Origin of the sequence: Kitasatospora sp. NPDC096128 (assembly GCF_040303105.1) — a bacterium.
In the GTDB taxonomy this organism is placed as follows: domain Bacteria; phylum Actinomycetota; class Actinomycetes; order Streptomycetales; family Streptomycetaceae; genus Kitasatospora.
Genome location: NZ_JBEOSP010000018.1, coordinates 1 through 115,343, shown reverse-complemented (window position 1 = coordinate 115,343; position 115,343 = coordinate 1). Strand labels below are relative to the sequence as shown.

Annotated in this window: 94 protein-coding genes, 4 tRNA genes and 2 pseudogenes (1 of these 100 running past the window's edge); 50 read left to right on the top strand and 50 right to left on the bottom strand. The window is 72.6% G+C overall.

Annotation, left to right across the window (positions count from 1 at the left end; all coding sequences use genetic code 11):
* A protein-coding gene (purD, locus tag ABTY61_RS21335; RefSeq protein ID WP_350506584.1) for a phosphoribosylamine--glycine ligase crosses the window boundary here: on the bottom strand, window positions 1-619 show its beginning. It extends 629 nt beyond the left edge of the window; the window shows 619 of its 1,248 coding nt (coding positions 1-619); its start codon is at window positions 617-619; its stop codon lies beyond the left edge, outside the window.
* Window positions 620-985: 366 nt separating this feature from the next.
* Here purD and ABTY61_RS21330 point away from each other — a divergent pair, with 366 nt between their 5' ends.
* Window positions 986-1,771 carry an SLATT domain-containing protein gene (locus ABTY61_RS21330; protein WP_350506583.1) on the top strand — a complete coding sequence of 262 codons (786 nt, stop codon included), beginning with the start codon at window positions 986-988 and terminating at the stop codon, window positions 1,769-1,771.
* Window positions 1,772-1,815: 44 nt separating this feature from the next.
* Here ABTY61_RS21330 and ABTY61_RS21325 read toward each other — a convergent pair whose 3' ends face one another.
* The 3 genes from ABTY61_RS21325 to ABTY61_RS21315 form a co-directional block, all read right to left on the bottom strand.
* The gene (locus ABTY61_RS21325) at window positions 1,816-2,463 is read right to left on the bottom strand and encodes a putative DNA-mimic protein (protein ID WP_350506582.1); all 648 of its coding nucleotides are present in this window, start codon (window positions 2,461-2,463) and stop codon (window positions 1,816-1,818) included.
* 111 nt (window positions 2,464-2,574) lie between these two features.
* The gene (locus ABTY61_RS21320; RefSeq protein WP_350506581.1) at window positions 2,575-3,675 is read right to left on the bottom strand and encodes a GntR family transcriptional regulator; all 1,101 of its coding nucleotides are present in this window, start codon (window positions 3,673-3,675) and stop codon (window positions 2,575-2,577) included.
* A 183-nt stretch (window positions 3,676-3,858) separates the two neighbouring features.
* Window positions 3,859-4,656, bottom strand: coding sequence for a carbon-nitrogen family hydrolase (locus ABTY61_RS21315; protein WP_350506580.1), 798 nt, complete (start codon window positions 4,654-4,656; stop codon window positions 3,859-3,861).
* Between the two features lie 173 nt (window positions 4,657-4,829).
* Here ABTY61_RS21315 and ABTY61_RS21310 point away from each other — a divergent pair, with 173 nt between their 5' ends.
* Window positions 4,830-5,651, top strand: a complete 822-nt coding sequence (locus tag ABTY61_RS21310) for a maleylpyruvate isomerase family mycothiol-dependent enzyme (RefSeq protein ID WP_350506579.1) — start codon at window positions 4,830-4,832, stop codon at window positions 5,649-5,651.
* Between the two features lie 178 nt (window positions 5,652-5,829).
* Window positions 5,830-6,678 (top strand): BRO-N domain-containing protein, encoded by an 849-nt coding sequence (locus tag ABTY61_RS21305; RefSeq protein WP_350506578.1) that lies wholly within the window; start codon window positions 5,830-5,832, stop codon window positions 6,676-6,678.
* A gap of 60 nt (window positions 6,679-6,738) precedes the next feature.
* Here the strand turns inward: ABTY61_RS21305 and ABTY61_RS21300 are convergent, their stop codons facing one another.
* The 6 genes from ABTY61_RS21300 to pdhA all read right to left on the bottom strand — a co-directional run bounded on the left by ABTY61_RS21300 (window position 6,739) and on the right by pdhA (window position 14,566).
* Window positions 6,739-8,100, bottom strand: a complete 1,362-nt coding sequence (locus ABTY61_RS21300; RefSeq protein ID WP_350506577.1) for an MFS transporter — start codon at window positions 8,098-8,100, stop codon at window positions 6,739-6,741.
* A gap of 67 nt (window positions 8,101-8,167) precedes the next feature.
* Complete coding sequence (locus tag ABTY61_RS21295) at window positions 8,168-9,400, bottom strand: M64 family metallopeptidase (RefSeq protein ID WP_350506576.1); 1,233 nt, start codon at window positions 9,398-9,400, stop codon at window positions 8,168-8,170.
* A gap of 182 nt (window positions 9,401-9,582) precedes the next feature.
* Window positions 9,583-10,812 (bottom strand): benzoate/H(+) symporter BenE family transporter, encoded by a 1,230-nt coding sequence (locus tag ABTY61_RS21290; protein ID WP_350506575.1) that lies wholly within the window; start codon window positions 10,810-10,812, stop codon window positions 9,583-9,585.
* Between the two features lie 173 nt (window positions 10,813-10,985).
* Complete coding sequence (locus ABTY61_RS21285) at window positions 10,986-12,422, bottom strand: dihydrolipoamide acetyltransferase family protein (RefSeq protein WP_350506574.1); 1,437 nt, start codon at window positions 12,420-12,422, stop codon at window positions 10,986-10,988.
* Between the two features lie 15 nt (window positions 12,423-12,437).
* A complete protein-coding gene (locus ABTY61_RS21280) occupies window positions 12,438-13,412 on the bottom strand; it encodes an alpha-ketoacid dehydrogenase subunit beta (protein WP_502895387.1) in 975 nt (324 codons plus the stop codon).
* Window positions 13,412-14,566, bottom strand: coding sequence for a pyruvate dehydrogenase (acetyl-transferring) E1 component subunit alpha (pdhA, locus tag ABTY61_RS21275; RefSeq protein WP_502895386.1), 1,155 nt, complete (start codon window positions 14,564-14,566; stop codon window positions 13,412-13,414). Before pdhA ends, ABTY61_RS21280 begins: the two co-directional genes overlap by 1 nt.
* 426 nt (window positions 14,567-14,992) lie before the next feature.
* Here pdhA and ABTY61_RS21270 point away from each other — a divergent pair, with 426 nt between their 5' ends.
* Window positions 14,993-15,652, top strand: a complete 660-nt coding sequence (locus ABTY61_RS21270) for a response regulator (protein ID WP_350506572.1) — start codon at window positions 14,993-14,995, stop codon at window positions 15,650-15,652.
* 65 nt (window positions 15,653-15,717) lie between these two features.
* Window positions 15,718-16,818 (top strand): phosphotransferase enzyme family protein, encoded by a 1,101-nt coding sequence (locus ABTY61_RS21265; protein WP_350506571.1) that lies wholly within the window; start codon window positions 15,718-15,720, stop codon window positions 16,816-16,818.
* Between the two features lie 4 nt (window positions 16,819-16,822).
* Here the strand turns inward: ABTY61_RS21265 and ABTY61_RS21260 are convergent, their stop codons facing one another.
* From ABTY61_RS21260 to ABTY61_RS21215, 11 genes and pseudogenes are all read right to left on the bottom strand, one after another.
* The gene (locus tag ABTY61_RS21260; protein ID WP_502895385.1) at window positions 16,823-18,550 is read right to left on the bottom strand and encodes a protein kinase domain-containing protein; all 1,728 of its coding nucleotides are present in this window, start codon (window positions 18,548-18,550) and stop codon (window positions 16,823-16,825) included.
* Window positions 18,551-18,663: 113 nt separating this feature from the next.
* The gene (locus ABTY61_RS21255; protein WP_350506570.1) at window positions 18,664-20,082 is read right to left on the bottom strand and encodes a protein kinase domain-containing protein; all 1,419 of its coding nucleotides are present in this window, start codon (window positions 20,080-20,082) and stop codon (window positions 18,664-18,666) included.
* A 282-nt stretch (window positions 20,083-20,364) separates the two neighbouring features.
* Window positions 20,365-20,979, bottom strand: a complete 615-nt coding sequence (locus ABTY61_RS21250; RefSeq protein WP_350506569.1) for a bacterial proteasome activator family protein — start codon at window positions 20,977-20,979, stop codon at window positions 20,365-20,367.
* A 290-nt stretch (window positions 20,980-21,269) separates the two neighbouring features.
* Window positions 21,270-22,073 carry a hypothetical protein gene (locus ABTY61_RS21245; protein WP_350506568.1) on the bottom strand — a complete coding sequence of 268 codons (804 nt, stop codon included), beginning with the start codon at window positions 22,071-22,073 and terminating at the stop codon, window positions 21,270-21,272.
* 134 nt (window positions 22,074-22,207) lie between these two features.
* Window positions 22,208-23,185: an NAD(P)H-quinone oxidoreductase gene (locus ABTY61_RS21240; protein WP_350506567.1), complete on the bottom strand. Its 978-nt coding sequence runs from the start codon at window positions 23,183-23,185 to the stop codon at window positions 22,208-22,210.
* A gap of 36 nt (window positions 23,186-23,221) precedes the next feature.
* Window positions 23,222-24,280: a potassium channel family protein gene (locus ABTY61_RS21235; RefSeq protein WP_350506566.1), complete on the bottom strand. Its 1,059-nt coding sequence runs from the start codon at window positions 24,278-24,280 to the stop codon at window positions 23,222-23,224.
* Between the two features lie 49 nt (window positions 24,281-24,329).
* Complete coding sequence (locus ABTY61_RS21230; RefSeq protein ID WP_350506643.1) at window positions 24,330-25,484, bottom strand: molybdopterin molybdotransferase MoeA; 1,155 nt, start codon at window positions 25,482-25,484, stop codon at window positions 24,330-24,332.
* Between the two features lie 80 nt (window positions 25,485-25,564).
* A pseudogene (locus tag ABTY61_RS42015) lies at window positions 25,565-25,816 on the bottom strand (DUF6457 domain-containing protein); the annotation flags it as partial.
* A gap of 144 nt (window positions 25,817-25,960) precedes the next feature.
* A pseudogene (mobA, locus tag ABTY61_RS42010) lies at window positions 25,961-26,537 on the bottom strand (molybdenum cofactor guanylyltransferase); the annotation flags it as partial.
* 17 nt (window positions 26,538-26,554) lie between these two features.
* A complete protein-coding gene (locus tag ABTY61_RS21220) occupies window positions 26,555-27,538 on the bottom strand; it encodes an MBL fold metallo-hydrolase (protein ID WP_350506565.1) in 984 nt (327 codons plus the stop codon).
* 110 nt (window positions 27,539-27,648) lie between these two features.
* Complete coding sequence (locus ABTY61_RS21215; protein WP_350506564.1) at window positions 27,649-28,296, bottom strand: FMN-dependent NADH-azoreductase; 648 nt, start codon at window positions 28,294-28,296, stop codon at window positions 27,649-27,651.
* A gap of 106 nt (window positions 28,297-28,402) precedes the next feature.
* Between ABTY61_RS21215 and ABTY61_RS21210 the strand changes: the two genes are divergently transcribed.
* Window positions 28,403-28,813, top strand: a complete 411-nt coding sequence (locus tag ABTY61_RS21210; protein WP_350506563.1) for a winged helix-turn-helix transcriptional regulator — start codon at window positions 28,403-28,405, stop codon at window positions 28,811-28,813.
* Between the two features lie 108 nt (window positions 28,814-28,921).
* Here ABTY61_RS21210 and ABTY61_RS21205 read toward each other — a convergent pair whose 3' ends face one another.
* Complete coding sequence (locus ABTY61_RS21205; protein ID WP_350506562.1) at window positions 28,922-29,689, bottom strand: polyprenol monophosphomannose synthase; 768 nt, start codon at window positions 29,687-29,689, stop codon at window positions 28,922-28,924.
* 341 nt (window positions 29,690-30,030) lie between these two features.
* Here ABTY61_RS21205 and manA point away from each other — a divergent pair, with 341 nt between their 5' ends.
* A complete protein-coding gene (gene manA, locus ABTY61_RS21200) occupies window positions 30,031-31,239 on the top strand; it encodes a mannose-6-phosphate isomerase, class I (protein WP_350506561.1) in 1,209 nt (402 codons plus the stop codon).
* A gap of 164 nt (window positions 31,240-31,403) precedes the next feature.
* A complete protein-coding gene (locus ABTY61_RS21195; RefSeq protein WP_350506560.1) occupies window positions 31,404-32,612 on the top strand; it encodes a GNAT family N-acetyltransferase in 1,209 nt (402 codons plus the stop codon).
* 54 nt (window positions 32,613-32,666) lie between these two features.
* Here ABTY61_RS21195 and dnaB read toward each other — a convergent pair whose 3' ends face one another.
* Window positions 32,667-34,163, bottom strand: coding sequence for a replicative DNA helicase (gene dnaB, locus ABTY61_RS21190; RefSeq protein WP_350506642.1), 1,497 nt, complete (start codon window positions 34,161-34,163; stop codon window positions 32,667-32,669).
* Window positions 34,164-34,743: 580 nt separating this feature from the next.
* Here dnaB and ABTY61_RS21185 point away from each other — a divergent pair.
* Entirely contained in the window at window positions 34,744-36,123 is a 1,380-nt protein-coding gene (locus ABTY61_RS21185) for an MATE family efflux transporter (RefSeq protein WP_350506559.1), read from the top strand.
* Window positions 36,124-36,193: 70 nt separating this feature from the next.
* Here the strand turns inward: ABTY61_RS21185 and rplI are convergent, their stop codons facing one another.
* The 4 genes from rplI to rpsF form a co-directional block, all read right to left on the bottom strand.
* Window positions 36,194-36,640: a 50S ribosomal protein L9 gene (gene rplI / locus ABTY61_RS21180; protein WP_350506558.1), complete on the bottom strand. Its 447-nt coding sequence runs from the start codon at window positions 36,638-36,640 to the stop codon at window positions 36,194-36,196.
* Between the two features lie 17 nt (window positions 36,641-36,657).
* Window positions 36,658-36,894 (bottom strand): 30S ribosomal protein S18, encoded by a 237-nt coding sequence (gene rpsR / locus ABTY61_RS21175; protein WP_030059640.1) that lies wholly within the window; start codon window positions 36,892-36,894, stop codon window positions 36,658-36,660.
* A 79-nt stretch (window positions 36,895-36,973) separates the two neighbouring features.
* Window positions 36,974-37,579, bottom strand: coding sequence for a single-stranded DNA-binding protein (locus tag ABTY61_RS21170; RefSeq protein ID WP_350506557.1), 606 nt, complete (start codon window positions 37,577-37,579; stop codon window positions 36,974-36,976).
* Window positions 37,580-37,675: 96 nt separating this feature from the next.
* Complete coding sequence (gene rpsF, locus ABTY61_RS21165; protein ID WP_350506556.1) at window positions 37,676-37,966, bottom strand: 30S ribosomal protein S6; 291 nt, start codon at window positions 37,964-37,966, stop codon at window positions 37,676-37,678.
* Window positions 37,967-38,284: 318 nt separating this feature from the next.
* Between rpsF and ABTY61_RS21160 the strand changes: the two genes are divergently transcribed.
* The 3 genes from ABTY61_RS21160 (at window position 38,285) to ABTY61_RS21150 (ending at window position 40,920) form a co-directional block, all read left to right on the top strand.
* Window positions 38,285-38,584 carry a hypothetical protein gene (locus tag ABTY61_RS21160; protein ID WP_350506555.1) on the top strand — a complete coding sequence of 100 codons (300 nt, stop codon included), beginning with the start codon at window positions 38,285-38,287 and terminating at the stop codon, window positions 38,582-38,584.
* Window positions 38,585-38,753: 169 nt separating this feature from the next.
* Window positions 38,754-39,872, top strand: a complete 1,119-nt coding sequence (locus ABTY61_RS21155; protein ID WP_350506554.1) for a lipid II:glycine glycyltransferase FemX — start codon at window positions 38,754-38,756, stop codon at window positions 39,870-39,872.
* A gap of 13 nt (window positions 39,873-39,885) precedes the next feature.
* Complete coding sequence (locus tag ABTY61_RS21150; protein WP_350506553.1) at window positions 39,886-40,920, top strand: alanine racemase; 1,035 nt, start codon at window positions 39,886-39,888, stop codon at window positions 40,918-40,920.
* Between the two features lie 49 nt (window positions 40,921-40,969).
* Here the strand turns inward: ABTY61_RS21150 and ABTY61_RS21145 are convergent, their stop codons facing one another.
* Window positions 40,970-42,553, bottom strand: coding sequence for a glycosyltransferase family 87 protein (locus ABTY61_RS21145; protein ID WP_350506552.1), 1,584 nt, complete (start codon window positions 42,551-42,553; stop codon window positions 40,970-40,972).
* 171 nt (window positions 42,554-42,724) lie between these two features.
* Window positions 42,725-45,178 carry a transglycosylase domain-containing protein gene (locus tag ABTY61_RS21140; RefSeq protein ID WP_350506551.1) on the bottom strand — a complete coding sequence of 818 codons (2,454 nt, stop codon included), beginning with the start codon at window positions 45,176-45,178 and terminating at the stop codon, window positions 42,725-42,727.
* A 515-nt stretch (window positions 45,179-45,693) separates the two neighbouring features.
* On the opposite strand from ABTY61_RS21140, the gene ABTY61_RS21135 reads away from it, so the two are divergent.
* The 5 genes from ABTY61_RS21135 (at window position 45,694) to ABTY61_RS21115 (ending at window position 50,914) form a co-directional block, all read left to right on the top strand.
* Window positions 45,694-46,389, top strand: coding sequence for a PadR family transcriptional regulator (locus tag ABTY61_RS21135; RefSeq protein ID WP_350506550.1), 696 nt, complete (start codon window positions 45,694-45,696; stop codon window positions 46,387-46,389).
* 127 nt (window positions 46,390-46,516) lie between these two features.
* Window positions 46,517-47,599 carry an inositol-3-phosphate synthase gene (locus ABTY61_RS21130; protein WP_350506549.1) on the top strand — a complete coding sequence of 361 codons (1,083 nt, stop codon included), beginning with the start codon at window positions 46,517-46,519 and terminating at the stop codon, window positions 47,597-47,599.
* 161 nt (window positions 47,600-47,760) lie between these two features.
* Entirely contained in the window at window positions 47,761-49,095 is a 1,335-nt protein-coding gene (locus ABTY61_RS21125; RefSeq protein WP_350506548.1) for an MFS transporter, read from the top strand.
* A 135-nt stretch (window positions 49,096-49,230) separates the two neighbouring features.
* On the top strand, window positions 49,231-49,866 hold the full coding sequence (locus ABTY61_RS21120) for an LppU/SCO3897 family protein (protein ID WP_350506547.1): 636 nt from the start codon (window positions 49,231-49,233) through the stop codon (window positions 49,864-49,866).
* 34 nt (window positions 49,867-49,900) lie between these two features.
* Window positions 49,901-50,914 carry an LppU/SCO3897 family protein gene (locus ABTY61_RS21115; RefSeq protein ID WP_350506546.1) on the top strand — a complete coding sequence of 338 codons (1,014 nt, stop codon included), beginning with the start codon at window positions 49,901-49,903 and terminating at the stop codon, window positions 50,912-50,914.
* A gap of 76 nt (window positions 50,915-50,990) precedes the next feature.
* Here ABTY61_RS21115 and ABTY61_RS21110 read toward each other — a convergent pair whose 3' ends face one another.
* Window positions 50,991-52,397: a CCA tRNA nucleotidyltransferase gene (locus ABTY61_RS21110; RefSeq protein ID WP_350506641.1), complete on the bottom strand. Its 1,407-nt coding sequence runs from the start codon at window positions 52,395-52,397 to the stop codon at window positions 50,991-50,993.
* A 380-nt stretch (window positions 52,398-52,777) separates the two neighbouring features.
* Here ABTY61_RS21110 and ABTY61_RS21105 point away from each other — a divergent pair, with 380 nt between their 5' ends.
* The 7 genes from ABTY61_RS21105 (at window position 52,778) to trxA (ending at window position 63,512) form a co-directional block, all read left to right on the top strand.
* Entirely contained in the window at window positions 52,778-55,270 is a 2,493-nt protein-coding gene (locus ABTY61_RS21105; protein WP_350506545.1) for a DUF6049 family protein, read from the top strand.
* 58 nt (window positions 55,271-55,328) lie between these two features.
* Entirely contained in the window at window positions 55,329-57,791 is a 2,463-nt protein-coding gene (murJ, locus tag ABTY61_RS21100; protein ID WP_350506544.1) for a murein biosynthesis integral membrane protein MurJ, read from the top strand.
* Between the two features lie 303 nt (window positions 57,792-58,094).
* The gene (locus ABTY61_RS21095) at window positions 58,095-60,116 is read left to right on the top strand and encodes a protein kinase family protein (protein ID WP_350506543.1); all 2,022 of its coding nucleotides are present in this window, start codon (window positions 58,095-58,097) and stop codon (window positions 60,114-60,116) included.
* Between the two features lie 47 nt (window positions 60,117-60,163).
* Window positions 60,164-60,949: an RNA polymerase sigma factor SigM gene (sigM, locus tag ABTY61_RS21090; RefSeq protein WP_350506542.1), complete on the top strand. Its 786-nt coding sequence runs from the start codon at window positions 60,164-60,166 to the stop codon at window positions 60,947-60,949.
* Entirely contained in the window at window positions 60,946-61,869 is a 924-nt protein-coding gene (locus ABTY61_RS21085) for an RsmA family anti-sigma factor (protein WP_350506541.1), read from the top strand. The genes sigM and ABTY61_RS21085 overlap by 4 nt, the downstream gene beginning before the upstream one ends.
* A 195-nt stretch (window positions 61,870-62,064) precedes the next feature.
* A complete protein-coding gene (trxB, locus tag ABTY61_RS21080; protein WP_350506540.1) occupies window positions 62,065-63,027 on the top strand; it encodes a thioredoxin-disulfide reductase in 963 nt (320 codons plus the stop codon).
* 158 nt (window positions 63,028-63,185) lie between these two features.
* Window positions 63,186-63,512, top strand: coding sequence for a thioredoxin (gene trxA, locus ABTY61_RS21075; protein ID WP_350506539.1), 327 nt, complete (start codon window positions 63,186-63,188; stop codon window positions 63,510-63,512).
* A gap of 72 nt (window positions 63,513-63,584) precedes the next feature.
* On the opposite strand, the gene ABTY61_RS21070 is transcribed toward trxA, so the two are convergent.
* The 9 genes from ABTY61_RS21070 to rpmH all read right to left on the bottom strand — a co-directional run bounded on the left by ABTY61_RS21070 (window position 63,585) and on the right by rpmH (window position 70,253).
* Entirely contained in the window at window positions 63,585-64,202 is a 618-nt protein-coding gene (locus ABTY61_RS21070) for a GNAT family N-acetyltransferase (RefSeq protein WP_350506538.1), read from the bottom strand.
* Between the two features lie 133 nt (window positions 64,203-64,335).
* On the bottom strand, window positions 64,336-65,406 hold the full coding sequence (locus ABTY61_RS21065) for a ParB/RepB/Spo0J family partition protein (protein ID WP_350506537.1): 1,071 nt from the start codon (window positions 65,404-65,406) through the stop codon (window positions 64,336-64,338).
* The gene (locus ABTY61_RS21060; RefSeq protein WP_350506640.1) at window positions 65,403-66,350 is read right to left on the bottom strand and encodes a ParA family protein; all 948 of its coding nucleotides are present in this window, start codon (window positions 66,348-66,350) and stop codon (window positions 65,403-65,405) included. The genes ABTY61_RS21065 and ABTY61_RS21060 overlap by 4 nt, the downstream gene beginning before the upstream one ends.
* Window positions 66,351-66,615: 265 nt before the next feature.
* Window positions 66,616-67,443 carry a 16S rRNA (guanine(527)-N(7))-methyltransferase RsmG gene (gene rsmG, locus ABTY61_RS21055; protein ID WP_350506536.1) on the bottom strand — a complete coding sequence of 276 codons (828 nt, stop codon included), beginning with the start codon at window positions 67,441-67,443 and terminating at the stop codon, window positions 66,616-66,618.
* Between the two features lie 159 nt (window positions 67,444-67,602).
* Complete coding sequence (locus ABTY61_RS21050) at window positions 67,603-68,133, bottom strand: Jag family protein (RefSeq protein ID WP_502895383.1); 531 nt, start codon at window positions 68,131-68,133, stop codon at window positions 67,603-67,605.
* Window positions 68,134-68,199: 66 nt separating this feature from the next.
* Window positions 68,200-69,354, bottom strand: a complete 1,155-nt coding sequence (gene yidC, locus ABTY61_RS21045) for a membrane protein insertase YidC (protein WP_350506535.1) — start codon at window positions 69,352-69,354, stop codon at window positions 68,200-68,202.
* Window positions 69,355-69,357: 3 nt separating this feature from the next.
* A complete protein-coding gene (gene yidD / locus ABTY61_RS21040) occupies window positions 69,358-69,672 on the bottom strand; it encodes a membrane protein insertion efficiency factor YidD (RefSeq protein ID WP_316522234.1) in 315 nt (104 codons plus the stop codon).
* A complete protein-coding gene (gene rnpA, locus ABTY61_RS21035) occupies window positions 69,669-70,097 on the bottom strand; it encodes a ribonuclease P protein component (RefSeq protein WP_350506534.1) in 429 nt (142 codons plus the stop codon). Before rnpA ends, yidD begins: the two co-directional genes overlap by 4 nt.
* Before the next feature lie 18 nt (window positions 70,098-70,115).
* Window positions 70,116-70,253: a 50S ribosomal protein L34 gene (rpmH, locus tag ABTY61_RS21030; protein WP_030059672.1), complete on the bottom strand. Its 138-nt coding sequence runs from the start codon at window positions 70,251-70,253 to the stop codon at window positions 70,116-70,118.
* Window positions 70,254-70,608: 355 nt separating this feature from the next.
* Between rpmH and dnaA the strand changes: the two genes are divergently transcribed.
* The 13 genes from dnaA (at window position 70,609) to ABTY61_RS20965 (ending at window position 85,897) form a co-directional block, all read left to right on the top strand.
* The gene (dnaA, locus tag ABTY61_RS21025; protein ID WP_350506533.1) at window positions 70,609-72,405 is read left to right on the top strand and encodes a chromosomal replication initiator protein DnaA; all 1,797 of its coding nucleotides are present in this window, start codon (window positions 70,609-70,611) and stop codon (window positions 72,403-72,405) included.
* A gap of 953 nt (window positions 72,406-73,358) precedes the next feature.
* Window positions 73,359-74,489: a DNA polymerase III subunit beta gene (gene dnaN, locus ABTY61_RS21020; protein WP_350506532.1), complete on the top strand. Its 1,131-nt coding sequence runs from the start codon at window positions 73,359-73,361 to the stop codon at window positions 74,487-74,489.
* A 200-nt stretch (window positions 74,490-74,689) separates the two neighbouring features.
* A complete protein-coding gene (gene gnd, locus ABTY61_RS21015; RefSeq protein ID WP_350506531.1) occupies window positions 74,690-75,565 on the top strand; it encodes a phosphogluconate dehydrogenase (NAD(+)-dependent, decarboxylating) in 876 nt (291 codons plus the stop codon).
* A gap of 75 nt (window positions 75,566-75,640) precedes the next feature.
* On the top strand, window positions 75,641-76,774 hold the full coding sequence (recF, locus tag ABTY61_RS21010) for a DNA replication/repair protein RecF (protein WP_350506530.1): 1,134 nt from the start codon (window positions 75,641-75,643) through the stop codon (window positions 76,772-76,774).
* A 124-nt stretch (window positions 76,775-76,898) separates the two neighbouring features.
* Window positions 76,899-77,438: a DciA family protein gene (locus ABTY61_RS21005; RefSeq protein ID WP_350506529.1), complete on the top strand. Its 540-nt coding sequence runs from the start codon at window positions 76,899-76,901 to the stop codon at window positions 77,436-77,438.
* Between the two features lie 259 nt (window positions 77,439-77,697).
* A complete protein-coding gene (gene gyrB / locus ABTY61_RS21000) occupies window positions 77,698-79,722 on the top strand; it encodes a DNA topoisomerase (ATP-hydrolyzing) subunit B (protein WP_350506528.1) in 2,025 nt (674 codons plus the stop codon).
* Between the two features lie 137 nt (window positions 79,723-79,859).
* Window positions 79,860-82,397: a DNA gyrase subunit A gene (gene gyrA, locus ABTY61_RS20995; protein WP_350506638.1), complete on the top strand. Its 2,538-nt coding sequence runs from the start codon at window positions 79,860-79,862 to the stop codon at window positions 82,395-82,397.
* A gap of 147 nt (window positions 82,398-82,544) precedes the next feature.
* Window positions 82,545-83,243 carry a DUF3566 domain-containing protein gene (locus ABTY61_RS20990; protein ID WP_350506527.1) on the top strand — a complete coding sequence of 233 codons (699 nt, stop codon included), beginning with the start codon at window positions 82,545-82,547 and terminating at the stop codon, window positions 83,241-83,243.
* Window positions 83,244-83,502: 259 nt separating this feature from the next.
* Window positions 83,503-84,876 carry a class I SAM-dependent methyltransferase gene (locus tag ABTY61_RS20985; protein WP_350506526.1) on the top strand — a complete coding sequence of 458 codons (1,374 nt, stop codon included), beginning with the start codon at window positions 83,503-83,505 and terminating at the stop codon, window positions 84,874-84,876.
* Between the two features lie 16 nt (window positions 84,877-84,892).
* Window positions 84,893-84,969 (top strand) — tRNA-Ile (locus ABTY61_RS20980).
* 99 nt (window positions 84,970-85,068) lie between these two features.
* Window positions 85,069-85,142 (top strand) — tRNA-Ile (locus ABTY61_RS20975).
* A gap of 384 nt (window positions 85,143-85,526) precedes the next feature.
* Window positions 85,527-85,655: a DLW-39 family protein gene (locus ABTY61_RS20970; protein ID WP_014137031.1), complete on the top strand. Its 129-nt coding sequence runs from the start codon at window positions 85,527-85,529 to the stop codon at window positions 85,653-85,655.
* A 169-nt stretch (window positions 85,656-85,824) separates the two neighbouring features.
* Window positions 85,825-85,897, top strand: a tRNA-Ala gene (locus tag ABTY61_RS20965).
* Window positions 85,898-85,958: 61 nt separating this feature from the next.
* Here the strand turns inward: ABTY61_RS20965 and ABTY61_RS20960 are convergent.
* Window positions 85,959-86,666, bottom strand: a complete 708-nt coding sequence (locus ABTY61_RS20960; RefSeq protein ID WP_350506525.1) for a DUF5324 family protein — start codon at window positions 86,664-86,666, stop codon at window positions 85,959-85,961.
* A gap of 179 nt (window positions 86,667-86,845) precedes the next feature.
* On the opposite strand from ABTY61_RS20960, the gene ABTY61_RS20955 reads away from it, so the two are divergent.
* Window positions 86,846-87,739: a rhomboid family intramembrane serine protease gene (locus ABTY61_RS20955; protein ID WP_350506524.1), complete on the top strand. Its 894-nt coding sequence runs from the start codon at window positions 86,846-86,848 to the stop codon at window positions 87,737-87,739.
* 354 nt (window positions 87,740-88,093) lie between these two features.
* Here the strand turns inward: ABTY61_RS20955 and crgA are convergent, their stop codons facing one another.
* Window positions 88,094-88,342, bottom strand: coding sequence for a cell division protein CrgA (gene crgA, locus ABTY61_RS20950; protein ID WP_350506523.1), 249 nt, complete (start codon window positions 88,340-88,342; stop codon window positions 88,094-88,096).
* Window positions 88,343-88,509: 167 nt separating this feature from the next.
* Here crgA and ABTY61_RS20945 point away from each other — a divergent pair, with 167 nt between their 5' ends.
* The 5 genes from ABTY61_RS20945 (at window position 88,510) to ABTY61_RS20925 (ending at window position 92,329) form a co-directional block, all read left to right on the top strand.
* Window positions 88,510-89,274: a DUF881 domain-containing protein gene (locus tag ABTY61_RS20945; protein ID WP_350506522.1), complete on the top strand. Its 765-nt coding sequence runs from the start codon at window positions 88,510-88,512 to the stop codon at window positions 89,272-89,274.
* A 92-nt stretch (window positions 89,275-89,366) separates the two neighbouring features.
* The gene (locus ABTY61_RS20940; RefSeq protein WP_030278236.1) at window positions 89,367-89,546 is read left to right on the top strand and encodes a hypothetical protein; all 180 of its coding nucleotides are present in this window, start codon (window positions 89,367-89,369) and stop codon (window positions 89,544-89,546) included.
* Between the two features lie 56 nt (window positions 89,547-89,602).
* Window positions 89,603-90,265: an aminodeoxychorismate/anthranilate synthase component II gene (locus tag ABTY61_RS20935; protein WP_350506521.1), complete on the top strand. Its 663-nt coding sequence runs from the start codon at window positions 89,603-89,605 to the stop codon at window positions 90,263-90,265.
* Window positions 90,266-90,270: 5 nt separating this feature from the next.
* Entirely contained in the window at window positions 90,271-91,446 is a 1,176-nt protein-coding gene (locus ABTY61_RS20930) for a class E sortase (RefSeq protein WP_350506520.1), read from the top strand.
* 37 nt (window positions 91,447-91,483) lie between these two features.
* A complete protein-coding gene (locus ABTY61_RS20925) occupies window positions 91,484-92,329 on the top strand; it encodes a class E sortase (protein ID WP_350506519.1) in 846 nt (281 codons plus the stop codon).
* 136 nt (window positions 92,330-92,465) lie between these two features.
* On the opposite strand, the gene pknB is transcribed toward ABTY61_RS20925, so the two are convergent.
* The 6 genes from pknB to ABTY61_RS20895 form a co-directional block, all read right to left on the bottom strand.
* Complete coding sequence (gene pknB / locus ABTY61_RS20920) at window positions 92,466-94,586, bottom strand: Stk1 family PASTA domain-containing Ser/Thr kinase (protein WP_350506518.1); 2,121 nt, start codon at window positions 94,584-94,586, stop codon at window positions 92,466-92,468.
* A 254-nt stretch (window positions 94,587-94,840) separates the two neighbouring features.
* Window positions 94,841-96,298, bottom strand: coding sequence for a peptidoglycan D,D-transpeptidase FtsI family protein (locus tag ABTY61_RS20915; protein ID WP_350506517.1), 1,458 nt, complete (start codon window positions 96,296-96,298; stop codon window positions 94,841-94,843).
* The gene (locus ABTY61_RS20910; RefSeq protein WP_350506637.1) at window positions 96,295-97,671 is read right to left on the bottom strand and encodes an FtsW/RodA/SpoVE family cell cycle protein; all 1,377 of its coding nucleotides are present in this window, start codon (window positions 97,669-97,671) and stop codon (window positions 96,295-96,297) included. The genes ABTY61_RS20915 and ABTY61_RS20910 overlap by 4 nt, the downstream gene beginning before the upstream one ends.
* A gap of 163 nt (window positions 97,672-97,834) precedes the next feature.
* Window positions 97,835-99,484 carry a PP2C family protein-serine/threonine phosphatase gene (locus ABTY61_RS20905; protein ID WP_350506516.1) on the bottom strand — a complete coding sequence of 550 codons (1,650 nt, stop codon included), beginning with the start codon at window positions 99,482-99,484 and terminating at the stop codon, window positions 97,835-97,837.
* A gap of 53 nt (window positions 99,485-99,537) precedes the next feature.
* The gene (locus tag ABTY61_RS20900; RefSeq protein WP_350506515.1) at window positions 99,538-100,086 is read right to left on the bottom strand and encodes an FHA domain-containing protein FhaB/FipA; all 549 of its coding nucleotides are present in this window, start codon (window positions 100,084-100,086) and stop codon (window positions 99,538-99,540) included.
* Between the two features lie 46 nt (window positions 100,087-100,132).
* Window positions 100,133-100,993: an FHA domain-containing protein gene (locus ABTY61_RS20895; protein WP_350506514.1), complete on the bottom strand. Its 861-nt coding sequence runs from the start codon at window positions 100,991-100,993 to the stop codon at window positions 100,133-100,135.
* A gap of 433 nt (window positions 100,994-101,426) precedes the next feature.
* On the opposite strand from ABTY61_RS20895, the gene ABTY61_RS20890 reads away from it, so the two are divergent.
* Window positions 101,427-101,510: transfer RNA gene (locus ABTY61_RS20890), tRNA-Leu, on the top strand.
* Window positions 101,511-101,600: 90 nt separating this feature from the next.
* Here ABTY61_RS20890 and ABTY61_RS20885 read toward each other — a convergent pair.
* Entirely contained in the window at window positions 101,601-102,749 is a 1,149-nt protein-coding gene (locus ABTY61_RS20885) for a sensor histidine kinase (RefSeq protein ID WP_350506513.1), read from the bottom strand.
* The gene (locus ABTY61_RS20880; protein ID WP_502895389.1) at window positions 102,746-103,399 is read right to left on the bottom strand and encodes a response regulator; all 654 of its coding nucleotides are present in this window, start codon (window positions 103,397-103,399) and stop codon (window positions 102,746-102,748) included. The genes ABTY61_RS20885 and ABTY61_RS20880 overlap by 4 nt, the downstream gene beginning before the upstream one ends.
* Before the next feature lie 340 nt (window positions 103,400-103,739).
* Between ABTY61_RS20880 and ABTY61_RS20875 the strand changes: the two genes are divergently transcribed.
* Together ABTY61_RS20875 and ABTY61_RS20870 are read left to right on the top strand one after the other, a co-directional pair.
* The gene (locus ABTY61_RS20875; protein WP_502895382.1) at window positions 103,740-105,569 is read left to right on the top strand and encodes a phosphatidylglycerol lysyltransferase domain-containing protein; all 1,830 of its coding nucleotides are present in this window, start codon (window positions 103,740-103,742) and stop codon (window positions 105,567-105,569) included.
* 300 nt (window positions 105,570-105,869) lie between these two features.
* Complete coding sequence (locus ABTY61_RS20870; RefSeq protein ID WP_350506512.1) at window positions 105,870-106,562, top strand: hypothetical protein; 693 nt, start codon at window positions 105,870-105,872, stop codon at window positions 106,560-106,562.
* A gap of 54 nt (window positions 106,563-106,616) precedes the next feature.
* Here ABTY61_RS20870 and ABTY61_RS20865 read toward each other — a convergent pair whose 3' ends face one another.
* The gene (locus tag ABTY61_RS20865; protein WP_350506511.1) at window positions 106,617-109,442 is read right to left on the bottom strand and encodes an ATP-binding SpoIIE family protein phosphatase; all 2,826 of its coding nucleotides are present in this window, start codon (window positions 109,440-109,442) and stop codon (window positions 106,617-106,619) included.
* A 249-nt stretch (window positions 109,443-109,691) separates the two neighbouring features.
* Here ABTY61_RS20865 and ABTY61_RS20860 point away from each other — a divergent pair, with 249 nt between their 5' ends.
* The 4 genes from ABTY61_RS20860 (at window position 109,692) to ABTY61_RS20845 (ending at window position 115,171) form a co-directional block, all read left to right on the top strand.
* The gene (locus tag ABTY61_RS20860; RefSeq protein WP_350506510.1) at window positions 109,692-110,948 is read left to right on the top strand and encodes a rhodanese-like domain-containing protein; all 1,257 of its coding nucleotides are present in this window, start codon (window positions 109,692-109,694) and stop codon (window positions 110,946-110,948) included.
* 93 nt (window positions 110,949-111,041) lie between these two features.
* Window positions 111,042-111,722 (top strand): DUF5819 family protein, encoded by a 681-nt coding sequence (locus ABTY61_RS20855; protein ID WP_350506509.1) that lies wholly within the window; start codon window positions 111,042-111,044, stop codon window positions 111,720-111,722.
* A gap of 41 nt (window positions 111,723-111,763) precedes the next feature.
* Window positions 111,764-113,005 (top strand): HTTM domain-containing protein, encoded by a 1,242-nt coding sequence (locus tag ABTY61_RS20850; protein ID WP_502895381.1) that lies wholly within the window; start codon window positions 111,764-111,766, stop codon window positions 113,003-113,005.
* A gap of 9 nt (window positions 113,006-113,014) precedes the next feature.
* A complete protein-coding gene (locus ABTY61_RS20845) occupies window positions 113,015-115,171 on the top strand; it encodes an FUSC family protein (protein ID WP_350506508.1) in 2,157 nt (718 codons plus the stop codon).
* Window positions 115,172-115,343: the final 172 nt, after the last annotated feature.

The window sequence follows — 115,343 nt, the reverse complement described above, 5'->3', positions numbered from 1 at the left end:
GCGCGCGCTTGAAGTCCTGCGCGGGCTGCAGCGGCAGCACGGTGGTGCCGTCGGTGATGGCGAACAGCGAGACCTCGGGGCCGTCGAGGTACTCCTCGATGACCACGCGCTCGCAGGAGGCGGCGTGCGCCAGCGCGGCCGCGCGGTCGGAGGTGACCACGACGCCCTTGCCGGCCGCCAGGCCGTCGTCCTTGACCACGTAGGGGGCGCCGAAGGCGTCCAGCGCCTCGGCGGCCTCCTCGGCGGTGGTGCAGACGTAGGAGCGGGCGGTGGGCACGCCGGCGCCGGCCATCACGTCCTTGGCGAAGGCCTTGGAGCCCTCCAGCTGCGCTGCCGCGCCGGAGGGACCGAAGACCGGGATGCCGGCCGCACGCACGGCGTCGCCGACGCCGGCCACCAGCGGGGCCTCAGGGCCGACCACCACGAGGTCGGCGCCGAGGGTCGCGGCCAGTTCGGCGACCCGGGCGCCGTCCAGCTGGTCGACCGGGTGGACCGTCGCCACCTGGGCGATCCCGGCGTTGCCCGGGGCACAGTGCAACTCGGTCACGGAGGGATCTTGGGACAGGGAGCGGCACAGGGCGTGTTCGCGGGCGCCGCCGCCGATGACGAGGACCTTCACGCCAGGCAGCGTAGTCGGTGGCCTGTTCCGGCCGCTCTCCGGTCCCGTCCGATCCTCCAGGAAGAGCGGTCCGTACACCGATCACGTAGGAGGATCCTCCAAGTCCGGACGCCCTGGATGCGCGCCGGGTGCACGGGTCAGGACGGCGGGTCACCGGACCCTCGCTCGGACGGGTGAAATCCCGCCGACCCCCGCAACCCTCCCACCTCGTGTTCCGGTGGCCGAAACCGGTAACGATCACCGGGGAAGCGCCCCGCGGTCAGCCATTTGGCGGTAAGAAGTGCTGTTGGACAACGACCGGCAGACGTCACGTCAGCCGATGCGCCGACAGACCATGCCGCCCGCCCGCCACAGGGAGTCCCACAGGTGAGCCAGCCGGAAATGCAGCCCGAGGAGAGTGCCTGGGGCAAGGAGATCGGTGAGGAGGACCAGCCCGCCGCAGCCGTGGCCCGGCGGGCCCCCACCCGGCACCGGACCGATCTGAGCGCCCGCCAGTTCCCGCTCGGGGACTGGGGCGAGCCCGCGGAGCGGCTGGAGGAGCTCTACCGCTGGTCCGAGGAGCGGGCGGTCGAGGCGATCGAGTGGTACCGCCGGGACCGGATCTGGAAGCGCCGCTGGGCGCGCCTGCTGCGCTTCGGGTCGGCGGGCTTCGCGGTGGCCGGGCTGACCGCCCCGCTGCTGGACCTCGCCGGCGCGGTCGCCCACGGCACCAGCTGGGGCTACGTGGGCCTCGCCCTCTCCGCCGCCTGCTACGGCGCCGACCGGGTCTTCGGCCTCACCTCCGGCTGGATGCGGGACGTCTCCACCGCGCAGGCGCTGCAACGCCGGCTGGAGGCCTTCCAGTTCGACTGGGCGTCGGAGTGCGTGCGCGAGGTGCTCGGCCCGACCGAGGGCACCGCGGGCGAGGCCGCCGAGCGCTGCCTGGGCGTGCTGCGCCGGTTCTGCGAGGACGTCTCGGACATGGTCCGCACCGAGACCTCGGAGTGGATGCTGGAGTTCCGCGCCTCGATGACCCAGCTGCCCACCCAGTCCGCGGGGACCTGGGGCGGGCGCACCGAGCCCGGGGTGGGCGCCCAGGTGCGGGTGCTGCCGCCGCCGGGGACGCGGCCCACCATGCCGCGCCAGCGGCCGCCGGAGGGCCCGCTGCGGTAGCCCTCGGCGGGGGGCGGGCGGCGCGGCACACCCGCCCGGACCGGCTACGCGAAGACGACCATCGAGCCCTGGCTGAGGCTCCGGGTCGCCGCCGCGTACAGCCCCGACCAGGCGTGCCGCTCCCGGGCGAAGGGGTGCAGGTCGTCGATCGGCGGCCCGAACGGCTGCTCCAGCCCGGTCGGACCGAGCGGCCGGGTCGGGTTCGGCGGGTTGAACGGGTCGATGCCCAGGGCCGGTGCCACGGCCTGCAGTTCGCGCAGCAGCCCGTGGCTGGAGCCGAGCGGGCCGCCGGCCGCGAGCAGCGTCTCGTCCACCAGCGGGGCCTGGAACTCGACCGGCACGTACGCCCCGGCGTGGTCGAAGTGCCAGACCAGGTGGGACTGCTCGGCGCTGCTCTCGAACATCTCCAGCAGCTGCTCGTAGTCGCTGCCGAGCGCGTCGACCGGGGTGATGTCCAGACCGGTGAGGCCCAACAGGTAGGCGCGGCGCAGGAAGTGCAGCGAGTCGTAGTCGAAGGCGGCTATCGGCTCGACCGCTCCGCTCAGCCCGGGGACGAACTGGTAGACCGGCACCTCGGGCAGGCCGCGCGAGGCCAGCACCGCGTTGTAGAGCGCGAGGTCGTCCCGGAAGGGGTTGTCGGGGCTGTGGCTCAGCACGTCCACCAGCGGGACGAGCCAGAGGTCGCAGGCCATGGCCGGCAGTTCCTCTCCGGACGGCGGGATCGCCCGCGGGGCGGGGCGACGACGGGGGCGGGGTCGGTACCCGGACGGCCTGTGGGGCGGCCGGTCCGACGCCCGCCCACCCTACCGGCCCGGGGCCGGATGCGGATCTGGCCGCCCCTGCGGAGCCTCCGGGGGCGACTCGGGCAGCCGTCGGCCGAACCTGGTGTGCGGCACCCAGCGCGGCTGCGGCACCAGTCCGAGGCCGAGGCCCAGCTCACGGCCCAGCTCCCGGCCGACCTCGTCACCCCGCCGCCCAGGCCCACCCCGGGCCGCACCGGCCTCCGGCTCGGTCTCCGTCGCGGTCTGCGGCCCGGTCTGCGGTACGGGCAGCGGCTGGGTATGCGGCGCGGCCCCGAACGAGGGCTGCGCAGCGGGGAACGGACGGGACCACCGGTCCGACGGCTGCGCCGCGGGCGGCTCGACCGGGACGGGCAGCGGCTCACCGTCCGCGACCTCGGTGAGCAGCCCGAGCACCGTCACCGACTCCAGCGGGCGACCGGCCAGCCCGGCCAGCAGCCGGACGGTGAACAGGTTGTACTCGCAGATGATCCGGTGCGCGCCGTGCAGGTCGCGGGCCCCGATCGCGTCGACCAGGTCCGGGTGGCGGTCCCAGCAGACCCCGCCGAGGGTGGGCATCGCCCGCAGGTGGCGCGCGGCGAACATCCAGGACTGCACCCGCAGCCAGTCCAGGTACTCCGCGATCCGGCGGTTGCCGAGCAGGGCGGAGACCTCCTGCCAGAACCGGCGGTCACAGCCCACCATCACGTCCAGGTTCCCGGCCCGGGCGGCCCGCACCGCAGCATCGGCCCGGCGGCTCAGCGAGGGCAGCCGGGTGAGGTCGGGCAGCGCCCGGCGGGTCGCGAACTGGCGGTAGAAGCTGTCGGTGAGCAGCACCCTGGCCTCGAAGATCTCCAGGAAGTCCTCCCAGCCCAGCTCCGGCACCGTGAAACCGCGGTGGTGCTCGGCCCGCAGCAGCCCCTGGGCGCCGAGGTCGACCAACGCCTCGCGGGCCGGGGTCGCGGAGACGCCGTACAGCTCGGCGATCTCCTTGACGGTGAAGTTGCGGCCGGCCTCCAGCCGGCCGGCCATCATCTCCTCGCGGAGCGCGCCGGCGATCTGCTCGCGCAGGCTGTTGCGCTGGATGACGGGGCGGGGGGTGTCGCCGGCGCCGGTGCCGGACATGCGCGCGACCTCCTGGGGCGGGCCACCGTACCGACCCGCGACGGACCGGCCGACCGGCGGCGGGGAACACGACGAGTGCTCATCTTCTCAAACCGGCCCGGAACAGGTACGAACCAACCCTCCGGAAACCCGCGCCCCCGCCTGCGCCCGGGCCCGCGCCACCGCCCGCGCCACCGTCGGTGCCTACCGCTGGACCGGCGCCGGGATGCCGAGCAGGCGGTCCCGCAGCACCGGGAACTCCTCGCGCGCCCGGCCCACCTCGGCCGGGTCGAACGCGACGGTCAGCACCTCCTCGCCCGCCCCCGCCTCGGCCAGCACCCGGCCCCACGGGTCCACCACGACGCTGTAACCGGCCTGCTCGACCCCGGCGTGCGTCCCGGCGGTGTTGCAGGCCAGCACGAAGGCCTGCTCCTCCAGCGCCCGGGCCCGGGCCAGCAGCGTCCAGTGCTCGCGCCGCTTGGCCGGCCAGGCCGCCGGGACCACCAACAGCTGGGCCCCGGCGTCCAGCAGCGCCCGGAACAGCTCCGGGAAGCGCAGGTCGTAGCAGGTGGCCAGGCCCAGGGTGCCGAACTCGGTGGGCGCGGTGACGATCTCCTGCCCGGCACCCATCACCACCGCCTCGCCGCTGTCGAAGCCGAAGCGGTGGATCTTGCGGTAGGTGTGCACCAGCTCGCCGTCCGGGGCGAACACCATCGAGGTGTTGTAGATCGGACCGTCCGGGTCCCGTTCGACGATCGAACCGGCGTGCAACCAGACCCCGGCGGCCCGGGCCGCGGCCGCCATCGCGTCCGAAGTGGGCCCGTCGAGCGTCTCGGCGCCCTCCGACCAGAGGTCGTGGGCGAAGCCGCCGAGCGGCCACAACTCCGGCAGGACCACCAGGTCGGCGCCCTGCTGAGCCCGTACCAGCGACGCGGCCCGGGCCCGCCGTTCGGCGGGCGGCTCGGTGTCGGAGACCGCGAGTTGGATCAATGAAGCGCGCACAGTACCACCGTCCACGGCAAGAGACCTACGATCGTCACCCGAAAGCGCTGCCCAGCTGTCTCCCGGCAGCGTAACGTGCGGTTAGCGTGTGCGCCCGGAAGCCGGACCATCCCGGCCGACCGCGACGGCCGGGCGCGGAGCGTAGGAAAGCTGACGGAGGGCCGGAGATTCCCGTGACGGACAACCAGACCGTGCAGGCTTACACGGAGGCGTGGACCCAGAGCATCGAGTCCATATCGGAGCTGGTCGCCCCCCTCCCCGAAGGCTCCTGGAACCGGGCCACCGAGTGCCCCGGCTGGTCGGTCCGGGACGTCGTCTCGCACGTGATCGCGGTGGAGTCGGAACTGCTCGGCGACCCGCGCCCGATCCACTCGCTGCCACGTGACCTTCGCCACGTCACCACCGAGTTCGCCCGCTACATCGAGCTGCCGGTCGACAAGCGCCGCTGCCACACCGCACTGGAGATGACCAGCGAGCTGGAGTACACGATCATCCGCCGCTCCCGCGCGCTGCGGAACGCCAAGCAGACGCCCGGGGAGCCGGTCCGCTGGCCGGCCGGTCCGCTGGCCACGGACGTGCCGTACCACGAGCTGCTGCGGATGCGGGCCTTCGACGTCTGGGTGCACGAGCAGGACCTGCGCCGGGCCCTGGAGACCCCCGGCAACCTGGACGCCCCCGGCGCGCTGATCGCCCGGGACGTCCTGCTGGAGCGACTGCCCAAGGCCGTCGCCCACACCGCCGGCGCCCCGGCCGGGACGGCCCTGGTGCTGGACGTGACCGGCCCGGTCGAGTTCCTGCGCACCGTCCGGGTGGACTCCACCGGGCGCGGCAGCGTGGACGAGTCCATCAGCCTGGCGCCCGACGTCCAGCTCACCATGGACTGGGAGACGTACGTCCGACTCGCCTGCGGCCGCGGCCGGCCCGGCCCGGTGAGCGTCGAGGGCGACAAGGAACTGGCCGAGCGGGTGCTGGCCAACTTCTCCGTCACCATCTGACGCCGTCGGGCGCACCATCTGACGCCCCGCGCGCACCACCCGGCGTACACGCACCACCGCGCGCCGGGTCGGCACCACTCGTGCACCCATGCGTCAACCCCGCACCAGCAACCTCACCTGTTCGGCCTCGTTGCTCCGAGTAGTCCAACTGTCACCCGGAGGAATGAGGAGCGTCCCCATGGACGACGCGCAGGAACAGCAGGAACAGCAGGAACAGCAGGAACAGCAGGAACGGATGGTGCTGGTGCGGTCAAGCTTCCCCGTCACGGGGCAGCCGATCCGCGTCGTAATGATCGACGGGGAGCCGTGGTTCGTCACGGCGGACGTGTGCCGGATCGTGGGCCGACGAAACCCGACCACTGCGACCAGCGGGTTGGAGCCCCACCAGCACCGCACCGTCGACCAGCGCGCGGTATCAACCCATCAGATGGGTTCATTCGACGTTCCCGCAGGTCAGAAACCCTACCGGCAGGGGAATCCGCTCCTCGGCGTGGTGAACGAGGCAGGGCTGTACAACCTCCTCATGAGGTCGGACAAGAAGTCCGCCCAGCCGTTCCGGGCATGGGTCACCGAGGAACTGCTCCCCTCCATCCGGCGGGGCGACACCGACGTACCGAAGCAGCAGCGGCGGATGGCCGAGACCCTGGCCGAGGCGATCGGCCAGCAGGTGGAGATCGTCGCTGAGCTCGATCAGGTCGGCGGGCCCGAGGTCCATGTACGGTCCGACGGGACGGTCTGCTGCGCACACGGGGAGATGCTCTTCTCCGTGCCGGCGCGCGAGGACGACAGCGGCCCGCCGTTCGGTGGCTACTACTCCTGCCCGAGTGCCGAGCGGGTCGGCATCAGGGGCGGCACCGTCATCCCCCGGTGTCCGAAGCTCAAGCTGGTGGATCTGGTGCGCCTGCTCCTGCTGGTGCCCGAACCGCCGCCGCTCGGTGACGGAACGTTGACCGTGGAACTGCACGGCGCCCGGATCCACGGCAGCGCCCGGCAGGTCGCGGACCTGATGCGCGCGTACGGGCGCTGATCCCTCCGCCGGTGCCCTCGGGGTTTCCGGGGGCACCGGCGGTTGCGCGGGCCGGCGACCCTACGCGGGCGACGCCACGACCTTCCGCCGGAGCCGCAGGATCATCAGCGTCCCCACCGCCAGCGGCGCGTACTGCCAGCAGAACGCCCAGCGGAAGGCGTCGGCGGAGTAGCTGCCGGCGCCGGGCGGGGAGAGGGCGTCGAGCAGGACGCCGATGCCGAACAGGGTGATCATCGTGCCGATGAAGCCGCCCATGTTGACGATCCCGGAGGCGGTGCCGAGCCGTTCGGCCGGGTTGCGGGTGCGGGCGTAGTCCAGGCCGACCAGGGAGGCCGGGCCGTTGCTGCCCATCACCAGGATGATCCCGATCAGGAGCCACATCGGCGGGTGCCCGCCGGGCCAGGCGAGCACCAGGGCCCAGCCGAGCCCGGTGGTGGTGACGACGGTGAGCACGATCGGCATCCGGGCCCGGGCGGAGCGGGAGAGCAGCCGGCCGAAGAGGAACCCGAAGGCCATGTTGGAGAGCACCAGCAGGGTCAGCAGCCCGCCGGCCCCGGTCCGGGTCATCCCCTGAGCCTCGATCAGGTAGGGCATGCCCCAGAGCAGGCCGAAGGCGTTGCCGGGGAACTGGGTGGTGAAGTGGATCCACAGGCCCAGTCGGGTGCCGGGCTCCCGCCAGCTGTCCTGGACCAGGCGCCGGACCTTCGGGCGGGCGGCCGGCGGGTCGACCGGCGGGTCGACCGGCGGGTCGACCGGTCGCACGACCGCCGGTGCGTCCTTGAGGAACAGCGCGACCAGCGCGAACACCGCCACGCCGAGCAGCGCGATCGCGGTGAAGGTGGGCGTCCAGCCCTCGCTGTGCAGGGCCTGGGCGAGCACCACGGTGGTGACCAGGTTGCCGCCCATCCCGGCCAGGCCGGTCAGCTGGGCGACGAACGGGTTCTTCGCCGCCGGGAACCACCGGGCGGCGATCCGCAGCACGCTGATGAAGGTCATCGCGTCGCCGCAGCCGAGCACCGCCCGGGAGGCCAGTGCCGGGGCGAAGGAGGAGCTGAAGGCGAAGGCCAGCTGGCCGGTGCTCAGCAGCAGCACGCCGAGCAGCAGCACCCGGCGCGGTCCGAAGCGGTCGACCAGCAGGCCGACCGGGACCTGCATGGCCGCGTAGACCAGCACCTGGAGGATCGAGAAGGTGGACAGTGCCGAGGCGCCGATGCCGAAGCGCTCGGCGGCGTCCAGGCCGGCCACCCCGAGGCTGGTGCGGTGGATGACGGCCAGGACGTAGACGCTGACGCCGACGGACCAGGCCAGCCAGGCCGCGCGCCCGCCGGGCGGCACGGGGGTCCGGGCCGCCGGCGGCTCGACGGTGGGACGAGGAGCGGGGACGGACAGGGACGCGGCTGAACGAGCGGGCTCCACGGTCATAGTCCGTCCAGACTAGTCATCCCATGATTGGACGCCCAGGTCCCCGCGGTGTGAGCTCGCGAACCCCTCAGCCGGTGACCGTCCAGGAGACCGACCGGGTCATGTAGCGGTCCCGGAAGGCCTCGTCCCGCACCCAGTCCGTGGTGTCCCGGACGGTCGCCGTCACGGTCGCCGTCCGGCCCGGGGCGAGGTCCAGCTGCGCGGTGTCCAGTCGGCCGCCGTCCACGGCCGGCGAGGGCACCGGGGCACCGTCCACCTTCCAGTCCACGGTCAGCTGCCGGGTGCCGGTCAGCGGCAGCGGCCGGACGTCCAGCCGGGGGCGCCCGGCGACCTCGCCGGGCGGCGGCGACGGGGCGTCGGTCGGCCGGACCTTGCGGTACAGCTCCTCGACGATCGCCTCGCGGGAGGGCAGGTTGTAGGCGCTGCCCAGGGTGCGCATCACCGAGTCGGGGGTGGGCCGGTACAGGCCGTTGGCGCTGCGGTACGCCCCGACGGTGCCGGCGCCGTCCGGGGAGACGGCGCCCAGCCAGCGCCACCACTTGGTCTGCTTCTTGAGCATGTCCTCGGCGTTGAGGGTGGAGAGGTTCGGGTAGTCGGCGTCGTCCGGGGCGCTGTCGTACTCGTCGCCGAGGTCCCCCACGGTGTGGCCGATCTCGTGCTGGATGATCCGCCCGGCGTCCGGACTTCCCCCGGCCAGGGTGGTCACCCCGGTGCCCCCGGCGCCGCCGTACTCGACCGAGTTGGCCAGCGCGATCAGGTACTGCGGCCCGGCACTGTCCCCGGCGTAGCGGGCGGTGGCGCCCTCGTCGGCGCAGAGCAGCCGGGCGGTGCCCTCGCACCAGAAGTGCATGCCCAGCGGGGTGGCGGGGTGGCGGCCGCGGCTCTCGGTCTCGGCTATCCCGGAGGTCGGGGAGACCACCTCGACCCGCCGTATGTTGAAGAACCCCTGGTAGGTGCGGAACGGCTCGATGTCCATCAGGGCGCGCCAGGCCTTGTCGGCCTGCTGCCGGAACGCCTCCTGCTCGTCCGCGGTGTAGCCGTCGCCGAGCAGGACGAGGGTGATCCGGTTGGACGGGTCCCCGGTGCGGCGTATGTCGAAGGTCGGGGCGGCCGCGGGTATCCGCTGGTCGGCGCGGAGCGCGGTGTGCGGGGGCACCGCCCGGTCGACGGGGGCGCCGGTCCCGATCACGCCGAACGGCGAGGGGCCGACGAGTTCCAGGGCGGCCGGGAGTACGGCGGTGGACACCAGTACGAGGGCGGCCAGACTCCGGACGAGACGGCCAGGGTTGCCAGCAGGCATACGGGTGCGTCCTCGGGGCTCCGGTCACCCGGTGTCGCCCGGGTGGTGGAGCGGAGACGTACCCGGACCGGCGTGTCGCCCCCACCGGCCGCCGCAAATGTCACCGACCTGGCCGAACGATTCCCGTCTTGCCAGTCATACCAACCAATCCAAGAGCGACTCTGTCCGGAGCTCACCGGAACTCACCGGGACCGCTTCCCCAGCTCCAGCACCAGGTGCGTGCCGAGCCCGAAGAGCAGCCCCCAGAAGGCCGAGCCGATGCCGAACAGGCTCATCCCCGAGGCGCTCGCCAGGAAGGTCACCACCGCCGCGTCCCGCCCGCGCTCCTCGGCGACCGCCGCCGCCAGGCTGCCCTGCAGCGAGGCCAGCAGCGCGACCCCGGCGATCACCGCGATCAGCTCCTTCGGCAGCCCGGTGAACAGGCTCACCAGCACCCCGCCGAAACTGCCGACCACCACGTACAGCACGCCCGAGGACATCCCCGCGACGTACCGGCGGCGCGGGTCCGGGTGGGCCTCCGGGCCGGAGCAGATCGCCGCCGTGATCGCCGCCAGGTTCACCCCGGGCGAGCCGAACGGCGCCACCAGCATCGACATCACGCCGGTCGAACCGATCAGCAGCCGGTCGTCCGTCCGGTAGCCGAAGGCCCGCATCACCCCGAGCCCGGGCGCGTTCTGCGAGGCCAGGGTGACGATGCCGAGCGGCAGCGCCAGCCCCACCAGGGCCGACCAGGAGAACGCCGGGGCGGTCAGCACCGGCACGGTCGGCCCGCCCGAGCCCAGGTGCAGCGGCAGCCCGACGGTCAGCGCCGCCAGCACCCCGCCGACCACCAGGGCGATCAGCACGGCGTACCGGGGAACGAGGCGCTTGGCCAGCAGGAAGGCCGCGAAGCTGCCCACCACCAGCACCGGGGCGCCGTGCACCGCCCCGAAGATCCCGGCGCCGAAGGAGAACAGGATGCCCGCGAGCATCGCGTTCACGATCCCCACCGGCACCGCCGCGATCAGCCGGCCGAACCAGCCGGTCACCCCGAACAGCGCCACCAGCGCCGCGCTCACCAGGAACGCCCCGATCGCCTCCCGGTACGGGTAGTGGCCCAGGCTGGTCACCAGCAGCGCCGCCCCCGGGGTGGACCACGCGGTGATCACCGGGGTCCTGGTCCACCAGCTGAGCGCGAAGCCGCTCACCCCGCTGCCGATCGCCACCGCCCAGATCCAGGACGTGGTGTGCGCCGGGTCCAGCCGCCCGGCGGCGGCCGCCGCGAGCACCACCACCAACGGCCCGGAGAACGACACCGCGACGCAGACCAGGCCCGCCAGCAGCGCCGGCGCCGACACGTCCCGCCGCAGCGACCGGGCTTCTCCGCCCCTGCCCGACGCCGCTTCCGGGCTGATCGTCAGTTCATCCGTCATTCCGGCAGTATCCCGAAGCCGGTCATCGGCCGTCCCGGAAAAGCCCCGAACCCGGTAGGCGCCCGAACGACCGGGACGGCGAACGACCGGGACACGGACAGCGGGCACGACGAAGGGGTCCCGCTCCGCACAGTGGTGCGGAGCGGGACCCCTTCGCTACGGACGACGGACCGTCAGCCCCAGGTGATCAGCCGCTTCGGGAACTCCAGCAGCCCGGCCACGTCGGCCAGCACCCTGGAGCCCAACTCCCCGTCCACCAGCCGGTGGTCGAAGGAGAGCGCGAGCGTGGTCACCTGGCGCGGGACCACCTTGCCCTTGTGCACCCACGGCAGCTCCCTGACCGCGCCGAAGGCCAGGATGGCCGCCTCGCCCGGGTTGAGGATCGGGGTGCCGGTGTCGACGCCGAAGACGCCGACGTTGGTGATGGTGACCGTGCCGCCCTGCATGTCGGCCGGCGAGGTCTTGCCCTGGCGGGCGGTCTCGACCAGCTCGCCGAGCGAAGTGGCCAGGCCCGAAAGGGTCTTGGACCCGGCGTCCTTGATGTTCGGAACGATCAGGCCGCGCGGGGTGGCCGCGGCGATGCCGAGGTTCACCTGGCCCTTGACCACGATCTCCTGGGCTGCCTCGTCCCACTGGGCGTTGATCTCCGGGTGCCGCTTGATCGCCACCAGCAGCGCCTTGGCGACCAGCAGCAGCGGGCTGACCCGGACGTCCCGGCCCAGTTCGCCGCTCTCCTTGAGCTTGCGGACGAACTTCATCGTGCGGGTCACATCGACCTGGACGAACTCGGTGACGTGCGGGGCGGTGAAGGCCGAGGCCACCATCGCCTGCGCGGTCGCCTTGCGGACGCCCTTGATCGGCACCCGGACGTCGCCCGTTCCGGACACCGGCAGCGGAGCCGCCACAGCCGCCACGGCCTCGACGGCCGCGGCCACGACCGGCACGGCGGCCGGAGCGGCCTGGGCTGCCGCGTGGGCGTGCAGGTCCTCGCGGGTGATCACCCCGCCCGCGCCGGTCGGGGTGACGGACCGCAGGTCGATGCCCAGGTCCTTGGCCAGCTTGCGCACCGGCGGCTTCGCCAACGGCCGCTCACCGGTGGGCAGTTCAGCGGGCGCGACGGGCACCACAGGAGCGACCGGAGCAGCCGGAGCCGCGGCCTTCGCCGTAGCGGTGGCCGTGGCCGTGGCCGTCCGCCGGGCCCGGCGCTGGGCGGTGCCGGTGCGCGGGCCGTACCCGACCAGCACCTCCCGGCGCTCCGGCTCGGCCTCGGCGGCCGGCGCCGCGGCCACGGCGGCCACGGCGGGCGCGGCGGGCGCGGGTACGGGCGCGGCGGCCGGAGCGGCCCCCGCCTCCCCGGCGACCGCCACCGAGATGATCACGGTGCCGACGTCGACCGTCGCGCCCTCGGGGAAGAAGAGCTGCTCGACGACCCCGTTGAACGGGATCGGCAGCTCCACCGCCGCCTTGGCGGTCTCCACCTCGCAGACGACCTGCCCGTCGGTGACGGTGTCACCGGGCTTGACGTACCAGCTGAGGATCTCGGCCTCGGTGAGGCCCTCGCCCACATCGGGCATCTTGAACTCGCGGAGCGAGCGAACTTCGGTGGTCATCTACGCTCCCCGGTATCAGTACGCGAGCGCGCGGTCGACGGCGTCGAGCACGCGGTCCAGGTCGGGGAGGAAGGCCTCCTCGACGCGGGACGGCGGGTACGGCGCGTAGTAGCCGCCGACCCGCAGGACCGGTGCCTCCAGGTGGTAGAAGCACCGCTCGGTGAGCCGGGCGGCCAGCTCGGCGCCCATGCCCAGGAAGACCGGGGCCTCGTGCACCACGACGGCCCGCCCGGTGCGCTTGACCGACTCCTCCAGGACCGTGAAGTCGACCGGGGAGAGCGAGCGCAGGTCGACGACCTCCAGCCGGCGGCCGTCCTCCTCGGCGGCCGCGGCGGCCTCCAGGCAGACCTTGACCATCGGGCCGTAGGCGATCAGCGTCGCGTCGGCGCCGGGGCGGACGATCCGGGCCGCGTGCAGCCCCAGGTCGGCAGCGGCACCGACCTCGCCCTTGTCCCAGTAACGCCGCTTGGGCTCCAGGAAGATGACCGGGTCGTCCGACTCGATGGACTGCCGCAGCATCCAGTGCGCGTCGTGCGCGTTGGACGGGGTGACCACCCGCAGACCGGCGGTGTGCGCGAAGTACGCCTCGTGCGACTCGCTGTGGTGCTCGACCGCGCCGATGCCACCCGCGTAGGGGATGCGGATGGTGACCGGCATCTTGACGTGCCCGAGCGCGCGGGCGTGCATCTTCGCCAGCTGGGAGACGATCTGGTCGAAGGCCGGGTAGACGAAACCGTCGAACTGGATCTCCACCACGGGGCGGTAGCCGCGCAGCGCGAGGCCGATCGCGGTGCCCACGATGCCGGACTCGGCCAGCGGGGTGTCGATCACCCGGTCCTCGCCGAAGTCCTTCTGCAGGCCGTCGGTGATCCGGAAGACGCCGCCGAGCTTGCCGATGTCCTCGCCCATCAGGACGGTCTTCGGGTCGTTCTCCAGCGACTTGCGCAGCGCGTCGTTGAGCGCCTTGGCGATGCTCAGCTGACCGGCCATCAGTGGTTCTCCCCCGCCTCGAAGGAGGCCGCGTACTCGACGTATTCGGCCCGTTCCTGATCGACCAGCGCGTGCGGCTCGCTGTACACGTGGTCGAAGATCAGCGTCGGGTCCGGGTCCGGCATGCTGCGCACGCCCTCACGCACCCGCAGCCCCAGCTGCTCGCTCTCGGCGTCGACGGCGGCGAAGAACTCGTCGTCCGCCAGGCCCTCCTTCTCCAGGAGGGTGCGCAGCCGCAGGATCGGGTCCTTGGCCTTCCAGGCCTCGGTCTCCTCGGTGGCCCGGTAGCGGGTGGGGTCGTCGGAGGTGGTGTGCGCGCCCATCCGGTAGGTGAAGGCCTCGATCAGCACCGGGCCGTTGCCGCTGCGGGCGTGGTCGAGCGCCCAGCGGGTGACCGCGAGGCAGGCCAGCACGTCGTTGCCGTCGACCCGGACGCCCGGGAAGCCGAAGCCGGAGGCGCGGCGGTACAGCGGGATCTTGGTCTGGGTGGTGGTGGGCTCGGAGATCGCCCACTGGTTGTTCTGGCAGAAGAACACCACCGGGGAGTTGTAGACCGAGGCGAAGGTGAAGGCCTCGTTGACGTCGCCCTGGCTGGACGCGCCGTCGCCGAAGTACGCGATCACCGCGTCGTCGGCGCCGTCCTTGGTGATGCCCATCGCGTAGCCGGTGGCGTGCAGGGTCTGCGAGCCGATCACGATGGTGTAGAGGTGGAAGTTCTTCTCGTTCGGGTCCCAGCCGCCGTGGTTCACGCCGCGGAACATGCCGAGCAGGTTCAGCGGGTCGACGTCGCGGCACCAGGCCACGCCGTGCTCGCGGTAGGTCGGGAAGGCGTAGTCGCCGGTGCGCATGGCGCGGCCGGAGCCGACCTGGGCGGCCTCCTGGCCCAGCAGCGAGGCCCACAGGCCCAGCTCGCCCTGGCGCTGGAGCGAGGTCGCCTCACCGTCGAACCGGCGCACCAGCACCAGGTCGCGGTAGAGGGAGCGGAGCTCCTCCGGAGTGGTGGTGAGGGGGTAGTCCGGGTGCTCGACCCGCTCGCCTTCCGGCGTGAGCAGCTGGATGAGCTCCGGCTGGGCGTCCGTACCCGGGGCGCGGAGGGTGTCAGGGACAGCGGGGGCCGCCTTCTTGCGAGCCCTCGCCGTGCTTTTGACGGTCACGTTCACTCCTCGGTCTGTCCGGCCGCCCGGGGTCGCCGGTGACCGGTCCGGTCACCGCCTCGCGGGGCGCGCGTGGGTGTGCGCACCTACTGCGTGGCAGGTGGTGATCCTGTTCCGACGGCGTCCCTCACGAGAACGTTACCCAGCGTCCGCCCTCGGCGCGCTTGCGCTAGGACGTCCTACTTGTTCAGGGTCTACAACCCCGAGGGTGCTACGTCCGGCTCGCCGTCGGAAGGGTGGGGGTGACGGTCGGCGTGACGCAGCTCTCAATTCGAGCGCCTTCAGGACACCAGCGCACGTTATCCGGGCGGACGCCCGTACGTAAGGGGGTTCTCGGTATCGGTTTCGGTCGGGTGTGGCTGGATCCCGCCTTTACGACACTGAGGACGATAGGCCTTTTGTACGGTGGTATGGGAGGCTTTGGGCGTGACTGATAACGGACAAATCAGGGTGTTCCTGCTCGATGACCACGAGGTCGTCCGACGGGGCGTGCACGACCTGCTGTCGGTCGAGGACGACATCGAGATCGTCGGCGAGGCCGGCACGGCCGCCGAGGCGCTCACCCGGATCCCCGCGGTCCACCCCGACGTCGCGGTGCTCGACGTCCGGCTGCCGGACGGCAACGGCGTCGAGGTCTGCCGCGAGATCCGGTCCCGGCTGCCGGAGATCAAGTGCCTGATGCTGACCTCGTTCTCGGACGACGAGGCGCTGTTCGACTCGATCATGGCGGGCGCCTCCGGCTACGTCCTGAAGGCGATCCGCGGCACCGACCTGATCACCGCCGTCCGGGACGTCGCGGCCGGCCGCTCCCTGCTCGACCCGGTCGCCACCAGCCGGGTGCTCGCCCGGCTGCGCGACGGCGGCGAGAAGGAGGACGAGCGGCTGGCCCAACTCACCAAGCAGGAGCGGCGGATCCTCGATCTGATCGGCGAGGGGATGACCAATCGTCAGATCGGCAACGAGTTGCACCTGGCCGAGAAGACGGTGAAGAACTACGTCTCCAGTCTGCTCGCCAAGATGGGCATGGAGCGACGCACCCAGGCGGCGGCGTACGTGGCGCGGCACCAGGCCGATCACCAGTACTGACCGTTCGGTTGCACAGTTCTGACGGTTTGTCAAGGGCCCCCACCAGAGGGCCATAACCTCTGCACGTGACTTTCAGCCAGACCCTCGCCTGCGCCCCGGCCCGCCCCGACCTCTCCGCACCGCCGATAGGGACTCTCAGTCCACCCGTCCCGCGCAGCGCACTCGCCGAGGTCCTGGCCCGCTTCCGGGTGGGGCGGCTGCTCACCGCCGAGCCGGTCGCCGAAGGCCTGCTCAACCGGGGTTACCGGATCGGCACCGAGGCCGGCGCGTACTTCCTGAAGTGCTACGTCGACGCCGCCACCGCCAACCGCCCGAAGATCCTCGCCCACCACCGCGCCATGACCGACCTGCACGCCCTCGGCCTGCCCGTGGCACCCCCGCTGAGCTGCTCGGACCGCGGCGGGACGGTGGCCGGCCTGAACGGCCGCCTGTTCGCCCTGTTCCCCTGGACCGATGGCCGACACCGGCACGGTACGGAGCTCGATCCGTCGCAGTGCGACGCCCTCGGCGCGCTGCTCGGTCGCCTGCACGGCGCGCTCGACGACGTCTGCGCCCCCCTCGACCAGCCCGACGGCTACCGCAGCGCCGACCCCCTCGACAGCGCCGAACTGGCCCGCGACCTGCGGCGCCGCGCCCGTGCGCACCGCCCCAACGGCGATCTGGACGCGCTCGTCGTCCGACGGCTCGACGAACGGCTGGAACTGCTCGCCGAGCACGCCCACCGCCGCCCCGACCCGCTCGCCGCCCCGCCCACCGGCTGGACCCACGGCGACTTCCACGGCCTCAACCTGATCCACGCCGGGGGCCCCGACGGCGAGCGGGTCGCCGCCGTGCTCGACTGGGACAAGCTCGGCCCGCAGCCGCGCGCCGAGGAGGCCGTCCGGGCCGCCACCCTGCTGTTCAACGACCGCACCACCGGCACCCTCGACCTGGTCCGGGTCCGCCGCTACTCCCAGGCCTACCGGGCCTCCGGCGCCGCCACCGCCGAGCACCTGGCCGCCGCCGTCCACCGGGTCTGGTGGGAGCGGCTGAACGACTTCTGGATGCTGCAGTGGCGCTACCAGCGGGCCGACCACCGGGCCGACCCGCTCTACCCCGCCTCGGCGGGCCAGCTGGCGTGGTGGTGCCAGGAGTACGAGCAGGTCCTGGACGCCTTCGCCAACTGATCCGTCAGCCGCCGCCGGCAGGCAGCGTGGGCCCGCCGATGCCACCGCCGCCGGTCGGCTTCGTCGTCGGAGCCGGCGGCTTCGGGGTGGACGAGCTGCCACCGTCACCGGGCGGCGCCGACGCCGAGGAGCTGGCCCCGCCGGTCGAGGTCGCGGTGGCGGACGACGTGTGGCTCGGCGTCGTGGTCGGCGACGCCGAGTGCCTGCCCGTACTCGGCGACGGCGACATGTTGTTGTCCCCACCGCCCCCGCCGATGCCACCGCCGCCGGTACCGGTCGCCGGCAGCGTCGGCCGACGACTGCCGGAGGTCGACGGCGGCTGGGTCGGCTGGCCGTTCTGGTTCGGCGTGGTCGACTCGACGGTGCTGACCGCCGGCTCGGGCGTGCTCGGCACGACCGGCGTCTTCACGTCACCGCCGCTCAGCGCGAAGGCGATCCCGGCCCCGGCCGCGACCAGCACGGCGATCCCGCCGGCCACCCAGCCCCAGGGGCCGCGTCGGCGGCCGTCGTGGTCATCGTGGTGGTCATCGTCGCCGCCACCGCCGTACCCGCCGCCGCCCTGGTACCCGGAGGGGCTGTGCGGGCCGCCCGTGGGGTACGGCAGCATCGAGGTCTGGTCGCCGGCGCCGACCGCGCCGAAGGCCTGGGTGGCCGCGGCCTGGTCCGGCCGGAGCACCTGGGTGGCCCCGGTGTCGCCGGGCATCCCGGTGCCCGCGCCGACCCAGCCGGCCCCGGCCGCGCCGTGCATCTCACGCAGCGCGTGCTGCAGGTGGGCGCGGAACTCGTCGGCGTCCTGGAAGCGGTCGTCCGGGTTCTTGGCGAGCGAGCGCAGCACCAGCGGGTCCAGGCCGACCGGCACCCGGCTGTTGGCCTGCGAGGGCGGCACCGGCGGGTCCTGGACGTGCTGGTAGACCACCGAGAGCGGGGTGTCGCCGGTGAACGGCGGGCGCAGCGTGAGCAGTTCGAAGAGCATGCAGCCGGCCGCGTACAGGTCGGACCGGTGGTCGACGGCCTTGCCGAGCGCCTGCTCGGGCGACAGGTACTGCGGGGTGCCCATGACCATGCCGGTCTGGGTCATCGTGGTGGCCCCGCCGGTCAGCGCCCGGGCGATGCCGAAGTCCATCACCTTGACCGCGCCGGCGTTGGTGATGATCACGTTGGCGGGCTTGATGTCGCGGTGCACGATGCCGTTGCGGTGGCTGTAGGCCAGCGCCTCCAGCACCCCGGCGATGATGATCAGCGCCTGGTCGACCGGCGGCGGCGCCTCGTCCGCCAGCAGCTCGCGGACCGTCCGGCCCTCGACCAGCTCCATCACGATGTACGGCGTGGACTCGTCCCCGACGTACTCCTCGCCGGTGTCGTAGACCGAGACGATCGAGTGGTGGTTGAGGGCCGCGACGGCGTGTGCCTCGCGGGTGAAGCGCACCCGGGCGATGTCGTCCTGCGCCAGCTCGCCGCGCAGCAGCTTGACCGCGACGGTGCGGCCCAGCCGCACGTCCTCGGCGGCGAACACCTCGGCCATGCCGCCGCGGCCGAGCCGGTGGGTCAGCCGGTAGCGGCCGTCGCCGACCGTGCCCATCGGCACCCCGCGGCCCGGGGTCTGCTGGCCGCCGAACGGCGGCAGCGCGGAGGTCGCGGCTTCGCTGCCCGGCTCGGGGATCCTCGGCGTGCCGCCGGTCCGTCCGTCCGCCCGGGCACCCGACTCGTCGCCCGGCTGCTGCGTCTGTGCCATCGCTCCTCGCCCCGGGCGTTCGCTCGGATTCGCGGTGCCCTGTCGCTTACGTATCCCCGAACGCTACCGCTTCCGACGCGCACCCGTGACACGCGCGAAGCGGCGGGAAACGGTCAGAGCAGACCGCCCCGGTCGACCTGCGGGCCCACCACCACGACCGCGGCCGGGCGCTCGGAGTGGAACTTGCCGTTGGTGTTGTTCTGTGCCTTGTTGACCACGATCGCGATGATGATGCCCGCCAGCACCAGCACGCCGACGATGATCGCGATGACCACGAAGGCCGTGGAGCAGCCGCCGCCGCTGGGCTTCGGCTGCTGGTACGGCGGCATCGGCTGCGGGCCCGGGGTGTGCATCGGCCGCTGGAAGGGCTGCGGCGTGTGCGGGGCCTGCGGGCGCGGGGTCTGGTACGCGGGCGGCGGGGTCTGGTACTGGGGCTGCGGCGGCGGGGTCTGGTACTGCGGCTGCGGCGGCGGGGTCCGGTACTGCGGCTGCGGCGTCTGGTAGGCCGGCGGCGGGGTCTGGTACTGCGGCTGCTGCTGCGGGAACGGGTGCGGGGTCTGCGGCGCCTGCGGAGTCGCGTGCACCGAGCGCGGACCCTCCTTGATCACCAGCGGGGAGCTGGCCTGCAGCGCGTGCCCGGCGCCGCCGCCCTTCAGCTCGGCGATCAGCCGCTCCGCCTCGTCCCGCATCGCGGCCGCGCTCTGGAACCGGTGCGCCGGGTCCTTGCGCAGCGCCTGCGCCACGAAGGCGTCCACCGCCGGGGTGATCGACCGGTTGAGGCTGGAGGCCGCCGGCGGCTCCTCCTGGACGTGCTTGTAGGCGATCGAGAAGGCCGAGTCGCCGTCGAAGACCAGCTGGCCGGTGAGCATCTCGAAGAGCATCACGCCGACCGAGTACAGGTCGGAGCGGGCGTCCACCGGCTTGCCGAGCGCCTGCTCGGGCGACAGGTACTGCGGGGTGCCGACCACCATGCCGGTCTGGGTCATCGACGTGACGCCGGACTCCAGCGCCCGGGCGATGCCGAAGTCCATGACCTTGACGTTGCCCTTGCGGTCGAACATGACGTTGCCGGGCTTGATGTCGCGGTGCACCAGGGCCATGTCGTGCGAGGCCTCCAGCGCGTTCAGCACGCCGACGATGACCCGCAGGGCCTCGTCGGTCGGCATCGCGCCGTACTGGGCGACCGCCTCGTTGATCGCCTCGCGCAGGCCCTTGCCGTCGATCAGCTGCATGACGATGTACGGCGTGCTGGAGCCGTCGGGGGCGACGTCCTCGCCGCTGTCGTACACCGTGACGATGTTCGGGTGCTCCAGCCGGGCCACCGCCTGGGCCTCGCGGCGGAACCGCTCCTTGAACGAGTCGTCCCGGCCCAGCTCGCTGTGCATGCTCTTCAGCGCGACCTGCCGGTCCAGCACGCTGTCGTACGCGAGGTGCACGGAAGCCATGCCGCCCTCGCCCAGCAGCCGCTGCAGCACATAGCGGCCGTTGCCCAGGGAGAAGCCCTCGGCCGCCGCGTTGCCGTGCTCGCTCATGGTCCTCTGCTCCCCCTCGGCGCGGTGGTGCCGCCGCAACCGTGACGTTCGGTCTCGTCCGTGCGTGGTGGGCCCGGCCCGCTGGCCCGGCGAACCCTGTCGCGGCGGCTCGACCGGCCAGCGACAGGGGTCAGGGTATCGGCTTCCGCCGACGGTGATCGGCCCAGGGCCGATCCTGCCCCCGGACCGTCGGCGCCGGGTTCCGGCGCCCCGGCCCGGGGCGGATCGTCGTGGTACGTCCGGCCCGGGGACCGGGTCCGGGTCCGGCGGGGCCCGCCGGGCCTACAGGTACGGGCCGGAACGGATGCCGCGGCCCTGGCCCGGCTCCTCCTCGTCCGGCTCGCCGCCGTTCAGACCGGGCGGCAGCGCGCGCCGCATCTGCTCCAGCTGCGCCCGCGCGGCCATCTGCTGGGCGAACAGGGCGGTCTGGATTCCGTGGAAGAGGCCCTCAAGCCACCCCACCAGCTGGGCCTGGGCGATCCGCAGCTCGGCCTCGGTCGGGATGGTGTCGTCGGTGAACGGCAGCGAGAGCCGCTCCAGCTCGGCGACCAGCTCCGGGGCCAGCCCGAGCTCCAGCTCCTTGATCGAGCTGGCGTGGATGTCCTTCAACCGGACCCGGCTGGCCTCGTCGAGGGGCGCCGCCCGGACTTCCTCCAGCAGCTGCTTGATCATGCTGCCGATGCGCATGACCTTGGCGGGCTGCTCGACCATCTCGGTCACCGGAAGCTCACGCGGCACGTCCGCGTCCTCGTCCCCCTCGATCGGCGCTCCGGCGAACCCCTGGCCCACCGGCAGTCCGTCCGGTCCGACGATCAGCACCTTCTGGCCGTCCTGCGACTGCCCGCCGGCGGCCCGGAAGGGCTCCTGCGACGAGCGCTCGTTCATCGGATTCGTCATGAACAACATTCTCTCTCACTGGGGTTGGTCGGGCGGAAGCCCCCGTGCGTCCCGCCGGCCTGCGCCAACCGTGACGACGGTACGCCCCCGCGGCCCGCCCGGGAATCCGTACGGGTACTCGGCTCCCGCCCCGACCCGCCCGTCCGCCCCCGCCGGGCCGCCGGCTCCCCCGCCACCCCGGTCGCACACAGCACCTCCCCCGGCACCCCGCGAAACCCACCCGTCGCACCGGGCGCGTCCCCCGCGAACCCGCACCGAATCTCCACGCCGCCGGGCCCCGGGCCGCCGGCTCAGCCCTTCCGCAGCCGCAGACCCACCAGCCCCAGGCCGCAGCCGATCAACCCCAGGCCCACACCCAGCGGCAGCTGGAGTGTGGAGGGGTCCTGCCAGCGGGCGGGGAGGAGCGCGGGGACGGCCGCGGCGGCCACGGGCTGGGCGGCCGTCGTGACGGTGTCCTCGTCACCGGCGGGTGCCGGGGCGTCCGCGGCCGGGTCCGGCTGGTCGGCCGTGACGTCCTGGTCCGGGGCCTGCACCGGCGACCGGTCGACGGCCTGGTCCGGCGCCTGGTCGGGAGCCCGGTCCGGCACCTGGCCGGAGGCCTGCTCCACGGCCGTGTCCGGCCGCTCCAGCGCCGCGGCCGGCCGGTGGCGGTGCGCCCGGAGTCCGGCGAGGTCCGGGCGTGACCGCTCGGGCACCGAGTGCTGCGGCGGCGCCGCGTTCGGCCAGGGCCCGGCCTGGTCGGGCCGGTCGGCCTGGCCGGCCTGGTCGGGCTGGCCGGCCTGGTCGGGCTGGCCGGCCTGGTCGGGCTGGTCCGCCTGCTCGTCATCGGCCCCCGGCCCCGGCGCGTCGGCGGACGCCCCGGGCCCCGGCGCGTCCGCCCGGGCGTCCGCCGGGGCTGCGGCGCCCGGGGTGGGGGCCGCGACCGCGACGGTCGCGGCGGCCAGCGGGAGTGTCAGCCCCAGCACGGCCGCCGCGAACAGCCGCCGGGTCCGACCGGTCCGACCGGCGCGGCGGACCCGGCGGACGCAGCGGTCACGCCGGTGGTGGAGCGAGGCGGGCAGCGGCCCGAGGACGACGTGCGGGGGTGCGGCCACGGTCGGAGTCCTTCCGACGGCCGAACGCGCCCGGGGCGGGTTCGGCGGCGGGACAGCTCCGCACCAGCCTCACACAGTCCGACAATCCCGGCATTTCGAACACCCTGGCACGCCGGACACCGCTGCGGCCCGGCTCAGACCGTCAGCACGACCTTCCCGAACTGCTCCCCCGCCTCCAGCACCCGGTGCGCGTCGGCGACCGCGGTCAACGGCAGCACCCGGTCCACCACCGGCTTCACCACCCCGGACTCGACCAACGGCCACACGTGCTCCCGCACCGCCGCCACGATCGCCGCCTTCTCGGCCAGCGGCCGCCCGCGCAGGTTGGTGGCGATCACCGCCGCCCGCTTGCGCAGCAGCGTGTTGAGGTCGAGCTCGCCCTTCACCCCGCCCTGCAGCCCGATGATCACCAGTCGGCCGTTGACGGCCAGCGCCTCCACGTTCCGCTGGAGGTACTTGGCGCCCATGATGTCCAGGATCACGTCCGCCCCGGCCCCGTCGGTGGCCTCCCGGAGCACCTCGACGAAGTCCTGCTCGCGGTAGTCGATCGCGATGTCCGCACCCAGCTCGGTGCAGCGGGCCAGCTTCGCCGCGCTGCCCGCCGTCACCGCGACCCGGGCGCCGACCGCCTTGGCCAGCTGGATCGCCATCGTCCCGATCCCGCTGGCGCCGCCGTGCAGCAGCACCGTCTCGCCCGGCCGCAGGTGCGCGGTGAGGAAGACGTTGGACCACACCGTGCAGGCCACCTCCGGCAGCGCCGCGGCCTGCTCGGGACTCAGCCCCTTCGGCAGCGGCAGCAGCTGTCCGCTCGGCACCGCGACCCGCTGGGCGTAGCCGCCGCCGGCCAGCAGCGCGCACACCTCGTCGCCGACGGCCCAGCCGGCCACGCCCGGGCCCAGGGCGACGATCCGCCCGGCGCACTCCAGCCCGGGGTAGGGCGAGGCGCCGGGCGGCGGGTTGTAGAAGCCCTGCCGCTGGAGCAGGTCGGCGCGGTTGACGGCGGTGGCCGCCACCTCGACCAGGACCTCGCCCTCGCCGGGCACCGGGTCGGGGACCTCGGCCCACACCAGTGCCTCGGGACCGCCGGGTACGGGAATCGTCATCGCATGCATGCCCCGAACCTACTGCGCGTCACGCCGGTCCGGAGCTCAGGCCCCGCCCCGCGCGGCCGACTTGATGACGATCACCCGGTCGGTGAGCTGCAGCACGGCGGCCTCCGGCTCGGTGTAGTTGAGCACCCGCCGGCCCCGCACCACCGCGACCACCAGTTCCTCGCACTCGCGCGGACTGTGCCCCGCCTCGGCCCGGGTGACCGGGCGCTCGACCACGTCCAGCCCGTTCCCGTACGTCAGCAGGTCCTCCATCACCGCCCCGGCGTGCGGGCTGAGCATCGACAGCCCGAGCAGCCGCCCGGCCGAACTGGAGCTGGTGACCACGACGTCGGCGCCGCTCTGCCGCAGCAGCGGTGCGTTCTCGTCCTCCCGCACGGCCGCGACAACGGTGGCGCCCTTGTTCAGCTGCCGGACCGTCAGGGTGATCAGCACCGCCGTGTCGTCCCGTTCCGGGGCGACGACGATCCGGGCCGCGGCGGGGACGGCGGCCCGCACCAGGGTGTCGGTCCGGGTCGCGTCGCCGACCACCCCGACCAGGCCGTGCTGCGAGGCGTGCTCGATCACCTTGCGCTGCGGGTCGACGACGACGATCTCCTCCGCCTTCACCCCCTGCCCGAGCAGGGTGTCGACGGCGCTGCGCCCCTTCGTCCCGAACCCGACGACGACGGTGTGCTCACGCACGGTGGACCTCCAGCGGTTCAACCGCCATTGCAGGCGGGTCCGTTCGGTGAGCACCTCCAGCGTGGTGCCGACCAGGATGATCAGGAACACCACGCGCAGCGGGGTGATCACGAGGATGTTGGCGAGCCGGGCGCCGTCGCTGTACGGGGTGATGTCGCCGTAGCCGGTGGTGGAGAGCGTCACGGTGGCGTAGTACGCCGCATCCAGGAAGCTGAGCTCGCCGCCCGCGTTGTCGTGGTAGCCGGCCCGATCGAGGTAGACGATCACCGAGGTGGCGACCAGCACGGCCAGCGCGAGCAGCAGCCGCGAGCCGACCTGCCGGACGGCGGGCGCGCTCCGCCGGGCGGGCAGCACGATCCCGGCGTCCGCCCACGGCTCCGTCCCCGGCGCCGAGATGCGCCTGAGCCGACTCATCCGCCCACCTCTCCCGCGCCCGCCGACCGGACGTACTCCCGCGGCCCGCTCACGGCGCCTCCACCAGCTCGACGGTCTCCCCCGCACCCGCCCCGCCGGGCGGCACGACGGCCAGTGCCTCGGCCCGGGCGAGGCCGCGCAGCATCGCGGGCCCGTCGAAGGCGAGCGGCACCACGCCCGCGGCGGTGCGCCGCACCGGCTGCAGCCGGGTGTCCACCGGGTGCCCGGGCAGCGGGACGGCCGCCACGGCGAGCACGGGGGCGGTGCCGGCCCGGCCGCCGCGGGCGTGCAGCAGCGGCAGGGCCAGGGTGACCATGCCGGCCACGGCGGCCAGCGGGTTGCCCGGCAGGCCCACCAGGTGGCGCCCGCCGGGGAGTTCGGCCAGCAGCATGGGGTGTCCGGGCCGGACGGCCACGCCGTCCACCAGCAGTCGGGCGCCGGCCTCGGCGAGCGCCCGGTGCAGGAAGTCCACCGGGCCGGCCGCCGTCCCGCCGGTGGTGACCACGATGTCGGCGGTGGAGTGCCGCAGGGCGTCCCGCAGCAGCCCGAAGTCGTCCAGGACGCAACGGACTTCGGCCACCTCGGCACCGGCCGCCCGCAGCCAGGGCGGCAGCAGCGGGCCCAGTGCGTCCCGGACCAGTCCCGGCCCGGGGATCCCGGTGTCGAGCAACTCGTCTCCGAGCACCAGCAGTTGGACCGCCGGTCGGCGGCGCACGGCGAGCCGGTCATGGCCGCAGGCGGCGGCCAGGCCGAGCACCGCGGGACCGACCACCGTCCCGGCGGGCAACAACTCCTCGCCCCGGCGGCACTCCTGGCCGCGCGGGCGGACGTCCTGGCCGGTGGTCAGCTGCTGCGGACCGCGGTCGCGCAGCAGCGCGCCCTCCGTCCGTCCGTGTTCGCGGCGCAGCACGGCCGTTGCGCCGGGCGGCAGTTGGGCCCCGGTGGCGATCTCCACGGCGTTGCCGTCGGCCAGCGGCGCCACCTCGGTGCGACCGGCCAGCACCCGGCCGGTGACCTGCCAGGGGCCCGGTCCGGCGACCGCCCAGCCGTCCATCGCGGAGGTGTCGAAGGCGGGCAGGTCGGTGAGCGCGCCGAGCGGTTCGGCGAGGACGTGGCCGAGCGTCTCGGCCAGCGGCAGCCTGACCACCGGCAGCGGCCGCAGCCCGGCCCGGCGCGCGGCCTCCCGGGCGCGCGACCAGCTCAGCACGCCGGGTCCGGGAGCAGGTCCGGGAGCGGGGGCGGGAGACGAGGCGGGGGCGGCCACGGCGGTCCGTCCGGCCCCGCTCACGGCTCCCCCGGGCCGTCGGCCGGCTTCCACCGCTCGGCGAGCGCCGAGGTCCGCCGGGCCGCCTCGGCGACGGCCTCCGACCCGCCGCCCTGCTGCGCGGCCGCGTAGCCGATCAGGAAAGCGGTCAGCGGCGCGGCGGGCCGGGCCACTCCGTGCGCGACCACCCGGGCCGTGTCGAGCAGTCCCCGGACGTCCACGTCCAGGTCGATGCCCAGGTCGGCCTTGACCTCGGCGATCCAGTCTTCCAGCGTGCGCTCCATGCGCCCATGCTGCCCGATCAGCGGTTTCCCCGGTGCGTCCGCCCCGTGTGCGGCGCGCGTCGCTTCCCGCCCGCCCCGGGGGCGGGCCCGGTGAGCCCCGCTCAGGAGTCCGGGCGGGGCCGGCTCAGGACCTCTCCCGTTCCCGGGCCTGCTCCAGGTCCTCCCAGGTGTCGCAGTCGTACGCGACGTTGTCCGTGTCGGCGACGCGCAGCCCGGCCAGCCCGCCGACCAGGCGGCGCAGCGGCTGCCCGGCCGGGTCGCCGAGCCCGGCGAGCGCGGCGCGCAGCGGGGCGGTGCGGTAGGCGGCGGTGAGCGGCTGGTCGCGGCCGCCCGCGTCGACCAGCACGGCGGCTCCGGTGTGCCGGTCGGCCCGGTCGAGGGCGGTGACCAGCCGGTCCACCGTGCGGCGGTCCAGGAAGGGCAGGTCGGCGGCGAGCAGCAGCACGGTGTCCGCGGTGACCAGCTCGAGCCCGGCCGCGACGGCGGCGACCGGCCCGCCGCCGGGCGGCTGCTCCCTGGTCCAGCGGACGCCCTCGTACGCGGTGGGGCGGGCGGGGCCGACCACCACGGTGGTCCGGGCGCCGGCGCAGGCGGCGAGCACCCGGTCCAGCAGGGTGGTCTCGCCGACGGTCAGGCCGGGCTTGTCGACGCCGCCCAGCCTCCGGGCCGCACCGCCCGCCGGGACGATCACGTCGTACGGCGTCGTCATGCGGCCAGTATCCCGCCCTACCCGTCCGCCCCGTCGGCGTCCTGGTCCTCGGCGGTGTCCTCGTCCCGGTCCTCGTCCGGCGCCGAGCCGGCGGCGGGTGCGGCGGCGGGCCGGGCGGTGTTGGCCGCCGCGCCCAGGTCCAGGAAGGACGGCAGGGTCAGCTCCCCGTACCGCTCGTTCATCGCCGTGACCAGGGCCTCCGGGTCGTCCGGGTGCTCGGCCAGCAGCCGGTCGAAGTCCCGCAGGTACTCCCCGGTGAAGGCGAGCACCCGGGCCGCGTCGTCGCCCTGCTCGGGGGCGCGGTGCCCGGCGATCACCCGGTCCACGCCGAGGTCGGCGATCCGGCCGAGGTTGTGGCCCCAGGTGGTGCGCTGCGCCGGGGTGGTGTCGGCGGTCCACACGTGGGTGCCGTTGCAGACGAAGTCCCCGGCGATCACGGTCCGGATGCTCGGCACGTGGACGACCGTGGACTCCCCGCAGTCGGCCTGGCCGAGCAGCAGCACCGGGATGACCTGGCGGTCGAGCATCAGCGGCTGCGGCAGCAGCGGGGCAGGGACCAGCGGGTGGTCGGGGATGTCGTCGCCGTAGACCGGCTTCCACTGGGCGACCTTCGCCGCGACGGTGCGCCGGATGCCCTCGACCACCGCCGGGGCGGCCAGCAGCTGGGCGTCCGGGAAGAGCCGGAGCACCTCCTCGGCACCGAAGTAGTGGTCCGGGTGCTGGTGGGTGACCAGGATGGCGAGCAGCCGGCGGCCCTTGCCCGCGACCCATTCGGCCAGTTCGCGCCCGGCGCTGCGGGTGAGCTGGGCGTCCACCAGGATCGCGCTCTGTTCACCGAGGATCAGCGTGGAGGTGGTGAAGAAGGCCGATTCGGGCCCGGTGAAGACGGCGACCTCCAGTGGCGGGGCGGGCCGTTCGGCGCCGCCGGGGGCCCCGGCCGCGACGGGCTCGGCGTCCACCCGTTCCGCGCCGGCGCTCTCCTCGGGCGGGGACGTCGTCACGGGCTGCTCCCTCTGGTCGGCGGTCGGACTTCCTGCGCCCTACAGCATGGGAGCACCGGCCGCCGATTGCGCGGAAGGCGCGCCCGGCGGGGCGCGCCTTCAGACGCACGTCACACCGCGGCCCGCGCGGCGAGCTCCTTGCCCCGGGCGGCGGCCAGCTCCAGGGCCTTGGCCTTGGACTCGGCGGCGACCGGGACGAACTCGGCCAGCGCGGGGACGGCGGCCGCGAGGGTGAACTCCGGGACGATGAAGTCGACCTCCAGCCCGAGTCCGCCGGCCAGCACCTTCTCCAGGTAGGTGGTGACGAACTCGAAGGGCTCGCGCGGGGCGCCGGGCGCGTAGGAGCCGCCGCGGGAGGCGACCACGGTGACCGGGGTGCCCTTGGCGGAGGGGTTCTCGCCGGCCGTGCGGCCCATCAGGATCACGTGGTCCAGCCAGGCCTTGAGGGTCGACGGGATCGTGAAGTTGTACATCGGGGCGCCGATCAGCACCGCGTCGGCGGTCTCCAGCTCGACGATCAGCTTCTCGCGCAGCGCGAAGGCGGCGGCCTGCTCGGCGGTGTGGGTCTCGGCGGGGGCGAATCCGGCGGCGATGCCGTGGCCGTCCAGGTGCGGGATCGGGTCGGCGGCGAGGTCGTGGTGGATCACGGTGCCGCCGGGGTGCTCGGCCTCCCAGGCGGCCCGGAAGGCGGCCGTGACCTCGCGGGAGACGGAACCGTCGGTGACCGCCGAGGAGTCGATGTGCAGGAGCGTGGGCATGGCTGGCCTCCAGAGTATTAGTAGCTGCCTTTTCCTCTGCAGCTGCAAGTACAGTAGCAGCTTACTTTTCTATAGTCACTAGTGCCGAATCGAGTACGCTGGATCCATGGCCGAGCACGAGGTAGTGACCGACGCAGTCCCGACCGCGGTCGACGCGTGCACCGCCCCTGCGGTCCGCGGCGGCTGCCGCACCGTCGACCTGGCCCTCAACCGGGTGTTCATCCTGCTCGGCAAGCGCTGGACCGGCATGCTGCTGGGCGTGCTCAACAACGGTGGCCCGGCCTACTTCTCCGAGCTGCGCCGCGCCGTCCCGGGCATCAGCGAGCGGATGCTCTCCGACCGGCTGACCGAACTGACCGAGGCCGGGCTGGTCGTCCGCGAGGTCGACCCCGGCCCCCCGCTGCGGGTCAGCTACCGGCTCACCGAGGGCGGCGTCGCCCTGAAGCCGGCCCTCACCGAACTGGCCGTCTGGGCCGACCGCTACCTGCCGGAGAGCGCCCTCAAGGGCGGCTGCTGACCGGCCGGCCCCCGGCCCGCCCGCCGGGCACGAACCCGCCTCCGGGTACGACGAAGGGCCCGTCCGCCGTTCCCCGGCGGACGGGCCCTCCTCACGATCAGCTGCGGATCAGCGCTTCGCGGCGCCGCCGCGCACCCGGGCGACCCGGTCGGCGAGGCCCCAGGAGGTCACCCGCCAGAGCGCCTCGACCACGATGTTGCGGCTCATCTTGGAGGCGCCGAGCTCGCGCTCGACGAAGGTGATCGGCACCTCGGCGACCTTGAAGCCGGCCTTCACCGTGCGCCAGGCCAGGTCGACCTGGAAGCAGTACCCGGCCGAGGCCACCTCGTCCATGCCCAGGCCCAGCAGGGTCTCCTTGCGGAAGGCCCGGTAGCCGCCGGTGACGTCCCGGATCGGCACGCCCAGCATCAGCCGCGAGTAGGTCGAGCCGCCGCGCGAGAGCAGCAGGCGCGACTTCGGCCAGTTCACCACCCGGCCGCCCGGCACCCAGCGCGAGCCGAGCACCAGGTCGGCGCCGCGCAGCGCGCTCAGCAGCCGGTCCAGTTCCTCGGGCTGGTGCGAGCCGTCCGCGTCCATCTCGACCAGGACGTCGTAGCCGTTGTCGATGCCCCAGCGGAAGCCCGCGAGGTAGGCGGCCCCCAGGCCCTCCTTGCCCTTGCGGTGCATGACCTGGACGTTCCCGTCCTCGGCGGCCAGCTTGTCGGCCAGCTCGCCGGTGCCGTCGGGGCTGTTGTCGTCGGCGACCAGCACGTGGGCCTCGGGCACCGCGGCACGGACCCGGCCGACGATCCGCTCGACGTTCTCCGCCTCGTTGTAGGTCGGGATGATCACCAGGACCCTGCCGAGATCAGCAAAACTCTGCTGGTTCACGGTCACGTACAAACCTCTCGGCCGATGGCGGGGAGTGTCAGAACACCGTCGCCCGCACTCTGGAACGCGGCCCCGCCGACAGCCCGCCGACGGGATGACCACGGTGGGGAATGCTGCGGGGGGCGGAGACTACTGCGTCCTGGCATCCTACTACCGCGCCCGGGAACCGCCGGTCGGACCACTGCACTCCCACCGGATGCCCACCGTTTCCCCGCGGGCGACCACCGTCGGCTAGGGTCGATGCCCTTGCCCGTGCCCGGACCGCCCGCACCGGCGGGCCCGCACCGGCGATCCGGACTCGGGACGTCCGGGGGCCGCCCCGTCAGCGAAGGAGTAGGACCGCGCGCATGGACAGGCTCGTCAACACCGTCCGCCCGTACGCCTGGGGGTCGCTCACGGCCCTGCCCGAGCTGCTGGGCCAGGAACCGACCGGCGAACCGCAGGCCGAGCTGTGGATGGGCGCCCACCCCGGCGACCCGTCCCGCGCCGACCGCGGCGACGGTCCGCGGCGACTCGACGAGCTGATCGCGGCCGACCCCGAGGGCGAGCTCGGCGCGGCGAGCGTGGCCCGGTTCGGCCCCGGCCTGCCGTTCCTGTTCAAGGTGCTCACCGCGGGCCTCCCGCTGTCCATCCAGGCCCACCCCACCCTGGACCAGGCCCGGGCCGGCTTCGCTTCCGAGAACGCCCTCGGCATCCCGCTGGACGCCCCGGGGCGGAGCTACCGCGACGACAACCACAAGCCCGAAATGGTGTGCGCGCTGGGCGAGTTCGAAGGCCTGTGCGGCTTCCGCCGACCCGCCGACGCGGCCGCGCTGATGGCCGCCCTCGGGGTGCCCGGGCTGGACCCGCTGATCGCGCTGCTGACGGTCGGGGAGGGTGCCGGCGCCGAGGCGGAGGCCGAGGCGCTGCGCGGCGCGCTGGCCGCCCTGCTCACCATGGACGACGCGACCGCCGAGCGGACCGTCCGGGAGACCGTCGCCGCGCTGGCCGGGACGGACCGGGACGGCGAGCACGCCCCGTACGCCCGGATCGCCGAGGACTTCCCGGACGACCGCGGCGTGATCGCGGGCATGCTGCTCAACCACTTCCGGCTGCGGGCCGGCGAGGCGCTCTACCTGGGCGCCGGGGTGCCGCACGCCTACCTGTCCGGCGTCTGCGTGGAGCTGCAGGCCAACTCGGACAACGTGCTGCGGGCCGGCCTCACCCCCAAGCACATCGATGTCCCGGAGCTGCTGAAGGTCGTGCTCTTCGAGCCCGGCGCCCCCGAGCTGGTGCACCCCGTCCGGGTCGACTCCACCCCCGGCGAGCAGCTCTACCCCGTCCCGATCGACGAGTTCCGGCTGTCCCGCTTCGAACTGGACGGCACGGAGCGGGAGATCGACGGCCGCACCCCGCAGATCCTGCTCTGCACCGAGGGTGCCGTACGGCTCATCGCCGCCGACGGCGAGGTGCTGGACCTGGCCCGCGGCCAGTCCGCCTTCCTCCCGGCCACCGGCGCCCCGACCCGGCTCTCCGGCACGGCCGGCACGCTCTTCCGCGCCACCGTCACGGTCTGATCCGCGCTTGATCCGCGCCTGATCCGCCGCCGCACCGGACGGGTCCGGTGCGGCGCGGTGCGGCGGACCGGTCGGAAACCCGCTTGCCCCGACCGCCGGTCACCGCTGGACTGTCGCGGGCGCCACGAACCGTGGGGCCGCACCCAGGGGAGGGCACAACAGCGATGGAAATCCGTTCCACGACCGAGAAGGACCTCGACGTCCTCGTCGAGACCGTCCACGCCGCGTTCGGCCGCTTCCCGGAAACCCCGGCCGAGGACGGCGGCGGGGTCTGGTGGTCGGCGATCGAACCGGAGCGCGGCCTGCTCGCGGTGGCGCCCGACGGCCGTCCGGTCGGCACCGCCGGCGCCTACTCCTTCGAGCTCACCCTGCCCGGCGGCGCCGTCACCCCGGTCTCCGGGGTGAGCTACGTCGGTGTCCTGCCCACCCACCGCCGCCAGGGCGTGCTGACCGCGATGATGCGGCGCCAGCTCGCCGACCTGCGGGCCCGCGGCGAGTTCCTCTCCGTGCTGCTGGCCTCCGAGCCCGTGATCTACGGCCGGTTCGGCTACGGCCCGGCCACGTACACCGGGCGGCTGACGGTGCCGCGCCGCCGGGCCGCCCTCGCCGCGCCGCGGGCCGGCGCCGCGGCCACCGGGTCGGTCGAGGTACTGCGGCGCGCCGACTGCCAGGACCTCCTGGAGGAGCTCTACGACCGGTACCGCCGCGCCCAGCCCGGCGCACTCTCCCGCCCGCACCGCTGGTGGGCCCGGCGCGCGGGCCAGCCCCCGGTCACCGCCGCGCCGCGCTACATCGCCCTCCACCGGGATGCCGACGGCGCCCCGGACGGCTACGCCAGCTACTCGCTGGACGGGAGCACCCTGACGGTCGACGAGACCATCGCCGTGGACGACGCCGTCACCTCGGCGCTGACCCGGTTCCTGCTCGGGCACGACCTGGTCGAGCAGGTCGTGTTCAAGCACTTCCCGGCCGAGCACCCGCTGCGCTGGCAGCTCGCGGACTTCGGCGCCGCCCAGGTGGGCAACAGCACCGAATGGCTCTGGGTCCGGCTGCTGGACGTCCCCCGGGCGCTGACCGCGCGCGGCTGGCTCACCGACGGCGAGCTGGTCCTCGACGTCGACGACCCGTTCCTCGGCGAGCGCGCCCGCCACCTGCTGACCGTCCGGGACGGCAGGGCCGAGTGCGTCCCGACCGACCGGGAGCCCGACCTCTCGCTGGACGTCCGGGACCTCGGCGCCGTCTACCTCGGCGGCACCCCGGTGAGCACGCTGGTACGGGCCGGGCACATCCGGGCCCACCGCCCGGAGGCGGCCGCCCTGGCCGACGCCCTGTTCCGCGCCGAGCGCACCCCGCACTGCCTGAACTGGTTCTGAGCCGACGGCCCGGCCCCGGATCGGGGCCGGGCCGCGGCCGGCAGGCGTCCGGGGTCAGTCCCGGGTCATGTCGACGAAGCGCGAGTAGTGGCCCTGGAAGGCCACCGTGATGGTCGCGGTCGGACCGTTACGGTGCTTGGCGACGATCAGGTCGGCCTCGCCCGCGCGCGGGGACTCCTTCTCGTAGGCGTCCTCGCGGTGCAGCAGGATGACCATGTCGGCGTCCTGCTCGATCGAGCCGGATTCACGCAGGTCGGAGACCATCGGCCGCTTGTCGGTGCGCTGTTCGGGACCACGGTTCAGCTGGGACAGCGCGATGACCGGGACTTCCAGCTCCTTGGCCAGCAGCTTGAGGTTCCGGGACATGTCCGAGACCTCCTGCTGGCGGTTCTCGGCCCGGCGGGAGCCGCCGGACTGCATCAGCTGGAGGTAGTCGATGACGATCAGCTTGATGTCGTTGCGCTGCTTGAGCCGGCGGCACTTGGCCCGGATCTCCATCATCGACAGGTTCGGCGAGTCGTCGATGAACAGCGGCGCCTCACTGACGTCCGGCATCCGGCGGGCGACCCGCGTCCAGTCGTCGTCCGTCATGTTCCCGGAGCGCATGTGGTGCAGCGCGACCCGGGCCTCGGCGGAGAGCAGGCGCATGGCGATCTCGTTGCGGCCCATTTCGAGCGAGAAGATCACGCTCGGCAGCTTGTGGTGGATCGAACAGGCCCGGGCGAAGTCCAGCGCCAGGGTGGACTTGCCCATCGCGGGGCGGGCCGCGATGACGATCATCTGGCCGGGGTGCAGTCCGTTGGTGAGCGCGTCGAAGTCGGCGAAGCCGGTCGGTACGCCGGACATCTGGCCGTTGCGGGAGCCGATCGCCTCGATCTCGTCGAGGGCGCCCTCCATGATGTCGGCGAGCGGTGCGTAGTCCTCGTTGGTGCGCTGCTCGGTGACGGCGTAGATCTCCGCCTGGGCGGCGTTGACGATCTCGTCCACGTCGCCCTCGGCGGCGTAGCCCATGCCGGCGATCCGGGTGCCGGCCTCGACCAGCCGGCGCAGCACCCCGCGCTCGGCGACGATCTGGGCGTAGTACTCGGCGTTGGCCGCGGTCGGGACGGAGTTGACCAGGGTGTGCAGGTAGGCGGCGCCGCCGACGCGCTGCAGCTCGCCGCGCTTGGTGAGCTCGCCGGCCACGGTGATCGGGTCGGCTGGCTCGCCGCGGGCGTACAGGTCGAGGATCGCGCCGTGCACCATCTCGTGCGCGGGCCGGTAGTAGTCGGCCGGCTTGAGCACCTCGACCACGTCGGCGATGGCGTCCTTGGACAGCAGCATGCCGCCCAGGACGGACTGCTCGGCGGCGAGGTCCTGCGGGGGGACGCGCTCGAAGCCGTCGACGCCGCCCCGGCCCTCGTCGTCCCGGCGGTCGTCCCGGCCGCCCTTGCCGTTCTTGCCGCCCCTGAAGTCGCCGCCGCCCTTGCGGAAGCCCTCGCCCCGGCCGCCGCCCTGGCCACCGCCCTGACCGCCGCCGCCCTGGCCACCGCGGTTGCGGGTGACCGGCAGCCGGTCGCCGGGACCGTCCGGGAAGGGGGCGTCGTCGAAGGCACCGGCCGGGAAGGGGTCCTCGGAGTTCTGCCAGTCCTCCTCCGGCGGCGGGGCGTCGTGGTCGTCGTACTGGGGGCCGGTCACGCGTGTTCCCCGATCAGCGAGTGGTGCGAAGTTTGGAGCGGGCCTTGCCGGTGGCTGGGTGGAGCGGAGTCGCTCCTCTTTGTACGCCACGGCTCCGACAAATCGGACGCCGGGAGCGGTGGGAGTGTCGGGTGGAGGGCCCACGCTAAGGCGCCGGACGCCCTGGCGCCAAGGCGGTTATCCACAGGGGGTGTGGACGAGCGGCCCTCGGCTGTGGAGAACTGCCGCAAAGCTGTGGACACCCCTGTGGAAGCTCCTGTGGATAACCGGACGATCACTCCACCGTCAACCTGTTGACCTGCGATTACCTCTCCCGAGGCCTGTGCATGAGAAATTCTTCACACACTGCCGAACGGCTGTGGGCGCGGACCGGGCGGAGCTCGCCGCCCACAGGTTCGAGTAATGACTGAATAGGCAATTGGCCTCTTACCTGTGGATGAGTACCCTGGAGCGCATGAGCACCGCCCCCGCCGAGCCCTCCAGACGCAGCCCCGTCGGGCCCGGCCGCACCCGACGCGGCCGCACCGGACGCAGCCACGACCGCGAGATCCTCGCCCTGGCGGTGCCCGCCTTCGGCGCGCTGGTCGCCGAGCCGCTGTTCCTGATGGCCGACTCCGCGATCGTCGGCCACCTCGGCACCCCCCAGCTCGCCGGGGTGGGCGTCGCCTCGGCCGCCCTCACCACCGCGACCGGGGTGTTCGTCTTCCTCGCCTACGCCACCACCGCCGCGGTCGCCCGCCGGATCGGCGCCGGGGACCGCCGGGGCGCCGTCCAGCAGGGCGTCGACGGCCTCTGGCTCGCCGTCGGCCTGGCCGTCCCGGTGGTCCTGCTCACCCTGCTGCTGGCCCCCTGGGCCGCCGAGGTGCTGGGCGCCTCGCCCACCGCGGCGCCGTACGCCGTGACGTACCTGCGGATCAGCTCCCTGGGCATCCCGGCGATGCTGCTGGTGCTGGCCGCCACCGGCGTGCTGCGCGGCCTCCAGGACACCCGTACGCCACTGCTGGTGGCCGTCGCGGGCTTCACCGCCAACATCGGCCTGAACGCCGGCCTGGTGTACGGCGCCGGACTCGGGGTGGCCGGCTCGGCCTGGGGCACCGTGCTGACCCAGACCGGGATGGCCGGGGTCTACCTGGTCGTGGTGGTCCGCGGCGCCCGCCGGGAGCAGGCCTCGCTGCGGCCGGACCCAGCGGGCATCCGGGCCGGGGCCAGGGCGGGCGGCCCGCTGCTGGTGCGCACGGTCAGCCTGCGCGCGGTGCTGATGATCGCCACCGCGGTGGCCGCCCGGCTCGGCGACGACCAGGTGGCCGCGCACCAGATCGCCATGACGCTGTTCAGCTTCCTGGCCTTCGCGCTGGACGCCATCGCGATCGCCGGCCAGGCCATCATCGGCCGCTACCTGGGCGCCTCGGACGTCCCGGGCGCCCGTGCGGCCACCCGGCGGATGGTCGAGTGGGGCCTGGGCTCCGGGGTGGTACTGGGCCTGCTGGTGGTGCTCGCCCGCCCGCTGTACGTCCCGCTGTTCACACCCGATCCGGTGGTCCAGGGGCAACTGCACACGGCCCTGCTGCTGCTCGCGCTCTGCCAGCCGGTGGCCGGCCTGGTCTTCGTGCTGGACGGCGTGCTGATGGGCGCCGGGGACGGCCCGTACCTGGCCCGGGCGGCGCTCGCCACCCTGGCGGTGTTCGTCCCGGCGGCCCTGCTGGTGCCGGCCACCGGCACCGGGCTGGCCGGGCTGTGGTGGGCGATGAACCTGTTCATGCTGGTCCGGGCGGTCTTCCTGGTCGCCCGCGCCCGCGGCGGCCGCTGGCTGGTCACCGGGGCCGTGCGCGGCTGACCGACCCCGGGAACGACCGAGGGCCGGACTCCCGGTGGGGAGTCCGGCCCTCGGGCCGGTGCTACGGAACTCAGGCAGCCACGACGGCGACGTCGAGGTTGGCCACGACGTCCGAGTGCAGCTTGACCGAGACCTTGTGGGTGCCCACGGTCTTGATCGGCGAGGCGATCGCGACGGCGCGCTTGTCCACAGCCGGGCCGCCGGCGGCCTTGATGGCCTCGACGACGTCGGCCTGGGTCACCGAGCCGAACAGACGGCCGGCGTCGCCCGAGCGGACGGCCAGCTTGACCTGGACGCCCTCGAGCTTGCCCTTGACGTCGTTGGCGGCGTCAAGGGTCTGGATGGCGTGGATCTTGCGGGCGCGACGGATCGCGTCGACGTCCTTCTGGCCACCCTTGGTCCAGCGGATGGCGAAGCCACGCGGGACCAGGAAGTTGCGGGCGTAGCCGTCCTTGACCTCGACGACCTCGCCGGCGGAGCCGAGACCCGGAACCTCGTGCGTGAGGATGATCTTCATTACTCGGTCACCCTCTCTTAGCGCGCGGTGCTGGTGTAGGGCAGCAGCGCCATCTCACGGCTGTTCTTCACGGCCGTGGCGACGTCACGCTGGTGCTGGGTGCAGTTGCCGGTGACACGGCGGGCACGGATCTTTCCGCGGTCGGAGATGTACTTCCGCAGCAGGTTCGTGTCCTTGTAGTCAACGTAGTTGACCTTGTCCTTGCAGAAGACGCAAACCTTCTTCTTCGGCTTGCGAGCAGGCGGCTTCGCCATGGTGTGCTCCATTTGGGGTTCACGGCCCGACCGGCGTCCGAGGACGCCTGCGGCCGGGCCGCACGAAATCTGTCAGCTCTTAGAACGGGGGCTCTTCCGAGTAGCCGCCGCCGGACGGGGCGCCGCCCCAGCCGCCGCCGCCCTGGTTTCCACCGGAGGACGGAGCGCTGGACGCCCACGGGTCGTCGGAGGGGCCGGACTGGCCGCCGCCGGAGTTTCCACCCCAGCTGCCGCCGCCCTGCTGGCCGCCACCGCCGCCGTTCCAACCGCCCTGGCCGCCACCCTGCTGGCCGCCGAAGCCGCCACCGGGGGCGCCGGACCGGTTGGCCCGGGTGACCTTCGCGGTCGCCGAGCGCAGGCTCGGGCCCACCTCGTCGACCTCGACCTCGAAGACCGTCCGCTTCTCGCCTTCCTTGGTCTCGTAAGACCGCTGGCGCAGTCGGCCCTGCACGATGACGCGCATGCCGCGCTGCAGCGACTCGGCCACGTTCTCCGCCGGCTGCCGCCAGACGTTGCACGTGAGGAAGAGGCTCTCGCCGTCCTTCCACTCGTTCGTCTGACGGTCGAAGGTGCGGGGGGTGGACGCGATGCGGAACTTCGCGACCGCCGCACCCGACGGGGTGAAGCGCAGCTCGGGGTCGTCGACGAGATTGCCGACGAGGGTGATGACGGTCTCGCCTGCCATGGTGGTGATGACCTCTCGGGAAGATGTCCGTTCACCGCTGTTTCACGTGAAACAGCGGACGCGAGCTACCCGAGACCCGAAGGCCTCAGAGGTGGCTCAGTGGGTGTCCGGGCGCAGGACCTTGGTCCGCAGAACCGACTCGCTCAGGCCCATCTGGCGGTCGAGCTCCTTGACGACCTCAGGCGTGGCCTTGAGGTCGATGACCGAGTAGATGCCCTCGGACTGCTTGTTGATCTCGTAAGCCAGACGGCGACGACCCCAGGTGTCGACCTTCTCCACCTTGCCGCCGGCGTTGCGGACGACAGTGAGGAAGTTCTCGATCAGGGGGGAGACAGCGCGCTCCTCGACCGAGGGGTCGAGGATGACCATCAGCTCGTAGTGACGCATGAGTAACCCACCTCCTTTGGACTCAGCGGCCACGGTCTCTCCGTGGCAGGAGGGTTGTGCGTAGCGTCGGCACCGGCGCGGTGACGACTCCGGCCACCGTAGCGGCCGGGTCGGACAGTCGGGCCCCGCTCACCCGGAAGAGGGTGACACCCGGAAGAGGGCGCAAGGGGGCACAACTACACCAGTGCAGACGGCACAGCCTACCTGCACCCGGACGGCCGAACAAAACGCATAGGGGTTGTGAGACGGACCCAACCGCCGCAATCTGGACGGAACGGGATTCCTGCCCGTTCGTCTCCACGCCAGGAGGTGGGACACATGGCCCAGTCCGTCCACCGCATGCCCGCCCTCACGCTGAACACCGACGGCCACCCGCACCCCCGCGAGAACACCCTGGTGGCCCTGACGGCCGTGCTGGGCGTGATCGCCTTCACCACCTCGTTCTTCCACAACCTGCACCTGCTGAGCTCGTGGACCGGCCTGGCCGGGATCGTCACCGGCCTGTGGGGCATGTTCGTCTCGGTCACCACCGCCGAACGCTTCGTCCTGATGATCACGCTCGGCGCCTCCGCGATCGGCTTCTACCTCGGCATCGCCCGGGGCGGCCTCTGGGGCTGAGCACCCGGCCCCAGGAACCCCCGGCGCCCCCGTCGCGTATCTGCAAGGAGACAGGTACCCGACGGGGGCGCCGTCGTGCCCGCACCGGCGGGCGCCCGGGCCCCGGACGATAAGGTCAGCCCGAGAACCTGGGGCCGACCGCAGCCCGACCGACGAGGAGCACCGAGCAATGAGCCTGCGCCTGAGGACGATCACCCGCGAGGAGCACCTCGCCTTCATCAGGAGCCGCGCCTCGGCCAGCCACATGCAGGTGCCGTCCTGGGGCGACGTGAAGGCCGAGTGGCGCTCGGAGTCGATCGGCTGGTTCGACGACGCCAACCAGCTGGTCGGCGCGGGCCTGGTGCTCTACCGGCAGCTGCCGAAGGTCAAGCGCTACCTGGCCTACCTGCCGGAGGGCCCGGTGATCGACTGGTTCGACCGCGACCTGGACCGCTGGCTCTCCCCGATGCTCGCCCACCTCAAGTCCCAGGGCGCGTTCTCGGTGAAGATGGGCCCGCCGATCGTCATCCGCCGCTGGAACGCCCCCACCATCAAGGAGGCCATCGCCGCCAAGCAGGCCAAGCGCCTGCGCGACGTCGAGGCCGACTGGTACGAGGCGCGCGCCTTCGAGGTGGCCGACCGGCTGCGCAAGGCCGGCTGGCTGCAGGGCGAGGACGGCGGCGCCGGCTTCGGCGACGTCCAGCCGCGCTACGTCTTCCAGGTGCCGCTGGCCAACCGCTCGCTGGACGACATCCACAAGAACTTCAACCAGCTCTGGCGCCGCAACATCAAGAAGGCCGAGAAGAGCGGCGTCGAGGTCTACCAGGGCGGCTACGACGAGCTGCCGATCTTCCACCAGCTCTACCTGGTGACCGCCGAGCGCGACAAGTTCACCCCGCGCCCGCTGTCCTACTTCCAGCGCATGTGGCAGGCCCTCACCGCCGAGGACCAGAACCGGATGCGGCTCTACATCGCCTACCACGAGGGCGAGCCGCTGGCCGCGACCACGATGCTGGTGGTCGGCGAGCACGTCTGGTACTCCTACGGCGCCTCCGCCAACCACAAGCGCGAGGTCAAGCCGTCCAACGCCATCCAGTGGCGGATGATGCGCGACGCCTACGCCCTCGGCGGCGGCGTGTACGACCTGCGCGGCATCAGCGACACCCTGGACGAGAACGACCACCTGTTCGGCCTGATCCAGTTCAAGGTCGGCACCGGCGGCCAGGCGGCCGAGTACCTCGGCGAGTGGGACTTCCCGCTGAACAAGCTGCTGCACAAGGCCCTCGACCTCTACATGTCCCGCCGCTGAGGAGGCTGCCCCGATGACGCTGTCGCTCTACCTCGACACCGAACGCTGGCGGACCCACCAGCGCTCCGTCCTGGCCGAGTTCCCCGGCCTGGTGCCCGTCGCCAAGGGGAACGGCTACGGCCTGGGCAACCACCGGCTGGCCGAGGAGGCGACACTGCTCGGCACCGGTGTGCTGGCCGTCGGCACCGCGTACGAGGCGGCCGACGCCGCCGAGTGGTACGGCGGCGAGCTGCTGGTGCTCACCCCCTACCGGGTCGGCGAGGAGGTGCTCCCGCTGCCGCACGCCCGGGTGATCCGGACGGTGGCCGGCGTGGAAGCGCTGCGCGCGCTGCACGGCGCCCGGGTGGTGCTGGAGTGCATGACCACCATGCGCCGACACGGCGTCAGCGCGGCCGACCTGCGCACCGTCGCCGCCGAGTTGGACGGCGTCTCCTTCGAAGGCCTCGCCCTGCACCTGCCGATGGACCGGCCGGACGGCTCCAGCCCGGTCGAGGAGGTCGTGTACTGGGTGGACACCGCGAAGGCGGCCGGCATCCCGGTGCACACCGTCTTCGTCAGCCACCTGGGCGCCGCCGGCATGGACCAGCTGGCCGAGCGCTACCCGGACACCGTCTTCCGGGCCCGGATCGGCACCCGGCTCTGGCTGGGCGACCACGGCGCGCTGGAGGTCCGGGCCACGGTGCTGGACGTCACCCCGCTGAAGAAGGGCGAGCGCTACGGCTACCGCCAGCACCCGGCGCCCTCCGACGGCCACATCCTGGTGGTCGCCGGCGGCACCGCGCACGGCATCGGCCTGGAGGCCCCCAAGTACGTGGCCAGCATGGGCGCGCGCGCCAAGGGCATCGCCCGGGCCGGTCTGGCGACCGTCAACAAGACCAAGTCGCCGTTCCACTGGGCGGGCAAGCAGCTCTGGTTCGCCGAGCCGCCGCACATGCAGGTCTCACTGCTGTTCCTGGACGCGGAGACCGCGCCCCCCGCGATCGGCGAGGAGCTGGGCCTCCAGGTCCGGCACACCACCACGCACTTCGACCGCGTGGTGGACCGCTAGGACGTGCCCGACACGCCGTAGGGCCCGTCCTTGAAGACGGGCCCTCGGGCTACACCTGCTTCTCGGCCGGCTCCGACAGCCGTGGCTCGTCCAGCCACTGCTCGAAGGAGCCGGCCGGCGCGTATCCGGCGTAGCTCTCCTCCTCGCGCAGCCGCCGGGCGGTACCCAGTGAGAAGGCGTCCGGAGCACCGTCGAGCACCCCGCCGGAGGGGTCGTCGGTGCCGTCCCAGCGGACCGGGTCGCGGTCCGGGTACAGGGCGTCCCGGACCACCAGCACGACCAGGTAGAGCGTGCCCAGCAGGTGCAGCACGATCGCGAAGTGGTACCAGGACTCGCCGATCCCGTGCTGCTTGGGCCCGGTGACGAAGCCCAGGTGGGACCAGATGCCCAGGGTGTAGAGCACCTCGCAGGCCTGCCAGATCAGCAGGTCGCGCCAGCGCGGCCGGGCCAGCGCCGCGAGCGGCAGCAGCCAGAGCGCGTACTGCGGCGAGTAGACCTTGTTGACCAGCACGAACAGTGCGACCACCAGGAAGGCCAGCTGCGCGAACCGCGGCCGGCGGGGCGCCGAGAGGCCGAGCCACGCTATGGCCGCGCAGCCCACCACCATCAGCACGCCGATGTAGAGGTCGAGGTCGGCCAGCCCCACGCCGCGGCTCTGCATCAGGATCAGCCAGAACGAGCCGTAGTCCTCGCCGCGGTGCTTGCTGAACACGTAGAAGGTCGACCAGCCCTGCCAGTTGGCCAGCATGATCGGCAGGTTGACCAGCAGCCACGAGCCCGCCGCGCCGCCCAGCATCACCCGGAACTCGCGCCACTTCCCGGCCCGCCAGCAGAGCACCAGCAGCGGGCCGATCAGCAGCAGCGGATAGAGCTTGGCCGCGGTGGCCAGGCCGATGAAGACGCCGGCCCAGCCCGGCCGGGAGCCGGACCACCAGGCCATCGCCACGGCGGCCAGGGCGACCGCGAGCAGGTCCCAGTTGACCGTGCCGTTGAGCAACAGGACCAGCGAGAGCGCGAACAGCATCGCGTCCCAGGGGCGGCGGCGGTGGGTGCGCGAGAGCGCGACCGCGGCCACCACGGCGCAGGCCATCAGCAGCCCGGCGTTGATCGCCCAGAACCACTGCTCCTGTGCCTGCTCGGTGCCGCCGCCGGGCGTCAACCAGGCCGCGACCTGCATGAACAGGCCGGTCAGCACCGGGTACTCCAGGTACTGGAGGTCCCCCGTGGTGCCGGGGATCCGGTCCACGTACGGGTGCAGCCCGGCGGCGAAGCCGCGGCCGGAGAACAGGTGCGGGATGTCGCTGTAGCAGGCGTGGATGTACTGCGGCGAGCCCGGCTGGAACCAGGCCTGGTCGTAGCAGGGCAGGTTGTGCACCATGCCGAGCGCCGAGACCACGATCACCGCCAGCGCCAGCACCCGCACCGGGATCCACCAGGAGACGCCGAGCAGCGCCCGCCGGCCGGGCGGGCCGCCGAACACCTCGCTGCCGGCCGCCGCCACCCGGTCCTCGTCGGCCGGGACGACCACGGTGTCGGCCGGTGGCGCGGCGGTGGCGACGGCTGCCGGGGTGGGCCCTGCGGCGGCGCCGGGCCCGTCCGGGCCGCCGGTTTCGTCACGATCGCTCGACGTCATGCCGGACATCCTGCCGCACCGGATGCGGTGGGACGAGGAGGACCCCGCGGTGGTCCGGCGGTACGGACGGGGCGGGCGCGGCGAATCGTGACGAAACGGCGGTGGCGGCCCTCCGAGGAGGACCGCCACCGCCGTTTCAGCGTCTCACCGGCTCACCGGCTCACCGGGCTGCTAGCCGGCCGCTCCGCCGGCCTGTGGGCCGCCGGTGCTGCTGGGGGTCGGCTTGCCCGGTTTGGTGCTGCCGCCCGACGTGTCGCTCGGCGTGGGGTTGGGCGGGCAGTTGACGAGCGGGATGCAGCTGCTGGCCGTCGGCTTGGGGGTGTGGGTGGGCGGCTGGGTCGGCGGGCAGTCCACGCCCGGCACGCAGCCACTGCCCTGGGTGGGCTGCGGGGGCTGCGGCTGGTTGGGCTGCTGGGTCGGCTGCTGGGTCTCCGCCGTGGTCGGCGCGGAACTCGGGGTCTGGGTGGCCGTCGCGGTGGCCGTGGACGGCGCGCCGGAGGAGTCCACCTCGGTGCCGACCGGCTGCGGGGTCGGGAAGTCCATCTTCTTCTCGTTGGCCAGTGCGGCCTTCATGTACCGGGTGAAGATGTCGGTGGGGATGTCACCACCGTGGATGGACTCCTTGCCGCCGGTGCCGTTGAGCGACTCCCGGTCGTGCTTGTTCGGGTCCTCGCGCCACATCGCGACGCTGGTCACCAGCTGCGGGGTGTAGCCGACCCACCAGGCCGACTTGTTCTGGTCGGTGGTACCGGTCTTGCCGGCCACCGGGCGGCCCAGGGTGTTGGTCTTCGTACCGGTACCGTTCTTGGCCACGTTCACCAGCACGTCGGTGACGTTGTCGGCCACGGCCGGCTCCAGCGCCACCTTGGGGTCCTTCTTGCCGAAGCCCGGGCGCTCCTTGCCGTCCACCTCGACCTTGGTGACCGAGTAGGGCTCGGCCTCCTTGCCGCTGGCGGCCAGGGTGCCGTAGCCGGTGGCCATCCGGATCGGGCTGATGGTGGAGGTGCCGAGCGGGAAGGTCGCGGTCTTCGGGTCGGCCAGGCTCTCCCGCTTGATGCCCATCTGCACCGCCATGTCGGCCACGGCGGGGCCGCCGACGTCCTGGTTGAGCTGGACGAAGGGCACGTTGTACGAGTACTGCATGGCCTGCCGCAGCGTGACGTAGCCGCGCTTGCCGGCGTCCTCGTTCTTCTGCCGGTAGGGCTTGCCGTCGTCGCCGATCACCAGCGAGCCGTCCGGCTTGCGGATCTCGGACATGTCGTCGGCGAGGTAGCGGCTGTCGGCGCTGATCCGCTTCGGCTTTCCGTCGCTGTCCTTCGCGGTCTGCACGCCGGTCTGCATCGCGGTGGCCAGCACGAAGGGCTTGAAGGTCGAGCCGACCTGGACGCCGCCCGCGTTGGCGTTGTTGTCGAAGTGGCCGTTCTCCACGCCGTCGCCGCCGTAGATGGCGACCATCGCACCGTCACCGGGGCGGATGCTGGCGGCGCCGAACTGGACGAAGGTGTCGTTGTTGGGCCGCTTCTGCGGGTCGAGGTTCTCGCCCTTGACGTCGTCGACGGCCTTCTTCAGGGCGTCGACCTTGTCCTTCTCGAAGGTGGTGTAGATCTTCAGGCCACCCTTGTCGATCACCTGCTGGGTGATCGACTTGTCGGTGGACATCACGTACTGGTTGGCGGTGTCGACCAGGTAGCTGATCTCACCGTTCATGTTGGAGCTGGCCTTCGGCGCGATCGGCTCGGGGAAGGTGGTGCACTTCGCCCGCTCCTCCGGAGTGGCGTTGTGGGTGATCACCATCCGGTCGAGGATCCACTTCCAACGCTCCACCGCGCGGTCGTGGTTGGCCGGCTTGGAGGGGTCGTAGTAGTTCGCACCCTTCAACAGCCCGGCCAGCATGGCGCTCTGGCAGAGGTTCAGGTCCTTGGCGTTGACCCCGTAGTACGCCTGGGCGGCGGCCTGGGCGCCGTTGGCGTTGCGGCCGAACCAGCTGGTGTTGAGGTAGCCCTTGAGGATGTCGTCCTTGGACTTCTGCTGGTTGATCTTCAGCGTGATGAAGAATTCCTTCATCTTGCGGCTGATGGTCTGTTCCTGGCTGAGGTAGGCGTTCTTGACGTACTGCTGGGTGATCGTCGAGGCGCCCTGGGTCTCGCCGCCCTTCGCCATGTTGTACACGGCGCGCAGCATGCCCTTGGGGTCGATGCCGCTGTCGGTGCGGAAGGTCTCGTTCTCGGCCGAGATGACGGCGTTCTGCAGGGTGGGGTTGATGTCGCTGAGCTCGACGATCTGACGGTTGGTTTCGCCCTTGCGGGTCATCTCCGTGTTGTCGGCCCAGTAGTAGATGGTGTTCTGGTTGTTCACCAGGTCCTTGAGGTTCGGGACCTCGGTGGTCTGGTAGAGGTAGAACACGCCGCCCACGCCCATGGCGAAGAACAGCAGGAAGACGCTGAACACCAGCTTCCAGGAGGGCAGCCAGCGCCGGACGCCGGTCTTGCCGAAGCGCGGGTAGTCGATGAAGCGCTTCTTCCCGGGGCCTGCGGCGGCCGCGGCGGAGGCGGCGGCGGGACCGCGGCGGCCACCACCGCCCTTGCCCTTCTTCTGGGCGGCCTTGCGCAGCTCGGCGCGGGTCATCCGGGGTTGTTGGGCGGTCTCCCGGACCCCGGGCGGGCGTCGGCGGCCGATGCCTTCCGAGCCCAGTTCGTCGGGGCCGGGGCCGCCTCGACGGCCTCCGCCTCCCGGCGGCTGCTGCCCGTCACCGCCCGGGTTGGGCGTCCTTCGCCGTCGCTCGCTCATGTTTCCAGCCACTCCTCGCCAGGCCTGGTCGGCCTGAAGGCAGGGTTCCTGTCCGATGCCCGGACCGCCCTAACCCCGGAGGTTGGTCCTCGTGCACACGCGACAGCGTACGCAGCGGGAAAACGCACCTAATCGGGCATCAGGCGCCAATACCCACAAAACGGCGTCAGATCATTACACGCCCGTTGCCAACCCCACCCGCGCGTCGGCTTGTGATCACATTCACGCGTGCCCCCCTTGCTCGTTCCGGGGGTCGGGTTTACTGTTCTCGATATATCGAGCCGATACATCGAAGCGGTATACCGCCGATGCAGCGGCCGGAGCGAGGGTCGACAGGGAGGAGGACACCGGCAGTGGGCAGGCGCTCAGGAGTGCTGGAGTTCGCCGTTCTCGGTCTGCTCCATGACGCCCCGATGCACGGCTACGAGCTGCGCAAGCGGCTCAACATCCTGCTCGGAGCACTGCGGGCGCTCTCCTACGGAACGCTCTACCCGTGCCTGAAGAGCCTGGTCGCCCAGGGTTTCCTGGTCGAGGACAACCCGGACGTCGAGTACGTCCCGGCCACCGCGCTCAACGGCAAGCGGTCGAAGATCGTCTACCGGCTCTCCCCCGAGGGCAAGCAGCGCTTCGAGGAGCTGCTCGCCGACTCCGGTCCGGAGGCCTGGGAGGACGAGCGCTTCGGCGTCCACTTCGCCTTCTTCGGCCAGACCGACCGGGCGGTGCGGATGCGCGTCCTGGAAGGTCGCCGCAGCCGGCTGGAGGAGCGCCTGGAGCGGATGCGCGGCTCGCTGGCCCGCGCCCGCGAACGGTTCGACGACTACACCGTCGAACTCCAGCGGCACGGCCTGGAATCGGTGGAGCGCGAGGTCCGGTGGCTCAACGAGCTGATCGAGACCGAGCGGGCCAACCGCACCGGCCGACCCTCCACCGGTGGGAGCAGCACCGCCACACCCCCGACGACTTCGGACGGCCGTGGCCAGGAGACCGGGTCCCCCGACCCGTCCGGGCCACCGTACGACCGCCCGGGGCGCTCCGCCCAGGAGCGCTGACACCGCGCCAGCCCCGTGCCGCGCGGCAGGAGTGGGCGCCTCGCGCCCGTACAAGCAGTCATTCGAAGAAGCAGGACGAGTGCCGTCGACCTCGACGGCGCTCATGAGATCACAGGGAGCAACCGGAATGGGTTCGGTTCGCGTAGCCATCGTGGGCGTGGGCAACTGCGCCGCGTCGCTGGTGCAGGGTGTCGAGTACTACAAGGACGCCGACCCGGCCGGCAAGGTCCCCGGGCTGATGCACGTCCAGTTCGGTGACTACCACGTCCGTGACGTGGAGTTCGTCGCCGCCTTCGACGTCGACGCCAAGAAGGTCGGCTTCGACCTGGCCGACGCCATCGGCAGCAGCGAGAACAACACCATCAAGATCTGCGACGTCCCGCCGACCGGCGTGACCGTCCAGCGCGGCCACACCCTCGACGGCCTGGGTAAGTACTACCGGGAGACCATCGAGGAGTCGGACGAGGCCCCGGCCGACGTCGTCCAGGTCCTCAAGGACCAGCAGGTCGACGTCCTGGTCTGCTACCTGCCCGTCGGTTCCGAGCAGGCGGCCAAGTTCTACGCCCAGTGCGCCATCGACGCCAAGGTCGCCTTCGTGAACGCCCTCCCGGTGTTCATCGCGGGCACCAAGGAGTGGGCGGACAAGTTCACCGAGGCCGGTGTGCCGATCGTCGGTGACGACATCAAGTCCCAGGTCGGCGCCACCATCACGCACCGCGTGATGGCCAAGCTGTTCGAGGACCGCGGTGTCATCCTCGAGCGCACCATGCAGCTGAACGTCGGCGGCAACATGGACTTCAAGAACATGCTCGAGCGCGAGCGCCTGGAGTCCAAGAAGATCTCCAAGACCCAGGCCGTCACCTCGCAGATCCGCGACCGCGAGCTGGGCGCCAAGAACGTCCACATCGGTCCCTCGGACTACGTGGCCTGGCTGGACGACCGCAAGTGGGCGTACGTCCGCCTGGAGGGTCGCGCGTTCGGCGACGTCCCGCTGAACCTGGAGTACAAGCTCGAGGTCTGGGACTCCCCGAACTCCGCCGGTGTCATCATCGACGCCGTCCGCGCCGCGAAGATCGCCAAGGACCGCGGCATCGGCGGCCCGATCCTGTCGGCCTCCTCGTACTTCATGAAGTCCCCGCCGGTCCAGTACTTCGACGACGAGGCCAAGGAGAACGTCGAGAAGTTCATCCGCGGCGAGGTCGAGCGCTGAGCTGACCGCTCATAACGCGTCATAACGCGTCATGCACGCGCGTCATCACGTGCCTCATAACGCGTCCGAAGGGCTCACGATCATCTGATCGTGAGCCCTTCACGTTTCCGCAGCGAATGTTTCACGTGAAACGGTGACCGGTTCCATGGCACCCTGGGCGGGTGGCGATCACCGAGAACGGCAGCACGCACCAGTCCGCGCACCGCGCCACGCTCCTCGGTCTGCTCCGGGGCCGGGACTTCCGCCGGCTGCTGACCGCCCGGGTGCTCTCCCAGCTCTCGGACGGCGTCTTCCAGGTCTCGCTCGCCGCCTACGTGGTCTTCTCCCCCGAGAAGCAGTCCTCCCCCGCCGACATCGCCTCGGTGCTGGCCGTGATGCTGCTGCCGTTCTCGGTGATCGGTCCGTTCGCCGGGGTGCTGCTGGACCGCTGGCGCCGTCGCCAGGTGCTCTACTTCGGCAACCTGGCCCGCTTCGGACTGGGCCTGGGCACCGGCGCGCTGCTCCTGGCCGAGGCGCCGACCTGGCTGTTCTTCGCCTCGGCGCTGCTGGTCACCGCACTCAACCGGTTCATCCTGGCCGGGCTGTCGGCCGCCCTGCCCCGGGTGGTCGAGCAGGATCAGCTGGTCACCGCCAACGCCCTCTCCCCCACCCTCGGGACGGTCGCCGCCGCCACCGGCGGGGCCATCGGCTTCCTGCTGCACCAGGTGATGGCCCCCGGGCCGAAGGCGGACGCCGCGCTGGTCACCGTCGCCTCACTGCTCTACCTGTCGGCCGCGCTGGCCGCCCGCCGGATGGACCGCGACCTGCTCGGCCCGGACCAGCACGCCGACCGCCCCGCCCTGCGCCAGTCGCTGGTGCGGGCCGCCGTCGGACTCGGTGCCGCCGTCCGCCACCTGGTGCGGGACTGCCGCCCGGCCGTGCACGCGCTGGCCGCCGTGACCGCGGCCCGGTTCTGCTACGGCGTGCTGATCGTGGTCGTGGTGATGCTCGCCCGCTACACCTTCAACGACCCGGCCGACAGCGCCGCCGGACTGGCCACTCTCGGCAAGGCGGTCGCGCTGTCGGCCGCCGGGTTCTTCGTCGCCGCGGTGGTCAGCCCCTGGTGCACCCGCCGGCTCGGCCTGGCCGGCTGGATGACGGTCTGCCTGCTCGCCCCGGTGGTCTTCGTCCCCGCACTGGGCCTGTCCTTCGCCCTGGTGCCCTGCCTGCTCGCCGCCCTGCTGCTCGGGGTGGTCACCCAGGGCACCAAGATCTGCGCCGACACCGTGGTGCAGGAGTCGGTCGAGGACGAGTTCCGCGGCCGGGTCTTCGCCATCTACGACGTGCTGTTCAACGTCGCCTTCGTGGCCGCCGCCCTGGTCACGGCGCTGGTGCTGCCGCTGTCCGGCCGGTCCGTCCCGATGGTGACCGGGGTGGCCGTGGTGTACGGGCTGACCGCTGTCCTCTACCTGCGGGCCGCCCGGCGCTCCGCTCCCCTCCCCGGCGGGGCCCACTGACACCGCGCGGTACCGGAATCGCAACCGCTTCGTCCCGGAATCCGCCCGCGGCCTCCGGACCGATTGCGTCCGACCCAGTCGCTAAGGTACGTAAACCTGTCGGAACGACAGCACTCGGTCTCGGGGGACGAACTGATGAGCACACCGACCGGCCCGTACGGCCCGCCGCCACCCGCGGCACCGGGCTTCGGTCCGCCCCCACCCGGGTACGCCCAGGCGCCGTACGGGCAACCGCCCGTCCCGCAGCAGCCGTACGCCCCGGGTCCGTACGGGCAGCCGCCGCACCTCCAGCAACCGAACCCCCAGTCGCCGTACGCCCAGCAGCCCTACGGGCAGGCGCCGTACGGCCAGCAGCCGCCCGCCGGGCCGTACGGCTACCCACAGCCCGGCGCGGCCCCCTCAACGCCGCCCGCCAAGCGCGGTGCCCGCTCCAAGCTGCGGATCGTCGGTGCGGTCGGCGGCTGCGTCGCGCTCGCGGTCGGCTACTTCGTCAGCGGCCCGAGCGTCAGCAGCGCCAAACCGGGCGACTGTGTCCGGGTGAGCGGCTCCCGCAGCGTCGAGATCGTCAACTGCACTGATTCCAAAGCGAATTACAAGGTGCTGTCGAAGTTCACCGGCACCACCGACGTGACCCGCTGCCGGCAGACCCCGCAGACCACCAGCGCCGTCTCGGGCAAGAGCGGCCGCCGCTGGAACAAGACGCGGTACGTGCTCTGCCTCGGCCCCCTGACCCCCACCTCCACCGGCTACCCGCCGGTGAAGAAGTCCTGACCCTTCCACCGCCTTCCTTACTCCGGGGGATCCCTTGTCCGCTCCGCCTCCGCCCCAGATGCCCTACGGCCCGCCACCGGGCGACGGCAACCCGTACGCCGGCGGCCCGTACGGCGCGCCGCCCCCGCCGCCCCCGCCGGGGTACGGCTACCCGAGCCCCCCGCCGCCGGAGCAGCCGTACGGCGCCCAACCCCCCGGCTACGGCTACGGCTACCCTCCCCCGGCCCCGATGGACGGGGAGAACTGCCGCTTCTGCGGCGGCTTCCCGGCCGTGCGCGCCACCGTCCGCGGCCACCAGGGCCTGCTGATCGCGTTCCGGATGCTGCGGATGCACGGCCCGTTCTGCCGCACCTGCGGGACGGCCACCGTGCGCGACATGTCCGCCCGCACGCTCGTCCAGGGCTGGTGGAGCTGGGTCTCGCCGATCCTGACCGTGATCACCCTGCTGATGAACCTCGGTGCCCACAACCGGATCAAGCGGCTGCCGCCGCCCATGCCGGGCACCCACGGCCCCCAGCTCGACCCGGGCGCCCCGCTGGGCAGCCGCCCGCACATCGCCATGCTGCTGGTGCCGGTCTCCCTGCTGGTCACCGGAATCCTGCTGGCCACCGGCGTGATCGGCCCGAACAAGGACTCCGGCGGCTCGGTCGCGCTGCCGACGCCGACCGACACGGTCACCTTCTCGCCGTCGCCGCGGCCGACGCCCACCTACAGCTACACCCCGCCGCCGCTCCCGATGCCCAGCTTCACCGTGCCGAGCATCACCCTGCCGCCGCCCACGGCCAAGAACGACGTCGACAGCGCCGGCATCGGCGACTGCCTGCGCAACGAGAACTCCCCCGGCGCGACCGCGGACGAGCACCCGAAGATCACCGTGCTGCCCTGCACCGACCCCAAGGCCCAGTACAAGGTGGTCTACAAGTACTTCGCCACCTCGGACGAGAAGGTCTGCGAGAAGCAGCCGAAGGCGGACAGCTCCTACACCCGTACCTACACCAACCTCCCCGCGCTGAACTACGTGCTCTGCCTCAAGCACGTCAACAGCTGAGCGGACGCGAGCGCGGCGGTCACCTCCCCGGACGGGGACGTGACCGCCGCGCGGCGGTTCCGGGGCGTCGCCCGGGTCAGCCCTGCTGCTCGGCCCACCAGGCCCGCAGCGCCGCGACCGCCTCGTCCGGCTCCATCGGCCCGTGCTCCAGCCGCAGTTCGAGCATGTGCTTGTACGCCTTGCCGACCTGCGGGCCCGGCTTGAGCCCGAGCAGCTCCATGATCTGGTTGCCGTCCAGCGCCGGGCGGATGGCGTCCAGCTCCTCCTTGGCCTGCAGCTCGGAGATCCGCTCCTCCAGACCGTCGTAGGTGCGCGACAGCGCGGCCGCCTTCTTCCGGTTGCGGGTGGTGCAGTCGGAGCGGGTCAGCTTGTGCAGGCGCTCCAGCAGCGGCCCGGCGTCGGTGACGTAGCGGCGCACCGCGGAGTCGGTCCACTCGCCGCCGCCGTAGCCGTGGAAGCGCAGGTGCAGCTCGACCAGGCGCGAGACGTCCTCGGTGAGCTCCTTGGAGTACTTGAGCTCGCGCATCCGCTTGCGGGTCATCTTGGCGCCGACCACCTCGTGGTGGTGGAAGGAGACCCGGCCGTCCGACTCGAAGCGGCGGGTGCGCGGCTTGCCGATGTCGTGCAGCAGCGCGGCCAGTCGCAGGGTGAGGTCCGGGCCGTCCTGCTCCAGGGCGATGGCCTGCTCCAGGACGGTCAGCGAGTGCTCGTAGACGTCCTTGTGCCGGTGGTGCTCGTCGCGCTCCAGCTGGAGCGCGGGCAGCTCCGGCAGCACGTGTCCGGCCAGGCCGGTGTCGACCAGCAGCCGCAGGCCCTTCACCGGGTGCTTGGCCAGCAGCAGCTTGTTCAGCTCGGCCTGCACCCGCTCCGCCGAGACGATGGTGATCCGCTCGGCCATCGCGGTCATCGCGGCGAGCACCTCGGGCGCCGGGTCGAAGTCCAGCTGGGCGGCGAAGCGGGCGGCCCGCATCATCCGCAGCGGGTCGTCGGAGAAGGACTCCTCGGGGGTGGCGGGGGTGCGCAGCACCCGGGCCTCCAGGTCGTCCAGGCCGTGGTGCGGGTCGACGAAGCCGCGGCCGGGCAGGTCGACGGCCATCGCGTTGACCGTGAAGTCCCGGCGGACCAGGTCCTGCTCGATGGTGTCGCCGTAGGTCACCTCGGGCTTGCGGGAGGTGCGGTCGTACGCCTCGGAGCGGTAGGTGGTGATCTCGATCAGGAAGGAGCCCTCGGCGGTGTCCTTGCGGGCGCCGACGGTGCCGAAGGCGATGCCGACGTCCCAGACCGCATCCGCCCAGCCCTTGACCAGCTTCAGCACCTGCTGCGGCCGGGCGTCGGTGGTGAAGTCCAGGTCGTTGCCGAGCCGGCCGAGCAGCGCGTCCCGCACCGAGCCGCCGACCAGGGCCAGCCGGTGACCGGCCGCCTGGAAGCGGGTGGCGATCTCGTCGGCGACCGGCGAGACCCGCAGCAGCTCTTGCAGCCCCATCGTCTGGGCCTCGCTCAGGCCTGGGACGACCTGGACGGCGGTGCTGGAACGGTCGGTGCGCGCGGTGGGCTCATTGGCAGTGGACACGGCTCACAAGGGTACGTGCCCCGGAAGGTCAACCGCCCGCGCGTTTTGGGCGTCTCACCCCACAGCCCGCAACACTGCACGCCAGGCTGGATCGTTACCATGCCGGTGGACGAAGCGCGGACACCGGAACCGGGGATGCGGTGCCGCGTGCCGCCGTGCCGACGGATCCCTCCGCGGCAGCAGGGTGGCGTACAGCGTCGAGCGAGGAACGTCGAGCGGGGAACGTCGGGCGACCGCGCCGGACGGACAGCATCAGCAGCGAGCGATCGAGCAGAACGGCGAGGGCGAAGCGAGTGAGTGAGCCGGCACGGCACTCGGGCCTGGGGGCGCACCGACAGCCTGGACGGGCCGCGGGCCCGACCGAACCCCCTGCCGGGGAACGGGGCACCGGCGGCCGTGCCCGCCGCTTCGCCGCCGCCTGCGGGGCGCTCCTGGCCCTGGTCGCGGCCGCCCCCGCCGCGGCGCTGCCGGCCGGCGGCAACATCCGCCCGGCCGCCGACGCCGCGGCCACCGCGGAGTACCCGGTGACGATGACCATCGAGACGGTCACCCCGCAGCTCGCCGTCCAGAACGGCACCGTGTCCATCACCGGTCACGTCACCAACTCCGGCAAGTCCGCCCTCAAGGGCGCCCACGCCGCCGTCCGCAAGCCGGTCTCCAGCAAGCCGCTGCAGCGGCGCAGCGAGCTCCAGAACGTGGCCACCCGGACCACGCCGCGGGGCGACGACGGGACGGAGCTGGACAGCCCGCAGTACGCCCTGCCGGAGCTGAACCCCGGCCAGAGCCTGCCGTACACCCTGAGCGTCGCGGTGAGCGACCTCGGGCTGTCCGAGAGCGGCGTCTACGAGCTCGCGGTGGACGCCTGGGGCTCGACCGGCGACAACCCGCGCGACCGGGCGCTGGGCATCGCCCGCACCTTCCTGCCCTATTCCCAGGGCGGCTCCGAGGCCCAGCCGACGAAGGTCGCCACGCTCTGGCCGCTGGTGCACGCACCGGTGCTGGCCGCGCAGACCTTCGCCGACGGCGACCAGAGCCTCTCGGTGCTGCGCGACGACAGCCTGGCCACCGACCTCGCGCCGGGCGGCCGGCTGTACGAGCTGGTCGACACCGGCGCCAAGCTGAACGGGCTGACCTGGGTGGTCGACCCGGACCTGCTGGACGCCGCGTTCGCGATGACCAAGCCGTACCGGGTGCAGAAGCCGGGCACCGAGCGCTCCGGCAAGTCCGCCAAGGACGAGAACACCGTCTCCCGCCCCGCCTCGGCCGCCGCCGAGGCCTGGCTGAACAAGCTGCGGGCGGCCGTCGCCAAGTCGGGCAGCCAGGTCGTCTCGCTGCCGTACGCCGACCCGGACCTCGCCTCGATCGCGCACAACGGCGCGGACCTGAGCAGCATGGGCACCGCCCTGAACAAGGCGGCCACCGCCGGCCGGCTGACCGTCGAGGGCCGGCTCGCCACGGACACCCGCTCCGACGTGGCCTGGCCCTACCAGGGCTACCTCGACCAGCAGATCGCCGGGATCGCCCAGCAGGCGGGCAGCAGCCTGGTGCTGGTCAACGGCGCGAGCATGCCGGACCCGGACTCGGTCAACTACACGCCGACCGCGGTGCGCCCGATCGGCAACGGCCAGAGCGCCGTGGTCGCCGACGACGCGGTCTCCGCGCCGTTCCAGAAGGACCTCAGCACCCCGAAGGACCAGACCGAGGCGGCCCAGCGCTTCCTCGCCGAGACCTACGCGATCACCCACGAGCAGCCGCAGAACCAGCGCGGCCTGCTGGTCATGCCGCCGCGCGAGCTGACCGTCAACACCGCCAAGGCCCTGGCGGGCGCCCTGCAGACGGCCGGCGACAAGTGGCTGGCCCCGGTGAAGCTGGACGCACTGGCCCAGTCCGCGCCGGACCCGAAGGCCAACACCGGCGTCCCGTCACCCGCCGACTACCCGACCCAGGCCCGGGCCTCCGAGCTGCCGGCCTCCGCCCTGAGCGGCACCGACGAGATCCAGCAGAAGCTGGACACCCTGATGCGGGTGCTCACCCTGCCGCAGCGGGTGCGCGGCCCGTTCAGCGCCGCGATGGTCCGCTCGCTGTCCACCGAGTGGCGCGCCCAGGCGCCGTCCGGCGAGGACTACCGCGCGGGCGTCGACAACTACCTGAACGAGCTCACCACCGCCGTCCAGGTGCCCAAGAAGAACGTGGTCACCCTGGCCGGGAACACCGGCCAGCTCCAGGTCAGCGTGCGCAACGACCTCACCCAGACGGTCACCAACCTGCAGCTGCGGCTCACCTCGGTCCAGCCGAACAGGCTGCGGGTCGGCAAGCCGGAGGAGCTCGTCCTCCCCGCCTCGCAGAGCGTCACCCTGCGCTTCAACGCCGAGGCCCGCAACAACGGCCCGGTCACCATGATCGCCCAGCTGTGGACCACCGGCCCCGACTCGAAGCCCTACGGGAAGGCCCAGACCTTCACCGTCGAGGTCACCTCGGTGACCAACGGGGTGCTGTACGTCTTCGCCGGCGCCGCCGTCCTGCTGGTCCTCGCCGCGCTGCGCTTCGTCCGCCAGCGCAAGCGGCGCGGCGGGCAGCCGCACGAGGACGGCGACCAGCCGGTCGGGGACGACCCGGCCCAGGACGGACCGTCGGGCACCGCCGCGGCCGAGCCCGCCGACCCGGACGCCCCGGACGACCCGGACGGCCCGAACGCCGCCGCGGACGGGGGTCCCGCACAGACACCGCGCGCCAGCAGCCCGGATGGCCGGGATCGGACCGCCAGTGATGAGAAGGTTGGTCCTTGACACCGCCGACCCCCCGCGATGCCGGGCCGGTCTCCCCCCACAACAGCGAAGAGGTGACATGACCGGGCGCAGCGAGGAGCGGCCGCCGGGCCGCGGTGAGAGCCGGCCGGGCGCCGAGTCGCCGTCCGGCGACTGGTACGTGGCCGACACCTACGCCCAGGACCCGTACGCCGCACAGGCGTACGGGACCGCGCAGGACGGCCAGGACCCGTACGGCCTCCAGACCGGACGGCCCGCCGCACCGCCGCCGGTCACCGCGTACGACGTGCCGCCGCAGCTGCCGCCGCAGGGCGGCGGCTACCCGACACCGGTGCCGTCGACGCCGTTCTCGCCCCTGGTGCCCCCCGTGCAGCCCGGCTGGGACACCCCGGTGCAGGCGGGCTGGCCGCAGCAGGCCGCCCCGCAGGCCCCGGCTGCCCCGGCGCACCCCCAGTGGGGCGGCGCCGAGCAGCCCCAGCCGCAGTGGCAGCCGGGCCCGGCGCACTCCGCCTGGGACAGCGAGACCACCGAGTACGTCGGGGTGGACGCGCTGTTCGGCGGCCGCCCGGCCGAGGCCGCGGCCCAGCCGCCGGTCCCCCAGCCCGCCCCGGCCCAGCAGGCCGCACCCGTGCCCCCGGCCTCGGCGGTGCCGCCGGTCGCCCCCGCGCCGTACCCGCCGACGGGCGGCTACCCGGGGCAGCCGCAGCACGGTGGTCCGGACGGGCAGCGGCCCTTCGTGCCGCCGATCGAGTTCGACCCGCCGCTCTCCGAGGAGGAGGCCACCATGCAGGTGGCCGCCGTCGCGGTGCCCCCGGCGGTCGAGCCGCTGGCGGACCTCGCCGAGGAGCACGCCGCCCGGCCCGAGGCCGAGCCCGCCCCGGCCTCCGGGGGCGGTGGCGGCAAGGTCGCCAGCCTGCTGAGCTCCAGCGCGATCATGGCGGCCGGCACCCTGGTCTCCCGCGGCACCGGCTTCCTGCGGACCATGGTGATCGCCGGCGCGATCGGCATCGCGGTCATGGGTGACTCGTACAACGCGGCGAACACCCTGCCGACCCTGCTGTACATCCTGATCGGCGGCGGCGCGCTGAACGCGGTCTTCGTGCCGCAGCTGGTGCGCAGCATGAAGAACGACGAGGACGGCGGGACCGCCTACGCCAACCGGCTGCTCACCCTGGTGATGGTCGGGCTCGGCGGCGTGGTCTTCCTGGCCGTGCTCGGTGCGCCCCTGCTGGTCCAGCTGATCGCCCACCCGATGATGACCAACCCGGCCCGCGCCGACACCACGGTGGCGCTGGCCCGCTACTGCCTGCCGACCATCTTCTTCATGGGCGTGCACGTGGTGATGGGCCAGATCCTCAACGCCCGGGGCCGGTTCGGCGCGATGATGTGGACCCCGGTCCTCAACAACATCGTGGTGATCTTCACCTTCGGCGCCTACATCTGGGTCTACGGCGGCTACAACGGCACCCAGATCACCCCGGAGAACATCACCCCGGAGGGCGTCCGGCTGCTCGGCCTGGGCACCCTGCTGGGCCTGGTGGTCCAGTCGCTGGCGATGATCCCGTACCTGCGGGCCGCGGACTTCCGCTTCCGGCCGCGCTTCGACTGGCGCGGCCACGGCCTGGGCAAGGCCGCCCGGCTGGCCAAGTGGACCTTCTTCTTCGTGCTCGCCAACCAGGCCGGCTACCTGGTCATCACCCAGCTGGCGACCGCCGCCGGCAGCGCCGCCGAACAGGGCGGCCACGGCGGTGTCGGCCTCTCGGCCTTCTCCAACGCCCTGCTGATCTGGCAGCTCCCGCAGGCCGTCATCACCGTCTCGATCATGAGCGCGGTGCTCCCCCGGCTCTCCCGCGCGGCCGCCGACGAGGACGCCGGAGCCGTCCGCGACGACCTGTCGTACGGGCTGCGCACCACCGCGGTGGCGGTCGTCCCGGCGGCCTTCCTGTTCCTGGCACTCGGCCCGGCGATCGGCCGCTCGATCTACGCGGTCGGCGGCGGCGGGACGGCGCTGGACAACGCGACCAACGTCGGCCTGATGCTCTCGGCCTTCGCGCTCGGGCTGATCCCGTACTCGGCCCAGTACGTGATGCTGCGCGGCTTCTACGCCTACGAGGACACCCGAACCCCGTTCTCCAACACCGTCTGGGTGGCGGTCTGCCAGGCCGGCTTCTCGCTGCTCTGCTGGGTCGCGCTGCCCGCGCAGTGGACGGTGACCGGCATGGCCTTCGGTTACGGCCTCGCGTACGCCGTCGGAGTGACGGTCGCGGTGCCGAAGCTGAAGAAGAAGATCGGCGGGCTGGACACCAAGCGGATCGGCAAGACCTACAGCCGGCTGGCCACCGCCTGCGTCCCGGCCGCGGCGGTCGGCCTCGGCGTCAGTCTGGCGGTCCAGCAGGTGCTCGCCGGCTGGGCGGGCAGCGTACTGTCGGTCCTCCTGGGCGGCGGCCTCCAGATGCTGGTGTTCGTGTTCATCGCGAAGCGCCTGCGGATCGAGGAGATGAACGCCATGCTGGGCATGGTCCGCGGCCGACTGGGCCGCTGACCGTCGAGGCAACCGGCCGGACGGGCGGACACCCTGACCGGGTGTCAACCGGGACGAGCACCGCCCCGCCCGTCCGGCCCGCACTTCCGGGCCGCCACCAGCAACCCGACACCGGGCCGCCACGTGGCGGCCCGGTGTCGGATCTGCACCACATCTCTCCACCGGGATGCAACCGAGCGGACCCTTCAGCGGTCGTACCCGGTGGTGAAGAGTGGGCACAATTGTCCTGGAGCACAGGGCGGCCGATCCGCGGGCTCCAGCGACTCTCTCGGCCGGGGCGACACAAGGGGAGGCAGGACCACGGTGGCTGATGGCACCAAGGCGGTCGTCGACACGTCAGCAGCTGACGCGGCGGCGGACGAAGCCGCGCTGGCCGCGGCGATCGACGAGCTCGGCGGCGGGAAGACCGCCCCGGCGAGCTCCGCCGACGCCCCCTCCGCGGACGCCCCCACGGACTCCTCCACGGACTCCTCCACGGACTCCGCCAAGACCCCCTCCACGGCCTCCTCCGCGGCCGACGACGGGAAGGACCCGGACGGCGCCGACGCCGAGCCGGCCCCGGAGTCCTCCGTGAGCGAGGAGACCTCGGAGATCACCGCCCCGCTCTCGGTCCAGGAGATCGCCGCCGAGCTGGCGGCCGGCTCCGCACGGAAGAAGCCCGCTGCCGCACCGCAGCCCGCCGCCGACAAGCGCCGCCCCACCGACCCCCAGCCCACGGTCGACCCGCGCGACACCGCCACCCTCCCGCGCACCCTCCCCGCGCCGATGCGGCACAGCGGCGACAAGATCGGCAACCGCTACCTGCTCGAGGAGTGCATCTCCCAGACCGAGACCTTCAGCAGCTGGCGCGCCGTCGACGAGAAGCTGCGCCGGGCCGTCGGCGTCCACCTGATGGCCTCCGGCCACCAGCGCGCCCGCAAGGTGCTGGCCGCCGCCAAGTCCGCGGCCCTGCTCGGCGACCCGCGCTTCGTCCAGGTGCTGGACGCCGTCCAGGAGAACGAGCTGGTCTACGTCGTACGGGAGTGGCTGCCCCACGCCTCCGACCTCGCCAGGCTGCTCGCGAACGGCCCGATGGAACCGCACGAGGCGTACCAGATGGTCCGCCAGGTCGCCGACGCCGTCGCCGCCGCGCACCGCCGCGGCAAGGCGCACCTGCGGCTCACCCCGCGCTGCGTGCTGCGCACCGACAGCGGCCAGTACCGGATCAACGGCATCGCGGTGGACGCCGCCCTGCGCGGGCTGCCCCCGGAGGACTCCACCGAGGACGCCCAGCGCACCGACACCCGGGCGATCGGCGCCCTGCTGTTCGCCGCGCTCACCCACCGGTGGCCGTACCCCGAGGACCGCTACGACCTCAGGGGCCTGCCCAAGGGCTTGCAGAACGCCGCGCCGGACCAGGTCCGCGCGGGCGTCCACAAGGGGCTGTCCGAACTCGCCGCGCGCGCCCTGTTCGACCACCCGCCGCACCACGCCGAGCCGATCACCACACCGGAGGAGCTGGTCCGGGCGATCGCCCAGCTGCCCCGGATCCGGCAGCCCGAGCCCGAACTGCCGGCCTTCCCGACCCCGCCCCGGCACAACACCCACGCCCTCCCGACCGCGCCCAACCCCACCCGGGTGGCCGACCCGGCGGTCGCCCCGCTGCCGCCCTCCTCCCGGCCGACCGCCGCCCGGCGCACCAGGCGCCGGCTGCGCCGGGTGGTCAAGGCCACCGCCTGGACCGTCGCCCTGGGCGCGATCGGCGTCGCCTCCTGGCAGTTCGTCGGCAGCCTGCGCAACAACGGCCAGGCCGTCGCCACCCCGCAGACCTCGGTCAGCAGCACCGCCCCGAGCAGCGCGCGCCCGACGACCCACACCCCGGTGCCGATCCAGATCAAGGGCGCGGAGTCGTACAACCCGCTGGGCGACGGACCCGAAGGCACCGACAGCGTCAAGAACGCCGTCGACGGCGACCCGAACACCGCCTGGACCACCGGCTGGTACGTCGACCAGCTCGGTCCCAAGCCGCCCGCGCTCAAGTCGGGCACAGGGCTGATGATCGACCTCGGCTCGCCGCAGCCGGTCTCCTCGGTGAACGTCCTGTTCAAGGACGGCGAGCAGGCCGCAGAGGTGCGAGTGCCCAACGCGACCGCCGCTGCCAACCCGACCGCGTCCAGGCCGGAGAGCTTCACGGTCGTCGCGGCCAAGAAGTCCGGCGTGAACGTCGACTACACCCTCGACACGCCGGTCACCACGCGTTACCTCTTGATCTGGCTGACCTCTCTGAACAAGGATTCCGACGGCAGGTACCGCGGCCACGTTGCCGAGGTCAAGGTCTCCGGCTGACCGCACGGTCCACGCACCGGAACGACCCGTAGGGACAAGGGGTGACAGTGGCGGACGACGACGCGACGCTGCTCGCCCGGCACGTCGCCGGCGACCGGGAGGCCTTCGGCCTGCTGGTGAACCGCCACCGGGACCGCCTCTGGGCGGTCGCCCTGCGCACCCTGGGCGACCGCGAGGAGGCCGCGGACGCCCTCCAGGACGCCCTGGTCTCCGCCTTCCGGGCCGCCGCCGGCTTCCAGGGCCGCTCGGCCGTCACCACCTGGCTGCACCGGATCGTGGTCAACGCCTGCCTGGACCGCGCCCGGCGCAGCGCCACCCGGCGCACCACCCCGCTGGACGAGGACCCCCAGCGGCTGGACGGCCTGGTCGGCAGCGCCGAGCCGGCCGACTCCCCGGTGGTCCGCGCCGAGGTGCACCGGGAGCTGACCGCGGCGCTCGCCGAACTGCCCCCCGAGCAGCGGGCCGCGCTGGTCCTGGTCGACATGCAGGGCTACCCGGTCGCCGAAGCCGCCGAGCTGCTGGGCGTCCCGGTGGGCACGGTGAAGAGCCGCTGCGCCCGCGGCCGGGCCCGTCTGCTCCCGCTGGTCCGACACCTGCGCGAGAGCGATGACGGAGCCCGCGACGGAACGCACGACGGAACGCACGACGGGCGGAACGTTTCACGTGAAACACCGGCCCGCCGGGCGTCGGGGCGCGCGGCCCCCGGCCCGTCCGGCGGAGCCCCGCCCCCGCCGGGCGACACCCGGGGGAACCCGACGGGCCCCCGCACCGTCACAGGGACAGGCACGAGCACCGGCCGCACGATGCTGGAAGGAGACGCGAGCACGCGATGACCGCCCCCCTCTCCTCCCCCGGACCCGCCGACGCCCACCCCTCCGTCGAGGAGCTCGCCGACCTCTCCGAGGGCCTGGTCGAGCCCGCCGAGGCCGCCCGGACGCTGCTGCGGCACCTGGACGGCTGCGCCGAGTGCCGCGAGACCGCCGAGGCACTGGCCGAGGTGCGGACGCTGCTCGGCGCCGTCGAGCCCGAGCCGATGCCCGCCGACGTCGCGGCCCGACTGGACGCCACCCTCGCCGAGGCCGCCCGCTCGGAGGCCGCCCGCAGCGACGCCGCACGGCGCCCGCAGGAGGCCCCCGCCACCGCCCACCGGAGGGACACCCCGGCCCCGCCCGTACGGGCCGCCGCGGCCCCCTCCGCGCCCCCGGCCCGCCCGACCGCGGCCTCCGGCCCCGGGCGCCCCCGACCGCGCCGCCGCAGGTTCGCCCTGCTGCTCGGCGCGGCCGCCGCGCTGGCCGCCGTCGGCCTCGGCGGAGCACTGCTGCTGAACCGCGCCGACACCCCGGCCACCACCGCCTCCGCCGTCTCGACAGGCGCCCCCGGCGACCTGAGCGCCCGCACCCCGCACGTGGCGGGCCCCGGCACCGACTACCGCGAGGACCAGCTCGCCGCCCAGGTCCGGCAACTGCTGGACCGGTCCGCCGCCCAACCCGGGCTGCGCGCCACCGGGCCCGCCAAATCCGGCGCCGCGCCCGCCGACGGCGCCGGGCCGGAGCTCGCCGGCCCGGCCTCGCCGAGCGCCTGCCCGGCCCCCGACCCGGGCACCCCGCTGGCCACCGACCGGGGCAGCTACCAGGGCGCCCCGGTGGACGTCCTGGTCTACCCGGCCGTCGGCCGGCCCGGCTCCGTGGACGTCTACCTGCGCTCCCCCGACTGCGGCCCGGTCCTCCTGCACCGGACCGTCCCCGGACGCTGAGCGACCGCTCCCCGGCCGCCGGACGGCCGTTCCCATGCGATCGACGACCAGGGCGGCACGCCGCTTCCGGAGTCCGGGCGCCTGGTACTGATCCGCCTGGGAATGCGAGAGACTGGTCAGTCGTTGTCCCGGGCGGCGGAGCAGGACCGCCCTCCCCGCAGCTAACGCGGGTCGCGATGCGAACCAGGAGAAGCAGTGAGCGACGTCCGTAACGTGATCATCATCGGTTCCGGCCCGGCAGGCTACACGGCCGCGCTCTACACGGCCCGCGCCTCCCTCAAGCCGCTGGTCTTCGAGGGGGCCGTCACCGCCGGTGGCGCGCTCATGAACACCACCGAGGTCGAGAACTTCCCCGGCTTCCGGGACGGCATCATGGGCCCCGAGCTGATGGACAACATGCGGGCGCAGGCGGAGCGCTTCGGCGCCGAGCTGATCCCGGACGACATCGTCGCGGTCGACCTCAGCGGTGAGGTCAAGACCGTCACCGACTCCGAGGGCAACGTGCACAAGGCCCGTGCCGTGATCGTCACCACCGGCTCCCAGCACCGCAAGCTCGGCCTGCCGAACGAGGACAAGCTCTCCGGCCGCGGCGTCTCCTGGTGCGCGACCTGCGACGGCTTCTTCTTCCGCGACCAGGACATCGCGGTGGTCGGCGGCGGTGACACGGCCCTGGAGGAGGCGACCTTCCTCTCCCGCTTCGCCAAGAGCGTCACGATCATCCACCGCCGCGACTCGCTGCGCGCCTCCAAGGCGATGCAGGAGCGCGCCTTCGCCGACCCGAAGATCCGCTTCGAGTGGGACAGCGCCGTCGAGGCCATCCACGGCGACCCGAAGCTGACCGGGGTCACCCTGCGCGACACCACCACCGGCGAGACCCGCGAGCTGGCGGTCACCGGTCTGTTCATCGCGATCGGCCACGACCCGCGCACCGACCTCTTCAAGGGCCAGCTGGAGCTCGACGCCGAGGGCTACCTGAAGGTCGACGCCCCGTCGACCCGGACCAACGTCGAGGGCGTGTTCGGCGCCGGCGACGTCGTGGACCACACCTACCGCCAGGCCATCACCGCCTCCGGCACCGGCTGCTCCGCCGCGCTGGACGCCGAGCGCTACCTGGCCGCGCTGGACGACGTGGAGAACAAGACCGCCGTCGCGGTCTGACCCCTCTCCCCCGCCGGCCCCTCCACCGGCCCGCCCCGACCGAACCCCGCGGGGGTGTTCCACGTGAAACACCTCCGCCCCGGCCAGGCAGAAACAGAACGGGCCCGCCCGTTGTTCACCTGGCAGCAGCCCTCTCCGTCCGAACCCGAGGAGTCCCCGTGGCCGGCGCCACCACCACCGTCACCGACACGACGTTCAAGTCCGACGTCCTGGACAGCGACAAGCCCGTACTGGTCGACTTCTGGGCCACCTGGTGCGGCCCGTGCCGCCAGGTCGCCCCGGTCCTGGAGGACATCGCGGCCGAGCACGGCGACAAGCTGACCATCGCCAAGCTCGACGTGGACGCCAACCAGGTGACCGCCGCCGAGTACAACGTGATCTCGATCCCGACGCTGATCCTCTTCAAGGGCGGCCAGCCGGTGAAGCAGATCACCGGCGCCCGTCCGAAGGCCGCGCTGCTGCGCGAGCTGGACGGCCTGTTCTAGGTCCCCCGGTCACCGACCGAACGGCGGCGGGACTCCCCTTCTGGGGGAGCCCCGCCGCCGTCGTCTTCCGGCTCAGAACGGCCGTAGGGCCGGCTCCTTCCGCCCGCCGCCCAGCAGCCGCTCCAGCGCCCCCTCCACGTCGCCGCGCCAGGAGAGCGTGGTCCGCGCCTCCAGCCGCAGCCTCGGGTAACGCGGATGCGGCCGTACGGTCTTGAAGCCGACCGCGAGCAGGTGGTCGGCCGGCAGCACGCAGCTGATCGGCACCCGGCCCGCCGAGCCGAAGGCCTCGATCGCCCGCACCCCGCGCCCCACCAGGTCTTTGGCGACGGTCTGCACCAGCACCCGGCCCAGCCCCTGGCGCTGGTAGCCCGGCAGCACCCGGCTGACCATCAGCTGAACGGCGTCCGGCGAGACCGGGCTGGTCGGGAAGGACTGCGAGCGGGGTACGTACGCGGGCGGCGCGTAGAGCACGAAGCCGGCCGGCTGGTCGTCCACGTAGACGATCCGACCGCAGGACCCCCACTCCAGCAGCACCGCGGAGATCCAGCCCTCCTTCTCCAGCTCCGGCTTCCCCGACTCCACCGCCTCCTTGGCGCTCACCGGGTCCAGCTCCCAGAACACGCAGGAGCGGCAGCCGGTCGGCAGGTCCGCGAGGTTGTCCAGCGTCAGCGGAGCGATCCGGCGTCCCATGGCCCGCACCTCCTCCTCCCTTTCACGGTCGAGCATGCCCCCACGAACGCCGATGGGCGCATGTTTCACGTGAAACAGCGCTCACGTGGCACATGCACCCATCGGGTCGTTGCCCCCGGTCCGGGTGACCGGCTCAGCCCTGCGACAGCCGCAGACCGTCCTCGCCCGGAGCCATGCTGTCCAGGATCCGGTTCAGGTCCTCGACCGAACCGAACTCCAGCACCACCTTGCCCTTGCCCAGCTTCCCGCCGCGCTGCGACACCTCGACCTTGACCCGGGTGTCGAAGCGGTCCGACAGCCGGCTCGCCAGGTCGTTGAACGCCGGGGAGATGAGCTTGCCGGCCTTGGGCGCCTGGCGCTTCGCCTCCTGCGGCTCCTCCGAGCGCATCAGGACGACGAGCTCCTCGACGTTGCGCACCGTGAGGCCCTCCGCGATGATCCGCGCGGCCAGCTTCTCCTGGGTCTCGGGATCCGTCAGGGGCAGCAGCGCCCGTGCGTGCCCGGCCGTCAGCGTGCCGGCCGCCAGCCGGCGCTGGACGGACGCCGGAAGCTTCATCAGCCGCAGGGTGTTGGAGACGTGCGGCCGCGAGCGGCCGATCCGGTCGGCCAGCTCCTCGTGGGTGCAGGAGAAGTCCCGCATCAGCTGGTCGTAGGCGGCCGCCTCCTCCAGCGGGTTGAGCTCGGCCCGGTGGAGGTTCTCCAGGAGGGCGTCCAGCAGCAGCTTGTCGTCCTCGGTGGCCCGGACGATCGCCGGGATCCGCTCCAGCCCCGCCTCACGGGAGGCCCGCCAGCGGCGCTCGCCCATGATCAGCTCGTAGCGCTCGGCAGTGACCTGGCGCACCACGATCGGCTGGAGCAGGCCGACCTCCTTGATGGAGGCCACCAGCTCGGCCAGCTTGTCCTCGTCGAACACCTCCCGCGGCTGGCGCGGGTTGGGGGTGATCGCGTCCAGCGGCAGTTCGGCGAAGGAGGCCCCGGGGACCGGCGCCGGCTGCTCCGCCTGCCGTCCGACCGCCGCCCGGGCCGCCACCGTGGCGCGGCCGCCCGGCAGCACCGGTACCGAGGCGGGCGACGTCGTGCCGGTCGCCACCACCGAGGTCGGCGCGGACGTGGCGGCAGCGGGCTGAGCCGCCCCGCCGTCGGCCGGCGCTGCGGGGCCGATCAGCGCCCCGAGCCCTCGTCCCAGACCCCTGCGACCACTCACTGATGACCCTCCGTCGTACCGTGCTGTGCCATCGGGGCGCCGTGCCCCGTACCGCTGCCGTCCCGCTGCTGACCCACCAACGAGCCGCCCTGGCCCACCGCGCGCAGCGCAAGCTCGCGGGCGGCCTCCAGGTACGAGAGCGCCCCGGTCGAGCCCGGGTCGTAGGTCAGCACCGTCTGCCCGTAGCTGGGCGCCTCCGAGATGCGGACCGAGCGCGGGATCGCCGTGCTCAGCACCTCGGCCTGGAAGTGGGTCCGGACCTCCTCGGCGACCTGGGCGGCCAGCCTGGTCCGGGCGTCGTACATGGTGAGCAGGATGGTCGAGACGTGCAGCGTGGGGTTGAGGTGCGCGCGCACCAGCTCGACGTTGCGCAGCAGCTGGCCGAGGCCCTCCAGCGCGTAGTACTCGCACTGGATCGGGATCAGCACCTCCTGACCGGCCACCAGGGCGTTGACCGTCAGCAGGCCCAGCGAGGGCGGACAGTCGATCAGGATGTAGTCCAGCGGCTGCTCGTACGCGGCGATGGCGCGCTGCAGCCGGCTCTCCCGGGCGACCAGCGAGACCAGTTCGATCTCGGCGCCGGCCAGGTCGATCGTGGCGGGGACGCAGAAGAGCCCCTCGACGTCCACGACCGGCTGGACCACGTCGGCCAGGGGCTTGCCCTCGACCAGGACGTCATAGATGGACGGCACCTCGGCGTGGTGGTCGATGCCGAGGGCGGTCGAGGCGTTGCCCTGGGGATCGAGGTCGACCACCAGGACGCGCAGCCCGTGCATGGCCAGCGAGGCGGCCATGTTCACGGTGGTGGTGGTCTTGCCCACCCCGCCCTTCTGGTTGGCAACCACGATCACCCGGGTGGCGGCGGGCCGGGGCAGCCCCTCCCCCGCTCGGCCGATCGCCTGAACCGCAGCCTGGGCAGCCCGTGCGATGGGCGTGTCATCGATCTGGTCGATGGTCTCCGAGTCCTGCATGGGGCTCAGTGTTTCACGTGAAACCGGAGCGGCAACAGTCGCAGCCCGGCCGCGACCTAGGATTCCTGAGAGGAGGGAGCGACGTTTCACGTGAAACACCATGCCCGCTATGCCGGAAATCTGACGTTGCGACACTCCGGTGTTCCGATCTCGGCCCGTCGGTCACCTGAACGACGACGGGCGGACGGTTCCCCCCTGTCGAGGGGAGCCGTCCGCCCGTCGTTCCGTACCGAGGACCTCAGCGGGTGCCGCGGCGGCGCCCGCCGCGGGCGCGATCGCCGTTCTTGACGCCGGCATTGCGGCCGGCCCGGGCCGCCTTGGCCCGCTTGGTCGCGGCCTTCACCCCGCCGGGGCTCTCTCCCGCCTTGACCTGGACCACCCGGGTCGAGGTCTCCAGGGTGCCCTCGCCGACCGAGATCACACTCCACTCCACGGCGCCCAGCTTGGCCAGCCCGGCGCGCGAGTCGGCCAGCTCCTGCTCGGCACTGTCGCCCTTGAGCGCCAGCATCTGCCCGTGCGGACGCAGCAGCGGCATCCCCCAGCCGGCCAGTCGGTCCAGCGGCGCCACGGCCCGGGCGGTCACCACGTCCACCGCGAGCCTGCCGATCATCTCCTCGGCGCGGCCGCGGAGCACCGTGACGTTCTCCAGCCCCAGCTCCCGGACGACCTCCTCCAGGAAGGTGGTCCGGCGCAGCAGCGGCTCCAGCAGGGTCACCGAGACGTCCGGGCGGGCCAGCGCCACCGGGATGCCGGGCAGGCCGGCCCCGGAGCCGACATCGCACAGGGTGGAGCCGGTCGGCAGCAGCTCGGCCAGCACCGCGCAGTTGAGGACGTGGCGGTCCCACAGTCGGGGCACCTCGCGGGGTCCGATCAGCCCGCGCTTGACCCCCGCCGTGGCCAGCAGCTCGGTGTAGCGGACGGCGGCGTCGAAGCGGTCGCCGAAGACCTCTCTGGCGGCCGCCGGTGCCTCGGCCAGCACGTCCAGCTCGGGCACCTCGGCCCGTTCCTCCGCGTCAGGGTTCACGTCCGCCCCCGGACGGCCGGTGGCCGCGCTCTCCGTGTCCATCTCGACCTCTCCGATCTCCGGATCCACCGACCCGCTCAACGCACTGTTTCACGTGAAACATCCCAGGAGGAACAACGACCCCGTCCGCACGAGGCGGACGGGGTCGCGTTCGGCCATACTCACCGGTCGCCGCGGCGGCCGGTCATCGTCCCGACGGCCTCAGGCCGGCAGCACGACCACGCACCGCTGGGGCTCCTCGCCCTCCGACTCGCTGCGCAGACCGGCGGCCGCGACCGCGTCGTGAACGACCTTGCGCTCGAAGGGCGTCATCGGCCGCAGCTTGACCTGCTCGCCGCTGCTCTTCGCCTGCTCCGCGGCCTCGGTCCCGAGAACGGCCAGTTCCTCGCGCTTGCGGGCCCGGAAGCCGGCGATGTCCAGCATGAGACGGCTGCGCTCGCCGGTCTCCCGGTGGACGGCCAACCGGGTCAGCTCCTGCAGGGCCTCCAGCACCTCGCCGTCCTGGCCGACCAGGCGCTGCAGCGCGCGGTCGTTGCCGTCGCTGACGATGGACACCAGGGCGCGGTCGCCCTCGACGTCCATGTCGATGTCACCGTCGAGGTCCGCGATGTCGAGCAGACCCTCCAGGTAGTCCGCCGCGATGTCACCCTCCTGCTCCAGGCGGGTGACGATGCTCTCGTCGGTGCTGGCGACGTCCTCGGCCTCGACGGCGGAGGTGGTGCCTTCCGTCACTGATGGACTCCTTCGGAGATGGGGCCCGGCTGGCGGGCGGGGAACGAAGCTCTTCGCAGAAGTCGGTCAGGACTTCTTCTTCGGCCGCTGGCCGCCACGCTTGGGCTGCTGCCGGGTGCCCTGCTTGGTGCCGCCGGGCTTGGCCGCGGCCGGCTTGGCGGCCGTCGCCTTGGCACCGGAGTCCGCCGGGACGGCGTCCTCGGCGGGCTGCTCGACCCGGGTGTCCTCGCTCGGCTCGGTCGCCTGGGCGGCACCGCCGTGCTGGCGCTGGGCCTTGGTCTGGCGGCGGGGCTGCTGGCGGCTCGCCCGGACCGACTCCTCGACCACGGCGGCGGCGGAGGCCGCCTCGGCGATGGCCGCCTTGGACGGGGGCAGCATGCCCCAGAGCGCGCCCTTGATCTCCGAACCGTCCGGACGCAGTCGGCCGGCCTTCTTCAGCCGCGCCTGGCGCTCCTCGAAGGCCTTGCTGCCCGGGGTCGGGTTGTTGCGGATGACGACCAGCTGCTGGCCCATCGACCAGACGTTGGTGGTCAGCCAGTAGACCAGGACACCGACCGGGAAGTTGATGCCCATGACGGCGAACATCACCGGGAAGACGTACATCAGCATCTTCTGCTGCTGCATGAACGGCGTCTTGACCGTGAGGTCGACGTTCTTGGTCATCAGCTGGCGCTGGGTGACGAACTGCGACAGCGACATCATCACGATCATCACCGCAGTGACGATCTTGACGCTGGTCTCGGGGCTGCCGAGGAAGGTCGCGGACAGCGGGGCGCCGAAGATGTGCGCCTTGCCGGCGCTCACCAGCAGGGAGCCGTGGATCACGCCGATGTCCTGGCCCTTGGCGACCTTGGACAGCACGCCGTAGAGGGCGGTGAAGAACGGCGCCTGAACGATGATGGGAAGGCAGCTGGAGAACGGGTTGGTACCCGCATCCTTGTACAGCTTCATCATCTCTTCGGACTGGCGCTGCCGGTCGTTCTTGTAGCGCTCCTGGATGGCCTTCATCTTCGGCTGGATCGCCTGCATGGCCCGGGTCGCCTTGATCTGCTTCACGAAGAGCGGGATCAGGCAGATCCGGATGACGACCACCATCGAGGCGATGGCCAGACCCCAGGCCCAGCCACCGTCCGGGTCGAAGACGTTGCTGTACAGCGCGTGGAACTGGACGATGATCCAGGACACCGCTGTGTAGAGGGGACTCAGAAAACCGAAGGTCACCGGTCAGACTCCTTGGGCATCGGGCTTCGCCACCGGCTCCGGCTCGGCGGTCCCGCTCTTGGGGCTCAGCAGATCACGCAGCCGGCGGTGCCACACCGGGTGCTTGCGGGGCGGGACGTGGTCCACCCCGCCAGGTGACCAGGGGTTGCAACGGAGGATGCGCCACACGGTCAGTCCGCCGCCCTTGACCGCCCCGTGCACCTTCACGGCTTCGTAGCCGTAGTGCGAGCAGGAGGGGTAGTAGCGGCAGACCGGACCGAGCAGTGGGCTGATCGTCCACTGGTAGACCCTGATCAGACCCATCAGCAGGTACTTCATCGCCCTGCTCCCGTCGGCGCCGTGGCGGTGGGCTCGGCCCTCAGCAGCCGCTTGAGCGCCGCGTCCAGGTCGCGTTCCAGCTCCTGGTACGAGGCGGTCGCGGCCTGGGGCAGCGCGCGCACCACTATCAGGCTACCGGCGGGCAGCCTGGACAGACGATCACGAACGAGATGGCGCAACCGGCGCTTCACCAGGTTGCGGACGACCGCCGGGCCAACGGCCTTGCTCACGACGAAACCCGCACGCGCCGAAGGAGTCCCCTCGGCGACGTGCGGGCGGGAGTCGCTGGTCCGGTCGGTCTGCCCCTGCGGGTCGCCCTCTCTGCTGAGATGGACGACCAGAAGGGGCCGGCCGGCCCGGCGACCGCGTTTCACCGCGGTCGCGAAGTCCTGGCGCCGCCGCAGCCGATTCTCGGTGGGCAGCACAACAGACTCTGGTGCGGATCAGGCGGACAGGCTGGCGCGGCCCTTGCCACGGCGGGCAGCCAGGATGGCGCGGCCGGCGCGGGTACGCATCCGCAGCCGGAAGCCGTGGGTCTTGGCGCGACGACGGTTGTTCGGCTGGAAGGTGCGCTTGCTCACTCGGGGGCTCCTGAGGTGAATCGTAGGATGACGGGGTGTCGCTTGGCCGTCACCGTGCGTCCGCGTGATCTCCCTGGAATTCGGAAATCCGGCCCATCGCCCCAGTTCGGCTGGGGTCTGAGGCAATCCACGGCGCCCGTGCTGCGCGCCTTATGGAGCGGGTGGACCCGCGGACATGCGGCAGCGGCCATCGACAACTCGACCTGGTTACGGTACGCGGGACGGGGCACGAGGGTCAAACCAGCCGTTCAGAGGAGCCGTTTACCCACAGCCTGTGGACAACGACTTGATCCGTCCCTGTTCGCTGACTACCGTTGCAGGACTTGTCTGGTTTGTTCTTCGAAAGCGTGCACCAGTGGCTGATGGCAACAGCGACCTCGTCCCGGTCTGGGCGAGGGTCGTCGAGCGGCTGGTCAACGACCCCGATGTCGGGGAGATGGACAAGCAGTGGGTGCAGCGCACCCAGCCCATGTGGATGATGCACGACACCGCCCTGCTGGCGACCCCGAACGAGCGGGCCAAGCAGGTGCTGGAGGGTCGGCTGCTGCCGCAGCTGACCGACGCGCTCAGCCGCGAGCTCAGCCGACCCGTCCGGATCGCCGTGATGGTCGACGCCAACGCCGTCCCCACCGCCCCCGCGCCGGGCGCCCAGCCCCCCGCCGAGCCCTACCCGGGCCCGGTCGAGGAGGACTCCGGCTACGGCGACCAGGGCTACCAGCAGCCGTACGAGCAGGACTACGAGCGTCCCCGCTACGACACCGGCGGCTACGAGCAGCGCCCCGCCCCCTACGGCGGCCAGCCGGCCCAGCCCTGGCCCGGCTACCAGGAGCAGCAGGCGCCGTACCACGAGCCCGAGGAGCCCTCGCCCCGCCAGGCGCCGCGGCACCTGCCCAGCCCGCCCTCGACGACCCAGGGCGACCTCTTCGGCGGCGCCTACGGCCCCGGCCCCGGCGAGCAGCCCCGCACCGGTGCCGGCCGCCGCGGGCACGGAGCCCGGCCCTCCGGCGGCCGCCCGGCCGAGAAGTCGGCCGCGGAGCCGCCGACCGAGCGCCCCGCCGTCCCCGGGGTACCCGCCCCGCCCGGCGCTCCCCCGGCCGGCGGCTCCCGCAAGGACGAGCCGGCCGCCCGGCTGAACCCCAAGTACCTGTTCGACACCTTCGTCATCGGCGCCAGCAACCGCTTCGCCCACGCGGCGGCGGTGGCCGTCGCCGAGGCCCCGGCCAAGGCGTACAACCCGCTCTTCATCTACGGCGAGTCCGGGCTGGGCAAGACCCACCTGCTGCACGCCATCGGGCACTACTCGCGCAGCCTCTTCCCGGGCACCCGGGTGCGCTACGTGTCCTCGGAGGAGTTCACCAACGAGTTCATCAACTCGATCCGGGACGGCAAGGCGGACACCTTCCGCCGCCGCTACCGGGACATGGACATCCTGCTGGTGGACGACATCCAGTTCCTGGCGAGCAAGGAGTCCACCCAGGAGGAGTTCTTCCACACCTTCAACACCCTCCACAACGCGAACAAGCAGATCGTGCTGTCCTCGGACCGGCCGCCCAAGCTGCTGACTACGCTGGAGGACCGGCTGCGCAACCGCTTCGAGTGGGGTCTGATCACCGACGTCACCCCGCCGGAGCTGGAGACCCGGATCGCGATCCTGCGCAAGAAGGCGATCCAGGAACAACTCAACGCTCCCGCCGACGTGTTGGAGTTCATCGCGTCCCGGATCACCCGCAACATCCGGGAGTTGGAGGGCGCCCTGATCCGGGTGACCGCCTTCGCCAACCTCAACCGGGCCCCGGTGGACCTGGAGTTGGCCGGGATCGTCCTCAAGGACCTGATCCCCGGCGGGGACGAGGACGCCGGCCCGGAGATCACCGCGCAGGTCATCATGCAGCAGACCGCCGCCTACTTCGGCCTCGGCGTGGACGACCTCTGCGGTTCCTCGCGCAGCCGGGTGCTGGTGACGGCCCGGCAGATCGCCATGTACCTGTGCCGGGAGCTCACCGACCTCTCGCTGCCGAAGATCGGCGCCCAGTTCGGCGGCCGCGACCACACCACGGTGATGCACGCGGACCGGAAGATCCGCTCGCTGATGGCCGAGCGGCGCTCCATCTACAACCAGGTCACCGAACTGACCAACCGCATCAAGAGCTAGCCGCCCGCCGCGAGTTGGGGCGGGCGACCACAGGGCCCCGGAAGGGCGTCAGGAGCGATCCTGACGCCCTTCCGCCGTTTCCACAGGTGTGCGCCGGCCCGCGGCTGGGCATGGATCCGGGCGACGGACGTTCCACCAGTCCACAGCCCGCGCCGAACAACTGACCGGTGATTCGAAAACCGCTGGCGCGCAGGGCCGTTGTCCACAGGACGGGCCCCTTCTGCACAGTCCACAGGCTGGGGAGTCCGGAGTTATCCAGAATTCGTCCACAGGCCCGTCACCGCTACGCTCTTCCGCGCAGGTCAGGTGCCTGTGGACTTGTGCACAACGGTTATCCACAGGGTGTGGACAATTGACGGGCCGCCAGTGGGCCGTCCGGGTTATCCACCGGTTGTCCCCAGGACCTGGGCGGTTATCCCCAGGTTGTCCACAGCGGGGTCCACAGTTCGACAACCTTGGGTCGCCGTTCATACCCTGGTGTGAAAGGCGTCACGAAAAGTTGACCGGCGCCCGTGGATAACCGGGCCCGGATCTGGGGACAGCCCTGGGGATAACCTGTGGATACCCTGCGTGCCCTGTGGGTAACGCTCGGCTGTCCACAGCGGGCCCTGTCCGTCCACAGCCGCCGTCCACACCCACTGTGGACAAAATTCGGGCGCTGACCTGCGGAAACAGGGTTATCCACGGTTTCCACAGGCCCTACTACTACCGCTACACAGATAGACCGTGAACCTGCTTTGAAAGTGGGGGGTCCCGAAATCTGTGGACAACCGCGCCCCGACATCTGTTCGGGTTTGCTTCCGCCCGTCTGCCCCGTCTGTCGGCGGAGTACGTCAGACTGTCCTCTGCGACTGGAAGCGGAGTGGTAGAGCTCGGCGGACAGGCGGACCGACGATCAAGATCAGACAAACCAGAGTGCGAGCGGGAGCGCTCGATCCAGGAGGCGGTTACCGGTGAAGTTCCGGGTGGAGCGTGACGTCCTCGCGGAGGCGGTGGCCTGGGCTGCCCGCAGCCTCCCGGCACGGCCGCCGGTGCCGGTGCTGGCCGGCCTGCTGCTGACCGCGCAGGAGGGCAGCCTGGCGCTGTCCGGCTTCGACTACGAGGTCTCGGCCCGGGTCGAGCTCGAGGCGGACGTCGAGGAGGCCGGCACCGTCCTGGTCTCCGGTCGCCTGCTCAACGACATCTCGCGCAACCTTCCCAACAGGCCTGTGGAGATCTCCACCGACGGCCAGCGGGTCAGCGTGGTCTGCGGCAGCTCCCGCTTCACCCTCCCCACCCTGCCCGTGGACGAGTACCCGGCGCTGCCCCAGATGCCGACCGCCACCGGCACCGTCTCCGGTGACGTCTTCGCCTCCGCGGTCAGCCAGGCCGCCGTCGCGGCCGGCCGGGACGACACCCTGCCGGTGCTCACCGGTGTCCGGGTCGAGATCGAGGGCGACCGGATCACCCTGGCCGCCACCGACCGCTACCGCTTCGCCGTCCGCGACCTGCTGTGGAAGCCCGAGCAGTCGGACATCTCCGCGGTCGCCCTGGTGCCCGCCAAGACCCTCCAGGACATCGCCAAGTCCCTGGGCAGCGGCGACACCGTCTCCATCGCGCTCTCCTCGGGCGGCGCGGGCGAGGGCCTGATCGGCTTCGAGGGCGCCGGCCGCCGCACCACCACCCGGCTGCTGGAGGGCGAGTTCCCCAAGTTCCGCAGCCTCTTCCCGACCGAGTTCAGCGCGGTCGCCGCGATCCAGACCCAACCCTTCCTGGAGGCGCTCAAGCGCGTCTCGCTGGTCGCCGAGCGCAACACCCCGGTCCGGCTGAACTTCGAGCAGGGCGTGCTGACCCTGGAGGCCGGCTCGGGCGACGACGCCCAGGCCACCGAGCGGATCGAGGCCGACCTCGAGGGCGACGACATCTCGATCGCCTTCAACCCGGGCTACCTGGAGGAGGGCCTCAAGGCCATCGACTCCCCCTTCGCCCAGCTGAGCTTCACCACCCCGACCAAGCCCGCCCTGCTCAGCGGCAAGGTCGCGGTGGACGCCGAGGAGGACAAGGCGTACCAGTACCTGATCATGCCGGTCCGCCTCTCCGGCTGACCGCCCGTCCGACCCGATCGCCGTTCTGATCGGTCGCCCGATCGGTTACCCACAGGCTGTGCACACCCGCTGTGCACAGCCTGTGGACGTCTCCCCCGGTCGGCCCGGCCCCGCCGAGTCCGGAACCGACGGAAGCGTAGGCTCGGGGAGTGCGGCAACGGCGCCGCCGCCAGGCACGTCCCCACAGTAAGGATTTGGTCATGGAGCTCGGCCTCATCGGTCTCGGCAAGATGGGCGGCAACATGCGCGAGCGGATCCGCCGCGCCGGCCTCACCGTCATCGGATACGACCGCAACCCGGAGATCTCCGACGTCGAGAGCCTGCAGGAGCTGGTCTCCAAGCTGCAGGGCCCGCGCGTGGTCTGGGTGATGGTTCCGGCCGGTGCCGCGACCCAGGCGACCGTCGACGAGCTCGCCGAGCTGCTCTCCCCCGGCGACGTCGTGGTGGACGGCGGCAACTCCCGCTGGACCGACGACGTCAAGCACGCCGAGGCGCTGGCCGCCAAGGGCATCGGCTTCGTCGACTGCGGTGTCTCCGGCGGCGTCTGGGGCCTGGAGAACGGCTACGCGCTGATGTACGGCGGCGACGCCGAGCACGTCGCCCGCGTCCAGCCGGTCTTCGACGCGCTCAAGCCCGAGGGCGACTTCGGCTCGGTGCACGCGGGCGCGGTCGGCGCCGGCCACTTCGCCAAGATGGTCCACAACGGCATCGAGTACGCGATGATGCAGGCCTTCGCCGAGGGCTGGGAGCTGCTGGAGGCCGCCCCCGAGGTCACCGACGTGCGCGAGGTCTTCCGCAGCTGGCAGGAGGGCACCGTCATCCGCTCCTGGCTGCTGGACCTCGCCGTCCGCGCCCTGGACGAGGACGAGCACCTGGCCAAGCTGCGCGGCTGGGCCGCCGACTCCGGCGAGGGCCGCTGGACCGTCGAGGCCGCGATCGACCACGCCGTGCCGCTGCCGGCGATCACCGCCTCGCTGTTCGCCCGGTTCGCCTCCCGCCAGGACGACTCGCCGCAGATGAAGATGATCGCCGCGCTGCGCAACCAGTTCGGCGGCCACGCGGTCGAGTCCAAGTAACCGAGAACCGGCCGGGGCCCCGGGGGCCGTTCCCCGGGTAGCCCCAGACACAGAAGGCGGGCGCAGTCCACAGCCATGCACGTCGCGCACCTGTCGCTCGCCGACTTCCGGTCGTACGCCCGGGCCGAGGTTCCCCTCGACCCGGGCGTGACGGCCTTCGTCGGGCCCAACGGCCAGGGCAAGACCAACCTGGTCGAGGCGATCGGCTACGTCGCCACCCTGGGCAGCCACCGGGTGGCCACCGACGCCCCGCTGATCCGGCTGGGCGCCGAGCGGGCGGTCATCCGCACCTCGGTGGTGGACCGCGGCCGCTCCACCCTGGTCGAGCTGGAGCTCACGGCCGGCAAGGCCAACCGGGCCCGGATCAACCGCTCGGACAACGTCCGCCCGCGCGACGTGCTGGGCCTGCTGCGCACCGTGCTGTTCGCCCCCGAGGACCTCAGCCTGGTCAAGGGCGACCCGGGTGAGCGCCGGCGCTTCCTGGACGAGCTGCTGACCGCCCGGGCCCCCCGGCTGGCCGGGGTCCGGCAGGACTACGAGCGGGTGCTCAAGCAGCGCAACGCCCTGCTGAAGACCGCCGCAATGGCCCGCCGGGCCGGCGGCGGCAAGGGCGCCGACCTGTCCACCCTGGAGGTCTGGGACGGCCATCTGGCCCGTGCCGGGGCCGAGTTGACGGCCTTCCGGATCCAGCTGGTGGCCGCCCTGCAGCCGCTGGTGGCGGGGGCGTACGGCCGGGTGGCCCCGGGCGGCGGGGAGACCGTGCTGGAGTACCGCAGCTCCTTCGAGGGCGAGCTGCCGAGCAGCCGGGAGCAGGCCGAGGAGCAGCTGCTGGCGGCGCTGCAGGCGGTCCGCAAGCAGGAGGTCGAGCGGGGGATCACCCTGGTCGGCCCGCACCGCGACGAGCTGGTGCTCAAGCTGGGCCCGCTGCCCGCCAAGGGCTACGCCAGCCACGGTGAGTCCTGGTCGTTCGCGCTGGCGCTGCGGCTGGCCTCGTACGAGCTGCTGCGCGCCGACGGCGGCGAGCCGGTGCTGATCCTGGACGACGTCTTCGCCGAGCTGGACGCCGCCCGCCGGGACCGGCTGGCCGAACTGGTGGCCGACGGGGAGCAGGTGCTGGTGACCGCCGCGGTGGCCGAGGACGTGCCGAAGGCGCTGGTCGGCGCCCGGTTCGCGGTCTCCGACGGCGCCGTGCGCAGGGTCGACGCCTGATCCCCCGTCCACCCCGTTCCCGCCCCCACCCGCACCGCGGCAGGTGCCGACGTCGGGCGTGCGCGCGCTCCCGTAGGCTGGACGGCTCATCGGGTTGTCCACAGGCTGGGGAAAGGAGATCGCCGTGAGCGATTCGGCGGAGACCTCCCCCGGCCCCGGCGCCGCCGCGCCCACCGGTGCCGACCTCGCCCGGTCCGCCCTGCGGGCGGCCCGCGCCCAGGCCCGTCAGCGCGGTGAGCAGGTCCAGCAGAAGCGCGAGGCGAAGCGGCACGGGCTGCGCAGCGGCGCCCGCTCGGACGGCCGCGACCCGGTCCCGCTGGGCGCGGCGTTGAACCGGCTGCTGACCGAGCGCGGCTGGGAGTCCTCGGCCGCGGTCGGCGGGGTGATGGGCCGTTGGCCGCAGATCGTCGGCCCGGACATCGCCGCGCACTGCCACCCCTCCTCCTACGACGAGGCCGAAGCGGTGCTCACCGTGCAGTGCGACTCCACCGCATGGGCCACCCAACTCCGTTGGTTGGCACGGCAGTTGGTGGCCCGTCTGAACCACGAGCTGGGCCACGGCACGGTCCGGACCATCAAGGTGCTCGGTCCGGCCGCACCGGCCCGCGGCTACGGCCGGCTGCGCGCGCCCGGGAGCAAGGGGCCGGGCGACACCTGGGGCTGAGCCCGGCCGGCGGTGGTCCGCTCCGATCGGGATCGGACCACGATCTTCCGGAACCCCTGACGGCCCTTCCAGGCGCCCCGGGCCCCCGGGGCGAGTATCGGGACACGTCCCGAGGGGATTCAGGGCGGCATATCTGCCTTCAAGGGCTGCCAAACGCCCATCTCTGTCAGTCGTACCGGTAGACTGAGAGCCAAACACTGTTGCTAGTGGCAACCGAGTCGAAACGCCGTGGTCGCACGCCCGCCCGCACGGGGCTGGAATGCGGCCCGCGCTGTGCCAGAGAGGGCGCTTCGTGGCCGATTCCGGCAACCCCAGCCAGACCCCAGACCAGACCGACCAGTCTTCCTACACCGGTAGCAACATCCAGGTGCTGGAAGGCCTCGACGCCGTCCGCAAGCGCCCCGGCATGTACATCGGCTCCACCGGTGAGCGCGGCCTGCACCACCTGGTGCAGGAGGTCGTGGACAACTCCGTCGACGAGGCGATGGCCGGGTACGCCGACACCATCGACGTCACGATCATGGCCGACGGCGCCATCCGCTGCGTCGACAACGGCCGCGGCATCCCGGTGGACATCGTCCCCGGCCAGGACAAGCCCGCCGTCGAGGTCGTGCTCACCGTCCTGCACGCGGGCGGCAAGTTCGGCGGCGGCGGCTACGCCGTCTCCGGCGGTCTGCACGGCGTCGGCGTCTCGGTGGTGAACGCGCTGTCCACCCGGCTCTCGGTGGAGATCCACAAGGACGGCCACATCTGGACCCAGGACTACAAGATGGGCGCGCCGACCGCCGCCCTGGTCAAGGGCGCCGAGACCGACCGCACCGGCACCACGGTGACCTTCTGGGCCGACCCCGACATCTTCGAGACCACCGTCTACTCCTTCGAGACGCTCTCCCGGCGCTTCCAGGAGATGGCGTTCCTCAACAAGGGCCTGTCGATCTCGCTGACCGACGAGCGCCCCGAGCACGTGGACGAGGACGGCAAGCCGCTCTCCGTCACGTACAAGTACGACGGCGGCATCGCCGACTTCGTCGCCCACCTCAACTCCCGCAAGGGCGAGGTCGTCCACCCCTCGGTGATCGACTTCGAGGCGGAGGACAAGGACAAGGCGATCTCGGTGGAGATCGCGATGCAGTGGAACTCCTCCTACACCGAGGGGGTCTACAGCTTCGCCAACACCATCCACACCCACGGCGGCGGCACCCACGAGGAGGGCTTCCGCTCGGCGCTGACCGGTCTGGTCAACCGCTACGCGCGGGACAAGAAGCTGCTCCGCGAGAAGGACGACAACCTCTCCGGCGAGGACATCCGCGAGGGCCTGACCGCGATCATCTCGGTCAAGCTCGGCGAGCCGCAGTTCGAGGGCCAGACCAAGGACAAGCTCGGCAACACCGAGGCGAAGACCTTCGTCCAGAAGGTCGTCCACGAGCAGCTGAACGACTGGCTGGACCGCAACCCCACCGAGGCTTCGGACATCATCCGCAAGTCCATCCAGGCCGCCACCGCGCGCGTCGCCGCCCGCAAGGCCCGCGACCTCACCCGCCGCAAGGGCCTGCTGGAGTCCGCCTCGCTGCCGGGCAAGCTCTCGGACTGCCAGTCCAAGGACCCCTCCGAGTGCGAGATCTTCATCGTCGAGGGTGACTCCGCCGGCGGCTCGGCCAAGCAGGGCCGCGACCCGCGCACCCAGGCCATCCTGCCGATCCGCGGCAAGATCCTGAACGTCGAGAAGGCCCGGATCGACAAGGTGCTGCAGAACACCGAGGTCCAGGCGCTGATCTCGGCCTTCGGCTGCGGCATCCAGGAGGACTACGACGAGTCCAAGCTCCGCTATCACAAGATCGTCCTGATGGCGGACGCCGACGTCGACGGGCAGCACATCCGCACCCTGCTGCTGACCCTGCTGTTCCGCTTCATGCGGCCGCTGGTCGAGTCCGGGTACGTCTACCTCGCCATGCCGCCGCTGTACAAGATCAAGTGGGGCAAGGACGACTTCGAGTACGCCTACTCCGACCGCGAGCGCGACGCGCTGATCGCGGCCGGCGCCGAGGCCGGCCGCCGGCTGCCCAAGGACGACGCGATCCAGCGCTTCAAGGGTCTCGGCGAGATGAACGCCGAGGAGCTCCGGGTCACCACCATGGACGCCGAGCACCGGCTGCTGCTCCAGGTCACCCTGGAGGACGCCGCCCGCGCCGACGAGCTGTTCTCCGTGCTGATGGGCGAGGACGTCGAGGCCCGCCGGTCCTTCATCCAGCGCAACGCCAAGGACGTCCGCTTCCTGGACGTGTGACGCCTGCGAACCAGGCCCCGCACGTACCAGTCCGCGTGAAAGGAAACTGACCACCAGTGGTCGACGACAACCGTCCCGAAGGCGACCAGCCCGAGACTCCCGAGACCCCCGCAGCCGAGGCCACCACCCAGGTGACCATGCGGATCGAGCCGGTCGAGCTCGAGACCGAGATGCAGCGCTCGTACCTCGACTACGCGATGAGCGTGATCGTCAGCCGGGCGCTCCCCGAGGTCCGTGACGGCCTCAAGCCGGTGCACCGCCGCGTGCTCTACGCGATGTACGACGGCGGGTACCGGCCCGAGAAGGGCTACTACAAGTGCGCCCGCGTCGTCGGCGACGTGATGGGCAACTACCACCCGCACGGTGACACCTCGATCTACGACACCGTGGTCCGCCTGGCCCAGCCGTGGTCGATGCGGATGCCGCTGGTGGACGGCAACGGCAACTTCGGCTCCCCGGGCAACGACCCGGCCGCGGCCATGCGCTACACCGAGTGCAAGATGATGCCGCTGGCCATGGAGATGATGCGCGACATCGACGAGGAGACCGTCGACTTCGCGCCCAACTACGACGGCCGCTCGCAGGAGCCGACCGTCCTGCCCGCGCGCATCCCCAACCTGCTGGTCAACGGCGCCACCGGCATCGCGGTCGGCATGGCCACCAACATCCCGCCGCACAACCTGCGCGAGGTCGCCTCCGGCGCGCTCTGGTACCTGGAGAACCCCGAGGCCTCCGCCGAGGAGCTGCTGGAGGCCCTGATCGAGCGGATCAAGGGCCCCGACTTCCCCACCGGCGCGCTGATCGTCGGCCGCCGCGGGATCGACGACTACTACCGCACCGGCCGCGGTTCGGTCACCATGCGCGCCGTGGTCGAGGTCGAGGAGATCCAGGGCCGGCAGTGCCTGGTGATCACCGAGCTGCCGTACCAGGTCAACCCGGACAACCTCGCGCTCAAGATCGCCGACCTGGTCAAGGACGGCAAGATCGCCGGCATCGCCGACGTCCGCGACGAGTCCTCGTCCCGCACCGGCCAGCGCCTGGTGGTCGTGCTCAAGCGCGACGCGGTCGCCAAGGTCGTGCTCAACAACCTGTACAAGCACACCGAGCTGCAGACCAACTTCGGCGCCAACATGCTGGCCCTGGTCGACGGCGTGCCGCGCACGCTGTCGCTCGACGCCTTCATCCGGCACTGGGTCAACCACCAGGTCGAGGTCATCGTCCGGCGCACCACCTTCCGGCTGCGCAAGGCCGAGGAGCGCGCCCACATCCTGCGCGCGCTGCTCAAGGCCCTGGACCTGATCGACGAGGTCATCGCGCTGATCCGGGCCTCGGCCAGCGCCGACGCCGCCCGCACCGGCCTGATGGGCCTGCTGGACATCGACGAGCTCCAGGCGAACGCGATCCTGGAGATGCAGCTGCGCCGGCTGGCCGCCCTGGAGCGCCAGCGGATCATGGACGAGCACGACGAGCTGCAGCGCAAGATCGACGAGTACAACGCGATCCTGGCCTCGCCGATCCGCCAGCGGGAGATCATCTCCGAGGAGCTCGCCGCGATCGTCGACAAGTACGGCGACGAGCGCCGCTCGACCCTGATCCCCTCGGACGGCGACCTCTCCATCGAGGACCTCATCGCCGAGGAGGACATCGTCGTCACGATCACCCGTGGCGGCTACGTCAAGCGGACCCGCTCCGACCTCTACCGCTCGCAGAAGCGCGGCGGCAAGGGCGTGCGCGGTGCCCAGCTCAAGCAGGACGACATCGTCGACCACTTCTTCGTGACGACGACCCACAACTGGATCCTGTTCTTCACCAACAAGGGCCGGGTCTACCGCGCCAAGGGCTACGAGCTGCCGGACGCCGGCCGCGACGCCCGCGGCCAGCACGTGGCCAACCTGCTGGCCTTCCAGCCGGAGGAGCACATCGCCCAGGTGATGGCCGTCCGCACCTACGAGGACAAGCCGTACCTGGTCCTGGCCACCCGGGCCGGCCTGGTGAAGAAGTCCCCGCTCAAGGACTACGACTCCCCCCGCTCCGGCGGCCTGATCGCGATCAACCTGCGCCAGGACGAGGAGGGCCGGGACGACGAGCTGATCGGCGCCGAGCTGGTCTCCTCCGAGGACGACCTGCTGCTGGTCTCCAAGAAGGCCCAGTCGATCCGCTTCACCGCGACCGACGACGCGCTGCGGCCCACCGGGCGCGCCACCTCCGGCGTCAAGGGCATGGCCTTCCGCGAGGACGACGAGCTGCTCTCGATGAACGTCGTCCGTCCGGGCACGTACGTCTTCACCGCCACGGACGGCGGGTACGCCAAGCGGACCGGTGTCGACGAGTACCGTGTCCAGGGACGCGGCGGCTACGGCACCAAGGCGGCGAAGATCGTCGAGGGCCGGGGCTCGTTGGTCGGCGCGCTGGTGGTCGACGACACCGACGAGATCATGGCGATCACCCTCTCCGGTGGGGTGATCCGCACCAGGGTTTCCGAGGTTCGTGAAACCGGACGTGACACCATGGGCGTCCAACTGATCAACCTCGGAAAGCGCGACGCGGTGGTGGGCATGGCCCGCAACGCGGAGGCCGAGGACGAGGAGACGGTGGAGGACGAGGTCGCTGGCACCGAGTCCACCGAGACGGCCGAAGGTGCGGGGACGGCGGTCGGCGGAGACGCCGAGGTCTGAACCGAACCGCAGACCGGTGCCGCCGCGTCCACAGAGTGGGCGCGGCGGCACCGGACGCCGACCAGTACCGGGCAATCCCGCCGGGGGCTGGATGACGAGTGACGGATCAGGGCGGCGCCGCCCTGGTGGGAAGTGCGGGAGGACCAGGTGAGTGGAGCCACGGGTGCTGCGGGAGGACCCTCCGGCGGCCGTCCGGGCGCGCAGGGCGGGGGGTCGTACGGCGTGCCGGGGCAGCCGCCGACCGAGCACTCGGCCGCGTCCACCTCGCTGATGCCGCCGGTCGGCGGAGCGGGCCAGGCCGGCGGACAGAGCGGCTTCTCGCAGCCGACCACGTACACCAAGGGGCAGCCGACCCCGGCCCGGGGCACCCGGACCGGCGGCAACACCCCGGCCGGCGGCACCCCGGTGCCCGGCGCGCCGCGCCGGCCCGCCGCCGGGCCCGCGACCGTCGGGGGCGGCCTCGGCCGGACCCGCAAGGCCCGGCTGCGGGTGACCAAGGTCGACCCGTGGTCGGTGATGAAGGTCAGCTTCCTGCTGTCGCTGGCCGTCGGCATCATCATCATCGTGGCCTCGGCCGTGCTGTGGATGACGCTGGACTCGCTGGGTGTCTTCGACTCGCTGACCAAGACCCTCAAGGACGTCACCGGCGGCGGTGCGGACAACGCCAGCAGCCAGCTGAACCTGATGGACTACATCGGCTTCGGCAAGGTCATGATGTTCACCACGCTGATCGCCGTGGTCGACGTCGTGCTGCTGACCGCGCTGTCCACGCTCTCGGCCTTCATCTACAACGCGGCGGCCGGCTTCACCGGCGGCGTCGAGCTGACCCTGGCCGAAGAGGACTGATCCCGGCCGGATCCTGACCCCTGGTCAATTCACCGTCCGCGGACGGAATGTACGGGCCCCGCAGGCTGTTGCAGCCTGCGGGGCCCGTCGGCATTTCGGGTGACAGCCGGCACCCCGCGGCGTGCCGCCCGGAAACGGGCCGGCCGCGGTGGGCTTAGCTGGACGCCGCCCGTTCCCATCCCTGGGAGTGCCACAGGCCGCCCCGGTCGGTCGACCGGGTCAGGTGAGGTTCCGCAGGACGGCTGGACGGAGGCGCGCGATGGCGAAGCTCGCAGGTCAACTGGTGGAGGCCCTGGACGGGCTGGTGGGCATCCCGGTCCCGCTGCGGGTCCAGGCCTGGGACGGCAGCGTCGCCGGGCCGCCCGGAGCGCCCACCGTGGTCCTGCGCAACCGCCGGGCGCTGCGCCGGCTGCTCTGGCAGCCGGGCGAGCTGGGCCTGGCCCGGGCCTACGTCGCGGGGGACTTGGACCTCGCCCCGGGCACCGACCTCTACGAGACGCTCTCCGCGGTCGCCCGCTTCGCCGAGCTCCCGGAGATCCGCACCCTGTCCCTCGGGCCGCGCGAGATCCTCGCCGCCCGGGGCCGCCGGGCGGTCGCCGCCCTCCTCCGGGCCGGGGCGGTCGGCCCGGAGCCCACCCCGCCCCCGGAGGAGGTCCGCCGGGCCCAGGGGCGGCTGCACAGCCGCGGCCGGGACCGGGCGGCCATCAGCCACCACTACGACGTCGGGAACGACTTCTACGGCCTCGTGCTGGGCCCCTCCATGGTCTACTCGTGCGCCTACTGGACGCCCGCGGCGAAGAGCCTGGAGGCCGCCCAGGAGGCCAAGCTCGACCTGATCTGCCGCAAGCTCGACCTGCGGCCCGGGATGCGGCTGCTGGACGTCGGCTGCGGCTGGGGCTCGCTGCTGCTGCACGCGGCGGAGCACTACGGGGTCACCGCGGTCGGCGTGTCGATCTCGAGGGAGCAGGTCGCGCTGGCCCGCGCGCGGGTCGAGGAGGCCGGCCTGGCCGACCGGGTGGAGGTCAGGCTCCAGGACTACCGGGAGATCACCGACGGCCCCTTCGACGCGGTCTCCAGCGTCGGCATGGCCGAACACGTCGGCGCCGAGCAGTACCGGGTCTACGCCGACGGCCTGTTCCGGCTGCTGGCGCCCGGCGGCCGACTGCTCAACCACCAGATCGCCCGGCGCCCCGATCACCCCGGCGAACCGCACCGCACCAGCCCCTTCATCGACCGCTACGTCTTCCCCGACGGCGAGCTCTCCCCGGTCGGTTCCACCGTGGCCCGGTTGGAGGAGGCGGGCTTCGAGGTCCGGGACGTCGAGGCGCTGCGCGAGCACTACGGGCTGACCCTGCGCGAGTGGGTGGCCAACCTGGAGGCGCACTGGACGGAGGCGGTCCGGCTGGTCGGCCTCGGCCGCGCCCGGGTCTGGCGGCTGTACATGGCCGCCTCCGCGCTGGCCTTCGAGCAGAACCGGATCGGGGTGAACCAGATCCTCGCCGTCCGCAGCACCGAGCAGGGCGGGTCGGGCCTGCCGCCGACCCGCGAGGAGTGGCTGGTGCGCCCGGCCGCCGAGGTCACCGCCGCGACCCCGGTCGGAACGGATTTGGGAGATCGGCGGTCGGTCCGCTAATCTTTCAGTGCGGCGAGGGCCTATAGCTCAGACGGTTAGAGCGCTTCCCTGATAAGGAAGAGGCCACAGGTTCAAGTCCTGTTAGGCCCACCACCGCGAAGGGCCCGGAGTGATCGACTCCGGGCCCTTCGGCGTTCCGGAGGGGATGGAGTCGCAGGTCGGGCGGCATCCGGTACTATCTCTGTGCAGCGAGGGCCTATAGCTCAGACGGTTAGAGCGCTTCCCTGATAAGGAAGAGGCCACAGGTTCAAGTCCTGTTAGGCCCACCGCCCCGAAGGGCCCGGAGTGATCGACTCCGGGCCCTTCGGCGTTCCCGGGGGAACCGCGCGGTTCCGGCGGCTCCCCGGGCCCGGGCGCGGGCCGTGGGGACGGCCGTCGGACCGGCTCTGACGGGGGCTTCCCGGGCGGGCCGGGTGCGGACGATCCGTACGACAGGAGGTGCGGCGTCAATCCTCGGACCGGACCGCCGGGTTGACGGCGCCGGTGGCTGGTCACGATTGGGACACCGGTGTGTATCATCGGCCGCAAGGGCAGTCTGGCACCCGGCCGCCCGTTCGCTCTCGAAACACATCTGGACTCGTCGGCCCGGTCGGTCCGGCCGGAGCAACGGCTCCTGAGTCCACCAAACGCTAGAAGGACGAGGTCCCGCGGTGAAGAAGCTCCTCCTGGTCGCCCTGGTCGCCCTCGGCGGCTTCTTTGTCTACCGTCAGGTCCAGGCGGACCGCGCCGAGCAGGACCTGTGGACCGAGGCCACCGACCCGGTTCCGGCCGGTCGCTGAGCCCCGGACGATCTGACGATCGACGGTCTTCGGAGGCGCTGACCAGCGCCTCCCGAACCGGTCGGCCCGCTCACTCGATCGGACCGGCCGGTTCCCCCAGGGGGACGGCTCCCGGAACGGCGCCGGAACCCGGTACGCTAGTGCCCGTTGGCACGCGCCGTGCCGTCGAGGGGCATTAGCTCAGTTGGTAGAGCGCTGCCTTTGCAAGGCAGATGTCAGGAGTTCGAGTCTCCTATGCTCCACAGCGCCTGAACGGCGGTCGACCTGTTCTCCGGGTCGGCCGCCGTTCGGCGTTTCCGGACCCTAGGGCGTGTCGTCCTCGGTGGGCTCCGCGGACCCGGCCGCGTCCTCGGCGGTGACGCCGTTCACCGGGGCGGTGGCGGCACTCGCGCCGGCCGGGCGGTCCGGCTGCGGCGCCGGGGGCTCGACCAGCCACTCCGGGTTGCTGTGCCGCCGCCACCACTGCCAGGCCACCAGGCCGCCGCCGATCGCCAGCACCCCGGCCAGCGCCAGGCCTGCCGCCCGGCCGCCGCCGCACCGCTGCCGACGCCTGGCGTTCCGGGCGGCCAGTTCGTTGATCTCGGCCGAGCTGACGTGGCCGTGGAGGGCGGTCAGCGCGGCGGCGCCGCGGGACTGGGCCTCGTGCGCGACCGGGTAGACCGCGGCCCGGGCCTCCTCGACGGCCTGGGCGACCCTGGGGCCGACCGTGGTGCGGGCCTGGTCGGCGGCGCGGGTGGCGGAGAGGCGGGCCGCCAGGGCGGCCTCCTGGGCCCGGTGGAAGGCCCTCAGGGCGTTCTGCTGGGCCTCGGGCGGGAGGCTGGCGAAGGCCTGGCCGAACTGTGGGGCGAGGTGCCGGTCGTACTGGACGCGGAGGTTGTGGGCGGCCTGGGTGGCCTTGGGCCCGAGGGCGTCCAGGGCGGGCCCGAGGCGCTGTTTGGCGCCGTCCGCGAACTGTGCGGCGGAGTCCCGGGTCCTGGTGGCGGTGTCACGGGCCGAGTCCGAAAAGCTCACGAGTCTCTCCTCCTGGGTGGCGTCCTTTATGCACATATCCACCTGAATGCTGATCATGCATCCGGATTTGTCCACCGGCACGCCGGGTGGGCCGTACGCGGGGCGCGCGGGGGCCGTGCGGGGTGGCAGCCGCAGTAGGCTGGCGGCTTCGGTGGTCGGGCAGGGAAGGGGAAGCGCTGATGCTCCCGGACGAGCCGCGAGGGTCCACGGACCGGTTCCCCGAGGCCGGGCCGCCCGGCTGCTACCGCCACCCGCAGACGCCCACCGGGATCTCCTGCACCCGCTGCGAGCGGCCGATCTGCCCGCAGTGCATGGTGCCCGCCTCGGTGGGCTTCCAGTGCCCCGAGTGCGTCAGCGCCGGGCACACCGGGACGCGGCGGGCGACCACCCGCTTCGGCGGCGCGCCGACCCTGGACGGCGCGCTGGTGACCAGGGCGCTGGTCGGGATCAACCTGGTGGTCTGGGTGCTGGCCGCGTACGTCCTCAATCCGCGGCTGGGCGAGGTCTGGTCGCTGGCCAGCGCCGGCCGGGCGCACCTCGGGGGGCCGTACGGCGTGGCCGACGGCCCGGGCCAGTGGTACCGGCTGCTGACCGCCACCTTCCTGCACCTGAAGTGGTGGCACGTCGGGCTGAACATGCTGGTGCTGCTGCGGCTCGGCCCGCCGCTGGAGGAGGCCCTCGGCCGGTTGCGCTTCCTGGCCCTCTACCTGGTCGCCGGGCTGGGCGGCAGCACCTTCGCCTTCCTGGTGGCCGGCGACTGGATGAACTCGGTGGGCGCCTCCGGGGCGGTGTTCGGCCTGATCGGCGCCACGATCGTGATGCAGCTGCGGGACCGGGGCCCGCTCGCCCCGGCGCTGGCCTTCCTGGTCTTCAGCCTGGTGGTCACCTTCTCCCGTCCGGGCATCGACTGGCGGGCGCACATCGGCGGCCTGGTGCTCGGCGGCCTGACGGCTTTCGGCCTGATGTACGCCCCGCGCGGGCGCCGCAGCACGGTCCAGTGGCTGACGCTGGCCGGGGCGGTGGCCCTGGAGGCGGCGATGCTGTGGATCGGGATGGCCCTGTACGGCGTGTGACGCCCGCCGGGCGTTTGTCCACAGCGGGTGCGGAGTTGTGCACAGGCAGTGCGCCGACCCGGCTGTGGACTGTTGTTCTACGCGTGTCCTCCTGTACGGTTCCCGCGGTCCCGGAGGGTTGTGCACAGCTGTGGACAGTGTCGCCACACGGAGTTATCCACAGGTTGTGGGGACTTTTCCCCAGTGTGGATAACCATGTGGATAAGCCTGACGGTCTGATGGTGGGACCGTCTGATGATCGGCTTGCCCGCAATCGCACTCCGACCGGTCGCGGGCACGCCGAACCGCCGCTCCGGGACCTGGGTCCGAAGCGGCGGGAACGGCTCGACATCGAGCCTCAGGACGCGCGGAGCGTCACTTCCACTGGGTGGAGACGCCGAATCCGGCCGCGATGAACCCGAAGCCGACCAGGATGTTCCAGTTCCGCCAGCCCTCCACCGGGTAGCTGCCGCTGGTCACGTAATAGGTGACGATCCACACCAAGCCGATCAGGAACAGTGCCAGCATCAGCGGTGCGACCCAACTACGGCCCGAACTGATCTTCACCGCGGTCGTCGCCGGCGGGGTGTAGTCGGACTTCTTGCGGAGTCGAGACTTCGGCACGAGGAGCTCTCCTGTCGATGCGCTGTGAGACCGCGCAGGGGTGCAGCGGGCGAGACGCCGACGGACGGTCGAGGAGAGCGCTCTGGGACCACTCCCACGGCTGCCACCGGCGTCCGTTAGCGTAGTGGCTCGGCGGGTCTCAAGGAGATAAGGGTACGGTGACTAATTTGTCGATTCCCCCCGGGAAGGCCGTCACCCCCCGTTCCGGCACCCGAATTGTCGGCCGTGCCCTGACCTGCACCGTGTTCGCGCTCGCCGGTCTGCTCTTCTACATCAGCGCGCAGACCGCCCGCGGCACCGATCTGCGGACCGACAACTCGCTGCTGAGCCTCGGCGACGTGATCCGCCAGCGCAGCTCGCAGAACCAGCAGGCGCAGTCCCAGCTGGCCGACCTCCAGGCCCGGGCCCAGGAGCTCACCGAGCAGCAGGGCCACAACCCCGCCGACGCGGCGCAGCTGGACGGCCTGCGGCTGGGCGCCGCGCTGGAGCCGCTCCAGGGCGGCGGGCTGACCGTCACCCTCAACGACGCCCCGCCGAACGCCACCGCGCGCATCCCCGGGGTCCCCGAGCCCGGCGTCAACGACCTGGTCATCCACCAGCAGGACATCCAGGCCGTGGTCAACGCGCTGTGGCGGGGCGGCGCGGCCGGCGTGCAGGTGATGGACCAGCGGCTGATCTCCACCAGCGCCGTCCGCTGCGTCGGCAACACCCTGCTGCTCCAGGGCCGGGTCTACTCCCCGCCGTACGTGGTCAAGGCGGTGGGCAGGACCGACTCCCTGCGGTCGGCCGTCGACGGGGACCCGACGATCCGGAACTACCTGCAGTACGTCCAGGCGTACGGCCTGGGCTGGAAGGTCCAGGAGAGCGGGGACCTCACGCTGCCCGGGTACTCCGGCACCACCGAGCTCCGGTCGGCGGGCGGCCAGCAGTAGATCGACGGCGGTGGCGGCAGTGCCGGACCGGCCTCACGGCCGTGGATCCCGGGTCTACTCTTGATCCCAGTCCGCTACCTCGAGGGAGCACCATGTACGGCTGGATCTGGCGCCACCTGCCGGGGAACACCCTGGTCCGGGCCGTCATCTCGCTGCTCCTGATCCTGGGGATCGTCTACCTCCTCTTCACCTACGTCTTCCCGTGGGCGGAACCGTTGCTCCCCTTCGGTGACGTCACAGTGGACGGCGGCGACGGCGCCTCGGCCGGCTGACCCGGCGGGTCCGGAACTTCCCCCCAGCACCGCATCCCACGGAGACCACGCGCGCAATGACCACCCAGTCGACCCCGCCCCGCATCCTGGTCGTGGACAACTACGACAGCTTCGTCTTCAACCTGGTCCAGTACCTGTACCAGCTCGGTGCCACCTGCGAGGTGGTGCGCAACGACGAGGTGACCGTCGAGCACGCCGTCCGCCGGGCGGGGGAGGAGGGCTTCGACGGGGTGCTGCTCTCCCCCGGGCCCGGCGCGCCCGAGGAGGCCGGGGTCTGCATCGCGATGGTGCACCACTGCGCGGCGATCGGGCTGCCGGTGTTCGGCGTCTGCCTGGGGCTCCAGTCGATCGCGGTGGCGTACGGCGCGGTGGTCGGCCGGGCGCCCGAGCTGCTGCACGGCAAGACCTCGCCGGTCGAGCACGAGGACGGCGGGGTGTTCGAGGGGCTGCCCTCGCCGCTGATCGCGACCCGCTACCACTCGCTGGCCGTCGACCCGGCCACCGTGCCGGACGGCCTGGTGGTCACCGCCCGGACCGACAGCGGCGTGATCATGGGCCTGCGGCACCGTGAACTGCCGGTCGAGGGCGTGCAGTTCCACCCCGAGTCGGTGCTGACCGAGGGCGGGCACCGGATGCTCGCCAACTGGCTGGCGGAGTGCGGCTTCCCGCAGGCCGTGGACCGGTCGGCCGGGCTCGCCCCGGTGATCGGCCGGGGCTGAGCGGCGTGACCGCGGTGCGTCCGGAGGGGCGTTACCAGCCGGAGTCCGGCCCGTACGGGGGGCCGCCGCAGTACGCGGGCGGCCGGCCGTACGAGGGCGCGGAGTTCGGCACCCCGCAGTACGGCGATCCCCGGTACGGAGACCCCCGGCAGGGCGGTCCGCAGCACGGGGCCCCGCAGTACCGCGAGGGCGCGCAGGGCGTGCCGTACCCGCAGGAGCACGCCGCCCCGGGCGGGCCCGAGGACGGCTGGGGCGTCTACGAGCAGGCCGAGCGGCCCGTCGAGGGCGGTCCCGAGTACCCGTGGCTGCCCGACCAGACCCTCCAACTGCGGCTGCCCGCCGAGGACGGGGCGCCGGCCGCCGAGCCCGCCGCGCCCACCGGTGGCCGGGCCGAGCGCCGCCGTGCCGCCCAGGGGCGGACCGCCGTCCACACGGGCGGCGGGCGGCGCCGGGCCAAGGGGCGGGGGGCCGGGGGGAGCCGCCCCAAGGAGTCCGTGGTCGTGGTGGCCGCCCGGTTGGTCGGCGAGCTGTGCATCACCCTCGGCGTGGTGATGCTGCTGTTCGTCGCCTACCAGCTCTGGTGGACCAACGTGCAGGCCGACGCGGCCGCGAGCAGCGCCCGGGACCAGCTGGAGCAGCAGTTCGACGCCCAGCCGGCCGGCCCCGGCCAGCCCGCCGCCGACCCGAACAAGCCCGAGGTGTTCGCGCCCGGCAAGGGCTTCGCCATCATCTACCTGCCCAAGCTGGGGCTGAAGTTCCCGATCGCCGAGGGCACCGACAAGGCGGCGGTGCTCGACAAGGGCCTGGTCGGCCACTACCCCGGCACCGGGATGCCGGGCGACCAGGCGGGCAACTTCGCGCTGGCGGCGCACCGCAACACCCACGGCGAGCCGTTCCGGTACATCAACGAGCTCGGCAAGGGCGACAAGGTCGTGGTGGAGACCGCCGCGGGGTACTACACCTACGAGATCACCGGGGGCATCCCGCAGACCTCCCCCAGCAACGTGAGCGTGATCAAGCCGGTGCCGAACGGGGCAGGCTACGCCGGTCCGGGCCGGTACATCACGCTGACCACCTGCACTCCGGAGTTCACCTCCAAGTTCCGCCTCATCCTCTTTGGCAAGATGATCGAGGAGCGGCCGCGCAGCCAGGGCAAGCCAGCGGCGATCACGGGCGGGTAGCCGCCCGGAGGCCCGGTTTCGGAGGGGAGCAGCGCAGATGCAGGACGACGGGACCGCGCAGTCGGCCGACTCGGCCCATGAGGCCCATGAGGCCCATGGGGCCCATGAACCCCATGAGGCCTGGGAGGCCGAGGAGGCCTTCCCCCCGCCCGGAGGCGGGGCCCGGAAGGGCCGGAGCCGGGCGCTGGCCGCGCTCGGGGTATTCGGCGAACTGCTGATCACCGTGGGCCTGGTGCTCGGCCTGTTCGTGGCCTACTCGCTCTGGTGGACCAACGTGCAGGCGGACCGGTCCGCGGCGGACGCCTCGGACAAGCTGCGCGGCTCCTGGGCGGCCGGTCCGACCGGCGGCCCCCCGGGCGGGACGGGTGCCGCCCCCGGGCCCGCCGCGGTGCCCGCGATCGGGGACGGCGTGGGCTTCCTGCACGTCCCGGCGATGGGCCGGGACTTCCAGGTGTTGATCCGGATGGGCACCTCCACCGCCGTCCTGGACGAGGGCGTGGCGGGCGTGTACGAGCAGCCCTACAAGGCCGCGATGCCCTGGGACGAGGCGGGCAACTTCGCGCTGGCCGCCCACCGGGACGGCCACGGCGCCAAGTTCCACGACCTGGACGCCGTCCACCGGGGCGACGCGGTCGTGGTGGAGACCAAGGACGAGTGGTACGTCTACAAGGTCGACAGCACCCTGCCGGAGACCTCCAAGTACGACACCGGCATCGTCGCGCCCGTCCCGACCGGTTCCGGGTACACCGGTCCCGGCCGGTACATCACCCTGACCACCTGCACGCCGGTGTACACCTCGCGGTACCGGATGGCCGTCTGGGGGAGCCTGGTGCGGGTGGACGCCATGGACGCCAAGCGCACTCCGCCGCCGGAGCTGCGCTGATCCGACGTCCGGTCGGGTGACGGTCCGTCGCCCGAGGCGGCGTCAACGGAACGGCCGGGGGCCCGTCGCGATCACGACGGGCCCCCGGCCGTTCAGAGCTCCCGCTCCCCGGTCTCAGAACCAGGGGAAGAAGGGCTTAGGGGTTCCCTTTGCCGGGGGGTGTGGTGAGGGGGTCCCCCCCTTTGGCCGGATCGGCCGGCCGGGTGAACAGCTGCACCTGGGTGTTCGGGTCCAGCTGGGTGCCGGCTGCGGGGATGCTCTGCAGGACCACCGCGTTCGGGTCCTGCGGACCGCTGACCACGGTGTACTGCAGGCCGGCCTTGTTCAGCGCGGCGATGGCGTCCGACAGCTTCTGGTTCTGCATCGGCGGGACCTGGGCCTTGTCCGGCGCCTTGAAGATGGTCAGGGAGATCTTCGTGCCGGCCGGTGCCTTGGTGCCCGGCGCGACCGTCTGCGAGGCGACGGTGTTGACCTTGGTCGGGTCGTTGGTCTGGCTGGTCTTGGAGGCGTCGACCTGGAAGCCGAGGCCCTGCAGCTGGTTCTGCGCGTCGTCCTTCTGCGCGCCGACCACGTTCGGAACGGTCTGCTTGGTCTTGCCCTGCGAGACGGTCAGCTTGACCGGGGCGCTCGGGTCGGCGCTGGCGCCGGCCGCCGGGTCCTGGGCGACGACGGTGTCCTGCGGGGCGGTGTCGTCGTCCTTGTAGTCGGGCGGGGAGACGTTGGTGAAGCCGGCCGCCGTCAGGGCCTGCAGCGCCTGGTCCTTGGTCTTGCCGGTCAGGGTCGGCATCTGGGTCTTGGCCGGACCGGAGGAGACCTGCACCGTGATGTGGGCGTCCTCGGAGACCGAGGTGCCCGCCACCGGGTTCTGGGTGCAGACCTGGTCCTTCTTGACGTTGGCGTCCGGGCAGGCGATCTTGTCGCCCTCGGTGACCACGAGCTTGGCACCGGCCGCGGCCGCGGCGGTCTTGGCGTCCGCCAGGCTCTTGCCGACGAGGCTGGGCGCGGTGACCTTCGGGGCGTCCTTGGTGCCCTTGTCGGCGAACATCGCCTGGGCCACGAAGAAGGTGCCGACCAGGACCAGCACGGCGGCCACCGCCAGCACGATCCAGGAGGTGTTGCTCTTCTTCTGCCGGTCGTCGCCGCGCCGGCCGCCGCCCTGGCCGTAGCCGTCGTCGTAGCCGTCGTGGCCGCCGCCCTGGGCGCCGGCGTAGGTCTGGCCGTAGCCGTCGTCCTGGTAGCCGCCCTGGCCGTAGCCCTGGCCGCCGGCCTGCGGCAGCATGGTGGTCGGGCCGCCGGGCTGCTGCGGCAGCACGTTGGTCTGGCCGTACGGGTCGTGCTGCTGCGGGTAGCCGTTCTGGTCGTAGCCGTACCCAGCGGCGCCCATGCCGTAGGCGGCCTGCTGGGCGGCGGCGACCGGGAGGCCGTCGAGGAAGCGCTCGATGTCGTCGCGCATCTCGTCGGCGGTCTGGTAGCGGTAGTCGCGGTCCTTGGCGAGCGCCTTCAGCACGATCGCGTCGATCTCGGGGCGCACCTCGGGGTCGAAGACCGACGGCGGCTGCGGCTCCTCCCGGACGTGCTGGTAGGCCACCGCGACCGGGGAGTCGCCCACGAACGGCGGGCGGACGGTCAGCAGCTCGTAGAGCAGGCAGCCGGTGGAGTAGAGGTCGGAGCGGGCGTCGACCTGCTCGCCCTTGGCCTGCTCGGGGGAGAGGTACTGGGCGGTGCCGATCACGGCCGAGGTCTGGGTCATGGTCATCCCGGCGTCGCCCATCGCGCGGGCGATGCCGAAGTCCATGACCTTGACGTTGCCCTGCCGGGTCAGCATCACGTTGGCCGGCTTGATGTCGCGGTGCACGATCCCGGCCCGGTGCGAGTACTCCAGGGCCTGGAGGATGCCGATGGTCATCTCCAGCGCCCGCTCGGGCAGCAGCCGCCGCCCGGAGTGCAGCAGCTCGCGCAGCGTGGAGCCCTCGACGTACTCCATCACGATGTACGGGATGGAGATCCCGTCGATGTAGTCCTCGCCGGTGTCGTACACGGCGACGATCGCGGGGTGGTTCAGGGACGCCGCCGACTGGGCCTCGCGGCGGAAGCGGGCCTGGAACGACGGATCCCGTGCCATGTCGGCCCGGAGCGTCTTCACTGCGACGGAACGGCCGAGCCGGGTGTCATGGCCGAGGTACACCTCGGCCATGCCGCCGCGTCCGAGGACGCCGCCGAGCTCGTACCTGCCGCCGAGGCGACGAGGCTCTTCCATAGTTCCGACCCTCTCCCTCACCCGCCGGTGAGGTTGTGACGTAGGTGTCCCCGCACGCTCTGGGTGACGCCGCGTGGGCCGTGACCGGTTCTCCGGCCGGGCCGTGCGCCACCTCGCGGGCGGCAACGGGCACACCCGCTGCTGGCGGATACGCTACCGGTCGCACCGCGCCGGACCGGAGTCAGCCGTCGGCCGATATCAGACCGGTATCCGGAGGGGGGTGTCGATCGTGACATTCACCTCACCCCTCGCTCCTACTTGCCGAGCGCGGCCTGCATCACCGCCTTGGCGATCGGGGCGGCGAGGCGGCCGCCGCTGATGCCGTCGCGGTTCTGGGAGCCGTCCTCGACCACCACCGCGACCGCGACCGACTGGCCGTCCGCGGTCTTGGCCCAGGAGGTGAACCAGGCGAACGGCAGGCCGGCGTTGTCCTCGCCGTGCTGGGCGGTGCCGGTCTTGCCGCCGACCTGGAGGCCGGGGATCTTGGCGTTGGTGCCGGTGCCGTTCTCGACCACCGAGACCATCAGGTCCTGCATCTTCTGCGCGGTGGCCGGGCTCATCGCCTGGGAGAACTGCTTCTCGGTGTGCTTGGAGATGGTGGTCAGCGAGGCCGAGCGCTCCTGGTCGACCAGGTACGGCTGCATCAGGCTGCCGTTGTTGGCGATCGCCGCGGAGACCATGGCCATCTGCAGCGGGGTGGCGCGGGTGTCGTGCTGGCCGATCGAGTCCTGGGCGGTGCCGTCCAGGCTGGGGCTGTCCGGGAAGATGCTCTTCTCGGAGCGGACCGGGGTGTCCACCGTGCTGTTGAAGCCGAACTTCTCGGCCTGCGCCCGCATCTTGTCCTTGCCGAGGTCCGCGCCCATCTTGGCGAAGACCGTGTTGCAGGACTGGTCCATCCCGGACTTGATGGTGGCGTTCTCGCAGCGCTCGTTCGGACTCTCGTTCTTCAGCACCGTCTGGGTGTTGGGCAGGGTGTACGGGTCCGGCGTCTGGGTGGCGTCGTTGATGTTCTGGTACAGGCCGTTCTCGAACGCGGCGGTCGCGGTGACCAGCTTGAAGGTCGAGCCGGGCGGGTAGGTCTCGCGCAGCGCCCGGTTGAGCATCGGCTTGTTCGGGTCCGCGTTGAGGTCCTGCCAGGCCTTGGTGTCGCCGCTCTCGCTGCCGGCGATGGCGCCCGGGTCGTAGGACGGGGTGGAGACCAGGGCCAGGATCGCGCCGGTCTTCGGGTCGAGCGCGACCACCGCGCCCTTCTTGTCGCCCAGGCCGTCGAAGGCGGCCTTCTGCACCTTGGCGTTGATCGTCGTGACGACGTCGCCGCCGCGCTTCTGCTCGCCGGTCAGCATGTCCAGGGTGTTGCGGAAGAACAGCCGGTCGTCGGTGCCGGAGAGGATGCCGTCCTCCAGGTTCTCCAGCCCGTTGGAGCCGTACGCCTGCGAGGAGAAGCCGGTGACCGGGGCGTACATCGGGCCGTTCAGCCAGGAGCGCTTGTACTTGTAGCGCAGGCCGTTCACGAAGTCGGAGCTCGTCACCGGCTGCCCGCTGACGATGATGTTGCCGCGCGGGTGGGCGTAGCGGTCGTACAGCTGGCGCTTGTTGTTCTTGTTGGAGGCCAGCGAGTCGGCCTGGACGCCCTGCACCCAGTTGGTGCGCACCATCAGCGCCAGGATCAGCACCAGGCAGAAGATCGAGACCCGTCGGATCGGCTTGTTCATCGGGCGGGTCCTCCCTGGCCCTCGGTGACCGGGGCCGGTTCGGCCCCGGGGCGTCGCGCACTGTCGCTGATCTTCAGCAGGATCGCGACCAGCGCCCAGTTGGCGACCACGGACGAACCGCCCTGCGCGAGGAACGGCATGGTCATACCGGTCAGCGGGATCAGCCCGGTGACCCCGCCGGCCACGACGAAGACCTGCAGCGCCATCGCCGAGGCGAGCCCGACGGCGAACAGCTTGCCGAAGGGGTCGCGGGCGGCGACGGCGGTGCGCAGGCCGCGCTGCACCAGCAGGGCGTACAGCAGGAAGATCGCCATCAGTCCGGTCAGCCCGAGCTCCTCGCCGAAGGAGCCCAGGATGAAGTCGCTCTTGGCGGCGAAGTTGATCAGCCAGGAGCGGCCCTGGCCGAGGCCCGAGCCGGTCACCCCGCCGGAGCCGAGCGCCATCAGCGACTGGCCGATCTGCTCGGTGGCGCCCTTGGGCGGGTTCGCCGAGAAGGCGGCCATCGGATCGAGCCAGGCGTCGATGCGGACCTTGACGTGGCTGGTGGTCATGGCGACCGCGACCGCGCCGCCGACCGACATCAGCAGGCCGAACAGGATCCAGCTGGTCCGCTCGGTGGCGACGTAGAGCATCACCACGAACAGGCCGAAGAACAGGAAGGACGTGCCGAGGTCGTTCTCGAAGACCAGGATCAGCAGGCTGAGCAGCCAGATCACGACGATCGGGCCGAGGTCGCGGCCGCGCGGCAGGTACAGACCCATGAAGCGGCGGCTGGCCAGCGCCAGGGCGTCCCGCTTGACCATCAGGTAGCCGGCGAAGAACACGGTCAGGACGATCTTGGCGAACTCGCCGGGCTGGATGGAGAAGCCGCCCATCCGGATCCAGATCTTCGCGCCGAAGTCCTCCGCCCGGGCCGGGAAGAAGGCCGGCGCGGCCAGCAGCACCAGCGCCACCACCATCGAGATGTAGGTGTAGCGCTGCAGCACCCGGTGGTCCTTCAGGAACACCATCACGCCGATGAACAGGGTGACCCCGAGGGCGGACCACATCAGCTGGTTGCGGGCCGCCGGGAAGTTGCCGCTGAGCAGGTGGCCCGCCTTGTCCAGGCGCCAGATCATCACCACGCCCAGCCCGTTCAGCAGGGTGGCGATCGGCAGCATCAGCGGGTCCGCGTACGGCGCGAAGCGGCGCACCAGCAGGTGGGCGACCAGCGCCAGCGAGCCCATCCCGAGGCCGTAGCCGAGCATCCCGGTCGGGACCCGGGAGTCCATCGCGAGGCCCACGTTGGCGTACGCCAGGATCGGCAGCAGCACCGCGAAGACCAGCAGGGCCAGCTCGGTGTTGCGCCGGTTCGGTGCCCCCTGGAGCGAGATGGTCGTGTTGCCGCGGCGCCGCGGCGCGACGCGCCCGCCCGCCGCCCGGCGTCGGGCGCCGGCGCGGCCGGTGTCGCCGCTCAGGTCGTAGCTGCTCACGTGGTGACCGCTCCCTGCCGGCCGCCGGGCCCGTTCCGGGCGGGCCTATGTCGGATCACGGACGTCACTGCTTCGGGCAGGCTTCGGCCCGGCTGCGCTCGTCGTCGGAGAGTGCGGGCGGCTGCGGCGGCTGGGTCTGCTCGCTCGGGGCGGCCGCCGGGGGGGTGGCGTTCTGCGTCGGGGCGGGCGTGGCCGGGGCGGACGGGGTCGTCGTGGCGGACGGCGCGCCCGCGGCGGGGTTGCGGGGCTTCTCCCGCTCGCCCGGGGTGGTCGGGGTGGCGGCCACGAACGCGGTCTTGGCGGCCGTCGTCCCCTGGGTGCCCTGGGTGCCCTGGGTGCCCTGCGGGGCCGCGGTGTTCGCCGTGGCGGCCTTCTGGCACAGCTTGGCCCAGCCCACGAGGTCGCTCATGGTCTTCTGGGCGTCCGGCAGGCTGCCGACCGAGATGGTCCGGTTCACCTGGGCGCGCTGGTCCTGCGGCAGCCACTTCAGCGGGGCGTCGCTGTGCGACTCGTGCACCGAGGACAGGCTCAGACCGGCCAGGTTCTGGTTGATGCCCTGGAAGATCGCGACGTGGTCGCCGTCCTCGCCGATGTAGTACTGGTCCTGGGTCCACTGGTAGCCGAAGTACCCGGCGCCGCCGAGCAGGCCGAGCGTGACCAGGACGGCCAGCGAGGCGGTCAGGCCCTTGCGCTTGCGCTTGGCGGGCGGCTCCTCGTCGAACTCCTCGGTGCCGTACACCGAGGGCTCGGCCGGGTAGCCGTAGCCGCCCTCGCCCTCGTAGCCCTCGGCGGGGCCGAAGCCGCCCTGGCCCGCGTCGTAGCCCTCGGGCGGGCCGAAGGTGCCCTGCGGGCCGCGGCCCAGGCCGGCGGCGCGGCCGGCCGGGGTGTCCGCGATCGAGCGGTCGGCGGCGGTCGGGGCCGGCGGGGTCTCGGCGACCGCGCCGACGACCACCGGGACGTCGTTGAACTGGCCGCTCATGGTGTCCGTGGCGCCGACGTCGATGACGTCCGCCACGATGCAGGTGATGTTGTCCGGGCCACCGCCGCGCAGCGCGAGCTGGATCAGCTCCTGCACGGTCTGCTCGGGCGAGTAGTAGCTGCCGAGGGTGTCCTGGAGGGTCTGGTGGCTGACCGGGCCGGAGAGGCCGTCGGAGCAGATCAGGTAGCGGTCGCCGGCCCGGACCTCGCGGATCGACAGGTCCGGCTCGACCTGGCCGCGGCCGTCCAGGGCCCGCATCAGCAGCGAGCGCTGCGGGTGGGTCTCGGCCTCCTCGGGCGTGATCCGGCCCTCGTCGACCAGGCGCTGCACCCAGGTGTGGTCCTGGGTGATCTGCACCAGCGAGCCGTCGCGCAGCAGGTAGGCGCGGGAGTCGCCGACGTGCACCAGGCCCATCCGCTGGCCGGTCCACAGCATGGCGGTCAGGGTGCACCCCATGCCCTCCAGCTGGGGGTCCTCCTCGACCATCTGCCGGAGCCGGTCGTTGGCGCCCTGGACGGCGTCGCCCAGCAGGGTCAGCAGGTCGGCGCCCGGCACGTCCTCGTCCAGTCGGACGATCGAACCGAGCACCTCGGAGGACGCGACCTCGCCGGCCGCGGCGCCGCCCATGCCGTCGGCCACGGCCAGCAGCCGCGGCCCGGCGTAGCCGGAGTCCTCGTTCCCCTCCCGGATCAGTCCCTTGTGGGAGCCGGCGGCGAAGCGCAGCACCAGGGTCATGCGACCTGTGCCCCCCTCTGGGTCATGGACGGGATGCTGTCCCTCATGCGCTACTACTTCCGCAGTTCGATGACGGTCCTGCCGATACGGATCGGCGTACCCGGCTGGAGCGGGGTGGGCGCGGTCAGGCGCTGCCGGTCCAGATAGGTGCCGTTGGTGGAGCCTAGATCCTCGACCGTCCACTGCCCAGTCTGATCCGGATAGATCCTGGCATGCCGGGAGGACGCGTAGTCGTCGTCCAGCACGATGGTCGAGTCGTGCGCGCGGCCCAGCGTGATGGTCTGGCCCTGCAGCGCGACGGTCGTCCCGGCCAGCGAGCCCTGGACCACCACGAGCTGGGTCGGGGCGCCGCGGCGGCGGCCGCCGCCGCCCTGGGTCGGGGCCGCCGGGGCGTTGGCGGGGGCGGGCGCCGCGGCCCGTCCGGGTGCCGTGGCGGGCGCCGCGGTGCCGCCGGACGCGGCGCCGGCGCCGCGACGGGAGCTGCGGGGGTTCACCTTGGTACCGAACAGGTCGCTGCGGATCACCTGGATCGCGACGATGACGAACAGCCACAGCACGGCCAGGAAGCCCAGCCGCATGACCGTGAGGGTCAGTTCTGACATGACCGTCCCGCCAGTCGGTGAGCGAGGCGCGCGAACAACTCGGACACTACCCTTCGACCTGCCGGTAGACGATGGTGGTGGAGCCCACGACGATTCGGGAGCCGTCGCGGAGCGTAGCGCGCTGGGTGTGCTGTCCGTCCACCACGATGCCGTTGGTGGAACCCAGGTCGAGGACCATCGAAGGAGTGCCGGGGCGGATCTCGGCGTGCTTGCGGGAGACCCCGGGGTCGTCGATCCGCACGTCCGCCTCGGTCGAGCGGCCGAGCACGCAGGCCGCGCCGGTGATCTGGTGGCGGGCGCCGTTCACCTCGATCCAGCGGCGGACCGAGGCGCCGTGGCCGGCGCCGGGGAAGGCCCGGACGTTGCCGCCGGCCGGCGGGCCCGGGGGCATCGCAGGCGGCGTCGGGGGCGCGGCCGGCGGCGGGGGCGCGCTGTACTGCCCGGCGCCGCCCTGCTGCCACGGTGCGCCGGGGGCCGGCGCGGCCGGCTGGCGGTCGTAGCCGGGCTGCGGCGGGGCGTACTGCTGCGGCTCCTCGGCGGCCAGGGTGCGGCTGCGCACCCGGTACAGGCCGGTGTCCAGGTCGTCGGCCTTCTCCAGGTTCACCTGGAGCGGGCCCATGAAGGAGTACCGCTGAGCCTCGGCGTACTCGCGGACCATGCCGGCCAGCTCGGTGCCGAGCTGCCCCGAGTAGGGGCTGAGCCGCTCGTGGTCGTGCGGGCTGAGCTCGACGATGAAGTCGTTCGGCACGACGGTGCGGTCGCGGTTCCAGATGCTCGCGTTGTTGTCGCACTCGCGCTGCAGAGCGCCGGCGATCTCCACGGGCTGGACCTCGGACTTGAACACCTTGGCGAAGGTGCCGTTGACGAGACCCTCCAGCCGCTGCTCGAACTTCTTCATCATCCCCATGGGGCACCCCCTTCCAGGGTTCGTTCGCCTGCCTGCCGACCGGTGCCCTCCGGGGAGCCGTCCTCCGGGGAGTCGGTCGTGCCTACTTGCGGTACTTCCGTACTGATCGTATCCACGCCGGGCCCTTCCGTACGGTTCCCGGACCGCGTGGTGCCGGGGGGTGGGCTCGGACACACAGGGTGACGCATTCCGGGTGCGGGACGCCAGGTCCGCTCGTCGTAGCCGTGCACCGCCCCTCGTCCGTCCGTTCGTCGCGCGTCCGTTCGGACGTGGTCGGTCTCCCCGGGAAACGGATTCGGAGCAGCCCCCCAGGTCGTGCTACTGTTTTCCACGTCGGAAGGGCCGCCCGGAAGGGACCCGGACCGAGGAAGCGCGAAGGCCACATGGTACCGAGCGGTTCCGAGGAACGGACGGCAAAGAAGACAACACCCATGCGCGGGTGGCGGAATAGGCAGACGCGCTGGATTCAGGTTCCAGTGCCCGAAAGGGCGTGGGGGTTCAACTCCCCCCTCGCGCACAGCGAAGCCCCGCAGATCTTCGGATCTGCGGGGCTTTCTCGTTGTCCCGGCGGCCCCGTCCGACCCCTCGGGGGCCGGACGGGGCCGGGTCAGGACTGGCCGGCGGGGAGCTCGGCGCGGACCTCGAAGCCGCCGTCCTGGGTCGGGCCGGCGGTCAGGGTGCCGCCCAGCAGCTGGGCGCGCTCGCGCAGGCCGACCAGGCCGTGGCCGCCGCCCGGCAGGGTCTCGGCCGGGCGGCCCGGCGGTGCCTCGTTGCGGACCTCGACCCGCAGCCGGCGGCCCTTCGCCCCGACCTTCACGTGCACCACCGCGTCCGGCGCGTACTTGGTGATGTTGGTGAGCGCCTCCTGGACGGTGCGGTAGGCGGCCCGCTCGACCGCCTCCGGCCATGGGCGGTCACCGGGGTTCAGCTCGGTGTCGGCGGTCAGGCCGCTCTCCTCGATCAGCCGGGGCAGGTCGGCCAGCCGGGGCTGCGGGGCGAGCGGGGCGTCCGGGAGCAGCCCGCCGGTGCCGCGCAGTACTCCGACCATCTGGCGCAGCTCGTCCAGGGTCCGGACGGACAGCTCGCGGATGGTGCGGGCGACGGTCGCGGCGGCCGGGTCGGCGGTGCTCACCTGGAGCGCGCCGGCCTGGATGCTGATCAGGCTGACCTGGTGCGAGACCACGTCGTGCATCTCCCGGGCCAGCCGGCCGCGCTCGCTGATCAGCACCCGCTCGGCGAGCAGCCGGCTCTCCCGCTCCTGGCCGCGGGTCAGCTCGTCCAGCCGGGCGGCCAGCTCCCGCCGGGTGCGCGAGAGCAGGCCGGTGGCGGCCGGGCCGGCGGACAGCATCACGGCCTGGATGGCGTCCAGGGCGGTGTTCCGGCTGAGGTCGATCAGCGGGGTCGGCAGCGGCCAGTGGAAGAAGCCGACGAGGGTGAACAGGGCCGCGCAGGGGAACAGCACCTTGGCCCTGGGGCGCTCGGTGGCGACCGTGTAGACGGCGGTGATCGGGGCCAGCCAGATCGCCTCGACCCAGGTGCCGGGCATGGTGAGCAGCAGCACGACGACCGGGAAGCGGCGCCGCCAGAACAGCGCCACGGCGGCCAGCACGGCGAGCGACACCTGCCACCAGGTGGAGTCCCGGGACACCAGCGCGGCGTCCATCAGGGAGTAGAGGACGGGCAGCAGCACCATCAGCCGGGGGGCGGTGCACCAGGCCGGCAGCCGTCGGGACGGCAGCTGGTCGGCGGCCGTCATGCCCCGTCGCCGGGCTTGGGCCGCACCAGGCCGGCCCGGTGGGCGACCACGGCGGCCTGCACCCGGTTGGCGGCGCCGAGCTTGCCGAGGATCGCGCTGATGTGGTCCTTGACCGTGCCGGTGCCGAGGAAGAGCCGGTCGGCGATCTCGGCGTTCGACAGGCCCTCGCCGAGCAGGGCGAGCACGTCCAGCTCCCGGCCGGTCAGGGCGCGGGCCAGCGCGGTGGCCTCGGCGTCCGGGCCGCCGCCGTCCACGTAGCCGCCGATCACGGTGCGGGTGACGGTCGGGGAGAGGATGTTGCCGCCCGCCGCGAGCACCCGGACGGCGTGCACCAGCTGCTCGGGGGCGGTGTCCTTGAGCAGGAAGCCGGTCGCGCCGGCCCGCAGCGCGGTGCCGATGTACTCGTCGGTGTCGAAGGTGGTGAGCATCGCCACGGCCGGCGGGTCGGGCAGGGCGCGCAGGCGGCGCAGCACGGAGATGCCGTCCAGGTCGGGCATCCGGATGTCGAGCAGCACCACGTGCGGGCGCAGGCGCTGGACGTGCTCCTCGGCCTGTCCGCCGGAGCAGTCGCCGACCACCTCCAGGTCGGGGGCGGAACCGACGATCAGGCCGAGGCCGGAGCGGACCAGGATCTCGTCGTCGACGATCAGCACGCGGGTGGTGGTGATGGGTGCCTCCTCGGTTCGGGCGGCCGGGTTCGGTCGGTCCGCGGGGGTCGCATTTGAGAGTAGGGCCAGCCGGGGCGGGGTGCCGAACCCATGGGGGGTAAACACCCCCGTCGTTCGGCGGGGGTGGGAATCCGCTACCCGGTTCACGCAATTTTCAGGAATGGTGCGGAACCATGGAGTTGGCTGCCCTTTTCCGGCCTGCCGCTCGATGCGTGCGGTCGGTGGGCGGAGGGTGGCCGGTCAGTCCGACGGGCCCGTGCCGGCGCCCGGCGCCGGGCCGTGTGCGGATGCGCCCCACCATCTGATCGTTTGGAATTGAGCTGTGTCGTCCACTGTGAAGTCGGAGCCGTCCGCCACCTCCGCCGGGCCCCGGCCCGCCGGACCGCTCGACCGCTGGCGCCCGCGGGCCGCCGTGGCCTCGGTCTGGTACCTCAGGCTGCTGGCATTGCTGAACGTGGCGACCGTGCTGCTGGTGCCGTGGGGGAACCAGGTCAGCGAGCACAACGAGGGTGAGTACTTCACCCCGTACCTGATGACCTCCGGCCTGGCGGCCGCGGTGCTGTCGATCTTCCTCGCGGTCGCGATGCGGCGGCGCAAGCGGGCCGCGTGGATCTTCAACGCGGCGCTCGGCAGCCTCTTCGCCCTGCTGTACCTGGCGTTGATGGTGCTGCAGGGCGATCCCTTCACCAAGCACCCGCTCAACTACATCTCGACGGTGCTGACCTGCCTGTTCGTGCTCGTGCTGCTGATCGGGCGCAAGGAGTTCACGTCCAAGGGCGACCGCTCCAACCCGAAGACCGCGGCGGCCACCTTCGTCGGCGGGCTGTTCTTCGGCGGTGCCGTCGGCGCGCTGCTGGTCTGGATCACCAACCAGCTGAACGGCGCCGGCTGGTGGGACCTCTTCCGTTACTCGATCGGCCGGATGATCACCATCACCCCGACCGAGCACCTGCGCTCCGTGATCGAAGCCCCGACCTGGGTGAACGCGGCGATCAACGCGATGGGCGCGGTGCTGTTCCTGCTGGTGCTGTACGTGGCCTTCCGCAGCCCGCGCGGCAAGGAGCTGCTCAACCCCGAGGACGAGGCGAAGCTGCGCGGCCTGCTGGACAAGCAGGGTGAGCGGGACTCGCTGGGCTACTTCGCGCTGCGCCGGGACAAGGCGGTGGTCTTCTCCCCCAGCGGCAAGGCGGCGGTGACCTACCGGGTGATCGGCGGGGTCTCGCTCGCCTCGGGCGACCCGATCGGCGACCCGGAGGCCTGGCCGGGCGCGATCGAGGCCTGGCTCTCCGAAGCCCGCGAGCACGCCTGGGCGCCCGCCGTGATGGGCGCCTCCGAGGAGGCCGGGGTGATCTACGCCCGGCACGGCCTGGACGCGCTGGAGCTGGGCGACGAGGCGATCGTCGAGCTGGACGAGTTCTCGCTGGACGGCCGCGCGATGCGGGTGGTCCGGCAGGCGTACAACCGGGTCAAGCGGGCCGGGTACACGGTGCGGATCCGCCGCCACGAGGACATCTCCGAGGAGGAGATGGCCCAGTTGGTGGCCAAGGCCGACGAGTGGCGCGACGGGGCGACCGAGCGCGGCTTCTCGATGGCGCTGGGCCGGCTCGGCGACCCGGGCGACGGCCGCTGCGTGATGCTGGAGTGCAGCGACGGGGACGGCGAGCTCAGGGCGCTGCTGAGCTTCGTGCCCTGGGGCCCGGACGGGCTCTCGCTGGACCTGATGCGCCGGGCCCGGGACACCGAGAACGGCCTGATGGAGTTCATGGTCATCGAGCTGCTGCAGCGCGCCGAGGAGGTCGGGCTCAAGCGGGTCTCGCTGAACTTCGCGATGTTCCGCTCGGTCTTCGAGCGCGGTTCGCGGCTCGGCGCCGGCCCGGTGCTGCGGCTGTGGCGTTCCGTCCTCGGGTTCTTCTCGCGCTGGTGGCAGATCGAGTCGCTGTACCGCGCGAACGCCAAGTACCGGCCGATCTGGGAGCCGCGCTACCTGCTGTTCGAGAAGAGCAGCGAGATCCCGCGGATCGGCATCGCCAGCGCGCGCGCCGAGGGGTTCATCGTCGCGCCGAGCCTGCCCGCCCTGTTCCGGCGCCGGCACGCCGGGCCCGCCGTGGTGGCGCCCCGGGTCCCGGTGGCGGCCCGGGACGGGAAGGGGTAGCCCTCCGTCGGGGGGCGGAGGGGGGCCGGACGGCCGGAGGTGGAGGGGGCCATCGGTCGTACGGGGGGTCCGGAGGGGGGATTCGTCTCCCTCCTGAGGATGACCCCGATCCCCATCCATGCCGATGTGGATTTGTTAACAGGCTTCTAATGTTGGAGTAGCTGACAAGTTCGGGGATTCGGGAGAAACGTTGTGATTCACAGGACCCACGCGGGGGGCGTGCGAAAGGGGCCGCTGGCGTCAGCCAGAAAGGCCGCTGTCGCCGAGTGGGGGACGTTGTACCTGACGGTCCGGGGCGCGGTGGCGCGCAAGAAGTTCGCCGCCTTCCCCTTGGCCACGGTGGCGACGTTTCTGATCCTGCTGTTCAGCATCGTCCAGCACCTGCCGGGCGGTGAGCGGTTCGTCAACCACATCGGGGTGGTGCGGGCCTCGCTGCCGCTCGACGTCTCGCTGCTGCGGACCCCGCTGTCGCTCTACGTGCCGGCCCTGGACCTGCCGGTCTGGGGCGCGCTGGCGCAGGTGTTCGTGGTCTTCGCGATCGCCGAGGTCGTGCTCGGCCGACGGATGACCCTGGTGGTCGCCTACGCGTGCACCCTGGCGGGCACGCTGTTCGCTCGGGTGGGCGTGGCGATCGGGCCGCACCACCTGTTCGGCTTCCCGAAGTGGGTCGCCTACGTGCGGGACACCGGGCCGTCGGCCGCCGTGGTGGCGCTGGCGATCTGCATCGCGTTCCGCACCCGGGCCTGGTTCACCGCCGCCACCGTGGTGGTCCTGATGGTCGGCGAGGCCGTCCTGCTGCCGAACCTGGCGGGCCTTGAGCACGTGGTCGCGGTCATCACCGCGCTGCTGATCGCCGTCTCGGTCGAGGTCTTCGGGGACTTCTGGCCGCGGGTGCTGGCCGGGGTCGGTGCCGCCACCTCGGTGGCCACGGCCGCCTCCCGGGAGGTCGCGGCGGAGGCCCGGCGCCGTTCGGCGGGCGCGGTCATCCCCTAGGGAGGCTCCATCCGGCCTGTCGGCCGCGTACGGGACGTTGCCCGTACGCGGCCGTCACGCGTGCGGGAGGGGCAGCTCGAACCAGACGACCTTGCCCACCGCCTTGCGGGCGGTGCCCCAGTGTTCGGCGAGCTTGGTGACCAGGGTGAGGCCGCGGCCGGTCTCGCCGAGTTGCTCGGCCGGCTCCAGCGAGGGCAGGTTGTGGTTGTCGTCGCTGACCTCGACCAGCAGCTTGTCCACCCGGATCAGCTGGAGCTGCACCCGGTCCCGGGCGACCCGTACGGCGTTCGTGACCAGCTCGCTGACCAGCAGCTCGGTGGTGTCGCTGAGGGCCTCCAGGTGCCAGGCGGCCAGCTGCTCGCGGACCAGTGAACGGGCCCGGCGGACCTCGCGCTGGTCCACGGTGAGGTCCCAGGTGGCCACCTCGGACGGGGCGACCCCGTCGAAGCGGGCCACCAGCAGGGCGACGTCGTCCTTGCGGTCGTCCGAGTGCAGCCGCCGCAGCACCTCGTCGCAGGCCTGCTCGGGGCTCTGCTGCGGGTCGATCAGGTTGCCGCACAGCGCGGCCAGGCCCGTCCCTATGTCCCCGCCCCGGACCTCGACCAGTCCGTCGGTGCACAGCACCAGCATCGAGCCGTCCGAGACGTCGATGGTCTTGGCGACGAACGGCACCCCGCCGACGCCGATGGGTGCCCCGGCCGGGATCTCCAGCAGCTCCCCGGTGCCGTCCGGGTGCACCAGGACGGGCGGGACGTGGCCGGCGCTGGCCAGCTCGCAGGTCCGGTTGATCGGGTCGTAGACCGCGTACAGGCAGGTGGCGAGGTGGTCGTCGCCGAGCTTCTGGGCCAGGTTGTCCAGGTGCCGCAGCAGCTGGCCGGGCGGCAGGTCCAGGGCGGCGAGGGTCTGCATCGCGGTGCGGAAACGGCCCATCGCGGCGGCCGAGTGGATGCCGTGGCCCATCACGTCGCCGACCACCAGGGCGACCCGGCTGCCGGGCAGCTGGATGGCGTCGAACCAGTCGCCGCCGACCTCGGCCTTCGGATCGCCGGGCAGGTAGCGGTGGGCGATCTGCACGCCGGGGATCTGCGGCGGGCGGGTCGGGATCATCGAGCGCTGCAGGGTGGTGGCGACCCGGGCCTCGGCACGGTGCAGCCGGGCGTTGTCCAGCGACAGCGCGGCCCGCACCGCCAGCTCCTTGAGGGTGGCGGCGTCGCTCTCGTCGAAGGGGGCGCGGTCCGGCAGCCGGAGCAGCTTGAGGATGCCCAGCACGGTGCCCCGGGCGGACAGCGGGACCACCAGCATCGAGCGGCCGGAGACCACCGGGGCCAGCTTGGCGCCGCCGAGCGCGATCGCGTAGTCCACCGCGACGTCCGCGCTGACCACCGGGACCAGCACCGGCTGGTTCAGCTGCAGGGCCAGCCCGGGCGGGGTCCGGCGCGGCATGCTGACCAGCGAGCCCTCGGAGAGCACGTGGTCCCAGGCGCCGCCGGTCTGGTTGAAGACCATGGCGACCCGGCGCAGCATCGTGTCGTCGTCGGGACGGGAGACCGGCAGCTCGGAGTCCGAGATCAGGCCGTCCACGAGGTCCACGCAGGCGAAGTCGGCGACCCGGGGGACCAGCACCTGGCACAGCTCGTGGGCGGTGAAGCCGAGGTCCAGGGTGGTGCCGACCTTGCCGCCGACCTCGTTCAGCAGAGCCAGTTGCTCGCCGGCCTGGCCGTTGGTGAGGAACGGGCCCAGCCGGCCGTTCGGCGGCCCCTCGGCGCCCGCCGGGGCGGGGACGGCGCCGGACGGGGCCTGGTCCGGGCGGCGCGGCGGGACGCCGTGGGCGGACGACTCGACGGCGGCCTGCTGCTCGATGGCGGCTCCTCCTCCGGTGCGCTGGGGTGCCTCCCGACCGGGGGCCGGGGGCTGGGCGGGCGGGGCGCCGAGCGGCCCGCCGACGACCGCGGCGGGGCTGCTCGGGGCGCTGCCCGGTCTCGGGTCGCGCTGGGCCGGTCCGTGCGGGAGCGGTTCATGGGGGACCGGTTCGCGCGGGGCGGGCAGCGGGCCCGGGGGACGGCGGCCGGGCGCGGAGAGGTCGGCCTGCGGCGGGGGACCGAGCCGGGCCGCGCGCTGCTGGGGCGTCGGGTAGCGGCGGCCCAGTCCGGCGGCCACGTGGGTGGTGCCGGCCTGGGCGTCGGAGGGCAGCACCGGCAGCACGGTGGTCGCGTCCAGCCGCAGGGCCGGCAGCCCGCCCAGGGCCGCGGCCGCGCGCAGCGGGGCCCGGTGGGCGGCGGGCAGCAGCCGGGCCAGCGACTCGGGCAGCTCGGCGGCGGGCGGGGTGAGCGTGGCGGTCAGCCCGTGGAAGCCGCCCCGGGCGGCGGGCGCCGCGGCGAAGGGCAGCAGGCGCTCGCCGAGGGCGAGCCGCGGGCCGGTGGTGCGCAGCGGGCGGGCGTCGGCGGCGAGCGCGAGCAGCCCGCCGGACGGGCCGGGCAGCGGGTAGGCCCACCACAGCACGTCGCGCTGGTGCTCCTCGCGGTCGGTCACGGTCAGCCGCCCGGCCCACGGGCGTCCGGCGGCGGTCAGCCCGGCCAGGGTGTCGAGGGCGTCGCAGCGGCGGCGCACGGCGCAGCGGCCGAGCACCCGTGACTCCAGGGCGGGCAGCAGCCCCGAGGCCGGACGGTCGGTGGCGGCCTCGGCGCGGTGCCCGAACAGTTCCTCTGCGGCCCGGCTCCACTGGGCGATCCGGCCGGCCCGGTCGACAACGACGAGGGCGAGCCGGACCAGGGCGGCCACCCCGGTCGGGTGGTCGCCCGGCGCGGTCTCGGCGCCCGCGGGAAGCGGTGTGGAGTTGGACTCGGCCACCATGGATTCGGTCTGCTCCCGCCTGGCCGCCACGCCTGGAGGCGGCCGTTTCTCCGGAGGAAGGCACGCTGTGCGGATACCAGCGAAGCACGGACCGGGCCGGGCTCGACACCGAAACGGGGAGATTCATCAGGATCGGTTGCGTGTCACGTGCCGCGCGCCGGTTCGTACGCCTGCGTCACCCGGACGGCGGCCCGGAACACGGCGGTAGGGTGGCAGGCCGGGCCGCCCGCGCGGCGGCCCCGCGTGACCCGGCCGGACGGACGAGACAGAGGCGAGATCGTGACCGCGCAGAGCCCCGCCCGCTGGACGGACCCGGAGCAGCAGGAGCTGGAGGAGCGGGTCGCCGCCGCCGAGCTGGCCTGGCTCAGCATGGACGTGGACGTGCAGACGCTGCGGGTCGAGATCGACAACTTCGCGCTGATCCACCACCAGCTGCTCGGCCCGCTCTACGCCCGGCTGGACGAGCTCGACGCGCTGGTCGCCGAGGCCGTCGCGGCCCGCACCGGCCACCCCGACGACCTGCGCCGGGCCGCCGAGGCGCGGCAGCAGGTCGAGGAGCTGCCCGACCTGGACGCGCTGTTCGACTCGGTGCACGCGGCGCGGTCGGAGCGCGCGGACGGATCGGAGCGTTCGGAGCGTTCGGAGCGGGGGGAGTCCGGTGAGGGCGCGGACGGGGCCGCCCCGCCGCCGCCCGCCGCGCCGACCCGGGTGCGGCCCGGGAAGGAGGCCCAGCGGATCTACCGCGAGCTGGTCCGCCGCGCCCACCCCGACCTGACCACCGACCCCGCCGAGCAGCAGCGCCGGGCGGACTTCCTGGTCCGGGTCAACGAGGCCTACGCGTACGGCGACGCCGCCGTTCTGGAGGGCCTCGCCGCCGAGTGGTCCACCGCGCCGGAGGCCGCGCCCGCCGTCGACTCCCCCGACCGGCTGGGCTGGCTGCGCCGTCGGCTGGACTGGCTGACCGCCAAGATCACCGAGACCGCCACCGAGCAGGTCCGGCTGGAGCAGACCCCGATGGGCCAGCTGCTCGCCCTCGCCCCGCAGGACCCGGACCGGCTGCTGGAACAGCTCGCCGAGGAACTGCTCGCCAAGGCCGCCGCCCAGCAGGCCGAGCTGGAGCGACTGCTCGGGGCCCCGGAAGCGGCCCACGGGCCGACCACGGTGGGCGACAATGGCACCGACCCCGATCGAGCCCAGGAGGGCCACACGATGTTCGCGCAGATCCCCACCACCGACGCCGCCTCCGTACCGGCCGATGCCGCCCTGCTGGACGTGCGCGAGCAGGACGAGTGGGACGCCGGCCACGTGGACGGCGCGCTGCACATCCCGATCGGCGAGGTGATCGCCCGGATCGGCGAGCTGCCGGAGCAGAAGCTGTACGTGCTCTGCCGGGTCGGCGGCCGCTCCGCGCAGGTCGTTCAGTACCTGGTGCAGCAGGGCCGGGACGCGGTGAACGTGGACGGCGGGATGTACGCCTGGGAGGGCGCGGGCCGTCCGATGGTCAGCAGCACCGGCCAGGACGCCTTCGTCCTGTAGAACCTCGCCGGGCCCGCCCGGTGACGGGTAGGGCAGGATGGGCGCGCGACGCGCCGGTACCGGCCGGCGGCGCGCCGACCGGGCGGGGAGGCCATGACGGGGACCACCGAGCCGGCCGCCGAGCCGGCCGCTGGGTCGGCCGCCCCCGGGAGGGTCTGGTCGACGCCCGCGCAGCTCGTCCTCGGCCTGGCCGCCGCCGTGCTGGTGAGCGGCACCGGGCTGTTCCTCGCCGCGGTGTTCCTGCACGTCGCGCCAGACAACGTGGTGTCCCGGCAGTACCGGGACGAGGTCGACGGGGTGGTCTACCCGGAGTTCGAGCAGAACTGGAAGCTGTTCGCGCCCAACCCGCTCCAGCAGAACGTCAGCGTGGACGCCCGGGTGCGCACCGTCGCGGACGGCGGCGCCACCCGGACCCGGGACTGGACCGGGCTGACCGCGCAGGACATCGCCGCGATACGGGGCAACCCGGCGCCCAGCCACGTCGACCAGAACCTGCTGCGCCGGGCCTGGGACTTCTACGACGGCTCGCACGACCAGGACGGGAAGCCGACCAATGCGCGCGGCAGGCTCGCCGAGCAGTACCTCAAGCGGATCGCGCTGCAGCGGATCGGCCGGGAGGTGGACGGCGAGCGCGTCCTGGAGATCGAGTTCCGGGTGACCACGGCCACCGTGCCGCCGCCGTCCTGGAGCGGGGAGACCGCGCCGCCGGCGCCCGGGGCGCGGGAGCTGCCGTGGTGGCCGGTCGGGGACGAGGACTACCGGGGGTTGGGGTGAACGAGGGGGCGGCGCGGGAGGGCGTGGAGGCCGTCGGGGCTGTGGACGCCGTTGAGCCGCGGCGGTTGGGGCGGGTGCCGGCGCAGGGCGGGCGGTTCCCCGGGGCGGCACCGGTGGCGCGCGGGCCGGTCGCGGCCTTCGGGCGGGCGATGGAGGCCTTCACCGGGCGGGCGCTCGGGCGGCACCAGGCCGCGGTGGTGCGGATCGGCTTCGGGCTGGTCTGGCTCGCCTACCTGCTGCGCGAATGGCCCCACCGGCGGGTGCTGTACGGCGACCGCTCGCCCTGGTCGATGGAGCTCGCCCAGCGGCTGCTGGCCGATGACGGAGCGTTCACCGTGCTGCCCTGGTTCGGCGGGCGGCTCTGGTTCGAGCTGGTCTACCACCTGGCCCTGCTGGCCGCCCTGGCGGTGCTGCTGGGCTGGCGGACCAGGGCGAGCAGCGTGCTGTTCCTGGCCACCGTGCTGTCGCTGCAGAACCGCGACGTCTTCCTCGGCGACGGCGGCGACAACGTCGTCCACCTGATGGCCGTCTACCTGGTCTTCACCCGCTGCGCCGAGGTCTGGTCGCTGGACGCGCGCCGGGCCCGCCCCGGGTGGGGCGGGGTGGCGCTCTGGGCGCTGCTCGGCGCGGTGCTGGCGGTCTGTCAGGCCGGTGACTTCTCCGGGGACAGCCTCAGCTGGACCGGGCCGGCCTTCCCGTACCTCGGCTGGGCGCCGCTGTTCTGGGGGCTCTGGGCGGTCGCCGGGCTCTGGTGGCTGCTCGGCCGGCTGCGGCCGGCGGGCGAACCGCGGGCCGTGCTCGACGCGCTGGCGAACATGGTGCACAACTGCACGATGCTGGTCATCGCCACCGAGGTGGTGCTGATCTACGCCACGGCCGGCTGGTACAAGGTGCAGGGCTCGCGCTGGCAGGACGGCACGGCGCTGTACTACCCGCTGCACCTGGACTACTTCGCCCCCTGGCCGGGGCTGTCCGCGCTGGTCGGCTCGGCACTGCTGCCGGTCTTCCTGATCTCCTACGGCACGGTGATCCTCCAGGTCGCCTTCCCGTTCACGCTGCTCAACCGGCGGGTCAAGAACGTGCTGCTGGCGGTGCTGATGGGCGAACACCTGGGGATCGCGGTGGTGCTCGGACTGCCCGTGTTCTCGCTCGCCATGGTTGCGGCGGACGCGGTGTTCCTGCCGACCGGGGCGTTGCTGTGGGCGGCGGCGGGGCTCGGGCGGAGCCGTCGGCGGTTCGGTCGGCGGTTCGGTCGGCGGTGGGGGAGGCCGACGGCCGCCTAGGATGTCGGTATGTCCTGGTTCGCCGCCCTTCGTGACACCGCGCGGACCGGGCTCACCCTCGACCGGGCGCTCACCGACCCCAAGCGCGCGCTGCGCGGGGCGGTCGCCGTGGCGCTCGTGCTCTTCCCCACCCTCGCCCTCGGCGGGGTCGGGCTCGCCACCTCGGCCGCGATGGGCGCGTTCATCGCCGGCTCGGCCACCTTCCAGCGCAGCTTCCGGCCCCGCGCCAGCCTCGCCGTCGCGGCCGGGGTCGGACTCGGGGTCAGCACCTTCCTCGGCTACCTCGCCGCCGGGGTGTACGGGCTGTTCCCGGTGCTGCTCGCGGTGTGGGCCTTCGGAGCCGGCCTCGCCTGGGCGATCGGGCCGACCGCGGGCGTGGTCACCGCCAACACCGTCTCGGTGATGCTGATCGTGGTCCAACTCCCGGTCAGCGCGGCCGCGGCGCTCGGCCACGGGCTGGTCGCGGCGCTCGGCGGGGTCGTCCAGGCCGCTGTCATCACCCTGTGGCCGATCGGGAGTTGGAGCGCCCAACGGGCCGCGCTCGCCGACACCTACGCCGAACTCGCCGACTACGCACGCCGGCTGCGCCAGGACCCGACCGCGCACGTGGACCCGGAACCGTTCATGACCGCCCGGGCCGCCTCCGCCGTCACCCCTTGGCAGGAGCGCCACCGGCCGCCCGAACTGCGTGGGCTGCGCGGCATCGCCGAACGCATCCGCCCCACCCTCGCCGCGCTCGCCGACCCCAAGGTCGGCGCCCCCGAGGAAGGGCCGGAACGCGACCGGGCCCGCGAGGTGCTGGCGGCCGCCGCCGAGGTGATGGACGCCCTCGCCCGGGCCGTCCGCGGCGGCGACCCCGTCCGGCTCCCCCGGTCCGCGCCCACGCTCACCCTCGTCCGCCCGGACCAGGGGGCGCAGCTCCAGGGCGCGGCCCGGCGCTCCGCCCGACGGCTCGGCGGGCTGCTGCGCAAGGCCGCGGACACCCTGGACCGCAGCGACGAGGACACCATCACCACGCCCGTGGTCGGCGCGGGCGGGGCCCTGCACAAGCCGTCGATCTCGCGGATGCTGCCGGTCGCGCTGCGGGCCGTGCGGCGGCAGCTGCGGCCGCGCTCGGCGATCTTCCAGCACGCCGTCCGGCTGTCCGGGGTGGTCACCGCCGCCTACCTGCTGGCCCGGCTGGCCGGGTTCCACCACGGGTACTGGGCGCCGATGACCGCGGCCATGGTGATGCGGCCGGACTTCGCCCAGACGTACAGCCGGGGCGTCGCCCGGCTGGCCGGGACGGTCGTGGGGGTCGCGGTGTCCACGTTGGTGGTGCAACTGGCCCATCCCGGGGAGTGGGTGCTGGCGGGGTTGGCGGTGCTGTGCATCGGCGGGGCGTACCTGGCGTTCCGGACGGGGTACGCGCTGACGACGGTCGGGATCTCCTCGTACGTGGTGTTCCTGTTGGGGCTGCAGGCCGGGGATCCGCTGGAGACGGCCTTCGAGCGGGTGGGGCTGACGCTGCTCGGGGGGCCGCTGGCGTTGCTGACGTACGCGCTGTTCCCGACCTGGCAGACGGCACGGCTCGGGGAGCGGCTGGCGGAATGGCTGGCGGCGGCCGGGCGGTACGGGGCGGCGGTGGTCGCCTGCTACGAGGAGCCGGGGGCTCCCCGGGGGCGGGCGGTGCGGGCTGCGCTGCTGGACTCGCGGGAGGCGCGGTCGGAGCTGTTGCAGGCGATGGAGCGGGCCGATGCGGAGCCGGGCCGGCACGAGTCGGGGCTCACCGGGGTGAGTCGGCGCCAGATCGACCGGGCTCGGGCGGCGGTGGGGCACCTCGGGCGGGCGGCGGTGCTGTTGGAGGCACATCTGCCGGCTGCGGACGCGGAGCCGGTGCCGGGGGCGGCGGAGTACGCGGAGGAGCTTCGGTTGGCCACGGCGTTGGCGGCGGGGGCGTTGTTGACGGGGCGGCCGGTGGAGTTCGGGGGGGTTCGGGAGGCGCAGGTGCGGTTGGAGGAGGGGTTGGACGGGGGGTCGGCGGGGGTGCAGGGGGATGTGGTGAGGGCGGGGGCTCGGTTGGTGGGGGTGGCTTTGCGGGATCTGGAGCGGGCGCTGCGCGGGGCTGGGGGCTCTCGGGAGGGGGTGGGCTTTCGGGAGGGTGGGGGCTCTCGGGAGGGTGGGTGAGGCCGGGGGCGGTTCCGGGGGTGGGCGCTCCGGGGGCTGGATGATTTTCCGACCGCCGACTCTGTGGGGGAGTTGTCGGGCGCCGTTGGCGGTCTGAAAATCACCCGTCACGCCCCTCTCCGCACCCACCCCCTCCACCGCCCCCTCCCGCAGCGCGTCCCTCTCGCCTGGG

What these genes read in the sequence shown, in the direction of transcription:
- ABTY61_RS21325 (WP_350506582.1), bottom strand. Translation starts at nt 2,463, where the DNA reads ATGGCCTGCGACCTCTGGCTCGTCCCGCTGGTGGACGTGCTGAGCCAC.
- ABTY61_RS21320 (WP_350506581.1), bottom strand. Translation starts at nt 3,675, where the DNA reads ATGTCCGGCACCGGCGCCGGCGACACCCCCCGCCCCGTCATCCAGCGC.
- ABTY61_RS21305 (WP_350506578.1), top strand. Translation starts at nt 5,830, where the DNA reads ATGGACGACGCGCAGGAACAGCAGGAACAGCAGGAACAGCAGGAACAG.
- ABTY61_RS21300 (WP_350506577.1), bottom strand. Translation starts at nt 8,100, where the DNA reads ATGACCGTGGAGCCCGCTCGTTCAGCCGCGTCCCTGTCCGTCCCCGCT.
- ABTY61_RS21295 (WP_350506576.1), bottom strand. Translation starts at nt 9,400, where the DNA reads ATGCCTGCTGGCAACCCTGGCCGTCTCGTCCGGAGTCTGGCCGCCCTC.
- ABTY61_RS21290 (WP_350506575.1), bottom strand. Translation starts at nt 10,812, where the DNA reads ATGACGGATGAACTGACGATCAGCCCGGAAGCGGCGTCGGGCAGGGGC.
- ABTY61_RS21285 (WP_350506574.1), bottom strand. Translation starts at nt 12,422, where the DNA reads ATGACCACCGAAGTTCGCTCGCTCCGCGAGTTCAAGATGCCCGATGTG.
- ABTY61_RS21280 (WP_502895387.1), bottom strand. Translation starts at nt 13,412, where the DNA reads ATGGCCGGTCAGCTGAGCATCGCCAAGGCGCTCAACGACGCGCTGCGC.
- ABTY61_RS21260 (WP_502895385.1), bottom strand. Translation starts at nt 18,550, where the DNA reads ATGGCACAGACGCAGCAGCCGGGCGACGAGTCGGGTGCCCGGGCGGAC.
- ABTY61_RS21255 (WP_350506570.1), bottom strand. Translation starts at nt 20,082, where the DNA reads ATGAGCGAGCACGGCAACGCGGCGGCCGAGGGCTTCTCCCTGGGCAAC.
- ABTY61_RS21250 (WP_350506569.1), bottom strand. Translation starts at nt 20,979, where the DNA reads ATGACGAATCCGATGAACGAGCGCTCGTCGCAGGAGCCCTTCCGGGCC.
- ABTY61_RS21240 (WP_350506567.1), bottom strand. Translation starts at nt 23,185, where the DNA reads ATGCATGCGATGACGATTCCCGTACCCGGCGGTCCCGAGGCACTGGTG.
- ABTY61_RS21235 (WP_350506566.1), bottom strand. Translation starts at nt 24,280, where the DNA reads ATGAGTCGGCTCAGGCGCATCTCGGCGCCGGGGACGGAGCCGTGGGCG.
- ABTY61_RS21215 (WP_350506564.1), bottom strand. Translation starts at nt 28,296, where the DNA reads ATGCCCACGCTCCTGCACATCGACTCCTCGGCGGTCACCGACGGTTCC.
- ABTY61_RS21210 (WP_350506563.1), top strand. Translation starts at nt 28,403, where the DNA reads ATGGCCGAGCACGAGGTAGTGACCGACGCAGTCCCGACCGCGGTCGAC.
- manA (WP_350506561.1), top strand. Translation starts at nt 30,031, where the DNA reads ATGGACAGGCTCGTCAACACCGTCCGCCCGTACGCCTGGGGGTCGCTC.
- ABTY61_RS21195 (WP_350506560.1), top strand. Translation starts at nt 31,404, where the DNA reads ATGGAAATCCGTTCCACGACCGAGAAGGACCTCGACGTCCTCGTCGAG.
- ABTY61_RS21185 (WP_350506559.1), top strand. Translation starts at nt 34,744, where the DNA reads ATGAGCACCGCCCCCGCCGAGCCCTCCAGACGCAGCCCCGTCGGGCCC.
- rplI (WP_350506558.1), bottom strand. Translation starts at nt 36,640, where the DNA reads ATGAAGATCATCCTCACGCACGAGGTTCCGGGTCTCGGCTCCGCCGGC.
- rpsR (WP_030059640.1), bottom strand. Translation starts at nt 36,894, where the DNA reads ATGGCGAAGCCGCCTGCTCGCAAGCCGAAGAAGAAGGTTTGCGTCTTC.
- ABTY61_RS21170 (WP_350506557.1), bottom strand. Translation starts at nt 37,579, where the DNA reads ATGGCAGGCGAGACCGTCATCACCCTCGTCGGCAATCTCGTCGACGAC.
- rpsF (WP_350506556.1), bottom strand. Translation starts at nt 37,966, where the DNA reads ATGCGTCACTACGAGCTGATGGTCATCCTCGACCCCTCGGTCGAGGAG.
- ABTY61_RS21160 (WP_350506555.1), top strand. Translation starts at nt 38,285, where the DNA reads ATGGCCCAGTCCGTCCACCGCATGCCCGCCCTCACGCTGAACACCGAC.
- ABTY61_RS21155 (WP_350506554.1), top strand. Translation starts at nt 38,754, where the DNA reads ATGAGCCTGCGCCTGAGGACGATCACCCGCGAGGAGCACCTCGCCTTC.
- ABTY61_RS21150 (WP_350506553.1), top strand. Translation starts at nt 39,886, where the DNA reads ATGACGCTGTCGCTCTACCTCGACACCGAACGCTGGCGGACCCACCAG.
- ABTY61_RS21145 (WP_350506552.1), bottom strand. Translation starts at nt 42,553, where the DNA reads ATGACGTCGAGCGATCGTGACGAAACCGGCGGCCCGGACGGGCCCGGC.
- ABTY61_RS21140 (WP_350506551.1), bottom strand. Translation starts at nt 45,178, where the DNA reads ATGACCCGCGCCGAGCTGCGCAAGGCCGCCCAGAAGAAGGGCAAGGGC.
- ABTY61_RS21130 (WP_350506549.1), top strand. Translation starts at nt 46,517, where the DNA reads ATGGGTTCGGTTCGCGTAGCCATCGTGGGCGTGGGCAACTGCGCCGCG.
- ABTY61_RS21120 (WP_350506547.1), top strand. Translation starts at nt 49,231, where the DNA reads ATGAGCACACCGACCGGCCCGTACGGCCCGCCGCCACCCGCGGCACCG.
- ABTY61_RS21110 (WP_350506641.1), bottom strand. Translation starts at nt 52,397, where the DNA reads ATGGGGCTGCAAGAGCTGCTGCGGGTCTCGCCGGTCGCCGACGAGATC.
- murJ (WP_350506544.1), top strand. Translation starts at nt 55,329, where the DNA reads ATGACCGGGCGCAGCGAGGAGCGGCCGCCGGGCCGCGGTGAGAGCCGG.
- ABTY61_RS21085 (WP_350506541.1), top strand. Translation starts at nt 60,946, where the DNA reads ATGACCGCCCCCCTCTCCTCCCCCGGACCCGCCGACGCCCACCCCTCC.
- ABTY61_RS21070 (WP_350506538.1), bottom strand. Translation starts at nt 64,202, where the DNA reads ATGGGACGCCGGATCGCTCCGCTGACGCTGGACAACCTCGCGGACCTG.
- rsmG (WP_350506536.1), bottom strand. Translation starts at nt 67,443, where the DNA reads ATGGACACGGAGAGCGCGGCCACCGGCCGTCCGGGGGCGGACGTGAAC.
- yidD (WP_316522234.1), bottom strand. Translation starts at nt 69,672, where the DNA reads ATGAAGTACCTGCTGATGGGTCTGATCAGGGTCTACCAGTGGACGATC.
- gnd (WP_350506531.1), top strand. Translation starts at nt 74,690, where the DNA reads ATGGAGCTCGGCCTCATCGGTCTCGGCAAGATGGGCGGCAACATGCGC.
- recF (WP_350506530.1), top strand. Translation starts at nt 75,641, where the DNA reads ATGCACGTCGCGCACCTGTCGCTCGCCGACTTCCGGTCGTACGCCCGG.
- gyrB (WP_350506528.1), top strand. Translation starts at nt 77,698, where the DNA reads ATGCGGCCCGCGCTGTGCCAGAGAGGGCGCTTCGTGGCCGATTCCGGC.
- gyrA (WP_350506638.1), top strand. Translation starts at nt 79,860, where the DNA reads ATGCGGATCGAGCCGGTCGAGCTCGAGACCGAGATGCAGCGCTCGTAC.
- ABTY61_RS20985 (WP_350506526.1), top strand. Translation starts at nt 83,503, where the DNA reads ATGGCGAAGCTCGCAGGTCAACTGGTGGAGGCCCTGGACGGGCTGGTG.
- ABTY61_RS20955 (WP_350506524.1), top strand. Translation starts at nt 86,846, where the DNA reads ATGCTCCCGGACGAGCCGCGAGGGTCCACGGACCGGTTCCCCGAGGCC.
- ABTY61_RS20940 (WP_030278236.1), top strand. Translation starts at nt 89,367, where the DNA reads ATGTACGGCTGGATCTGGCGCCACCTGCCGGGGAACACCCTGGTCCGG.
- ABTY61_RS20935 (WP_350506521.1), top strand. Translation starts at nt 89,603, where the DNA reads ATGACCACCCAGTCGACCCCGCCCCGCATCCTGGTCGTGGACAACTAC.
- ABTY61_RS20925 (WP_350506519.1), top strand. Translation starts at nt 91,484, where the DNA reads ATGCAGGACGACGGGACCGCGCAGTCGGCCGACTCGGCCCATGAGGCC.
- pknB (WP_350506518.1), bottom strand. Translation starts at nt 94,586, where the DNA reads ATGGAAGAGCCTCGTCGCCTCGGCGGCAGGTACGAGCTCGGCGGCGTC.
- ABTY61_RS20915 (WP_350506517.1), bottom strand. Translation starts at nt 96,298, where the DNA reads ATGAACAAGCCGATCCGACGGGTCTCGATCTTCTGCCTGGTGCTGATC.
- ABTY61_RS20905 (WP_350506516.1), bottom strand. Translation starts at nt 99,484, where the DNA reads ATGACCCTGGTGCTGCGCTTCGCCGCCGGCTCCCACAAGGGACTGATC.
- ABTY61_RS20900 (WP_350506515.1), bottom strand. Translation starts at nt 100,086, where the DNA reads ATGTCAGAACTGACCCTCACGGTCATGCGGCTGGGCTTCCTGGCCGTG.
- ABTY61_RS20895 (WP_350506514.1), bottom strand. Translation starts at nt 100,993, where the DNA reads ATGGGGATGATGAAGAAGTTCGAGCAGCGGCTGGAGGGTCTCGTCAAC.
- ABTY61_RS20885 (WP_350506513.1), bottom strand. Translation starts at nt 102,749, where the DNA reads ATGACGGCCGCCGACCAGCTGCCGTCCCGACGGCTGCCGGCCTGGTGC.
- ABTY61_RS20855 (WP_350506509.1), top strand. Translation starts at nt 111,042, where the DNA reads ATGACGGGGACCACCGAGCCGGCCGCCGAGCCGGCCGCTGGGTCGGCC.
- ABTY61_RS20845 (WP_350506508.1), top strand. Translation starts at nt 113,015, where the DNA reads ATGTCCTGGTTCGCCGCCCTTCGTGACACCGCGCGGACCGGGCTCACC.